The organism is Pseudomonas sp. YH-1 (genome assembly GCF_051990045.1).
GTDB lineage: Bacteria > Pseudomonadota > Gammaproteobacteria > Pseudomonadales > Pseudomonadaceae > Pseudomonas > Pseudomonas nicosulfuronedens.
Map to the genome: position 1 here is coordinate 5,054,014 of NZ_CP178184.1, position 112,740 is coordinate 5,166,753.

Here is a 112,740-nt window from a genome sequence, read left to right on the forward strand (position 1 = left end):
CAGACGTTGCGGCTGCTCAGGTCGCTCCAGTCGGTCTCGTCGAACAGCCGCGTCATCTGCCCGTGGCCGGCACAGATGGCGCCGAATGCCGAAGTCAGGACCACCCGCCTGACGCCGGCATCACGCGCGGCACGCAGCACCCGCAGGTTGCCATCGACCGCCGGGCGCACCCATTCTTCCTCGCGGGTCTGCAGCCCCGTGGGCGTCGGAGATGCCCCGTGGATCACGTAGCGGCAGCCGGCGACGGCCTCGACCCAGCAGCGATCATCGCTCAGGTCGGCGACCACGAAGCTCAGGCGTTGCCCCGCGTCGACGCCACCTTCGCGCAACTGTTCGCGTACCTCGGTCTCCCGCGCCAGCGAACGTACCGTGGTGCGCACCGGATAGCCCTCGCGCAGCAGGGCGAGGATGCAATGCTGGGCAATGAAACCGGTCCCGCCGGTCACCAACACCAATTCGTCTTTCATGGATTCCCTCGGGCAAGGCTGTAGTCGGATGGCGGGCAAGCTACGCCCGGGCCGGCGAACCGTGAATGCGCTGGAGTGCGCTTTACTTGCGCGAAAGTTCGAATCTGCCGGTAACGCGGTTGGCCGTTGCCCCGGAGAAAGTCCGGTGCGATTCTGGGCCACATTCGCTTCCGACACGCCAGCCCCCAACGACATGACCCAGTCCTCGGCTCCCCGCTCCGACCCGTTGTCCGACTTCCTGCGCGTCGCCGATGCCCAGCTGACGGTGGCCGGCGGTTTCAGCGCCGGCGGCGACTGGAGCCTGCGCTTCCCGCCACCGCAGCACCTGAAGTTCTTCGCGCTGATCAAAGGCAGTTGCTGGCTGCAGATCGAGGGGGATGCGGAGCCGGTGTGGATCAAGGAGGGTGACGTGTTCATCCTCTGCTCGCGCCGGGCCTTTGTCCTCGCCAGCGACCTGGCGCTGAAGCCGCTGGAAGCCATGGAGGTGTTCAGCGGCGAGACCAACGAGCGCACCGCCACCCTGGGCAGCGGCGAGGACTGCATTCAGCTGGGCGGCCACGTGCGACTGGACCCGACCAGCGAGGAACTGGCCTTCCGTCTGTTGCCGCCGGTGATGCAGGTGCACGCTGGCACGCGGCAGGCCGAGCGGTTGAAATGGCTGCTCGACCAGATTGTCGAGGAGCGCATCCAGTGGCGGCCGGGGGTCAGCGCGGTGTCCGCACAGCTCACGCAGCTGCTGTTCGTGCAGACCGTGCGTGCCTATCTGGAGGCAGCCGATTCAGTCCCCTGTGGTTGGCTCCGCGCGGCCGGGGACAAGCGTCTGGCACCGGTGCTGGGCCTGATGCACAGCGATCCGGGCCGCGCCTGGCAACTGGGTGAACTGGCCAGGGCGGCGGGCATGTCGCGTACCAGCTTCGCCGTGCACTTCAAGAACATCACCGGTATCCCGGCGCTGACCTACCTGGGCGAGTGGCGCATGTTGCTGGCCCAACAGGCGCTGCGCGGCAGCGACGTGACCCTGGCGGAGTTGGCCAGCGAGCTGGGCTACAGCTCCGAAAGCGCCTTCAGCAATGCCTTCAAGCGCATCACCGGCACCGCGCCGCGGCACTACCGCAACCAGTGGCGCCACGAGTGACGGAGCGAGCGTTCAGTTGCCGCTGGCGACGGCACGTTCGCCAAAGCCAACCCTGGGCACGGCCCGACCGTATCGGAGGAAGAAGTCCTCGGCCCGCGCGGCTATCTCCCCGTGCCGCCCTTCCAGGGCCAGGCGCATCAGCTCGATCTGCAGGTCTTCCTGCTCCACCATGTAGTCCAGGAACGTGGACGCTCTAGTTGGTCCGACCTTCCGCAGATCGCGCAGCCAGCCGGCGTAGGCGATGGTTTCCCGGTGGACGTAAGCCACCAGCGACCGCATGAGGAAGCGCGGTACGGAGGACACCAGCCGGGCCTTGAGCCGGGTGGCGATCCCCGGTGCAGGGTCCAGCCCCCAGATCAGGGCCGCCGCCTCATAGCGCCGGGCGTTGAGGACCTCCAGGTCCCAGTAGGTTTTCCAGAAGGCGAACCACGCATCCCCCTCCAGGCGCCCGGCCATCCGCCGGACCGTGATGAGGGCGAAGGATCGGTTGGCCAGCTCGTGCCTGAACCCCTTGAGAAACGCTTTGCTCGGCATGGTGCATCTCCAGTATCGACGGTGAAGGGTCAGGGCAGGCACTCGGGGGATTCGCTGGCGCCGCGCGCGCCGTCGCTCCGCGGGCGAAGAGCCGTGTCGAAATCATCTAGCGAGGGGAACACCAGCGGCTCGCGTGCATCCAAGGTCAGCAGGTGCTCGCCATAGGAGGTGAGGTAGTCCCAGCGCTCCGTCTCGCTGATGTAGGGGACGTGATAGGCGATGAAGGGCGGCAGCACTTCGAGGCCGACGTAGGCCAGCATGCCCTGCTGGATCGGCCTCAGCAGGGTTTCGATCTCGCCATGCACGCAGCCCTTGCCGAACATGTGGCTCTGGCCGCCGAGGGTGAAGGCCAGCATCGCGCGCTTGCCTTTCAGGCCGCCGCGGTCATAGATGCGCCGCCCGCCGTAGCAGAGGCCGGAGACAAACACCCGATCGATCCAGCCCTTGAGAATGGCCGGCATGCCGAACCAGTAGATCGGGAAGCTGAAGATGACCAGGTCGGCCCATTGCAGCTTCTCCAGCTCTGCCTGGATGTCCTCGGCCAGCGTGGCCTTCTGCAGGTTGTGGCGCTGTTCGAGGGCGTACACCAGGTACTCCTGGTTGGCTCGGCTGCCGAAATCCGCGGCGCTGGCGACGGGGTTGAAGCGCTGGGCGTAGAGGTCGGACACCCGTACCTCGTGCCCCTCCTCGCTCAGCACGACGACCGCCAGGTTCTTCATCGCGGCAGTGAATGAGCCGGGCTCGTTATGGGCATGCACAATCAGGACGTTCATGGTGGCTTCCAGACTTTCGACGTTGGATCAGGAGGGTGGAAACCGGCCCCGAGGCCGGCGGATTCATTGGGCAATGACCCCGGCGGGGCCGAACAGCAGCAGGTGTCCGTCCGTGCGCGGCGCCAGGGCCGAGAGGTTCAGGCGGTCTTCGCGCTGGACGGCGCTGAAGCGCTCCAGGCGGCTGTCGGAAAGCGCCAGCAGGCCACCGTTGCCAACCAGCGCGACACGCCCGTCGGCCAGCTGGGCGACGGCGGTGATCGCCTCGTGGCTGCCGCTGTCCAGGCTCTGCCAGCGTTCTCCCTGGCGATCACCGAGCAGCACCCGGCCACTCATGCCGGCCATCAGCAAGCGCCCGTCGCGCAACGCGACGCCACTCCACAGTGACCCGCTCGCCCCGGTGTCCAGCGCCTGCCAGCTCTCGCCGTGATCGAGGGAGCGGTACGCATGGCCTGCCTCCCCCGCGATGAAGAGGCCGCCACTGCGCCCGGCAAAGATATGGTTGAGGTGGAAGTCATCGCCTTCGGCGCTGACCACCAGCGGCTGCCAGGTTCTGCCGCCATCACGGGTTTGCGCAGCGTAGCCGTAGGCGCCCACGGCAATGCCATGCTGCGCGTTCTCGAACAGCACCGAGAGCAGCACCGGTCGGCTTTCCAGCCGTGCCAGCACGGACCAGCTCTTGCCGCCATCCTCGGTATGCAGCACCACGCCGCCATGGCCCACCGCCCAGCCCTGGCGCTCGTCGACGAAGCTCAGCGCTGTCAGCAGACTATCGACCGGAACGCTGCGGGCCTGGCGCCAGTGCTCGCCATCCTCCGACAGCACGACCACGCCCTGGTCACCGGCCGCCACCAACCGTTGCCCGGCTCGGGCGACCGCCACCAGGGGCGCGTGCTCGGCGCTGGCCAATGCGATGGCGGGCATCTCGTCCTCGGCCGCGCTGAGGCCGCAGGAAACCGTCACGGCCAGGGAGGCCAGGAACAGGCGGGGGAATCGAATTCGGGTCATCGGCTGCCCTCCTCTCTCAGTGCGCGATCAGGGGCGCACGGACTGGCCCCCGACGCGGAATCAGGATTTCCAGGACTACCGCCAGGGCTGGCAGCAGGGTGATGGCCATGAGCATGTTGGCCATGAACATGAAGGTCAGCAGCAGCCCCATGTCGGCCTGGAATTTCAACGCGGAGAAGGACCAGGTGGCGACGCCGACCGAGAGCGTCAGTGCAGTGAACACCGTGGCCACGCCCACTTCGCGCAGCGCCCGCTGGAACGCCTCGGTGATGTCGCGCCCCTGCGCCAGGTGCATCTGCAGGCGGTTGTAGATGTAGAACGCGTAGTCCACGCCGATGCCCACGGCGAGCACCATCACCGGCAGGGTCGCCACGGTCAGGCCGATGTCCAGCGCCTTCATGAACCAGTAACCGAGGAAGGTTGCCAGGGTCAGCGGTACGCAGCAGGCGACCATCGCCCGCCAGTCGCGGTAGACGAGGAACACCAGCAGGACGATGGTCAGGTAGACGTAGAGCATCATTGGCAGCTCGGAGGATTCCACCACCTCGTTGGTGGCCGCCTGCACACCGGCATTGCCGCTGGCCAGGCGCACGTTCACAGCGTTCATCGCGTGGCCTGCACGGTACTGTTCGACAGCCAGAACCACCCGTTTGAGGGTGCTCGCCTTGTGGTCGGTCAGGTACAGGTTGACCGGCAGCAAGGTGCAGTCGGCGTTGTACAGCCGCAGGGCTTCGGGTACCTGGCGCACGGCTTCGCCGAGAGACAGTTCGTCCTGCGGCAGCGCCGCCCACTTCGGGTTGCCCTCGTTCACCCCGGAGGCCGACAGCTTGGTCAGCGCCGGCAGCGACTGCGCCGACAGCACGCCCGGCACGTTGCCCAGGTACCAGGTCAAGCGGTCCACATAGGTCATCACGTCATGCCGGTAGCAGCCGCCGGACGGGGTCTCCACGGCCACGGTGAACAGGTCCAGGCCGAGCGCGAAATGGCTGACCACGCTCTGCACGTCCTGGTTGTAGCGCGAGTCCGCATGCAGCTCCGGCGCGCCCGGCAGCACGTGGCCGACGTGACGGCCCTGGCTCTGCCAGACCGCCAGCACCATCAGCCCCAGGCACAGCAGCGCGCCAAGGGTGGCATTGCGCGGCTCGGCGATGCGCCCGAGGCGGACCATCAGACCGTCGCGCCCGGCCCGCAGCCGTTCGATGCGCGCCACGTACGCGGCGTCGTAGCGGAAGAAGCTGGCCAGCACCGGCAGCATGATCAGGTTGGTAACGATCTTGTACGCCACCCCCACCGAGGCGGTGACAGCCAGCTCGTGGATCATCGGGATCGGCACCAGCGCCAGGGTGGCAAAGCCGACGAAGGCGGTGATCAAGGCCAGGGTGCCGGGGATGAACAGCCCGCTGAAACTGCGCCGCGCCGCCGTCATGCCATCGGCGCCGGCGCAGACCTCCTTGGAGATGAAGTTGACCTGCTGCACACCGTGGGAAACGCCGATGGCGAAGACCAGGAAGGGCACCAGGATCGCCAGCGGATCGAGCCCGTAGCCCAGCAGCGTGATGGTGCCGAACTGCCAGACCACCGATACCAGCGAGCAGAACAGCGGCAGGAAGGTCAGCTTCCACGAGCGGGTGTACCAGAACACCGCCAGCGCGGTGAGCACGAAGGCCAGGCCGAAGAACTCCACCACGCTCTTCGCCCCGGCGCCGATGTCGCCCATCTGCTTGGCGAAACCGATGATCTGCACGTCATAGTCGGCGTCGGAATACTGGGCACGTACTTCCTTTTCCAGGCGCTGGCTGAACTCCAGGTAGTTCAGCGGCTTGCCGGTCTGCGGATCCGGGTCCGCCAGCTCGGCCACCACCATGGCGCCGGAATGGTCGTTGGCCACCAGGCTGCCGACGAAGCCACCGATCAGCGTGCGCTCGCGGATAGCGGATATCGCGCGGTCATCCAGCGTGCCTACGGTGACGTCGCCGCCGACCACGTCCTCGGCCTTCATGCCCTCTTCGGTGATCTGCACGGCGCGGGTATTGGGCGTCCACAGCGAGGTCACGCTGCGCCGGTCGACGCCGGGCATGAAGAACAGCGTCTGCGTCAGGTCGTACAGGCGGGTCATGGCCTGCCTGTTCCAGATGTCGCCGTGTTTCGCGTGCAGCACGACGATGATGCGATTGGCGCCGAACAGCACGTCGCGGTACTGGTTGAAAGTCTTGATGAACGCGTGCTGCTGCGGCAATTGCTTGTCGAAGCCGGCGGACATTTCCAGGCGCGATGCGAAGGCGCCCATGAACAGGGTGATGACGGCCAGCAGGCCGAGGGTCGCCAGCCGGTGGCGGAAGAACAGGCGCTCGAGCGCCGACACCAGAAAAGCCAACATGGAATGCCTCGATACGGCGGGTGTCGCAGGCGGCGGGTCACGCGGGAGCAACGCGGCTGACCCGCCGCCGACGAACCAGGGCTGGACTAGAACGAGTAGGAGAGATTGCCGCTGATGAAGTCACGGTCGGCCATGAGATTGGTGTCGCCGCCCCCCCAGAACTGCACCCACTGCAGGCCGCCCTTCCAGCGGTCGCGGTAGTTGAACAGCAGCGAGGTGCTCAGCGACTTGCGCCCTTCCACGAACGGCATGGCGTTGGGCGTGGTGCCGTTGACGTCGTGGCTGAAGTCGAGCTGCGGGGTGACCGTCACCCCGCTGCCGAACAGGTTGGGATAGTTGACGCCCATCTCGGTGACGTAGCCCCAGGAGGTCCTGTCCGGCAGCGAATAATCCGGCATGGCATAGGGCACCTTGCCGGAGGTATCCAGGCCGGGGTAATGGGTGACCACTGCTTCGGCCAGCAGGAAGGCATCCGAGGCCCCGAGGGCCTCGGGGATGAAGCCCAGCGGATCGTTGCCGGAGAAGGTGTAGATGGCGTTCAGGTCCGCCTGCCACTTGCGCTCGTTGACGAAGCCCCGGTTCACGCCGGTATCGAACACGCTGTATGGGTTGTAGACGCCGGTCAGGCCCTGGCCGAAGGGGACGGTCGGGTCGATGCCGACGCTGTCCTCAGGGCGGTAGGACAGCTCGCCGGCCACCGCCACCGGGCCGACCATGGTGCTCATGGACAGGCCGTAGAGATCCTTGTTCTCGCCGTAGTTGATGAAGTAGTTGTCCACCACCAGGTTGTTCGGATCGGTCAGCGCCGTGTAGCCCACGAAGGGCACCTTGTCGTGGTAGCGCTGGTAGAAGAAGCCGAACTCGGTGCCGATACTCTCGGCGCTCCAGCGCAGCGCGACGCCGTACTGGCCGCTGTTCTTCGCCTCGCGCTCGCCGGCATAGGGCACGGCGAGGCCGGCACCGACCAGATCGGCGTGGCTGACGCCGGTGTTCAGCGGGTCGCCGCAATGACCGGTCGGGGTCGCGGCGCAAGTGCCCGGCATCAGGCCCTCGACGTAGTTCGTGGGGTAGTAGATCGCCCGCCGGCCCTCGCCCACTACATCGCTGGTCGAGTAGTAGGTGCCCACCGGATCCAGGGCATAGGCGTTCCACTTGAACTGGTAGTAGGCCTCCAGGCTCACGGTGTCGGTGAGGCCGACGTTGAACGAGGCCATCGGCGCCGGAATGAACACCTCCTTCAGCTGGGTACCCGGTGTGTGGTACTTCGGCAGGCTGAGGGCGTTGATCTGGTTGATCCCGCCGGGCACGAAGATTTCCGCGCCCCAGCTGATGACCTGGTTGCCTACCTTCACCTTGGCCGGCATCTCGCCCAGGTCGAAGCTTTTCGCCACCCAGAGATCGAGCAGGTCGAAGCGTTCGGTGGCGTCGCGTTCGGCCTCATCGTCCAGGTCGGTGCGCCGGGTGTTGTCCATCCTGAAGTCCTTGGCCCAGGCAACGCGGCCGAGGGCGCTCCAGCCATCGCCGAACTTCAGGCTCAGCTCGTGGGTGCCCTTGATGACGCTGGAGAACACGTCGTGCTTGGCGTAGTTCAGGTCGCCGTCATCGGAGTTGCTGTAGTTGATGTCCGCGTTGGCGTAGCCATTACCGCGCGCCGGGTTGTAGTAGCGCCCGAGTTCGGTATGGGAACCGGTGTTGCAGCCGCCATTGTCGCTGCCCAGCAGGTGGCAGTCGGGTGACTGCAAGCGCGAGGCGAAGCCATAGGACAGCGTGGAGTCGAAGCTGCCGGAAATGCCGTCGGCGCTGCCGAACAGGACGGCGAAGCTCGGTGGCGCCCAGGTCAGGCCGGAGGCGATGGCGACGGCCAGCGCCAGGGTCTTGCGCGGGCACGGGGCCGCCTGCAGCGCCGGGGCGCCGCACGGTTTGTCGATCTGCATGTGCTGTTCTCCGGGCCTGATCAACGCTCGCCGCGACGGCGCAGCTCGTTGGAGTTGAACATCTTGTCGTTGACCCGTCCCTGCAGGCCGGCGGTGTCATCGAGGATCTGCCCTTCCTGGGTGAAGCCGTCGGCGATGTAGCGGCGGGCGATCAGGTCGTAGCTGACGTACTCGGAGCTGGAGCAGGCCTGGATGTTCGGGTCGGCCCACAGGCTGCCTTCCTGCACGCGCCACAGGTTGCCCTTGGCGTCATACATGTCGACGTGCAGCAGGTTCCAGCTGTCCTCGTCGAAGTAGAAGGTGCGCCGGGCGAAGGAATGGCGCTTGTCGGCCTTCACCGTGGCGTCGACCACCCACACACGGTGCTTTTCGTAGCGCTGCACGTCGCGGTTGAGGTAGTCGTTGCCGATCAGCTGCTCGTACTTGTTGGACTTGTCGACCAGGCGGAAGGAGTTGTACGGCACCAGCATTTCCTTCTTGCCCACCAACTTGAAGTCATAGCGATCCAGCGCACCGGTGAACATGTTGATCTGGTCGACGAAGTACAGGTTGTCGGAGCCGGCGATGGGGTTGTCGTAGGCGAACGAAGGCGCGAGACGCACACGGCGCTGGCCGGGGAAGTAGATCCAGGAGCTCTGCACCTTGCCCAGGAACGAATGCACCAGGTACATCTCGCCGGCACGCGACGACGGCGACAGCACCTCGTACAGCTGCTTGGCCTCGAAGCCCTCCACGTCGTTGGGGTCACGCACCGCCGCGTCGTTGTACGGATACCACTCGTACGCCCACTGCCTGACCTCGCTCAGCGCACCGCCCTTCTCTCTCAACAGGAAGGAAATCTGCGCCCGACGCCCCTTGGCCATGTAGCGCAGCTTGTAGTTCCACATCACCTCCACGCCGCTTTTCGGCACGGGGAAGGGAACCGTCGCGCCGGCAGCCTGTTCCAGGCTCCAGCCATCGCTGCCGATGCGCGCCTGCCCGGCGAAGGACTTGCTGCGCTCGGCCACTTCCGCCGGGATCGCGCAGCTGCGGTGGGTCGGGTACACATCCAGGCGGTAGCCCGGATAGGTCTTGATCAGCGCTGCCTGCCCTGCCGGCAGCAGCGCCTGGTACCGGGCCAGGTTGCCGGCATCGACGCTGTACAGCGGCTTGTCGCCGGCGAAGGGGTCGCCATGGCCCGGCGACCAGCCAGCCGGCGCCTGGATCAGGCCGCCACTCCAGGCGGGGATGCTGCCATCGGCGTTGCCCGCCCTCTCGGCGCCCACCGCGGTCAATGTGTTGCCCAGGTCCGCCGCGGAGGCGGCCTGCGCGGGGCCGGTAGCAAGGAGCGCAAACAGCGCACCACCCAACAGCGAAAGCGGGAGGTATCTCATGAACTTCTCCTGGAGGAGCTTTTTGTGGTTATCGGGAAGCAGTTCGAGGTGTCTCTGGTGGAGCCGCCCGCTCAAGGGACCGGGCCAGCTCCGTCTCTTCATCGAGTTCTTCTGTTCGTGCAGGCGACCGCCCCGGAGCCGGTGGAAAGCCGGCTCCAACCCTTCGGCCCGCCTGCAGGCAAAGCTATCGAATGCGCCGTGAGCGGAATTGCCAGCAGATGCCAGGGGCTTTGCCATCTGGTGCCAATCGCCCCGGCAACTGCCGCTCAATGCCCGACCTGTTGCGCGGCGGGCGTAGCGGGAGTGGAAAGACCGGCGAGGTAGTCGACGATGGCGCGGCGGTCCTCTGCGCTGCGGATCTGCAGGGCGATGCCGCGCATCCAGATACCCAGTTCGTCTGCGTGCTCCTCGCCGCCGCGCAACCCCCGCGTGTAATGCGTGAGCTGGCGTTCGATGTAACGGGCATCGAGGATGCGCAGGCTGGGCGTCTTCAGGTGGGCGAAGCCTTGCGCCTGCGGCCCGTGGCAGGCCGCGCAGCTGCCCTGGTAGAGGGCCTCGCCCTGGGCGCTGCCGGCGCCTGGGGTGGCGCTGGAAACAGGTGCGGGCTGCTGCGCGTAATGTCGTGCCAGCGGTTCGAGATCGGTCTCCACCAGCCCGGTCGCCACGGCGCGCATCTGCGCACCCTGGCTGTCCTGCGGGTCGTAGCCGCGCTGGCCAGCCTTGAAGGCCTGCAGCTGGCGGAGCAGGTAGTCCGCCTGCTGGCCGGCCAGGCGTGGCGCCCCAAGGGCGGCGTTGCCCTGCCCCTGGTCGCCGTGGCAGGCCGCGCAGGTTTCGGTCAGGTTTTCCGCACGCAGGTGGAAAGTGGCGGCCAGCAGGAGCAGGCCGACTGATAGGCATGGCTTCATGGTCAGTATCCTTCGCGTGTCTGTTGCGCTGGCTGGACGATGCGTTCGATCAGGTCGCGGCGGACCTGGGCGACATCGGCCGGGACATGCTGCCGCCATTGGTGCAGCTCAGCCCCGCTGTAGGGTTTGAAGTCGGCGGGCAACTGCTCTGGGTCGAAGCGCTCGAGCATCCAGTTGAGGACACCGGCCAGCGCTTCGTCGGAGAGCCCCGAGAGCGCCGCGCCGGGTACCTGCACCAGGTACTCGCGCCCGCCCGGCACGCTGAGGAACCTGCCGAGCTGGCCGGGAAACGCCGGCACCTGGCGTTGCTGGTTGCCGCTGCCGTCGGGCAGGTGGCAGCCCTGGCAGTTGAGCATGTAGTCCAGCTGCCGCTGCTCGGTCGCCGAGACGCCCTGTGCGCCCAGCAGCAGCGCGACGGGGCCGGCCAGCAGGGAGGCACGAACGGCCATGGCTACTCCTTCACCCCGATCACCACCGACAGCGAGCAGTGGTACGGCATATCGGCCTGGCTGCCGGAGCACCAGTTGAGGTCGTTGGAGCTCTGCGGGCGGTAGAGCGGGCGGTCACCTTCGTCACGCTGGCAAACGCAGCGTCCGCAGTTGCTCTTGCCGCAGCAGTCGTTGTACGAGATCACGTAGTCCTTGCCGTCTGATGGATTGCGGCAAGTGCCGATCCAGGTGATGTCCGAACGCACCGTGCCCGGCGGGCAGCTGTTCACCGTGCCGCCGCAGCAACTGCAGAGAAAGCCGTCGATGGCGCAGTAGCGCCAGTAGTCGCAACTGCTCGGATCGCCGTTCTCCACCAGTGCGGATGAGCCTGGTTGCGCAAAAGCGCTGCTGCGCAACACCGGCAGCAGCGTGGCGGCGCCGGCGCCCGCCAGCAGCGTACCCAGCCCGCCGAGGAAGCCCCGTCGCGAAGTGCCACGGGCGACCTTGCGGGTCAGGAGTTCGGCAGCTTCATCGAACCATCGGATGGCCATGCTCAGTGCACCTGCTTGTGGAGGGGTTGCTCGGTTGCGCGCTGTACGGCCTCGAAGTCCTGGATCGTGGCGAAACCCAGGTCGCGGGCCTCGAACAGGCTCTCCAGGTGCTCGCGGGTATTGATCAGGCCATGGGTGACCACGCTGCCGCTTGCGTCGATCAGCACGCCGTAGGGCAGCTTGCTGATCTGGTAAGCCAGGCCCACCTCCCGCGACAGCAGGTAGGGGAACTCCTGCAGTCGCTGCGCCTGGATGAACTCCTGGTGCGCCGCCGGTTCGCCATCACTGGCCAGCACCACCCGCAGGCGCGAGCGTTCCTGCTGACGGATGGCCTTGAGCACCGGCAGCAGGGTCTTGCAGACCGGACAGGTCTCGGAGAGGAAGAAGAGCAGGGTCGACTGGCCCTGGGCATTGCCACCGCCGAGACTGACCGAGCCGCCGGTAAGGCTTGGCAGGGTGAATGCAGGCGCCACCTCGCCGGCCTTGATGGCCTTGCCGAGGGACAGTGCGCCCACCGGGCGGATGCGCTCGTGCAGCAACCCGACCTGCCGCGCCAGGGCGAAGACGGCGAGAATCAGGGCAAGGTTCAGCAGCCAGGAGAAGCCGCTGGAGACGATCAGTGCGTAAGTCATGTCCATCACAGCTCCCTCAGGGATACTCGGTTGGAAATCAGCAGGTGGGCCAGCCGGTAAAGCACCCAGCTGCCCGCCAGAACGAAGGCCAGGGTGATGGCGTCGAACCACACCAGCGCACGGTCGCCCATCGGCACCAGCAGGGTCAGCGCCGGCAGCAGCAACAACAGGTTGCGCAGTACCAGCGCGCTGCCCGGCGGCTGCGGGCGGCCGCCGAAGTGGCAACCGCAGTCGGCGATGGGCGTGCCGCGCCACGCCACGATGGCCAGCACCAGCGCGTAGAGCGCCAGCAGGGCCACGGCAGGCAGCGCTGCGAAGGGTTGCCAGGGGCTGGCCAACACGGCGGCGGCGGCCAGCAGTTCCATTCCCGGCAGCAGGCTGGCGAGCCGGACCGGCAGCAGGTAGCCCAGGGCCGCGCGGTAGTCGGCGAAGATCAGGGCGAAACCCTGTGGATCACGCCGCTTGTGCAGACCGGCACTGCCCAGCAGCAGGCCGAGCGCGGCCGCGCTGGCCAGGTGCAGCAGAGGTTCGTCGATCACCATGGCGCCACCGCATTGAGGAAGCCCAGGGGAATGTCGCCGATGCTGCGCAGGTGCTTGCCGCTGTCCGCTTCATAGAGATTGATGCCCTGGCGCAACAGCGGTGTGAGGCCCTTCTCCCCTTCGGTCAGGTAGATCCAGGCGGTGAACAGGCCGGGCATCGGCACCATCCAGTCGAGGCTGTAGAGACGCGGCTGCTCACCCTGGCTGACGCCGATGGCGGTGCTCTGCTCGTTCAGCTCGATGCGGGCGAGGCGTTTCTGGCTGCGGGTATCGAACACCCAGACTTCGGTACCGGGCTTCTGATAGTTCTCCGGCTTGTCCTGGTGCATCAGCACGAACAGCCGGCCGCTGCGCTCATGCAACGCCGTGCCGTGGTTGCCGGCCACGCCCCAGCCGTCAGCGCGCTCGGAGTCGCTGAGCAGCGACCAGTGCTGTTTCGCTTCGACGCCGTCGGCAGTCATGCGCAAGCCATAGGCTTCGTTGTGCTGGGAAACGAAATACCAGGTGTCGCCCTGCCTCGAAGCGGTGGTCAGCAGCGCGTCCCTGAGCGGATCGAAGGCCGGCGCGGTGCGCTCCTGCAGGGCCACCTGGCCGCTGTCGTCCAGGCGCAGGTGGAAGAATCCGCCGTTGCCGCAGATCGAGTAGAAGTCCCTTGGACCGGCCGGGTAGAGGGACGCGCAGCCGGGGACGGCGACCTCGCCGACAAAGCGATCGTGCTCCAGATCGACCACCGAAATGGACTGCGCCGGGGTGAAGTTGAGCACCAGCAGGAAGCGCTCATCGTCCGAGAGCACGCTCAGGCCCGTGGAGATCAGCGCGGTCATGCGCTTGGGCGGGATGGCGATTTCGCGCTTCGGGCTCAGGGTGCGGGCGTCATAGACAGTCACCACGTCCGAACGGGTGCCGCGCACGCCACGGCTGAAGTAGATCTCGCTGGCGTAGAACTCGTCGCGCTTGTGCGACAGCACCAGGCCGTTGGACCACATGCCGGTGCTTACCTGGCCAAGGTTGCGGCCGTCGTCAGCGAACAGGTAGGCGCGGCCGTCGACCATGTTCGGGGCGTTGCTGCCCCAGATCCAGAACCAGTTCCGCCCCCGGTGGTCGCCCAGGGTTTCGACCCTGGCCTGCTCGGGAACGAACTCCGCGAGCGCCGGCAGCGCCAGCGCGGCCAGCAACAGACCGCCGATCAGGCGATGGGCGCCAGGGAATGATGGAAGCAATGGGCGTGACTCGGGCTTGCCCCGCCACGGCAGGCTGATTGGCATCTGTTGTTGTTCTCCTGGGATGCGGAATCGCTCGTTTCGGCGACCAGGAGAATCCGCCAGGGCGATGGTCCGCGGCTTGCCAGCAGGTGACAGAGTCCTTGGCATCTCACGCCAGCCGATGCGACGACGGGCAGCTTCTTCGCCCAGGGCGGGGTTACCAGCCAGTGCCCGAAGCGATTATCGTAAACAGGGCGTGGAAGCCCCGGCCGACTCGTTCGGCTGCGGGAGTTTGGGAACGGACAGAAGAACGACAAGAAAGATAAGGCTGTGGCACATATGAGATCGGCACGTACGGTGTTGTCCGAGAATTTCTTCCGTCGATTCAGGAGTTGCTTCGAGCCCTACCTCGGGCCGCTGGGCATCGATCCGCAGGTGCTGGAGCGGGCCGATGTGGAAATCCCCGGCGAGCAGTACGTCGCGCTCTGGGAGGCGGCAGCGCAATCCAGCCCCAGTGTCGGGATCGAACTCGGCATCCAGACCGAGGCCGACGACTTCGGCGCCCTCGGCCATGCTCTGTACTGCGCACCCAGTGTGGAGAAGGCGCTGAAGACCCTGCAGCAGTTCATCGTGGTCTTCGCCCAGGAATCGATGTTCGACTATGAACTCGACGGGCGTGAGCTGATCGTCGAATACCAGGTCACCATTCCCACCGTCGTGCAGCGCCGGCAGGACGCGGAATTCGCCATCACCTCGGTGCTGCGCATGCTGAACCTGATCACCAGCAGCAACCTGCGGCCGACCCGCATGGATTTCGAGCACGAGCGCCCTGCCGACACCTCGGTACACAAGCAGGTCTTCCAGTGCCCGCTGTACTTCAACCAGCCGAGCAACCGCATCCACTTCCCGCTGGAAACCCTGCAGCTGCCGGTGGTGCGCGGCAACGAGCGGCTATACCGTGCGCTGGAGCCCTACCTCGAGCGGGAGCGCCAGCAACGCGCTGTCTCGGACGAGCTGCTGTCCCAGGTCACCCGCATGATCGCCGCCGAGATGAGCAGCGGCGCGCCCTCGCTCGACGAAATCAGCGAGCAGCTGAATCTCAGCCGGCGCACGCTGCAGCGGCGCCTCAAGGAGCACGGCATCGAGTATTCGTCGCTGGTCGAGGATGTGCGCCGGGAGCTGGCCCTGGCCTACATCAAGGACTCGGACTACTCGATGACGGAGATTTCCCTGCTGGTCGGCTATGCCGAGTCCGGCTCCTTCACCCGCGCCTTCCGTCGCTGGACCGGCCACTCGCCGCAGCAATACCGCTCCACCGCCCTGCCCCGCTCCTGACCCCTGCCCTGGCGCCGAAAGTTGGCGCGTGCGGCCCAAAAGGCTGGCGCGCGCTGACAATCCAGCGCCACCCCGCGACCACTACCCTTGGACCAATCCGAGGGGCCCTGCCCGGCGCCGTGCCTTGCGCCAGGTACCCCGACGACCTTGCTTTGCCAATCAGCAGACCGACAAGAAGAGATTGAAAGCATGACCAGCCACAGCACACCGCTGCCGGGGAGCAAATCCTTCTGGCAGCACGACTACGGGCACTACGTGCCCAATCCGGCCCTGACACAGAACCTCAAGGTGGACGTGGCCATCATCGGTGCCGGCTTCACCGGCCTGAACACCGCCTGGCAGTTCCTCAAGGACAACCCCAGTGCCCGCGTGGCGGTGCTCGAAGCCGATGTCGTCGGCTTCGGCGCCAGTGGCCGCAACGCCGGCTTCAGCACACGCATGTTCGGCCTGGAGCCGGAGCTGGTGCTGCTGCGCTGGGGCCGGCAGAAGCTGATCGAGGCGCACCAGTACCTGGAAAAGGCCGTCGCCCATACCCGCAGCCTGATCGAGGACAACAGTCTCGACGCTGATTACCGGCACAACGGCCTGGTCCGCATCAGCTACTCGGCGCAACAGGCCAATCGACTGAAGAAAACCTACCAGCTGTTCCAGGACCTGGGCATCGACAGCGGCATGAGTTGGCAGGAACCCGCGCGGGTGCGCCAGGACTTCCACTCCGAGCGCTTCAACAGCGCCATCTATGAGGCCGGCACCGGCTACCTCAACCCGTGCAAGCAGGTCCGCGCGCTCAAGGGCCTGGCACAGTCGGCCGGGGCGATGATCTTCGAAATGACGCCGGTGACCCACATCGAGCGGACGGCGGCCGCGCTCCTGCTCACCACCCCCGCCGGCAAGGTCAGCGCCGACAAGCTCGTGGTGGCGACCAATGCCTATTCGCGGCAAGTCCCCGATACCCGCAGGTTACAGACCCGGCAGTTCCCGCTCTGGACTTATCAGGTCGTCACCGAGCGCCTGAGCGAACCGCAGTGGGAGAGCATCGGCTGGAGAGAACGCCAGTCCTTCGGCGACAACCGCCAGATGCTGCATTACTTCCGCCCCACGGTGGACGGGCGCATCGTCATGGGCGGCGGCGATGCCATCGTCTATCGCCAAGCGCCAACGGACGAGCAACCCTCGCCGATGAGCTGGGAGCACTGTGAGGCGCACCTGAAGTGGATCTACCCACAGCTCAGGGACGTGCGCATCGACTACCGCTGGGGAGGGCCGGTTTCAGTCAACGCCGACATGGTTCCCGAGATCGGTTTCGTCGGCGACGAGCGCATCGTCTATTCCGGCGGCTGCTTCGGCCACGGCGTGGCGCTGACGCACCTCAACGGGCGGACCATCGCCGACCTGCTCAACGGCCGCAAGACCGAGCTGACCGACTTCTGGATCGTCAACCGCCAGTCCATCGGCATGACCAGCGATACCCTCTCCTACCTGGCTGGCCGGACCGCCCGCCAGGCGCTCAAGGCCTGGGACTGGTGGGAGGAGCGTCACTTGCGGGGCCGCTGACGCCCCGGCCTGCACTGGCGGTCGATGAGCGCCGCCAGCGCAGGCGCGCCAGTCCGATTTCAGCGGAGAACGCCCACGGCTGATGTACCATGCCGCGCCGAAACCTTCGGCGAACCCTTTGTCTGGCTGCCTATGTCCTCCAACGCGCTGTACACCGACCTGTCCTCCTACTACGACCTGATGTGCGCCGACATCGACTATCAGGCGCAGAGCCACTGCGTGCGCCGCCTGCACCAGTTGTTCGGCAACCAGGGGCGCCGGCACCTGGACCTCGCCTGCGGGACCGGTCCGCACGTACGCCACTTCCTCGACTTCGGCTACCGCAGCGCCGGCCTGGACATCAACCAGCCGATGCTGGACATCGCCCGGCAGCGCTGCCCCGAGGCACATTTCAGCCGGCAGGACATGGCCAGCTTCCGCATCGAAGAGCCGCTGGACCTTATTACCTGCTTCCTCTACTCGATCCACTACAACCCCGGCGTCGAGCAGTTGCAGGCGTGCCTGGCGAGCGTGCACGACGCACTCGCGGAGGGCGGGGTGTTCTGCTTCAACAGCGTGGACAAGGCGCTGATCGACAACGACTCCTTCGTCCGCCATTCGGTGGAGCATGACGGCAGCCAGTTCACCTTCGGCTCGGGCTGGTACTACAGCGGCGCGGGCGAGCGCCAGGCGTTGCGCCTGAGCATCGAGAAGACCACGGCCGGTGAGACCCAGGCCTGGCAGGACGAACACGCGATGGTCGCCATGACCTTCGCTGAGCTGCAACACCTGCTGGAGCCGCTCTTCGAGGTGCAGGTCTTCGAGCACGACTACGAGCGGATCACGCCCTGGGCCGGCAGTTCGGGCAATGCTCTGTTCGTCTGCGTGAAGCGCTGAGTTCAGCACCAAGCGCGGGAGCATCGACCCAAGGCAATGATATTCACGCAATCCGGGCTATGCTGGCGCGGAACCGGACCCGATACCCCGCCATGACATCACCTTCGCTGCACAATGCCCCGCTCGGCCCCATGCTCAGGCGCTGGCGCCTGCTGCATCGCGTCAAGCAGAGCCACGCGGCCGGAATGTTCGGCGTCAGCCAGTCCACCATCTCGCGCTGGGAAGCCGGCATGCAGGAAGCCGAGCCGGAACAACGCGCGCAGATCGAAGCGCTGCTCCGGGCGCGCCTGGACAGCGCAGCGGACCACGCCCTGGCCCGCCTGGTCGCCAGCAATTCGCAACCCGTCCACCTGGTCTGCGACCTGACCCACCGCCTGCTTGCCTGCTCCGCCGCGCGAGCAGCGGAGTTCAGCGTTCCGCACACCGAACTGCTGGGTCGCTCGCTCTGGCCGTTCGTGACCGAGGCCATCGCCACCCAGGAAGCGAAGCTGGATGGGCTCGGCTGGCGCGAAGGCATCGCCGCGCCAGCGCTGGAGTTCGCCACCGGCACCAATGATTCGTTGCTGGTGCCCATTCGCCAGAGCCAGTGCCGCTGGACGCGCCTCACGCTGTCCGATGGCTCCACCGCACGCCTGGTCGAAACGCTCCGGGCAGATCGCTTCGCGCATATTTGATGCGTGGACAGCCGGCGGCCCCGGCGACAGGATGATTGCCCAGACGACTCACAAGGGGCCATCACCGATGAGCGAGCAGAACATCCAGGGCAAACTCGCCTTCCTCCGCGAAGCCGAACGACTCAAGAGCGTGCTGCGCAGCGCCCACACCTCCAGTGGTCGCCGCGAAAGCACCGCCGAGCACAGCTGGCGCCTGGCCCTGCTGGCGATGGTGTTCGCCGAGGACCTGGGCGAGATCGACCTCGGCAAGGTGCTGCAGTTGTGCATCATCCACGACCTGGGCGAAGCACTGGGCGGCGACGTGCCCGCAGTCGACGTGCTGGCCCACGGCAGCAAGGGCGACAGCGAACGGCAGGACCTGCTGCACATGACCTCCACGCTGGCGCCGCCGCTGCGTGCGCAGCTCATGGCCCTGTACGACGAGTACGATGCCGCTGCGACCGCCGAAGCTCAGGCAGTCAAGGCACTCGACAAGCTGGAAACCATCCTGCAACACACCCAGGGGCTGAACCCGCCGGACTTCGACTACGCCTTCAATCTCGGCTACGGCCGCCGCTATACCGACGCCACGCCCTTCCTCGCCTCACTGCGCGAAGTGCTCGACGAAGAAACACGCAAGCGCGCCGCCCGCTAGCGATTCGATTACCGGATCTTGCCCACCGGGGTGAAATTGCCGGTGAGATTGCCTCCCACCGTGTTCTTCGGCTTGTACTGGGGATCGTGCTTGAGGCGCTCCTCCACGCTGGGGTCGATGGCTTCCTGGCCGAAAGCGGTGTTGCCGATATCCCGGTAATACGGCGGGGTGAGCTGGCTGTAGGCGCCCCCCAGGAACTCCTTGTAGGAATTGGTGATGGAAGGGGTCGTGGTGGGAAGGCTCGGGGTCTTGCCGGTATCCACCGCCAGGCCGCACTCGCTCGCCTTGTTGATCATCCACACCAGCGCGATGTCCGACAGACTGTTGTTCGCGTAGCCACCACCAACGTTGGCGTGCGCACCGGAAAACCAGACCTGCTCCACGCGCTGGTTGGGCTTGCTTTTCGGGTCCCAGAGGGTGCACTGGTAGTTCTTGCGCCACTCGTCGATGGCCACGGCGTGGAAGGCGTTGTGGACAATCGAGCTGAGTTCGGTGTCGTGGAATTCGTAGTAGGACTTGTTGAACCAGTCGAACGACTCCAGCGGCACGCCCAGGGCACCCACGGTGTCCCAGATACCCAGCATGTGGATGGTGATCTCCCGCGAGAAACTGTCGCGAAAGAGCTTGGCGCTATCGGAATCGGCGCCCTCGTCGCGGGTGCGATAGAGGCCATACGCTTCGTTCGTCAGGTCGATGTGCTCGGGTTTGAGCAGCCCGGCGTTGCGGATCAGCCCGACCAGGCTGCGAGCCGTGTACGCCCCACGGCTGAATCCGAAGAGGTAGATCTGGTCACCGACCTCGTAGGTGCTGACCAGCTGCCGATAGCCATCGAGGATCTTCTCCGAGAGCCCCACGCCGAAGGCACCGCCGGCCAGGCGGTCGTACCACGCCGTGCCGACGCCCTGGTCGTACCACTTGTCCTGCTTCGTACCGTTCTTGTCGGCAGGGAGAATGGCAGCATGCAGCTTCCAGACATTGGTGCTTTTGCTGCCTTTGATCTCGGACTTCGCGTCCGGCGTATTCCAGGTCCCGTCAAAGGAAATGATGATTTTCTTGGGCATGTCCTGTCTCCAACGTCAGTGGCTCTGACTGCTCGAAACGTCCCGGTCCCTGACCCCGCCCCCGGTATCGTCCTCGACAGTGAACTGTAGCCCCAGGCCTGGGCTGCCGACAGAATCGGGAGAACCCTCCAGGAGCACGACCTGCTGGCAGATTGCCTTCCCGCAGCACATATGGTTAGGTGCTGTGGCCCTGAACGACTCCGCCGAGTACGCCAGGTGCGGCCCTGAGCGCCAGGTCCGCGCACCCGCCCCGGCCTCCCTTGCTACGCCTTCACTGACGCGAACCCATGGTCACCACTGTCATCCTCAGCATGCTTTGCGTGCACCTGCTCTGTTTCAGCGTGATGTTCCTGCTGATCAGCACACGGCTGAACGGCAAGAAAATGGGCATGGAAGTCTTCGCCCTGGGCAATCTCCTGCTGGGGCTCGCCTATATCCTGCAGTTGCTCGGCGGCCCGGCGAACTGGGGGATGACGAGCATCGTCAACCACACGATGACCCTCTGCGCCCCCGTCGCCTACGTCCTTGGTGCGCTGCGCTTCTTTGACCGCCCGACCGCCGTGTGGCGGCCATTGCTCACACTGGCTGTCCTCTACACGGCGTTGCAGGTTACGGTGCAATCCACACTCGGAAGTGAAGCGCGCCATGCATTGCTGGCAGCCTCGTGCGCGCTGCTGTTCCTGGGCATGACCGTGGGAGTGCTCTACGCCCGACAGAACGTCGCCAGGGACCTGCGCGTCGAAATGGTCGTATTCGCCGTCCTGATTGGCGGCATCTGCGCGCTGAACGCCGTGAAGTTCGTGATGATCCTCCAGGGTGGGCTGGCGGCGCTCGACATGAGCAGCGGCTTCCAGAAAGTCTTCTACCTCTACATGTCATTCCTGGGCACCGTGCTGCCCCCCTGTGCCGTCTGGCTGGTACTGCGCCGCCTGACGGATGAACTGCGCACCATGGCCGCCCATGACCCACTCACGCAACTGCTGAACCGCCGCGGACTGGTCGAGGGGCTGGAGGCGCACTTCCGCTCCCGCAGCGCAGGGCCGGCCTACCTGTTGATCGTGGACATCGACCATTTCAAGCACATCAACGACAGCCATGGCCACAAGGTGGGCGATCTGGTGCTGTGCCACGTCGCCCAGATTCTCAAGACCACCGCTCGCAAAGGTGATCTGACATGCCGGCTGGGCGGGGAGGAATTCGTGCTCGTCGGCCTCAACACGGACAGGACAGGCGCCCTGCAACTGGCAGAGCGCGCCCGCGCGGCGATCGAACAGAGTGAAGTGCCGGGCACGACGCCCAATCAACCGATCCGTTGCACGGCCACCATCGGTGTCTCGGAAGCCTTCACCAGCGCGCAGGCGCTCGATGAATACATGCAGCAGGCTGATAGCGCGCTGTACCGCGGCAAGACTTCCGGGCGCAATCGCGTCGAGAGTGCACTGGCGTAGCAGTCCCGAAATCAGACGTGCCCAGCCAAGCCGAACACCATGGAACTCCAGGCTGGGACGATCCGGATGACATCAGCGGCCCTGTAGAGACGGTCAGAAACGCTCGTCGCCCATAGCCGGCAAGGTCAGCTCGCGCACGAACGAGGAAGCGGACAAGCGCAGCAGCGCATCGACCAGGGTGACCACATCGTGCACGGGTATCAGCTGCCCTTCCCCGCGCGTGGCAGCCTCGGTCAGCGGCGTGGCGAGCGGATCGTCGGTATTCAGGTTGCCCAGTTGCAGCACGGTCACTGCCAGGCGCTGGTCGCGGAAGCTCTCGCGCAGTGCATCGGCCATGCCGTTGAGGGCGAACTTGGTGGCGCCGAACGCCACTTCCGGGCGGCCGCTCTGGCGCAGCGCGGAAGTCGAGCCGGTGAGGATCAGTTGCGGCCGGGCGGAACCGAGCAACCGCGGCACCAGGCGTTTGAGCAACAGCAAGGTGGCGGTGATGTTCACGTCGACCAGCGTGCCGATGGAGGCGTCGCTGTCGCCGAGGAACGAGTACTGCTCGCTGAAGGCGTGCTCCTCCCAGATGCCGACATTGCAGATCAGCACGTCGAGTTCGGCCGGCGTCTGCGCCTCGATCTGCGCGACCGCTTCCGCCGGCATGGCGAGGTCCGCTTCGATCCACTGCAGGTCGATGCCCGGCGCCATCGCCAGGGCATCCGGCCGCCGGCGCGACACGCCGATCAGCGAATCCCCCGGCTGAGCAATCCCTTCGAGCAAGGCGCGCCCCAGCCCCCTGCCCGCTCCCACGATCAGTATGTTCATCGGCATTCTCCCTGTACCCATGGCGCGTCAACTCCAGCGAAGGTTGAGGACGAGGAAGTTCAGCAGCACCCAGACGACCAGCACCAGGTGCGTCAGTTGCAGAGCCTCCTGGCGAATCCAGTAGCCGAACCACAGCCCGCCCAGCAGCATGGCGAAGAGGAAGGCCAGTGCCGCGCTCAGGGCAAGGTTCAGCCAGGGCCTGGCGGCTTCGAGTTCACCGCCCAGCAACCAGTGGTAGCAGCCCGTCCAGGCCGCAAGCACCGCCAGGGTCTGCAGCAGGACGACGACGATCATGGCCAGCCGATGCAGCGCCGGTGACGTCAGTGCACGCCGTAGCAGGGGAAAGTCAATCGCGGGTGGCTGGTGCAGCGGCGCCATCGCCATGGTCGCGCCGACCGCCGCGACCGAGCTGGAAAAGGCGTGCAGGTTGTTGATCAGCGCGATGCTCAGCCAGAGGCTGAAACCCAGGAAGCAGGTAGCCTGGAAAATCATCAGTGAAGCGTGGGTGTCCATACCGGGTCCTTGTGCGGTCATGTTCCGAAGGTGCCGGCCCACCGCTGGCGAACAGCGGCAGGCAGGCCCGGACGGACTCTAGGACCTCAACCTAGGTTGAGGTCAACACACATCAGGAGCGAAACCTGGCATCGGCACGTGCTCGCGTCAGAACGAACCCTGCAGGGTGACCATGAAGTTGCGCGGCTCACCGTAGAAGTTGCCCCAGGAAACGGCACCGACGCTCTGGTAGTACTTCTTGTCGAACAGGTTGTTGCCGTTGAGCGCGACGCTCCAGTGATCGTCGAGGCGGTAGCCCAGGCGGCCGCTGTAGATGGCGTAGTCGGACTGCACCGACTTCACGTTGCCGCTGCGTACGGAGGTGTCGCTCTGCGCCGTCACGCCCGCCCCCAGGCTCCAGCGGTCCAGTTCGCCGGCCAGCTGGTAGTCGGCCCAGGCACGGAACAGGTGGCGCGGGAAATAGCGGGTGGTGAAGGTCGGTTCCTGCGGGTTCTCTTCCGCGCTGTTGAGGTACTTGGTCTGGGTGTAGGTGTAGCCGGCCAGCAGTTGCAGGCGGTCGATGACCTCGCCGCTGACTTCCGCCTCGAAGCCCTGGGCGCGGACCTTGCCCACGTCGGTGTAGCAGTAGCCATCGGAAGAGCCGAGGCAAGTGGTGTCGTAGTTGGCTTCGGCGCGGTGTTCCTCGATGGTGCGGAAGAGGTTGAAGGCGGTGTTGACGCGGCCTTCCAGCAGCTCGCCCTTGATGCCCAGCTCGTAGCTGGCGCCGGTCTTGGGTTGCAGCGGGCTGCCGGATTCGTCGGTGTAGGTGCTCTGCGGCTGGAAGATGTCCGCGTAGCTGGTGTAGACGGACCACTCATCGTTGAGGTCGTAGATCAGCGCCGCGAACGGCGTGACCTGGCCGTTCTCCTGGCTGCGGTCGTGCTGCCAGTAATCCCAGGCCTGGGTGTAGGAGTCGCGGCTGTTGCGGTACCAGCTGACGCGCGACCCCAGCACCGCGGTCAAAGGCTCGGCCAGCTTCAGGCGAAGGGTGGCATAGGTGCCGAATTGGCGGGTATCCGACTCGGTGGGTTGCGGCCCGCCCCGGTAGGAGTTGGGCGCATAGAAATCATCCGCCGGCTCGGGAATGTGCGAGTTGGGATGGAACGGGTCCTGCGAGGTACCCAGCAGGCTGGTCATGTTGATCAGCGCGTAGTGATCGTGGGTCTTGGCTCGGCTGGCGTTGGCGCCGACGGTCAGCTCGTGCTGCAGGCCGAAGGCTTCGAATTTGCCGTCCAGGTAGGCATCGAAGCCGTAGTCGGTCTGGTCGTAGTCGAACAGCCCGGAGTACACCGAGGAAGGCGCCGAGGTCGCCCCCGGCGTGACGCCGCCGGGGGTCTCGGACAGGGCGTACTTGATGTCCTGGTCGTTGTGGGTCCAGACGCCGGCGAACTTGAAGGCCCAGTCCTCGTTCAACTGGTGGGACAGGTCGGCGAACAGCGTGGTGCGCTCGCTTTCCCAGCTGTTCCAGGAAGCGCCCAGGCAGGTCGAGCGGCTGAGTTTCAGGTCCTTGCCGTTGCTGTAGCGCGGCAGGCCGTGCCAGCAGGGCGTCGCATCCAGCTTCTCGTAGGCGACGCCCAGGCCCACGGTGGTATCCGGGGTCACGTCGTAGTCCAGCGCGCCGTAGAGAATCTGGTCATTGCGCTTGCCGACATCGTAGAAATACTGGCGATCCTGCAGCGCCACCACCGTGCGGCCACGCAGGGTGCCGGACTCGTTGAGCGGGCCACCGGTGTCCACCTGGCCGCGGTAGTTGTCCCAGGAGCCCGCGGAGAGCGACAGCTTGGTCTCCGGCACGCTCTGGCCGCGCTTGCGGACGAAGTTCACCCCGCCGGTGGAGCTGCCCGAGCCCTTGAGCATGCCCGCTGCGCCCTTGAGCACCTCGACCCGGTCGTAGAAGGCCATGTCGCCGGAAAAGCTGTTGGCCTGCACATACTCGCCGCCCACATCCAGCGGCACGCCGTCGTACTGGTACTGGCCCTGCATCATGAAGCCACGGGAGTAGAAGTACTTGCCGCCCATGGGCGACTCGTAGACGGCGATGCCCGGTGTCTTCTCCATCGCCTGCTCGATGGTGTTGATGTTCTGGTCGTCCATATAGCGACGGGTCAGCACCGTCACCGATTGGGGTGTCTCACGCAGGCTGTGCGCGCCCTTGCCGATGGTGACCGCACGGGTGCTGTAGGCGTTGGTGCCTTCGGTAGTCGGGTCCAGCCGCTGGCTGGAAACGGTGGTGGAATCCATTTCCAGCACCGCATCCGAAGGTGTCGGCACCAGGCCGTAGCCGCCGTTTTCCAGGCGGCGCACCGTGAGGCGGGTGCCCGAAAGAATACGAGCGAAGCCGTCCTCGATACCGTACTCACCGTTCAGCCCGCCACTGCGTTTGCCTTCGGTCAGCCCCGCATTGACCGAGATCGGGATGCCGGCGCGCCGGCCGAATTCGCCGAGCACCTGGTCCAGGGGGCCGGCAGGGATAGCGTACCGCTGGGTGCGGGTGGCCGCAGTTTCTGCCTGCACCGGCATGGCGGGGAGCACGGTGAGCGCGGAACAGGACAGCAGGGCGAGGCCGAGCGACTGGCGCAGGGCGCGGGTGATGGGGTGAAGCGTCATGGGCAGAGGGTCCGTTTCTCGTTGTTGGCCCGCAGTAGCGAGCAGGGATTTATCCCTAGGCCAAGCGAGAAACGAAAACCTGCCGACTTTTCGAGAATTATTTTCATTGGTGTTTTTTTGCAGCGCCCAGCGGCCTGTTTCAGCGCGATCAGCAACCTTTCTTCTGCTGTCCTCGCCTGCCTATTTCCGCGGCGCTCGGCTCCTTAGCGCGGCCCCACTGTTACCCAATAACGGGTGCGCCGCTGGACCGTCACCGGCAGGCTGTCCTGCAGCATGGCCAGCACCCGATCGGTATCGGCCAGCGGATAGGAGCCGCTCAGGCGGATGCCTGCAACGGCGGAATCGCAGCGCAGCAGGCCGGGACGATAGCGGTCCAGCTCGGCGAGGAAATCGCCCAGGCGCATGCGCTCGGCCACCAGGTAGCCATCGACCCAGGCGCCGCCATTCGCTTCCAGCGCCTGCGGAGCGCTGACGCCAGCCATGCTGATGCGAGCCTGGGAACCCGCCTCGATCACCCTGGCCTCGCCGCCGGCCAGCGAGCTGGCAGCAACACGCCCCTGAGTGACGGCCAGCAGAGTGCTGCGTCCGTCTTCGTCGCGGCGGACGCGGAAGCGCGTGCCCAACGGTTGCAGCACCGCATCGCCGCTGACAACCTGGAACGGCCGCCCGGCGCCCTCATGAGCGGTGAGAATCTCGATTTCGCCGTAACGCAGGCGCAGTTCGCGTACCCGGTCGGTGTAATGCAGGTCGACCGCAGTCGCGGTGTTGAGCCACAAGCGCGTGCCATCGGGCAGCGTGCGCTGCGTTCGCTCACCGGTGCCGGTGCGATAGTCCGCCATGGCACCCTGAACCCACTGCGTGTCGCGCCCCTGCCAGGCAAGCCCGCCGAGCAGACCGAAACCGACCAGCACCTTGAGCGCCTTGCGCCGGTCCATCTCGTTGTAATGACGGCGGCCGGCCAGCTGCCGCGCCATCGGGTCGGCCAGTGCGCCGGCATGACGCTGCAGGCCGAACGGGATGCTGCTCAGGCGCTGCCAGGCGCGCTCATGCTCGCTGCTCGCCTCGCGCCAGACCAGCAACTGGTGCTGCTCGACCTCGCTCATGCAGCCCGACTGGGCCAGGGTGAACCAGGCAATCGCCTGGTCGCGGATGACAGCGGAGATGGGCCGGGAATCGTTGTCGCGGGACATGGTGGTCACTCGAACCGGCTCGCGTAGCACGCCGCAAACGCCTTGTTCATCGCCTTCTGCACCTGGTTGACGCTCAGCTCCAGACGCAGCGCGATCTGCGGGTAGGTCAGGCCGTTGAGCTGGGACAGCAGGAAGATTTCCCGTACCCGTGGCACGAGGCCTTGCAGGAGTTCGTCGATCTCCACCAGCGCTTCGATCAGCAGCAGGCGCTCTTCCTCGGAGGGTGCGAAGGCTTCGGGCCGCGCCGCCAGGGCTTCCAGGTAGGCACGCTCGACCGCCTGACGGCGCCAGCGGTTGATCAACAGGCTGTTGGCGATGGTGGCCAGGTAGGCCAGTGGCTGGCGCAGATCAGCGATGGCGCTGCGCGAGCGCATCACCCGCACGAAGGTATCCTGCGCCAGGTCCTCGGCATCGGCGTACTCGCCCAGGCGGCGGCGCAGCCAGCCCTTCAGCCAGCCGTGGTGGGCAATGTAGAGCCGCTCAACATCCCGTTCGAATGCCCGCTCGCTGTCCATGAACGTCCAGTTTTGTTAAACATGATAATCGTTCTCAACAATACTGGATTTGCCCTGCCCCGTGCAATCGAGCTGAACGCTGTTGGGTTTGACCGCCTGCCGGAGGCGGCCATTCCCCTCCCCACGTCAGGGTTTGATGGCGATCTTCAGCACACCGTCGCGCTGATGGGCGAACAGGTCGTAGGCGTTGACGATGTCGTCGAGCGCATAGTGGTGCGTGACCAGCGAGCCGAAGTCGGCACGGTTCGACTCGATGATGCTCATCAGCCGGCGCATGCGCTCCTTGCCGCCGGGGCACAGGGCAGTGTTGATCCGGTGGTCGCCCAGGCCGGCGGCAAAGGCCGAGAGCGGGATGTGCACGTCGCTGGAGTAAACCCCCAGGCTCGACAGCGTGCCGCCCGGCTTGAGCACTTTCATCGCCTGCTCGAACGTGCTCGGCAGCCCCAGGCATTCGATCGACGAATCGGCACCGCGCCCACCGGTGAGCTTCATTACCTCTTCCACCACGTCGCACTTCGTGAAGTCCAGGGTGACGTCGGCACCCATGCTGCGGGAGATGTCCAATCGGTGCTGGTTGCCATCCACCGCGATGATGGTCGAGGCGCCCAGCAGGCGCGCGCCGGCGGTAGCGCACAGGCCGATCGGCCCCTGGGCGAAGACGACCACGGTGTCGCCGATGCGGATATTGGCGTTTTCTGCACCCTTGAAGCCGGTCGACATGATGTCGGGGCACATCAGCACCTGCTCGTCGGTGAGGCTGTCCGGAATCGGCGCGAGGTTGCCTTCGGCGTCCGGCACGAGGACGTACTCGGCCTGGGTGCCATCGATCAGGTTGCCGAAGCGCCAGCCGGCGGTGGCCTTGTAGCCATGGCAGGCGCAACGGCCACTCTCGACCAGGTAGCTGCCGTCCTGCGAGGGCACGCCGTCCTGCGCGGCATAGGAGTTGAAGTTCGGGCAGATCGCGCCGGCAATCACGCGCTGGCCCTCGCGGTAGCCCTTGACGGCGCTGCCGAGTTTCTCGATGACCCCGACCGGTTCGTGGCCGACGGTCAGGCCCCTGGCCACCGGGTATTCACCCTTGAGGATGTGAACGTCGGTGCCACAGATGGTGGTCGTGGTGATGCGGATCAGTGCGTCGTTGGGGCCGACCTCGGGGATGGGCTTGTCCGCCAGTTCGATTCGCCCAGGTTCCACGAAGATCGCCGCTTTCATCATTGCCATCGTTGTTTCTCCTCGCTTGGAATGCGCCATGGATGCACAGGGCCGGGGATCGCGCAGAGCGCTCCGAGGCCGAACGGACCCAGTGTGCTTGGCCGGAATGAAGTCCCGTTGACGCATATCAAGTACGGGGAAAGCTCACTCATCGGCCTGCCTGCCGGGAACGCTGGCGGGCTGATAGAGCATTGATTGGAATCGCCAGAAAACAAGGCATGGACCGATCAGGTGCCTATTCGCACTCCAGGCTGTAGCCCACCCCGTAGACCGAGCGGATCGGGTCGACCTGCGGGGTGATGGCGGTCAACTTGCGCCGCAGGTTCTTCACGTGGCTGTCCACGGTGCGGTCGGCGACCACCCGGTGGTCCTGGTAGATGTGGTTCATCAACTGATCGCGCGAGAGTACCTGCCCCGGCCTCGCCGCCAGCGCGGCGAGCATGCGGAACTCTACCGGCGTGAGGTCCAGCGCGATGCCCTGGTAGCGCGCATGGAAGGTGCTGGCGTCCAGCTCCAGCCCGAAGCTCGACGCCTGGGTACCGGTGCGCCGCAGCACGGCCTTCACCCGCGCCACCAGCTCGCGCGGCGAGAAGGGTTTGCAGATGTAGTCGTCGGCGCCCAGCTCCAGGCCAAGCAGGCGGTCGATCTCGTCGACACGGGCGGTCATCATGATGATCGGCAGGCGGCTGAAACCACGCAGCTCGCGGCAGATATCCAGGCCATCGCGGCCGGGCAGCATGAGGTCCAGCAGCATGAGGTCGTAGTGCTTCTGGCGGGCCGCCGGGACCACTGCCAGGCCATCGGCGAGGTGCTCCACCGCGAAACCGGCAGCACGCAGGTAATCCCCCACCAGTGCGGCCAGCTTGGGTTCGTCTTCCACCAGCAGAATCTGTCCCTGGCTCACGCTTCACCTCCAGCAACCGGCAGTTCCAGGGTCAGCAACAGGCCGCCCAGTGACGAGGCCTTCGCACTCAGTTTGCCGCCGTGTACCTCGGCGATGCCCCGACAGATCGCCAGGCCCAGGCCGGTGCCGCCGCTGGCACGGTTGCGCGAGCGCTCGGCGCGGTAGAAACGCTCGAACAGGCGCTCCAGCGAGGCCGCGTCCACGCCCGGCGCGCTGTCCTCGCATTGCACCAGCACGCGCTCCCCTTCGCGCAGGGCGCGCAACACGGTGCGACCGCCGCGATCAGTGTAGCGCCGGCTGTTCTCCAGTAGATTGTGCAGCAACTGGCCCAGGCGCGACTCGTCGCCCAGCACCCACAGGGGCTCCTCGGGCAATTCCACACTCAGTGCCAGCCCACGCTCGGCGAAGCTCGCACCGAAGGCCTCGGCCACTACTGGCAGCAAGACCCGCAGGTCGATGCGTTCGCGGCGATAGGTCGGCCCGCCGACTTCGGCCAGGGACAGGTCGAACAGGTCATCCACCAGCTTGGCCAATGAGCCGACTTCCGCCTGCAGCGAGCGGATCGCGGCACCGTCCAACGGGCGGATGCCATCTTCCAGCGCTTCGAGCTCGGCGCGCATCACCGCCAGCGGAGTGCGCAGTTCATGAGAGATATCGGCCATGAAATCACGGCGCATGCGTTCGTTGCTGGCAAGGGTGGAAGCCATGCGGTTGAAGTCCCCGGCCAACTGCCCGGCCTCATCGTCGGAGCGCACCGGTACCTGGATTTCATAGTCGCCGGCAGCCAGCCGATGGGTGCCGCGCGCCACCTCGCGGATCGGTCGCAGCAGCGCGCGGCTCAGCCACCAGGCGATCACCGCCGTGCCCAGCAGGCAGGCCAGGCCGACCAGCAAACTGGAACGCAGCTGGTTGAGCTGGAAGCGCCGGTCACCGACGCTGGTGACCGACTGCAGCGGCGCCAGGGCCATCCAGCCGACCGTGCGCCCCTGGAAGCGAATGGGCCGCAGCAGCATGTCCTCGGGCGCCGCCTGGTAGCCGATGATCGGGCGGCGCTGCTCGTCCAGCAGCGCGAAACGGACGAACGCACCGGTGAGGTCCGACACCGTCAGCAGGCTGGCGTCGAAGGCCTTGTCCGGCGTGATGTCGTCCGGGCGCAGCAGTTCGAACCACTGCTCCCTGTCCTGGCGGATGAAATCCCAGCTGCGGTGCTGGGCGTAGGCCCGTTCGATGCGCGGCACCACCAGGTCCATGCGCTCCTCGCCCTGCTGGTTGAGGTAGCCGAGGAAGCCGTACTTCAGGCTCAGGTACGCGGCGAAGACCATGCCGAGCACGGCGAAGGCGCAGACCGTGAGCATGGCCAGGAAGAACTTGCTGGAGAGGCTGATTTTCATGGCACCGCCGGGCAATCGAAACTGCCGACATTGAAGCGCGCCGCCCCGCGCGCAGCAAGGCGGGGCAGGCAATCTCCGCGGTTTCTCCCAGATGACTGCACATTCCCTGCACATTTCCCGAGCAGCCTGAAAGCCTGAAATTCATTAGGTCCGGAGCCCCACGGATGTCTTCCTTCGCGCTTAACCTCTCCCCACTCTCTCCATTGGCCCGCGCCCTGCTGCTGGGCGCCGGCCTGCTCGCCATGGCCGGCTGCCGCGACTCAGGCCCCGCCCAACCGCCTGCCCTGGTCCAGCAGGTCGGCGTGTATCACGTCACCAGTGGCCCACAAGCCTTGAGCATGACCCTGCCCGGCCGCGCCAGCGCGCATCTGGTCGCGGAAATCCGCCCGCAGGTGGGTGGCATCCTGCTCAAGCGCCTGTTCGAGGAAGGCGCCACGGTGAAGGCCGGCCAGCCGCTGTACCAGATCGACCCGCAACCCTACGAAGCCGCGCTGGCCCAGGCCGAGGCGACGGTCACCTCTTCCCGCGCGACGCTCAAGGCCGCCGAACTGAAGGCCAAGCGCGATGCGCAACTGGTGAAGATCGACGCCATCAGCGCCGAGGACAACGAAAGCGCCCAGGCCTCCCTGCTCGAAGCCCGCGCCAGCCTGCAGTCGGCCCAGGCTGCGCTGCGTACCGCGCGCATCAACCTCGGCTACACCAGGATCAACGCGCCTATCGACGGCCAGACATCCACCTCCTCCGTCACCCCGGGCGCCCTGGTCACCGCCGAGCAGACCACCGCACTGACCACCGTGCAGCAGCTGGACCCGATCTACGTCGACTTCACCCAGCCCAGCAGCACGCTGCTGCGCCTCAAGCGCGAGCTGGCCGAAGGCAAGCTCGCGCCCGCCGAGCAGAAGGACGCCACGCGCATCAGCCTGGAGCTGGAAGACGGCAGCACCTACGGCCATGAAGGCACCCTCACCTTCAACGGCGTAAGCGTCGACGAAAGCACCGGCAGCGTCACTCTGCGCGCCCTGGTGCCCAACCCGGACGGCCTGCTGCTGCCGGGCATGTACATCAAGGCGACGTTGCAGGAAGGCGTGCAACAGGACGCCATCCTCGTGCCGCAGCAGGGCGTGAGCCGCGATGAGCGCGGTGACGCTACCGCGCTGGTGGTGGTGGACGGCAAGGTCGAGCAGCGCGAGCTGACCCTGGCCCGTGCAGTGGGCAACCGCTGGTGGGTGAGCAAGGGCCTGAACGAGGGTGATCAACTGATCGTCCAGGGCCTGCAGAAGGTGCGCGTCGGCCAGGAAGTCCAGGCCGTCGAAGACAGCGCCGGCACCAGCCTGACCGCGCAAACCGACAGCCACGACTGAGGCAGAACCCATGGCACGCTTCTTCATCGACCGGCCGATCTTCGCCTGGGTCATCGCCATCCTGGTGATGCTCGGCGGCGGCCTGGCCATCACCCAGTTGCCGCTGGCGCAGTACCCCAACATCGCGCCGCCGCAGATCACCCTCAGCGCCACTTATACCGGCGCCTCCGCCAAGACCATGGAAGACTCGGTGACCCAGGTCATCGAGCAGCAGATGACCGGCCTCGACGGTCTGGTCTACATGTCGTCGAGCAGCAGCTCGGCGGGCAGCGCCAGCATCACGCTGACCTTCGAGGCTGGCACTGACGTCAACACCGCGCAGATGCTGGTGCAGACCAAGCTCGAACAGGCCAAGGCGCGACTGCCGCAGACTGTGCAGCAACAGGGCATCGAGATCCGCAACTCGTCCAGCGACTTCCTGATCATCCTCTCGCTGGTCTCGGACAACCCCAACGTCAGCGCCACCGACATCAGCGATTTCATCTCCAGCACGCTGTACGACCAGATCAGCCGCGTGGACGGCGTCGGCCAGGTGACCACCCTGGGCTCCAGCTACGCCATGCGCATCTGGCTCGACCCGGACAAGCTCAAGCAATACGCGCTGATGCCCTCGGACGTCACCACCGCCCTGGAAGCGCAGAACGTCGACACCTCCGCCGGCCAGCTCGGCGCCCTGCCCGCGCGCCCTGGTCAGCAGCTCAACGCCACCATCAGCGCACGCAGCAAGCTGACCACCGCCGCGCAGTTTCGCGAGCTGGTGCTCAAGCACTCCAGCAACGGCGCCGTGGTCACCCTGGCCGACGTGGCCCGCGTAGAGCTGGGCAGCGAGAGCTACGACGTGGTCGCCGAGCACAACAACCGGCCCTCCGGCGGCATGGCCGTGAGCCTGGCCACCGGCGCCAATGCGCTGGACGTGTCCCAGGGCGTACAGGACAAGATGGCCGAGCTGGAAAAATTCTTCCCCAGCAAGCTGCAACTGCGCACCGAAGTGGCCTACAACACCGCGCCCTTCGTGAAGATTTCCATCCAGGAAGTGGTCATGACGCTGTTCGAGGCCATCGCCCTGGTCGTCGCGATCATGTACCTGTTCCTGCAGAACTGGCGCGCCACGCTGATCCCCGCCGTGGCCGTACCGGTGGTACTGCTGGGCACCTTCGGCGTGCTCTCGCTGATGGGTTACTCGATCAACACGCTGACCATGTTCGGCATGGTCCTAGCCATCGGCCTGCTGGTGGACGACGCCATCGTGGTCGTGGAGAACGTCGAGCGGATCATCGTCGAGAAAGGCCTGTCGCCGCGTGAAGCCACGCGCCAATCCATGGGCGAAATCAGCGGTGCGCTGATCGGCATCGCCGTGGTGCTCTCGGCGGTATTCGTGCCGATGGCCTTCTTCGGCGGCTCCACCGGGGTGATCTACCGGCAGTTCTCGGTGACCATGGTCGCCGCCATGGCGCTCTCCGTGCTGGTGGCCATGACCCTCACCCCGGCACTGTGCGCCACCCTGCTCAAGCCGAGCCAGGGCCACGGTGAAGACCGCCGCGGCCTCTTCGGCTGGTTCAACCGCACCTTCGACCGCGGTGCCCACGACTACCAGCGCGGCGTCAGCGGGGTGCTGGCTCGGCCAGTGCGCGCCCTGGTGGTGTATGCGCTGGTGCTCGGCGGCGTGGCGATGCTGTTCCACAAACTGCCCACCTCGTTCCTCCCCGATGAGGACCAGGGCATGCTGATGATGCAGATGACCCTGCCCGTGGGCGGCACCGATGAGCGCCTGCAGGAAGTCACCCGCCAGGTGCAGGACTACATGCTGCAGCAGCCGGAAGTCGCCTCGATCATGGCCGTGCGCGGCCTGGGCAACGGCGGCAACGCGCAGAACTCCGGGCGCGCCTTCGTCAAGCTCAAGGACTGGAGCGAGCGTCAGGGTGAGGAGCACAGCGCCGCCTCGGTGGCACGCCGGGCCAACATGGCGCTGATGAAGATTCTCGACGCACAGGTGTTCGTCATGTCGCCGCCGGCCATCATGGGCCTGGGCGAAAGCTCCGGCTTCGACGTGCAGCTGCAGGACCTGGGCGGCCTCGGCCATGCCGAGCTGCTCAAGGCACGCAACCAGTTCCTCGCACTGGCGAACCAGGACCCGCGCCTGGCCTCCGTGCGCGCCCAGGGCCTGGAAGACACCCCGCAGCTCAACGTCGACATCGACGACCGCAAGGCCGGTGCCATGGGCGTCGCCTCTGGCGACATCAATGACACCCTGAGCGTTGCCCTGGGCGGCAGCTACGTGAACGACTTCCTCGATGCCGGCCGGGTGAAGAAGGTGTACCTGCAAGGCGACGTCGACAAGCGCATGCAGGCCGAGGACATCGGTGACTGGTACGTGCGCAATTCGGACAGCGCCATGGTGCCGATGTCGACCTTCATCAGCACTCGCTGGAGCACCGCCTCGCCGCTTCTGGAACGCTACAACGGCTTTGGTTCCTACGAACTGGTGGGCGAGCCGGCGGCGGGCGTCAGCTCCGGCGTGGCCATGGCCGCGGTGGAGGAAATCATGGCGCAGCTGCCCGAAGGGATCGGCTACGCCTGGACCGGGCAGTCCTACCAGGAACGCATGGCCGGCAACCAGGCGCCGCTGCTCTACGCGATCTCCATCCTCTTTGTGTTCCTGTGTCTCGCGGCGCTGTACGAGAGCTGGTCGGTGCCCTTCGCGGTGATGCTGGTGGTGCCGCTGGGTATCCTCGGCGCGCTGCTGCTGACCGGCGTGCGCGGGTTGTCCAACGATGTGTACTTCCAGGTCGGCCTGCTGACCACCGTGGGCCTGGCGGCGAAGAACGCGATCCTCATCGTCGAGTTCGCCAAGGAGAACGTCGAGCGCGGCCAGGAGCTGATCGCGGCGACGCTGGAGGCCGTACGGGTGCGCCTGCGCCCGGTGCTGATGACCTCCCTGGCGTTCATCCTCGGCGTGCTGCCGCTGGCCCTGTCCAGTGGCGCCGGCGCCGGCGGCCGCCAGGCCATCGGTACCGGCGTGCTGGGCGGCATGCTCGCCGCCACGCTGCTGGGCCTGTTCTTCATTCCCCTGTTCTATGTGCTGGTGCAACGACTGGCCGAGCGAATGGCCGCCACCAATGTTGCCCCTGACGTCACCGCTGAAGGAGAAGCCTGATGCGCCTTTCGCCTATTCCCCTGGTCCTTGCGCTGATGCTCGGTGGTTGCGTGAACCTTGCCCCCGACTACCAGCGCCCCGAGGCGCCGGTCGCCAGCCAGTGGACCACCACGACCCCGGCCGGACAGGCCAGCGCCGATATCGCCTGGCGCGAGCTGTTCGTCGATGCGCGGCTGCGAGACACCGTGGCCCGCGCCCTGGCCAACAACCGCGACCTGCGCGTCGCCGCACTGAACGTCGAGTACCAGCAGGCGCAGTACCGCATCCAGCGGGCCGCGCTGTTCCCGGCGGTCTCTTCAACCGCCGATGGCACCCGCCAGCGTGGCGTAGCCGAGGGCAGCAGCAACGCCGTCAGCAGTCAGTACAGCGTCGACCTGGGCGTGAGCAACTATGAGCTGGACCTGTTCGGCCGCCTGGGCAACCTGAAGGACGCTGCACTGGAGGACTACCTGTCGCTCGAACAGACCCGCCGCAGCACGCAGATCAGCCTGGTGGCCGAAGTCGCCAGCGCCTGGATGACCCTGGCCGCCGACCAGCAACTGCTGACCCTGGCCAAGGACACCTATGCCAGCCAGCAGAAGACCTACGACCTGGTGCAGCAGGCCCATGGCCTGGGCGGCCAGTCGGGCCTGAGCCTGGCGCAGTCGCGCAGCACCGTGGAGTCGGCCCGTGCCGACGTCGCCAACTACGCCAGCCAGGTGGAACAGGACCGCAATGCCCTGGAACTGCTGGTGGGCGAACGCCTGGACGACAGCCTGCTACCCGGCGACGCCAAGCTCGATGCCACCTTGCTGGTGAACGTGCCGGCGGGCCTGCCTTCCAGCCTGCTGCAACGCCGGCCGGACGTACTGGCCGCCGAACACACGCTCAAGGCCGCCAACGCCGATATCGGCGCGGCGCGCGCGGCCTTCTTCCCCAGCGTGACCCTGACCGCCAGCGGCGGCAGTGCCAGCAGCGAGCTGTCCGGGCTGTTCAAGTCCGGCAGCCGAGCCTGGAGCTTCGCACCCTCGATCAACCTGCCGATCTTCAACGCCGGCAGCAACCGCGCCAGCCTCGACGCCGCGAAAGTTACCCGCGACATCGACGTGGCCAAGTACGAGAAGACCCTGCAGACCGCTTTCAGTGAAGTCGCCGACGCGCTTTCCGTGCGCAGCCACATCGCCGAACAGCTCGACGCGCAGCGCAGCCTGACCCAGGCCACCGAGAAGAGCTACGACCTGTCGCTGGCGCTGTACAAGCAGGGCTCGCAGAGCTTCCTCGAGGTACTCGACGCGCAGCGTTCGCTGTACTCCGCACAGCAGTCGCTGATCAGCCTGGAGCTGTCCGAGCAGGTCAACCGGGTAACCCTGTACAAGACCCTTGGCGGCGGCTGGCAGGGTTGAGCCCCGGGATCGCGGGATGAATCGGTGGGCGCCCAGGGAGGTTACAATGGCGCCCACCCCGATTCCCCCGGATCGGCCACGCCCGGAGCCCGCTGCTGATGTTCACCCTCGTCACCCTCGACACCTCGCCCCCCGAATCCCTGAAAAGCCAGGTGCTGCAGATGGTGGTGGACTACTTCAGCGACATCAGCCCGGTGCCGCTGACGCCGAGCAACCCGCTGTTCCAGCTGTACCAGTACGTGATCGGCTTCGAGGTGCACCTGTACCTGCAGGCCATGGACGGCTCCGCGACGAGCCCCGCCCGCCTGATCCTCGCACTGGACGACGAAGACCCCTCGCAGGTGCTGGGCTTCGCCCTCTACCTGCCGAGCGCGGATGACGCCGAGGCCTGCACCCTGGCGTACCTCGCCGTCCAGGCCAGCCACCGCCGGCGCGGTATCGCCCGTGCCATGCTGCAGAAGATGCTCGAGCACCGCCCCCATGCCGAACTGGCCTGTGCGGCGAGCAAGGTGCCGGTCTTCGAGGCGATGGGCTTCAAACCGCTGGCAGCGCATGGCCCGCACGTGCTGATGAACACCCGCGACCACCGCTCCAATGGCATGGTTGCGGTGCAGGACCTGGCACCCATCTACCAGTCCAAGGAGGTGCGGCAGATCCACACCTACCTGGTCAAGCAGAACGGCAGCAAGGCCATGCGCGAGGCGGAGAAAAAGCGCGATCGCCTGCTCGACCAGATGGCCTGGCAGGCGCAGACCCTGATCAGCGAGCGCTTCCCGACGATTCACTGAGGTTCGCAGCCACGGCCGGTGGTCGAGCGCTCCCGTGGTTTGCGGGGCGGCGTGTCGGCCAACCGGGTCCGCCGCCGCTGGCGCCGCCTGCCGCGCGGGCCATACTCCCCTGTGCCCGGCCGAGTTCATCGGCGGCCCACCGAACAGGGAGAACGGTTGATGGTCGACTTTGCGCTGCATGCCTTGCGCAGCAACCCCGAGATTGCGGTCTTTCTGGCCATCGGCCTGGGCGTACTGGTCGGTCGGGTGCGGATCGGCGATTTCCACCTCGGCTCTGTGGCTGGCGCGCTGTTGATGGGGCTGCTGATCGGCCAGGTCGGCTTGCAGATTCCCCACGAGCTGAAGTCGGTGTTCTTCGCCCTGTTCATCTACGCGGTGGGTTTCAAGAGCGGCCCGGAGTTCTTCGGCAGCCTCAACCGCGGCACCCTCAAGCTGGTGCTGCTCTCGGTCGTGCTGTGCGCCACCGCGCTGGGCACCATCCTCGCCATGTACGGCCTGTTCCATTTCGACGCGGGCTTCACCGCCGGCCTCGGCGCCGGCGCGCTGACCGACACGGCGATCATGGGCACCGCCAGCAGCGCCATTGCCCAACTGGCCGTCGACGAAGCAAGCAAGTCCCAACTCAACAGCCACATGGCAGTTGCCTACGCGGTCACCTACCTGTTCGGCACCATCGGCCTGATCGTCTTCGTCGGCAGCATCGCGCCGCGGCTGCTGGGAGTGGACCTGCGCAGTTCAGCCAGGGAACTGGAGCGCGAACTGGGCATCGAGCGCGAAGAGAACGCCATCAGCATTCCCTACACCCGCATCGTGGTACGCGCCCACCGCCTGACGGCGCCGGCGGCCATCGGCAAGCGCATCGCCGATGTAGAGGCCCTGCATGCCTCGATGAGCATCGAGCGGGTGATTCGCGGCGATCGAATTCTCGAGCGCAGCCCGGAGCTGGTACTGAGGCAGGACGATATCCTGGGCGTCTACACGCTGCGCGAGGCGGTGGCGGAACTCACCCAGTGGATAGGTCCGGAGATCGACAACCCCGAGAGCCTGTCGTTCGCCACTCGCGACGCCGACATCGTGCTCACGTCCAAGCGCCTGAGCGGCCGGACCATCCACCAGATCAAGCAGCAACTGATCGGGTCCGAGCGCATGGGCTGCTTCATCCGCACCATCACGCGCCAGGGCCTGGAACTGCCTTTGCTGCCTGACACCGTCCTGCGTCGCGGCGACGTCATCACGCTGGTCGGCCGCAGCGCCAGCGTCGAGGCACTGGCCGAGCAGATCGGGCGCATCCGCGTCAGCGACTACCGCAGCGACATCGCCATCCACGCGCTGGGCATGGTGGTCGGTTCGCTGCTGGGCCTGCTCTCCACCCACATCGGCATGATTCCCGTGGAGCTGGGGGTCGGCGGCGGCATTCTCCTGGTCGGCCTGTTGATCGGCTGGTACAACTCCCGGCACCCGGAGCTGGGTGCGCTGCCGCGCGCGGCGCAGTGGGCCTTCTCCGAGTTCGGCCTGACCGCCTTCGGCGCCGTGGTCGGCCTGCTCGCCGGGCCGGCGGCGCTCTCCGCCATCCAGGAACAGGGCGCGGCCCTGTTGCTGTCGGGTGCGCTGGTCACGCTGCTGCCGCCCCTGGTGACGCTGTACTTCGGCCGCTATGTGCTGGGACTGCACCCGATGATCCTGTTCGGCGCCCTGGCCGGTGCGCAGACCGAGGCGGCCTCGATGAACAAGATCATCGAGCAGTCCGGCAGCAACACGCCGGTGATCGGCTTCACCGTCTGCTATGCGATCTCCAACGTACTGCTGGCCGTCTGCGGGCCGATCATCGTCGCGGTGACGGCCGCCTGAAGGCACTTCCCTCAGCGCACCACATGCAGGTAGTGCAGGTGGCGCTCGTACTGGTCGAGGATATCGGCAATCACATCGTCCCGGCTCCAGCCCATGATGTCGTAGTCCTGGCCACCTTCGCGCAGATGAACCTCCGCCCGGAAGTACTTGCGCGCTTCGGCGCCGTCATCCTCTTCGAGCAGGACGAAGCTGGGACTGGTGAAGGCGCGCGGGCGGACTTCATAAAGGAAGTGGCCCTCCCCCGGCTGTGCCAGTTCCAGCACCACGCGCCCATCCTCGCGCTCCAGGACCTGCACGTCATGCCCCTGCTTGCGCAGCTCCGCCGCCACCTCCTCGCAGGCCGGCCGCACGACTTCGGCAATGAAGCGGGTGACGTGGGCACGGCGCGGCTTCATGGCGATGCTGCGCAAGCGCCGTTGCCAGCCCCCTTCATGGTGGGGTGCATGCCGTGGAGTCGGCATGGACTGGTTACGCAGACCGCGGCGTGTCGCGTCCAGGTGCAGGGCACGGAACAGGCCCCAGATCGAAGCCAGCAGGATTACCGAGAACGGCAGCGCACTGGCGATAGTCGCCGTCTGCAACGCCTTGAGGCCGTTGGCCAGGAGCAGGGCTATCGCTACCACACCGATGCTCACCGACCAGAAGATGCGCTGCCAGAGCGGCGAATGCGCGTGTCCGGAGGAAGCCAGCATGTCGACCACCAGAGCGCCGGAGTCGGCGGACGTCACGAAGAACACCACCACCATCAGCACCGCGACCATCGACACCACGCTCGACAGCGGGAAGTGTTCGAGGAAGGCGAACAGGGCCAGGGAACTGTCCTGGTCGACCACGGCAGCCAGGTCACGCACGCCCTCGTTGAGGATCATGTGGATCGCCGAATCGCCGAACACCGTCATCCACAGCAGGGTGAAACCGGCCGGCACGAAGAGCACGCCACAGACGAATTCGCGGATCGTCCTACCGCGCGAGATACGTGCGATGAACAGCCCCACAAAGGGCGACCAGGACAGCCACCAGCCCCAGTAGAGCAGCGTCCAGCCGCCGATCCAGTCGGTCGGCTGGTAGGCGTAGAGGTTGAAGGTCTTGTTGACGATGTCCGAGAGGTAGGAGCCGGTGTTCTGCACATAGGTCTGCAGCAGGAACACGGTCGGCCCGAGCAGCAGGACGAAGAGCATGAGGATCACGGCCAGCGCCAGGTTCAGCTCCGAGAGAATGCGAATGCCCTTGTCCAGGCCGCTGGCCACCGACAGGGTCGCCAGGGCGCAGGTGACGGTGATGAGGACGATCTGCACGGTGGCGTTCACCGGCAGCCCGAACAGGTGATGGAAACCGCTGTTGATCTGCAGCACGCCGTAGCCCAGCGAAGTGGCGACGCCGAACACCGTGCCAATAATCGCGAAGACATCCACCGCATGGCCGATCGGCCCGTAGATGCGCTCGCCGATCAGTGGATAGAGCGCCGAGCGCAACGTCAGCGGCAGGCCCTTGCGGAAACTGAAGTAGGCCAGGATCAGCCCGACGATGGCGTAGATCGCCCAGGCGTGCAGCCCCCAATGGAAGAAGGTGATCTTCATCGCCTCGCGGGCGGCGGCCACGGTGCCGGCCTCGCCCACTGGCGGGCTGGTGAAGTGCATGACCGGCTCGGCGACGCCAAAGAACATCAGGCCGATGCCCATGCCGGCGGAGAACAGCATGGCGAACCAACTGCTGCTGCGGTATTCCGGCTCGCTATGGTCGGGGCCGAGCTTGATGTCGCCATAGCGGCTGATGGCGAGGAACACCACGCTGATCAGGATCAGCGCCACGGCCAGAATGTAGAACCAGCTGGCGTTGGCGACTATCCATTGCTGAACGCGATCGAACTGCGCCTGGGCCTGGGCCTGGAATACCACGGCGTAGAGTACGAGGAGGAAGATCAGCAAGGCGCTGGTATAGAAGACGGGTGGGTTGAGTGTGCTGCGGGGGCGGGAGGAAGTCTCCATCAGATGTTATCTCCTGTAACGCATCGACCTGCACCCTTCACGGGTGCAGGCGACGCCAAGGGTAACCGGAATTCGCCTCGAACAGGTTCGCCGGGCCGTGCGCCCCGGCGGTCACTCAGGGGCCGCCCAGGAACCACCGGTAATAGGGATTGTCGCCATCTTCCAGGGCCACCTGTCGGGCATCGCGAGCCCAGGCCTGGCGGTCGCCGCGGTAGGCGTGCAGGCTGAGGTCGTAGAAGCGGCGCAGCCTCAGCCAGCCGTCGTTGACCGATGCCTGCACCGAAGGCAAGGCGTTTTCCAGCGGCGGCGCCGTGCGCAGGGCCAGCAGGGTTGGCAGCACGCGGGCGATTTCCTTCGGGCGGACCCAGGGCGCGTACTCGATGCGTGGGTGATCGTCAGTCACCGGCAGCGCATCGCCGGCATAACGCTCCAGCCCTGCCCGGTCGGTGACCCAGGTGGCCAGCAGGGCCTCGACCGAGTCGATCCCGACCTCCCCCAGCGCGGAGGCGACTTCCGGCTGTTCGAAGCGCTGGCGAATGGTCGTCACGTCCAGGCGCAGCGGCTGCAGCGAGCCCACCAGCAGCATCTCGTGGAACTCCGTGGTCCACAGCGTGGCGTAGGGGAAGACGTCGATGAAGCTGCGCACCAGCGAGCGGCTTTCCTCGTCGTTCTGCGTCGGCAGAGGCAGCCACTGGGCAACCACGCCGCCCTCCTCCAGGCGCGAGGCGGCGAGCTGGTAGAAATCACGGGAGTACAGGTTGACCACCCCCGCGGCCGAAGGCGGCGGCGGTTCCAGGGTGATCATGTCGTAGCGCTCTGCGCTGCGCAGCAGCTCGCGCCGGCCGTCGCGCAGGCGGATATCCAGACGAGGATCGTGAATCGCGTCGAAATTGCCCTTGAAGTTCGGCGCAGCGGCCAGCACCTCCGGCAGCAACTCTGCCACCACCGGGTGTTGCAGGTCGCGGTAGCGCAGCATGGCGCCGGCCGTGATACCGGTGCCGAAGCCAATCACCAGCGCCGAGCGTGGCTCGCCGTTATGGATCAGCAGTGGCAGCAGGGCTTGCAGGCGCATGTAGCGCAACGACGGCATGGCATCGCCGGTGTTCGAGACGCCCTGGATGTAAAGGCGGCTGAAGCGGTTGTCCCCCCGGCCCTGCTCGATAACCGCTACGGTGCCGCCACGGCCTTCGGCATAGAAGCTGATCTGTCCATTGCGTGCGCCGGGCATCAGCTCGGCCAGGTGTTGCGACGGCGTCAGGGCACCAATAGCCACGGCAAGCACCGCCACGGCGACGACGCTGATGCGCAGCTTCCTGCTCACGCCTTCACCGCGCCAGACGGCCAGCAGGCCAATGACGGCGGCCAGCCCCCCCAGCACGGCCAGCGTGCGCACCAGGCCCAGGCCGGGGACAAGAACGAAGCCAGTCAGCATGACGCCAACGATGCCGCCCAGGGTGTTGAGCGCTACCACCACGCCAACATCGCGGCCAACGTGGTGGCGATCCACCGACAGCCGCAAGGCGATGGGGAAAGCCGCACCCAGCAGGGTCGTCGGCAGGAACACCACGCACAGCGCCGCCACCGCGAAACGCGCACACATGCCCGCCAGCTCGCTGCCTCCGGCTTGCAGCACCAGCCATTCGACACGGGTCTGCAGGCCGATCAGCCAGGTGCCAAGACCGGCAATCTGCGCAATGGCCAGCAGCCCCGCGGCGGCGATGAGCAGGCCGAACAGGCCCCAGGGATCGCGGATGCGGTCCGCGCGCCGGGCATACAGGGCGCTGCCCAGCACCAGGCCGCAGAGGTAGGTGGCCAGGACCACGGCGAAGGCAAAGGTGCGGGTGCTCATGAACTGGACGATGGATTGCGTCCAGACCACCTCGTAGCCCAGCGCGACACCACCAGCCACGCAGTACAGGGCGATGGCCAGGCGCGCCGCCTTGCTTCGCGAGGTGGTCACCGATGCAGTCGCGGTCGGCTTCCGGATCGCCTCCCGGCGAAGCAGCAAGGCTCCCGCCGCGGCGATCAGGTTGAAGACAGCCGCCGCGCAGGCACTGCCCAGCACACCGAACAAAGGCAGGAACACGAAGGCCGCCACCAGCGTGCCGGCGATGGCGCCGGCGGTGTTGGCGGCATACAGGCCTCCCCCCGCTCGCCCCATCTGCCCGTCAGCGGGTTCCACGGCACGCACCAGCACCGGCAGCGTGCCGCCCATGAAGAATGCCGGTACACCCACCAGCACGAAAGGCAGCGTCCAGGCCAGAACACCGAGCCCTTCCTCCAGGAAGGCGAAGATGCCGGCGGCATTGGCCAGGGCGACGGTGGCAGCGACCGCCAGCAACGCCACCAGCAGCTCCAGCCCGGCATACAGCCGCAGCGGCCGTTCCAGGCGGTCCGCCAGGCGGCCGAAGGCCAGCCCGCCCAGGGCCAGGCCAGCGAAGAAGGCGCTGATTGCCGTGGTGACGGCATAGACCTCCACACCCACCACCAACGACAGCTGCTTGACCCACAACACCTGGAACACCAGCGCCGCGCCGCCCGAGGCGAACAACAGCAGCGCAGGCACCCACAGGGCAAGCCGGCGTTGCGCGTCGGCGGCGGTCTGTCGGCTGGGGCGCGCGCTCATGGTCGAGGAACTGGCAGTCGAGGGCATCGGAACAACCTTGTCGAACAGAAGAATCCCCGCGACGGCTCGGCCATCGCGGGGATTGAGGTGGACACTGCGAAAGCAGTGCCCGTTGCGTACATCACTGCTTGCCGCTCTGCTTCATCTTCGCTTCGATCTTCGCGTCCACATCCTTGCGGATCTGGTCGATGCTGAAGCTCGCCGGGCGCTGGCTCGGCGGATAGTCGACGAAGGTCTGCAGGAACTTCGCTGCTTTCTGCGTTCCCTGGAAGAGCAGGTAGTCGTTCTTGGTCAGCCAGTCGTAGTACTGGTCGGAGACCACGTCCGCCCGCTCGTAGGGGTCCATGCGCAGGTTGAACAGCTTGGGTACGCGCAGACAGGTGAACGGCTCGCTCCAGACCTTCAGGCCACCCGGTGCGCGCTGTTCGCACCAGACGATCTTCCAGTCGCCGAAGCGCATGCCCACCAGTTCGGCGTCATCGTTGAAGTAGTAGAACTCGTTACGGGCACCCTTGTCGGTCTTGCCAGTCAGGTAGTCCAGCTGGTTGTAGCCATCCAGGTGTACCTTGAAGTTCTTGCCGCCGATGTCCGCCCCCTTGAGCAGGCGATCCTTGATGTCGGTATCGCCGATGGCGGCCAGCAAGGTCGGGAACCAGTCCAGCCCGGAGAACATCTGGGTGGAGACGCTGCCCGGCTTGATGTGGTTCGGCCAGCGGACCATCGCTGGCACGCGGTAGGCACCCTCCCAGTTGGAGTTCTTCTCGTTGCGGAACGGCGTGGTCGCCGCGTCCGGCCAGGACCACTGGTTCGGCCCGTTGTCGGTGGTGTAGACGACGATGGTGTTGTCGGCGATCTTCAGGTCGTCCACCGCCTTGAGCAGTTTGCCGACATCACCGTCATGCTCGATCATGCCGTCGGCATAGTCGTTGCCCGCCATGCCGCTCTGGCCCTTCATCGAATCGCGGATGTGGGTGAAGGCATGCATGCGCGTGGTGTTCATCCAGACGAAGAACGGTTTGTCGGCCTTGACCTGCTTGTCCATGAAGTTGATCGCGGCCTGGGTGGTGTCATCGTCGATGGTTTCCATGCGCTTGCTGTTCAGCGCGCCGGTGTCCTCGATCTTGCCGTCGGCAGTGGCCTTGAGCACGCCACGAGGCGTCGCGGCCTTGGTGAAGGCTTCGTCATCCTTGGGCCAGTACGGGCGCTCGGGTTCTTCCTCGGCATTGAGGTGGTAAAGGTTGCCGAAGAATTCGTCGAAGCCGTGCTTGGTGGGCAGGTACTCGTCGCGGTCGCCCAGGTGGTTCTTGCCGAACTGGCCGGTGGCGTAGCCATGCGCCTTGAGCGCCTGGGCGATGGTGACATCGCGGTCCTGCAGGCCGACTGGTACGCCCGGCATGCCCACCTTGGATAACCCGGTACGCAGGATCGCCTGTCCGGTGATAAAGGTGGACCGTCCAGCGGTGCAGCTGTTCTCCGCATAGTAGTCGGTGAACATCATGCCTTCCTTGGCGATGCGATCGATGTTCGGCGTCTGGTAGCCGACTACGCCGAACGCGTAGGCACTGATATTGGTCTGGCCGATATCGTCGCCGAAGATCACCAGGATGTTCGGCTTGTCCGCCGCACTGGCGACCGAGCACCCCATTATCGCCGTCGCCGCGAGGGCGAACCGCGATATCCATCTTCCCGTGCGCTTCATTGCTGTCTCTCCATTCCAGTTACTGGTCGTGTGCCACGACTGCGTTCACTGGAGATGCCGACTGCCTGGCTGGAAATCCCCGTGCCCCTGCGGTTTTGCTTGTTGGTATCACTGATCGAACGGATAGATCCGCTTCCACTCCCTTGCCATGTCCACTACTACCCAATCCTTGCTTTTCGCCATGTCGAGCGCCTTGTCCAGGCGCCCGACCTTGCTCTGGCGGTCATAGGCCCACTCGCGCTTGCCATCGGTGTGGTGCACCAGCCCGGCAAAGTGAGGGCCTTTACCCGCAGCGGTCCACTGCAGCATCTGCAGGTCACCGTCGGAGTTGCCGAAGGCCAGGATCGGCCGGCGGCCGATGATGCTGTCGATGCTCTCCGGCTTGCCGGGGCCATCGTCGTTGTGCACCAGCTTGGGCAGGCGCAGGATCGACAGCTGGCCATTGCGGTCCTCGAAGCGGCTGCCCAGTGTCGTACCGATCACCTGCTCGGGCGGGATACCGTAGACCTCCTCGGCGAACGCGCGCATGAAGGCCACCTCACCGCCAGAGACGATGTAGGTCTTGAAGCCGTTGGCGCGCAGATAGCCCAGCAGTTCCAGCATCGGTTGGAACACCATCTCGGTGTAGGGCTTGTGGCTGCGCGGATGCCGGGCGCTGGCCAGCCAGCGGCGCGCATTGGCGATGAACTCGTCGGTGCTCACGCCGGAATGGGTGGCGGCGACGATCGCCAGGATGCCTTGCATGCCGCTGTCGGCCAGGGCCTTGTGGTCGCCCTCGAGCACCGCCTTGAACGGCTGTTTCTCCTTCCATGCCGGATGCTGCGGCGCCTGCCGCTTCACTTCGTCCAGGGCGAAAAGCACCTGGAAGTACATCGGCTGCTCACTCCACAGCGTGCCGTCGTTGTCGAACACGGCAATACGCTCGGCTGGCGGCACGAAGTCCTTGCCGCCCTCCTGGGTCACTGCCTCCACGAAAGCAACAATGGCTTGCCGGGAGGGCCCGTCGTTCCAGGACGGCAGTTCGTCTGCTGCACGGGCCACGAACGACACCCCCAGGAGCAGCAGGAGCATCCAGCGGGCTATCGGTTGAGCGGGTTTCGACGGCATGTCACATCCCAGGATCACGGATTCAAAGGTTTGAGGGCATGGGCCGGCAAGCTCGTCGGCTTGCCCTGGCCCAGCTCCCGCTGGATAGCCGGCAAGGCCTGGATCAGCGGCCCCGGCCCTGTGCCGGGCTGCGCGCCCGCGCGCCCGTAGCGGGCCTTGAGAAACGCTAGCAAAGGATTGACAGCTTTGACGGCGTGTTCAGGAATTGCCGCACTCATTTCACGACAACCGTTCGTCCGACGGAGCCAGAGATACAGCGCCCCCACCTGTGGCGGTTCGCCCTTGAGCTGCTGGCGCACCTGTCGCCAGGCGAAAGCCGGCGAATCCCGCCAGGCCTGGCGGCGGCGTTCGAAAGCCGCCCTGGCTGCAGCGCGCAACGGGCCGCCCCAGGCATAGACGGCGTAGGCAAGGGCCGCCAGCAGCACCAGCGTGGCGGCCAGCGCCAGCCAGTGACCGGCGATGCGCACCTGTGTCCGGCGGCCCAGTTCGCGCAGGTCGTCACTGATCGAGAACGGCGCCTGGTAGCTGGCATTGCCACTGGCACTGACCTTCAGCAGTGGAACAGCGGACGCCTGTTGGGCGCCGCTGCCGGCCTGCCACCATTGCAGCTCGATGGCGGGCAGCACGAACTCGCCCTCGCGTGCGACCACATAAGTCACCGCGTCCTCGCGCATTCCGCCGGTTACGCCGCCGCGCCCGTCACTCAGCGGCTTCACCGTGGGCGACTGCACGTAGCGCTTGAGCCCCGGCACCTCGGCGAACAGCGGCGGCGGGATGAGCATGGCCTGAGCGCCCTCGGCCTCGACGCGAAGGTGCCGAGTGACGCTGTCGCCCACTCGCAGCGGATCGTGGGAAGCCTGCAAGGTCTGGGTGAAGGTCACCGCCGTTGCCACCAGTCGCTGGTCATCTCCCGCACTGCCACCAGCCGGCGGCCGAGCGGAAAAATGCTGGACGGGGGTTTGCACCGTTACCGGCGCGCTGGCCTGGCCCGGCTGCAAGCCGATGTTCAGCGCCGGCACCACGAACTCCTGTGCCTTCTGCGGGGTGATCTGGTAGTTGAAGCGCAGGCCGAAGAACGCCTTGCCTTCGATCTGCTCGTTGAGGTGGGTCGCCTCGCCGTTGGCCTCGGAGACCACGGCTCCGTCCAGGGTCAGCTTCGGCAGTTCCGGCGGCTGGCTGAACCAGGTATCCACCAGCAGGTCGACCTGCAAGGTCAGGGTGCCGCCCACCAGCACGGAGTCGGCCGGCAAAAGGCGGGTGCGCACCTTGACCTCGGGTTCGGCTGCCCGAGCCGGCAATGGCAGGAACAGCGGCAGCAGCAATAGAAGTAAAACCAGTCGTCTCATGGCGCCTTCTCCGCAGCGGCGTCCTGCAACAGGAACTTGCGCTTGAGGAACTGCGCCGGCGAGGTACTCAGGTTCTCCAGCCATTGCTCGTCGGAGCTGACCTTGCCAGCGGCCAGCTTGACCGCCTTGCCCTTGTCGGCAGTGTTGTCGAACACCTCCTGGTCCGGCTTCTCGCCTGGCGGCCCCGCTTCCTGCTGGGCCTCGCGGTCCTTCTGCAGTGCCTGGGCCAAGGCCAGGTTGGCCTGCGCCTCGGGAAACGCCGGCTGGCGTTTCAGGGCCTGCTGGTAGGCGCCGATGGCCTGGTCGAACTTGCTCAGCTTCACGTAGGTATTGCCCAGGTAGAAGTAGGCCGGGGCGCTGTCCAGGCGCGCGAAGCTGGCCAGTGCAACGTCGTACTGCGCTGCCTGGTAGGCGGCCAGGCCCTTCCAGAAGGGATCGTGGAAATGCTCGGCGGCCTGGGGAAAGCGCCCGTGCTCGAAGGCCCAGCGACCTTGCTGGTCGGGGGTGAGGAATGCATCGGCCAGCATGCCGGCGCGGGCCGGCTCACCCGGCCAGGCGATCCCGGCGGCCACCAACCAGACGCTGAGCCAGTGCACCTTCCAGCCCTTGCGGATGCTCAGCACCACCAGGGCCAGCAGCGGCCAGCACAGCCAGTAGCCGGCATCCTTCCAGTTCAGCTGCTGGTCATCGCCGCGCGCCGCCTGGAAGTGCTGCTGCGAGTGCAGTTCGATCCAGTCGAGGTCGTCGTCATTCAGGGTCAGGCTGCCCAACGGCGCATCCGCAGCGTCGGCCAGGCCCTTCAGGCCGGCGGCGTCGAAGGTCGCCAGCAACGGACGACCTTCGCTGTCCTGCTGCCCGCCCTTTAGCAGGCCACCATCCTGGCTGCCCACGGCCAGCACCAGCACTTGCAGATCACTGCCGGACAGAGCCTTGCCGATGGCATCGAACTGGGTGGCATCAGCGCCATCGCTCAGCAGCACCAGGGTGCCGGGGGACTGCTCGGCGGCGAGCAGGTGCTTGGCGATGTCGATGGCACCCAGCGCGTCCTTGCCCTCGCGCTGGATCAGCCCCGGCGACAGTGCCTGCAGGAAGCTGTCCAGCAGGCCCGGATCTTCGGTAGCCGGCAACACCAGGTGCGCGCTGCCCGCGTAGGCGACCAGCGCCACCGGGCTGCCGGCGCGGCGCTGGATCAGGTCATGCAGCTTGTGCTTGGCCGCCTCCAGGCGCGTGGGCGGTACGTCGTCGGCGGCCATGGAAGGCGACAGGTCGAGGGCGAGGATCAGTGGCGCGCGGTTCTCCAGGAAATCCGGGCGGTCCTGCTGCCAGGTCGGTCCGGCGGCCGCGACGCCGCCCAGCACCAGCAACCCACCGAGCAGATGGACGGGGCGCAAGCGCTGGCCATCGCGCGGAGTGATCACCAGGTGCTCCAGCAGGTGCGGGGCGATGATGCCGTCCAGCCGCCGCGCCAGGTCATGCCGCCGTGCCCAGAGCCAGGGCAGCAGCGCACCGGGCAACACCAGCAACAGCCAGAGCGGGCGCAGGAAGTGGAAGGCCGCCAGGTCGATCTCCATCACGGCTGCGCCTCCCCGCTCTCGCCGCGCGTGGCCGGCACAGCGAAGCGCCCGGCAAGGGCCGCCACACCATGGGCCAGTAGCAGTGCGAGCAGCGCGGCGCCCAGCGGAAGCCAGAACAGGTCCTTCTTGGGCTGGTGGCTGAGGGTCTTGACCTTGTGCGGGGTAATCCGGTCCAGGGTCGCGTAGACCTGCTGCAAAGCGCCGCTGTCGCCGGCGGTGAAGAATCGCCCCCCGGTGGTCCGGGCGATGTTGCGCAAGGTATCCAGGTCGACCTTGGCCTCGCCGCTGGCCTGCGGGTCGCCGATGCCGATGGTGTGCACCACGATGCCGCGATCATGGGCCATGGCGGCGGCATGATCCGGGGTGATGGCGCTGCCGGTGTCGTTGCCGTCAGTGAGCAGGATCAGCACCTTCTCCTGCTCGGGGGTGTCCTTGAGCAGTTTGATGGTCAGGCCGATGGCATCGCCCAGGGCGGTGTTCGGCCCGGCCATGCCGATGCCGACCTCGTCGAGCAGGGTCAGCAAGCTGGCGTGATCGCGGGTCGGCGGCGACTGGGCAAAAGCCCCGGTGCCGAAGACGATAAGGCCGATGCGGTCGTCCTTGCGCTGGGCGATGAAATCACGCACCACATTCTTCACCACGCTCAGGCGATCCACCCGGCTGCCATCCGGCGCCTTGTAGTCATTGGTTTCCATGGACTGGGAGATGTCGATGGCGAGCATCAGGTCGCGGATCGGCTGTTCGCGCTCGATGGGCTTTTCCACCAGCACCGGCCGCGCGCAGGCCAACAGCACCAGCAGCCAGACCACCAGGTTCAGCGGCAGCTGCCAGCGCCCGCCCACCGCCCCGCCCTTGCCTGGCGACTGGCCGGCAGCTCGGCTCATGGCGGCGAAGAACGGCACGCGCAAGGCGCTGCGCGATTCGCGGTAGGCCGGCAGATAGCGCCAGGCCAGCCAGGGCAAGGGCAGCAGAAGCAGCACCCAGGGGTAATCAAGCTGCCACATGGTGCACCTCGACCCACTGTCGGCAGGCGACCAGCAACGCGCGCGCCTCGCCCTCCTCCAAAGCCGTCACGCGCGCGTCCGGCGCGTAGGCCAGCAAGGCCAGCTGTTGATCGAGGTTCGCCGGCAAGGCCACGTTGCTACGCCGCTGCAGATAGGCCAACCAGGCTTCGCCGCCCAGGGGAGCGGCCCCCTCTTTCGCGGGCATCGACAGGGCCACGCGCTTGATCAGTTGCGGCAGCTGGCGCAAAGCGTGCAAGCGCTGCTGTGGGTCGGCCAGCGCATGGTCCAGGTCATCCAGCAGAGCCAGGGCTTCGCGCCGGTAAGCGTCGCGACGCCAGCGACGGTGGCGCCAGTAGGCCCAGGCGCCACCGGCGGCCAGCAACACCAGGGCCAGCACCAGCCAGCCCCAGGTCTGCGGCCAGTAGCTCACCAGCGGCGGTGGGGGTGGTAGCTCCTTGAGCTGGTCGATGCTCGGCACACTCATCGCGGCGCCACCGCCAGCCGGCCTAGTTCCGCGCGCAACTGCTCCAGGCTGTCGCGCCCGCTGCTGAACATCATCAGCGGCACCTGGCTGCGACGCAGTAGCGTCGCAACATCCTTGAGCCGACCGGAAAGAAACTCTCCTAGCGGCCGGTGGACCTGCCGCCGCCCCACCTCCAACTCCACCTGCAACTCGCCCTGGGTGACCGTCACCCGGCCCTTGTCGGGCAGTTTCAGGGCGATGGGGTCGAAGACCAGCAAGGCCAGCACATCGTTGTGCGCGTTCAGTTGGCGGAGCAGTTGCAACGTCTGCTCGGTGACGCCGGCAAAGTCGCTGATGATCACGATCAGGCTGTCGTGCCCGGCCACTGCCAGGCATTCGCGCAGCGCACGGTCCAGCTGTCCCGGCGAGTCCTCATCGGTAGCGGTCGCATGCAGCGCATGGTTGTGCCGGACTATTGCCGCGCACAGCCCCTCCACCCTCGCCCGGCTGCGCAGGGGGCGGATGTACTCGGTATTGCGGTCGCCGAACACCAGGCCGCCGACCCGGTCGCCGGCCTGCAGCGCCATCCAGGCGCCCAGTGCGGCCAGCTCGGCGGCGAGCACCGACTTGAAGCTGCGCTGGGAACCGAAGTACATGCTCATGCGCTGGTCCACCAGCAGCAGGGTCGGCCGGTCGCGCTCTTCGGTGTAGCTGCGCACGAAGGGCTTGCCGTAGCGCAGCGAGGCACGCCAGTCCAGATGACGCAAGTCGTCGCCGGGGTTGTACTGGCGCAGCTCGTCGAAGCTCAGCCCACGCCCGCGCAGGCGCGCCGCATGGCTGCCGGACAGCACGCTGGACAACGGTTGCCGCGAGAGAAAGCTCAGGCCACGCACACGGTGCTCGAGCAGCATCAGCTGCTGCAGCGCCGCGTAGACATGACCATCGGCAACCGGCTGCGATTCGGCCATGGATGCCCTCCTCAGGCCGGGATCGCCACTTTGTCCAGCAGTCGGTCGATCACCTGATCGGCTCCCACGCCATCGGCCACGGCGTCGTAAGAAAGCAGCAGGCGATGGCGCAGCACGGGATGCACGACGGCCCGCACATCGTCGGGCGTGACGTAATCGTTACCGGCCATCCAGGCGTGGGCACGCGACACCCGGTCCAGGCTGATGCCCCCCCGTGGGCTGGCGCCGACTTTCATCCAGCGAGACAGGTCGGCGTCGTAGTCGGCGGGACGGCGCGTGGCGTTGATCAGGTCGATAAGGTAGCGGTCGATCGCCTCGGAGACATGCACGTCGCCAACTTCCTTGCGGGCGGCGAACACAGCTTCCTGCGCCAGCGGCGTGATCTCCCCGGGCGCCCCTCCAGACTGCTGGCTGCGCTCTTCGGCACGTACCAGCTGCAGCACGCGGGACTCGTCCTCCACCCGCGGATAGTCGATCAGCAGCTTCATCAGGAAGCGATCCATCTGCGCTTCGGGTAGCGGATAGGTGCCTTCCTGCTCGATGGGATTCTGCGTCGCCAGCACCATGAACAGTCCCGGCATACGGTGTGTCTGCCCGGCCACGGTGATCTGGCGCTCTTCCATGGCTTCGAGCAGCGCCGCCTGGACCTTGGCCGGTGCCCGGTTGATTTCGTCGGCGAGGATGATGTTGCCGAACAACGGCCCAGGCTGGAATTTCAGCTGGTTGCCCTGTTCGGTCTGCTGGAGGATTTCTGCGCCGGTGATGTCCGAGGGCAGCAGGTCGGGGGTGAACTGCACGCGGCTCATCCGCGCATCGAGGTGTTTGGACAGGGTCTTGACGGTTCGGGTCTTGGCCAGACCCGGCAGGCTTTCCAGCAGCACATGGCCGTTAGCCAGAAGCCCCAGCAGGATGTGCCGGACAGTTTCTTCCTGGCCCAGCACCTGCGCCGATACGGCGGCTTCCAGACTTGCAATCTGTTCACGCGTGGACACGGCATGTTCCTTGTTCGGTCGATTCGGATTCCTTGCCGATGGCGTGCCGGAACTGTTCTTCCGGCACACTGCCGTGCCATCGCCTGCGAGGTAACTGTAGCAACCAGGAACCACCGCGCCAGCATGGCACTTGTCGTGAAATGAGCACGCCGGCACGACTGGGTCTGAGCCACGCTCACGCAAGCGGCGACTGCTCCTGCGTCTACGAAGGCCGTGTTACCCCGTGCGATTCACCCGAGTTCGCGCCAACGACGACGGGCATGCAGGTAGGCGCCCTGGTCGCCGTAGCCCAGGCGCATGGCAATTTCACCGGCAGCCAGTCCCTGCAACTCGAAATGCTGCTCCAGCTCGCCGCGAACCAGGTCCAGCAACTGGCGGAAGCTCAGGCCCTGCTCATCCAGGCGCCTGCGCAAGGTTCGTGCGCTCTGGTGCAAAGCGGCGGCCTGCTCCTCCAGACCTGGCACCCGCCCTTCGGCGAGGGCTCGACGCATGTTCCGCGCCAGCTTCCCGGCCCAGCCGCTGAGCTGACGCTGGCGCCCCAGGCGGCGATCCAGCTCCTGGCAGATGATCTCGAGCATGCCGGCATGGCGGTTCAGCAGCGGCCTGGCCAGATCCTCCGTGGAGAAGTGCAGGCGATTGCCGCCTGCGCCAAATTCCACCGGGCCGCCGAATGCTTCGACGTACTGCGCGTGATAGGCGGGACGCGGATGGCTGAACTGCACGCGCAATGGCGTGATCGGGCGGCCGATGGCCTCGCGAATAACGGTCAGGCTCATGACGAAATAGTGCTCGACGGTGAAGCGGGCGAGATCACCCGGCGCATCGATCATGATCTCGATGGCAGCTCCGGTTTCATCCTCGAGGCAATCGAGGGTGTCCATGTCCGAAGCCAGTCGCCCATAGCGCGCCCAGAGCCGCAAGGCCTCGCCCAGGTCGGCGCAGTAGCTGGCCGAGAGCGCCAGGATATGGCGATCCTGAATGGTGAACTGGCCGAACAGATGCAGGCCGATGGCCGGGTCATGCTGCTGGGCCTCGGCCAGCAGCTCCTCCAGGGCAACCATGCTGTAGTCGCCCTCCCGATGCCGGCGCATGCCCAGCAGGTAGCGTTCCAGCACCCGGCCCAGCGAGCCACGGTGGTAACGCTGCGGATTGGCCACTTCTCGGGAATTTCTGTCCATTTCACGCCTGACGCGGGCCTGGCCCTTGTTTTCTTATTGTTCATGTCGCGCCCCCAGGGGCAAACCAACAAGAGAGTGCCATGAACTCCGAACTGCTCGCCAATAATCCCACCCCCGTGGTGGTCGCCATCTTCATTGCCTTCATGCTGCTGGAAATGGCCTGCGCCCGTTTCCGTCAACCCGCTTCCCGGCGCCGTGACGCCATGGTCGAGATCTTCGGCTCGGGCATCCTGCTGTTGATCACCTTCCCGCTGATCCTGATCACGACCAACCAGTTGCTGGGCCACTTCGCGCCACAACTGCAGGGTCGCCTGGCAGACCTGCCGTGGTACGCCGCCCTCGGCCTGTTCCTGGTGCTCGACGACATGACCCAGTACTGGTGGCATCGCCTGACCCACCGCGTGCCTTTCCTCTACGCCCTGCACCGCGCCCACCATTCGGCGCCGTACATGAGCATCCGCATCGTCTATCGCAACAACAGTTTCTACTACCTGCTGATGCCCGGTATCTGGCTGACCAGCGCGCTGGTGTACCTGGGACTGGCCAACTTCTACTACGGCTACCTGATCGTGAAGATGCTGGTGATCTTCGGCGCACACAGCAGCGTTGCCTGGGATGACAAGCTCTACCGCATCCGCGCGCTACGCCCGCTCATGTGGCTGCTGGAGCGGACCATCTCGACGCCCTCCACCCATTCGGCGCACCACGGCCTGAACGCCGAAGACGGCGTAACGAACTACAAGGGCAACTTCGGCAACCTGTTGTTCTTCTGGGACGTGCTGTTCGGCACCGCGAAGATCACCCGCCGTCGGCCGCCGGCCTATGGCATCGAGGACATGCAACCGGTGAGCTGGCAGCAGGAGGTGTTCTGGCCGTTGGTGCGTGACCCACAACCGCAAACACAACCACAAACGCAGTCGCAGGAAGGCACGGAGATCGCCCGATGAACCTTAACGTCACCCTGATTGCCGGCTCCAGCCAGCCCTCCAGCCAGTCCGCCAAGGTGGCCCGCTATCTGGCCGAGCGCCTGCAGGCGCTGGAAATCTGCGCCACCGCCAGCGTCGTCGATCTCGGCCAGACCCCGCTGCCCCTCTGGCCAGCGCCGATCGAAGACCACGCCTGGGTGGAGCAGACCGGGCAGCTGCAGCGCGCCGACGCCCTGGTGGTGATTTCCCCCGAATGGCACGGCATGGCCTGCCCGGCGCTGAAGAACCTGTTCCTCTACGCCGGCTACGCCGAGCTGGCACACAAGCCGGCGCTGCTGGTGGGCGTATCGGCGGGCCTGGGCGGGTCCTACCCGCTTTCTGAACTGCGCGCATCCAGTTACAAGAACTCGCGCATCTGCTACCTGCCCGAACAGTTGGTCATCCGCCAGGTCGACCAGGTCCTGAACACCGCAGAACCCAGCGGGGAAGACGATCTGCGCATCCGCCGCCGGGCCGACTGGACCCTCAGGGTGCTGAGCGAATACGCCCTGAGCATGAAAGGCCTGAGGGACCGTATCCAGCTGGAACACAGCGACTTCCACAACGGGATGTAGCGGCTTTGCTACTTTGCGTCGGAAGCGGCATCGCACCTGCGGCAGCTTCCGGCCAGAAGCGGACGTCTAGGCGCACAATCATTCACCGATACACTGAGAGATCACTGGGACAATTCGGTCAGACATGCTTTTACTTCAACCACTCCCATTGAGAGAAGCATATAACCAGCTGCCGCACGTAACGGCTGCCATGACTGCTGCTCAAAGACATCTCGATCATGACAGGGAAGGTTTAGCTCGCTTACCGCGGTGCACAGCTCCCAGACTCGATCAAGTTGAATCCTGATCTCATCGGGCAAAGCAGCTCCACAGATACTGATCGCATCATGAATGGGCAACATGTGCGACGACCAGGCCTCGCATACGGGGCAATCGGGAACAATATCTCTCTGCACCGCTGCGTCTGCTGCAAGAAACTCAAGCGCACTAACGAGCCTGGAAATTGCAGCAATTTTCCCCTCCTGCTCAGCGCCATACCATTGCCATAACAGATTTGAAAATCCCTCCATTTCCTGCTCTTCCATACGCGCGAAAATGGAAATCATATCGTACGGCGTTGTGTTTAGAGGCTTGCGTTACTTGCACCGAATCGAATTGATCTGAAAAGTAGGCACTAGACGTCCGCTATAGGTCGGAAGCGGACTGTCTACTCAATCAGGCTAGCGTCTGGCTCCCTCGTGCTCCGGGTCTACTCTTCCAAGACTCTTTATGAGCTGCGAGCGGCTTAATAATGTCTACCGTACTGATTATTCATTCTCACCCGATAACCGCCCACGGGATAGAAGCGGTGCTGCAGAAGGCGGGCCATGACGTCCTTTCAATCGCGAAAAACGGTTTGGAGGGGCTGGAGCTTGCCCGGGGATCTTCTCCCGATCTATTGATCACTGAAATCGATGTGCCTCGCCTCGGCGGCCTGGATGTCATAAAACGCCTGCAAGCGAGCAAGGCTCCCTCGCGCGCGCTGGTTTTCACTTCGCTACCTTCAAGCGTCTATGAGCATCTCTGCCTTGCTGCAGGCGCCGCTGGCTTTGTCTCGGCCTCTGATTCAATTGCGACTCTGCTCGACGCTGTAACCAATGTTCTGGCCGGTCGCAGCTATTTCAGGACCAGGGTTCTTCATATCGAGACAGCGGCAGCAGTTTCTCCTCTGGATCAGCTCACCTCTCGCGAGATCATGGTGCTCCACTACCTGGCAGATGGGTATCGGGTTAAGCAGATTGCCGATGAGATGGCGCTCAGCGATCGAACGGTAAGTACCTATAAGAGTCGGCTGCTGGAGAAAATAGGTGCCAAGTCGCTGGTCGAGCTGCTTCAAGTAGCAGGCAAACGAGGGCTTATTGAACGAAAGGATGCTGACCCGACATTCGATGAGATGGCGTCGACGCTGGATCTTCAATTCAACGCACTTCTCGATGCAGTGCCTCATCCCATTTGCATGCGTGCACCGGATGGTCGGATCCAGGCGGCGAATAGTGCATTCATGGAACTGCTGGGAATCGCCAAGCACACAGCGCTCAATTCGCTACAACGTGATTTGGGCGTGATCGATACCGAGCATCTGGACTACTACCGAACCACCTTCGAGTCCGCCGTGACCAACAAGGCACCCTACATGATGGTGGTGACGATCTATGTGAATGGGCGCCGAAAGGTGCTCCGACACAGCGGATGCCCTGTCCTGGACTCCTCAGGAACTTTGATAGGCATGTTGTGTTCTTCCATCGACTTGGAAGAAGAAGACATGATCATCCAATCACTGCGAGATGAGGTTTCGTCCCTCAAAACGGTGAGAAAGCGTCGGGGCGCCTATCTGCTTGAGCAGCAAACGCTAGTCAGCAATGAGGCAGGCCTGGCGTTAAAAGTGATTAAACATGAAGGTTCTGACAGCCTCAGAGAGGTAGTCAGCCCTCTACTCCAATCCATCGTCGAGCACGTCACTCTGGTCGGCGAAATGACACGCTTTGAAGAGGATGGCGTGGTTTTGAACCCCTATCCTCAAAACCTGAATACGCTGACGATGGAGATGCTATCGAGGAATTCAGCCAGCGCAGCACTCGGCTATCAATTCCGTGCTGCACCTGGTGAGCCGATGGCCTGGGTCGATAGCGATCGCTATGCGGCTCTGCTCAAGGCGGTCCTTCTGCACCTGTTCAAAACCAATGCCACCAACGTGAAAATCACTGCGGTTTTTTTTGAACCCCACCCGGCAACATTGCAATGGCGTCTGAACTTTAGAGCCACGCTAGAGCCATCGATCAATCCCCACCCCGTCATTTACCTGACCTTAGCGACCGAGCTTTGCCTAAGATTCAATGGAACCTTCGAAGTCGAAGCTTCTGAAGCTAACGACTTCAATGCGCTTGCCTGCATGACGTTCGCATCGGTGTCTGCGCAACGCTGAAAATCAGGCTCGCACTACAAGGCAATTCAGAAACGCACGCTTATGCCCGGCGCCTCATAGGCGAATCATTTCTCCCAGAGCCTTTTTCCTGGGAGTTTTGCCATGACCACACTGCCGGTACACGGGAGTCCTCATCCGTCCCTTCGACTGAAGAGCGTCGTAATTGCCATCGCGCTTACGACGGGGAACGCTACTGCTCCATTGCTGGCTTTTGCCGATAACCTACCTCAAGGAGGCCAGGTAATAGGCGGCCAGGCGACCATCACCCAACGGGGCAACAGCATGGACGTGAACACGTCCAGCGCCCGAACTGCGATTAATTGGCAGAGCTTCAACGTCGGCCCCGACCAGCGCATCACCTTCAACCAGCCCGACGGCAAGTCCGTCACCCTCAACCGCGTCGTCGGCGCCGATCCGTCGAAGATCTACGGTGCGGTCACCTCCAATGGCCAACTGATCCTGGTCAATCCCCATGGCGTGATGATCGGTCCCAACGCGCGCATTTCATCCAGCGCGCTGGTGGCCAGCGCCGGCTTCCTCACCGAGGAGCAGGCCAAGCAATTTGCCCAGACCGGCAAGCTGGATATCCAGCTGACCGGCAACGTCACCAACCAGGGGCGGATCACCGTCCATGACAACGGCATGGTCGCCCTGCTCGGCGCCCAGGTGAACAATGCCGGTGTCATTCAGGCGAAGAAAGGCACCGTGCAATTGGCTACCGGGCCCAAGGCCACGCTGGACTTCCACGGCGATGGGCTGCTGAGCATCGGCATCCATGGCGAGCCTGGAGACGCTTCCAGCGTCAATGGCGATGTCACCGGTGGCATCACTCATAGCGGCGAGATCGACGTCGGCAATGGCGTCGTCGCCATGAGCGCCGCGCGTGCGGCCCAACACCTGGACTCGGTCATCAACGTCTCCGGCAGTGTCGCCGCCAACTCGGTGAGCAGCGACGGCGGCACCATCGTTCTGGGCAATGCGGCACAAACCAACGTCAGCGGTTCCCTCAGTGCCAGAGGGGCCAATGGCGGCACCGTGAAGGTGCTGGGCGATGAAGTGAATGTCGCCGGCACCGCGAAGATCGACGCCTCCGGTAACGATGGCGCTGGCGGCAAGGTTCTGGTCGGCGGCAGCTACCAGGGCAAGGGCAACGAACAACGCGCGCAGAACACCACCGTCGCAAAGGGAGCCCAACTGAGTGCTGACGGCCACACGGCAGGTGGCCAGGTCGTGGTCTGGAGCGACGGCAACACCCACTTCGCCGGAAACGCCAGCGCCAAAGGCCAGCGCCAAGGCGGCGTGGTGGAAACCTCAGGCAAGCAGCTGCGAGTAACCAGCGATGCCAGGGTCGATACCAGCGGCGCCAGCAAAGGCACCTGGCTGCTCGATCCGGAGACGGTGAATATCGTCAGCGACGCCCAGGCCGACTCCGGTACGGGCGTGACCAATGGTGCGGCCAGCGGTTCCAGCACCGCCGTCCTGTGGAACGTCGCCGCCAGCGCCATCGTCAACGGCCTGGCCAGCGGCAATGTCGAGGTCTCGGCGAGCCAGCGCATCAACGTCAACAGCGCCATCGTCGCCACCAACATCGGCCAGGACGGCAACGGCCAGCCCAGCACACTGGCGCTGATCGCCACCGGCAACCCGGTGCAGGGCAAATCCTACGAAGGCGCCGACCTGAGCAGCGACAGCGGCTCGGTCTACATCAATGCGCCGATCCTGCTCAAGGACGGCAACCTGTTCATCGCTGCCACCGGCGACATCCGCCTGAACAACACCGGGGCGGATTACAGCCAGCGCGCCATCATCGATGTGGGCAACGGCATCGCCTGGCTGCGCACTTCCAACGTCGCCTCGATCATCCAGCAGGAAGGCACCGCGTTGATGGGCAAACAGGTCGCCCTGGAGGGCGCCAGCGTCCGCATGGAGAGCAACCTCAACTACGCCGGCACCCTGGCGGGCAAAGCCAGCAACGGTCTGTTCCGCTTCAACCAGACCAATGCCAGCGGTACCACCACGACCGGCAGCGTCACCGCTCCCTTCTCCGGCGAAAGCCTGACCGGTGTGACGGCCCAGCAACTGGTGTACCGCGGCTACCAGGATGTCGTGGCCGATCCCTCGCAAACCTGGGGGGCCAGTACCCGCTCGGTGACGTTGAAGACCCAGGACGGCTCGTCCTTCGACTACCTGGTCTTCGAAGCCACCGGCTATGTCACGCCCGACGGCCAGGGTGGCTATCGGGAAATCGACCCGGCCGTGCTACTGAACTACCTCGACAGCTCCGACTACCTGGTCAGCGGCCTGACCTTCAAGGACCCCGCTGGTGTCACCTGGAAACTCACACCCGATGCCGCTGACGCCACGCTGACTCATGTCATCCGCATCGATACCGATGGCAGCCAGAGCACCGCCTCGCTGCCGGTCGGTTTTGCCTTCGGCGCCAATGGTGGCCTGCAGGTGGTCTCCACGCTGCACGAGCATGGCTGGGGTGTCGAATCGTACTCGGTGATCCAGGGCGCCACCGATCCGAAGGAAATCCAGCACAATACCCAGGATGGCAGGAGCCAGCAGCTGGTGGTCAACCTCGGCACCAAGGTTGACTCCCTCGATGCGCTGATCTCCAACCTGATCAACGACACACCCTGGCTGCAGAAGGCCGACGGCAACGGCCCTTCGCTCGCTCCGGGCGAACAGGCACTCGAACGCGGCCGCGTCCACTTCTACGAAACGGTCGACAAGACCGCTGAGCCAGGAGTGATCCTCAATAAAGCCGCCCAAGCCACGGTCAGCGTCACCGCCGACGACAAGTCCCGCGAGTACGGCGACGCCAATCCGGCGCTGACCCAGACCACCACACACGACAGCAACGCCCAGGCGATCATGGGCGTCGACGACTACGTGAGCCAGCAACTGGGCCGCAGCGGCATCCAGGTCAGTGATCCGACCACAACAGCCACCGCCACCAGCGACGTGACACCCGGTGGTTACGACATCATCAACAAGATCGCTGCCGATGAGCGCTCCCAGGGGCGCTACAAGATCGAAGACAACCAGGGCAAGCTGACCGTCGAGCAGGCGGAGCTCAAGGTCAAGGCTGACGAGAAGTCCAAGGTCTACGGCGACCAGGACCCTGCCTTGTCCTACCAGGTCAGCGGCCAGAAGCTCGGCGAGAACGCATCCGACCTGGTCAGCGGAAACCTGGCCCGCACCACGGGCGAGAATGTTGGCAGTTACGACATTCATCAGGGTGGCGTCAGCAGCCTGTCGGGCAACTACCGGATCAGCTACGAAGGCAATCTGCTGCACATCACCCCGGCCCAACTGGAGGTAACGGCACACGACCAGAGCAAGGTCTATGGCGATGCCGACCCAGCCCTCTCTTACTCCGTAAGTGGCCTGAAGAACGGTGATAACGCCAATGGCGTGCTCAACGGCGGTGCCCTGCTGCGCGAGTCCGGTGAGAACGTCCGTCCGCAGGGCTACGCCATCGGCCAGGGCAACCTGGCGCTGTCCAGCGGCAACTACACCCTGGTGTTCACGGACGGCAATCTGCAGATAACTCCGGCGCAGCTGGTGGTCAGTGCGGACGACAAGTCGAAGACGCAGGGGCAGGCCGATCCGCAACTGACCCATCAGATCAGCGGCCTGAAGAATGGTGACCGATCCGATATCGCAAAAGGCACTTTGAGCCGAGCCCCCGGCGAAGAGGTGGGCGGCTATGCCATTGGCCAGGGCACCGCGTTCGAGGCCGGCAGCAACTACACCGTGGTATTCCGCGACGGAACCCTGACCATCAGCGGTCCGCTGGCTCCGGTTGATCCGCCGCCGGTGCCCGATGCGGCCCCGATCGCTTTGCCGATCACCGCTCAGTCCCCCGGCAACACGCGCTGCGACGCCCTGGAATCCCCCAGTGCCGTCTCTGCCAACTACACCGTCTCGCCGGCCGTCGCCCGCACCTATTCCGTCCAGCTGATCTGCAAGCCCCGCTCCTATGGCGACAAGCAGAGCACCACGCCGGACCTGCGCGACGTCCTCACCTACGCCAACAGCCTGTTCAAGGACGGCAAGCTCATCGTTCCCGACTGGAACCGCAGTGTGATCCCGCATGACCTGCAGGCTCCCGGCAAGGGAGGTAAATGATCATGAAATCGCATCCTGCTTCCCTCAGCCGCCTGGCCATCGCAGTCGTCTCCGCCTTCCTGCTGGCCTCCCAGCTACAAGCTGCCCCCTTGGGCCAACTCAATCCCGGCCGGGTAGAAATGCCCGACAAGGCCGGCGTGCGTACCTCGCCTACCGAGATGCCTGGCACCCTTGAATTACCAGACACCGTGGTTACTCCCGAACCCGAACCGCAGGAGCTCCAAGCGTTTCCCAGTGCCCGGTTCCCAGTGAGCAAAGTGACCCTGGTTGGGGCCAGCAGCTATCCTCCCGACACCTTCGATGCGGTGCTCAAACGCCTGGAAGGTCACTCGGTCAACCTGGCCGAAGTCCATGCCGTTGCCGATACCATCACCGCCCGCTATCGCCAGGCAGGCTTCCTGCTGGCCAAGACCATCGTGCCGGCGCAACGACTGGAAGGCGGCAACCTGGTACTCCAGGTCTTCGAAGGCAAGGTCAATCAGGTCACCTTCAGCGGACCCAGCAACAAGGCGCTGGAGCGCTATGCGGACAATATTCGCCAGGAGATTCCCCCCACCAGCAAGACCATCGAGCGCAATCTGCTGCTGATGAATGATGTGTCCGGCAACGATAGCCGCGGCACCCTGCAGGCATCGCCTGTAGAAAGTGGCACCGATCTGATCGTCGAGAATGCCCTGCGCAAATACGAAGGCTTCTTCGGCTTCGACAACCGTGACAGCCGCTACTTCGGCCCGTGGCAGGTATACGGTGGCGTCGGCGTGAATGATCTCACCGGGCACGGGGACCATCTGGGCGTCCGCGCCGGCAAGTCGATCGAAGGCAACAAGATGACCTTCTTCGAAGGCCAGTACGAGCTGCCGGTCGGCAGCCGGGGCGATGTCGTCAGCTTCCTGGCCCAGCACAACGATGGCCACGCCGACACCTATTCCTTCCTCAATGCCAACAGCTCCGGCGATACCTTCGCGGTGCGCATTACCCGTCCGTGGATTCGCCAGCGCGATGAGACATTCAAGACCTCCGCGGCCTTCACCTACTACAACGGCACCTCCGAGTACCTGGACGACAAGGATCTGCCGCCCTCCAGCGAGGACCGTATCCGGGCGCTGCGGCTGGGGGCCAGCTACGACTGGTTCGATGCCTACGGCGGCAAGAACCTGGTCAAGGGCGAGATCAGCAAGGGGCTGGCGATCATGGGAGCGAGCAGCGAGAGCCGGCTCAACCCCTCGCGCGAAGATGGCCAGACCGATTTCACCAAGCTCCAGCTGGACGCCCAGCGCCTGCAGGACCTGTCGAAGGTGATGGACGGCCTGAACCTCTACGTCGCTGCCACGGCACAGACCTCCTTCGGTCAGGCGTTGCTCAGTCCCGAACAGTTCGGGGTGGGCGGCAGCGAGTTCGGGCGCGGTTATGACCCATCCGAGATCACCGGTGACAGCGGCTTCGCCGTGAAGGCCGAGCTGCAGTACAACCGCATCCATACCTTCAAGGACTACGCAGTGCCGACCCAGTACTACGCCTTCTGGGACTTCGGCAAGGTCTGGAGCGAAGACCCCAGCTGGGTGAGTACGGAAAGCCTTTCCTCCACCGGCATTGGTGCGCACCTGAACGTCTTCAAGGACACCTATGTCTCGCCGGAAATCGCCTTCCCGCTCACCCGCTCGGTCTCGGCGAAAGAGCTCGATGACGATAACGGAAAAGCCCCCAGGTTCTACATCAACTTCCTCAAGCTTTTCTGAAACCCACGCCGGGGCTTCGGCCCCGGCGACTCATCTCCTTGGAGGAAGCTCACCATGAACTTCAACTATCAGGAAATGCTGCGCATCATCCGCAGCGCCTCCTTCAATGACGAAATGGCCTCCGAACTGCTGCTGGAACTGGGGCGACACGCGCCGGCTTGCGACCTGGCCTATCGCTTTCTCGATATCGCCGGTCACATGAGCGCCGAAGCCAAGTCTCTCGCAGCTCTTTATCAGCCCATGGCCGCAGAAAAGGTTTCCTCTCCGCGAAATTAGATCGGGCTGGCGTCGACCGATTAACTCAACAGTTGAAAGCTGACCTTCACTGATTTGCGTAGGTCCAAAAAACCCGCCGAAGCGGATTAAAAGTGGAGCACCACTGGAGTGAGACGATTCGGTACCGTTAGGCCAGGATTACCGAGCACTATCGGGCATGTAGAACGCGACCAGGTCGAGACAGGCGCTGATGCCGTGCTCGATGGCCTTCATGTTCCGTCGGCGCTGCCAGTCCAGCCAGAGGCCGTCGAGCATGGCCATGATGGCGTCGGCAGCCTTTTCGATGCGCTCGGCGCCCACCTCGCGCTCTTCGGCGATCCTGCGCAGGATCTCCACCAGGCGTTCACGGTAGATGGCGTAGAGCTTGCGCTCGGTGTCGGCAATGTCTTCCTGGAACAGCGACGCGGACCACAGGTCGATACGCACCGACAGGTAGCTGCGATCCAGGAAGGTGGCGGTGAAGCCGCTGCGCAGGAACACTTCGAGCTGAACCATCGAGGTGCGAGGCTCGGCCACCAACCCCGCGCGGGTGGCCTCGTAGAGCTGATGCGAGGCGTATTTGTAGGCCTCCACGAGCAGCTCGTTCATGTCCTTGAAGTGGTAGCTGATGTGCCCCAGCGCCATCTCGGCGCGCGCCGCGACCTTGCGCGCGGAAAGCTTGGCGTAGCCCTCCTCGCTCAGGCAGAGAAAGGCCGCCTTGATGATTTCCTCGCGGCGCAGTTCAGGGTCGTAGATTTTCTTCGCTTTCTGTTGCGCCGCTTTCTCTTGCGCCATGGCGTGCCGATTCCAGATTTGGCAATTCGGGGCGGATTATTCCGCCCCGCGTCCGTGATGGTCAAAAGTTAGTTCGCTCAGAGCCTTATCCAGGTCGCCTTGAGCTCAGTGTACTTGTCGAAAGCGTGCAGCGAGCGATCTCGCCCGTTGCCTGATTGCTTGAAGCCGCCGAAAGGCGCCGTCATGTCGCCGCCGGAGTACTGGTTGACCCATACCGAGCCGGCCCGCAATGCACGAGCGACCTGATGAGCACGCGACAGGCTGGATGTCCACAGGGCCGCCGCCAGGCCATAGGGTGTGTCGTTGGCGATGGCCACCGCCTCTTCGGTATTCCCGAAGGAAATCACCGAGAGCACGGCACCGAAGATTTCCTCGCGGGCAATGCGCATGTCGTTGCGTACGCCATCGAAGACCACCGGCGCCAGGTAGCAACCCTTGCCTTCGCCAGTGCCGGCCACCAGCCGGGCACCCTCCTCCAGGCCGCTGGCGATATAGCCCTGCACTGATTCCAGATGCTGCGCATCGACCATCGCGCCATAACGGCTGGCCGGGTCCAGCGCATCGTTCGGCGCCCAGGTGGCGAGGGCCACGCGCAGGTGCTCGAGGAACTCTTCACGCACCGACTCCTGCACCAGTAACCGCGAGCCGGCGGTGCAGACCTGGCCCTGGTTGTAGGCGATGGCGGAGGCGGCGCTGGTGGCAGCGGCGCTCAGGTCGGGGGCGTCGGCGAAGACGATATTCGGGCTCTTGCCGCCGGCCTCGGTCCATACGCGCTTGAGGTTGGACTGCCCGGAGGCGACCATCAGCCGCTTGGCCACACCGGTCGAGCCGGTGAAGGCGATGGCATCCACGTCCATGTGCCGCGACAGCGCATCACCGGCCTCGGCGCCGAAGCCGGGCACCACGTTCAGCACGCCCTCGGGAATGCCAGCCTCACAGGCCAGCGCAGCGATGCGGATGGCTGTCAGCGGCGAACGCTCGGACGGCTTGAGCACTACCGAGTTGCCGCAGGCCAGCGCAGGACCGAGCTTCCAGCTAGCCATCAGCAGCGGGAAGTTCCAGGGCACAATCACCCCGACCACACCCACCGCTTCGCGGGTGACCAGCCCCAGCTGGTCCTCGGCGGTGGCGGCAACCTCGCCATAGACCTTGTCGATGGCTTCAGCGGACCAGCGGATGGCGTTGGCCGCGCCGGGCACGTCGGTGGCCAGGGCATGGGCGATTGGTTTACCCATGTCGAGGGTTTCCAGCAGGGCCAACTCCTGCGCATGGCTTTCCAGCAAATCGGCGAAGCGGATCAGGATACGTTTGCGCTGTACTGGTGCCATGCGCGACCAGTGCCCGGCGCTGAATACGCGGCGCGCGGCGGCTACCGCACGGTCAATGTCATCCGCGCTGCCACGGGCGATAGCTGCCAGCTTACGGCCGTCCAGCGGGCTGTTCTTGTCGAAGCTGCGCAGGTCCCGCGCGGCGCAGTAGCTGCCATCGATAAAGCAACGGCCCTCGATGGCGAGCGCGGCGGCGCGCTCGCTCCAGTCCTGTCGTGTTGTTGCGGTCATGGGTTTGCTCCTTGAGCGAAAATAAGTTCAGGCCACTCCCCGTTGGGACAGGCCGTCGAGCCAGTCCGGGTCCATCTGCGGCATGCTGTCGAGCAGGCGCGTGACGTAGCTGTCGCAGGGTGGTGTGAACACCCGCTGTTTTTCGCCGAAATCGACGACGCGACCGGCCTTGAGCACCAGTACGTCGTCGGCGATGGACTTCACCACCGACAGGTCGTGGGTGATGAACAGGTAGGTGACGCCCAGGCTCTGCTTGAGGTCGTCGATCAGGCGCAGGATGCCTTCGGCCACCAGCTGGTCGAGAGCACTGGTGATCTCGTCGCAGACGATCACTGCCGGGTCCGCCGCGAGGGCACGGGCGATACCGACACGCTGCTTCTGTCCGCCGGACAGTTCTCCCGGGCGCCGTGCCATGAAGCGGCCCGGCTCGAGCCCTACGGCGGAAAGCAGTTCACGGGTGCGCTCGTCGCGCCGCGCAGCGCTCAGGCCACCATAGAACTGCAGTGGCCGGCCGACGATGTCGCCGACGCGGTGCCGGGGATTGAGTGCCGTGTCGGCCATCTGGTAGATCATCTGGATCGCACGCAGTTCGTCGCGGCTGCGCTTGGCGTAGTGACCGGCAAGCGGCGCGCCGCGGAACAGGATGCTGCCCTCGCGGCTGGGCAAGGCCCCGGTGATGCAACGCCCGAGGGTCGACTTGCCCGAACCGGACTCGCCGACTATGGCCAGCGTGCGTCCAGGGAAGACTGTCAGCGATACATCGTCCAGCACCTGCTTGTTGCCATAACCGGCGCGAATGCCGCGCAGCTCCAGCAGCGGCTGCTGGTCGTCGGCCACCGGCGGGCGCGCCTCGCACGCCAGGTTGCGCACCGCCCACAGCGATCGGGTGTAGTCCGCCTGCGGCTGGGCAATCACCTGGCGCTTATCACCGCGCTCCACCATGTGGCCGTCCTTGAGCACCATTACCTCGTCGGCCATCTGAGCCACCACGGCGAGGTCGTGGGAGATGTAGATCGCAGCCACCTGGAACTCACGGACCAACTCGCGGATGGTCAGCAGCACATCGATCTGCGTGGTGACGTCCAGCGCCGTGGTCGGCTCGTCGAAGATGATCAGATCCGGTCGGCAGGACATCGCCATGGCCGTCATGATTCGCTGCAGCTGGCCACCGGAGACCTGGTGCGGGTAACGCTCGCCGATGGCCTCGGGCTCAGGCAGGGAAATCTTGCAGTACAGCTCCACCGCATCCCGACGTGCCTGCTCGCGGGCGACCAGGCCATGTTCCAGGGCGCTCTCGCAGTGCTGGTCGATCAGCCGGTGCGCCGGGTTGAAGCTCGCCGCCGCGGACTGCGCGACATAGGCGATGCGCGCGCCGAGCAGCTCGCGGTGCTGCGCCTCGGGCACCTGCCGCATATCGATGCCGTCGAAGAGGATCTCGCCGCCGCTGATGCGGCAGCCGTCACGCGTATAACCCATGGCAGCAAGGCCGATGGTCGATTTGCCAGCGCCGGACTCGCCGACCAGGCCGAGTATCTTGCCGCGCTGCAGCTGCAGGTCTATACCGTGGACGATCTCGCTCCAGCCGTCAGTGCCGCCGGCCTCAATGCGCAGGCCGGTGATCTTCAGCAAGGGTTCGCTCATGTTGCGTTTCCTCGAACAGTACGGGGCGGACGTTCATCGCCGTTGGGCGAGGAACCAGTCGGCGACGAAGTTGACGGCGATCGCCAGCACGCCGATGGCGGCGGCGGGAATCAGCGGGGTGAGGTCGCCGAAGGAGATCAGCGAGGCGTTCTCGCGCACCATGCTGCCCCAGTCGGCCAGCGGCGGTTGCAGGCCCAGGCCGAGGAAGGACAGCGAGGAAATGGTCAGGAAGACGAAGCAGAAGCGCAGGCCGAACTCCGCCACCAGTGGCGCGCGGACGTTGGGCAGGAGCTCCACCGCGACCAGCCAGAACAGCCCCTCGCCGCGCAGGCGGGCGACTTCCATGTAGTCGGTGACCACCACGTTGAGCGACACCGAGCGGGCCAGGCGAAAGATCCGCGTGGCATCGACCAGGGCGATGACGAACACCAGGTTGGCGATGCTGGTGCCGAAGATGGTCAGCAACAGCAGCGCGCAGATCAGCTGCGGCACCGCCATCAGCACATCGACCAGGCGCGACAGGGCGCTGTCGACCCAGCCGCCGAGCGCTGCGGCGACCAGCCCCAGGGTGCCGCCGATGAAGAACGCCAGGGCGGTGGAGAGCAGTGCGATGCCGATGGTGTTGCGCGCGGCGAAGATCACCCGCGAGAGCATGTCGCGGCCCAGGGCGTCAGTGCCCAGCCAGTGCTCGGCGCTCCAGGGGTCGTATTCGTTGCCGACGATCTGGGTTTCGCCGTAGGGCGCGATCAGCGGGCCGAACAGCGCGAGGAAGGTGTAGAAGAGGATGATCAGGAGCCCGATGCGGGCGGTCCAGGTCATCTGCTTGAAGGTGGTGATGCAGGCATTCATCGGCTCGCCCTCACTTGCGGTGCAGCAGGCGCGGGTTGGTGACGATGGACAGCACGTCGGCAAGCAGGTTGATGCCGATGTAGACCACCGCGAAGATGCAGCAGCAGGCCTGGACGACCATGACGTCGCGCTTGATCACCGAGTCCACCATCAACTGCCCGAGGCCGGGGTAGACGAACACCACCTCGACCACCACGACGCCGGTGATCAGGTATGCCAGGTTCACCGCGATGACATTGACGATGGGCGCCCAGGCATTGGGCAGCGCGTGGCGCAGGACGATCTTCAGCCGCGACAGGCCCTTGAGCCGGGCCATTTCGATATAGGGCAGCTGCAGCAGGTCGAGCACCGCGATACGGGTCATACGCATCATGTGCGCCGTAATCACCAGGGTCAGCGTCAGCGCCGGCAGGAAGGCCGCCTGCAGATGCTCCAGCAGGCTCGCCGAGGCCGGCACGTCCGCGATGGAAGGGAACAGCGGGTGCTTCACCGCCAGCCAGAGGATCAGGATGTAGCCGATGAAGAACTCCGGCAGCGACACCGCCGCCAGCGAGATGATGTTCACCACGCGGTCGTAGATCGAATCCTTGTAGAGCGCCGCGAACAGCCCCAACAGCAGCGCCAGAGGCACTGCGATCAGCGCCGTGTAGCCGGCCAGGAACAGGGTGTTGAGCAGGCGCTGACCGATCAGTTCGGACACGGCCCGCCCGTTGGATAGCGAGGTGCCGAAGTCGCCCTTCAGGCTACCCAGCAGCCAGTTCAGGTAGCGGGTCAGCGCCGGCTGATCGAGCCCCAGCTCGTGGCGCAGGGCGTGCAGTGCCTCGGGGGTGGCAGACTGGCCGAGCAGCTTTTGCGCCATGTCGCCGGGCAGCAGCTGGACTGCCGCGAAGATGAGTGCGGAGACGCCCAACAGGGTCAGGACTCCGAGAAGGATGCGCCGCAAGAGAATGGGATAAATCAGAGCCATGTCGTCGACCTGCTGATCGGTTGGGCATTGTTGTTTTTCTGTTTTTTGGGCAGTTGCAGGGAGGGTTGGGTCGTGCCCACCCTCCTCCGCGTACCGGCAGGCGTTACTGCGAGGCTTTCGTCAGGAAGGCTTTCAGGTGCGGAACCACCTTGTCGCTCGCTTCGATCAGGATGGCGTGCTTGAGGTCCGCCAGTACCACCAGTTCGGAGTGCGGCAGGGCGTCGGCGATCTGCTGGTTGAGCCCGGGATTGCAGCCACCATCGAACTCACCGGTGAGCACCAGGCACGGCTGCCGGACTTCATGCAGCCAGGGCGCCATCTCGGTCTCCGCATAGATGTGGAAGACGTTGAGGAACACCTTGGCCGGCGTGGCCATTACCTGCTGCTTGCGCCACTCGATCACTTCCGGATGCGCCTCGCAGAAGGCTTCGGTGAACCAGCGCTGGGTCAAGGTATCGAGCACCGGGCCGATGCCTTTCTCTTCCATGGCACGGACGACCTTGCGCACGTTCTCGCTGTCCTGCGGCGAGCGGAACGCCGCAGTGGACAGCAGCCCGATGCTCAGCACGTGCTGCGGATACCTGTGCGCATAGGCCGGCCCGATCATCCCACCAAGGGAATGACCGATGATGTGCATCTGCTCGATGCCCAGCCGTGCCCGCAGGGCTTCCAGATCCTCGACCAGCTCGTCCAGGCCGAAGTCTTCAGTGGGCAGCGGCGAGTCGCCGTGGCCGCGCAGGTCATAGCGGATGCAGGTGAAGCTGTCCTTCAACGCCTCGGTGACCTTGTCCCAACCGGTCTTGCGCGCGCCGATGCCGTGCACCATCACCAGGGCGGGCCCCTGCCCGTCCACCACATAGGCGCAATCGATTGCCTTGCTCATCGTTCGCCTCCTCAGTTCTGTGCTTTGTTTTCAGCGATGATGTCTGCGTAGCTGCGACCACCTACCGCCCAGTCAGCCGGATCCACCTCCTTGAGCAGGATGGTGACCGCCTGGGCCTTTCCGCCGCATACCTGGAGGTAGGTATCGGTCAGCGCCTGGATCAGCTCGCGTTTCTTTTCGGGGGTGCGTCCGGGGAAGAGTTCTACGGTCAGCAGTGGCATCAGCCGGTCCTCTTGGTCATGGCGGGTTGAGTGGTGCGGGAACTGAAGTGCGGAATGATCTGCTCGCCAAAGCGCCGCATCATGTCGAGGCTGTCCGCCTGGGACTGGCCGAAGTTGGCGGTCATGATCACTTCGTCGATGCCGGCCTCGGCATAGGCGGAGAGCTGGTCGATCATCTGCTCGCGGGTGCAGATCAGCAGGTTCTTGCCCAGCTCCTCGATGGACTGCTGGCGCGGTAGCGCTTCGATGCCGCCGCCATGGACGATGCCCGGCCCGGTGAACACGTTGTCGAAGCGGCGGTAGTACTCGTAGGCCAGTTGCAGCTTCTCGCGGGCGTCGGCTTCATCGCGGGCGAGATAGGTCGCACGCTGCAGCGAGAGCCGTGCGCGCCGGGCGGATCTTACTTTCGCCTCGGCATTGCCACGGCGGAAGGCGTTGACCTGGTCCAGCAGCATCTGGTGATCGCCACTCAGTGGCGTGGTCTGCACAGAGAAGCCCTCACGTGCGCAGGCCTGGATGCCGTCGGGTGCCATGCTCGCCACCACCAACGGGATTTCCCTTTCAGGACGCGGCATCACGGTCAGCGGGCCGAATTGGTAGTACTTGCCGTCCCAGCTCACTTCCTTGCGCGTCAGCAGGGCCTGCAGCACCGCCAGGGATTCGTCGAAGCGCTCGCGGGTCTCGCTCATCGGCACGCCGAGCATCTCTATCTCGTACTTGAAAGCGCCACGTCCCACGCCCAGCACCAGGCGCCCGTCGCACAGGGCATCGGCCTGCACCACTTCGCCGGCGAATACCCGCATGTCGCGAATCGGCAGCACGGCGATGGAGGTGACCAGTTCGATGTGCCGGGTAACCGCGGCGATCTTCACCGCCATCTGCAGCGGCGACGGCACCAGCAGGATATTGATCAGGTGGTGTTCGGGGATGGAGATGCCGGCGTAGCCGACCTCTTCCGCCACCACGGCCTGCTCGACCATGTGCTCGTAGAGCTGTTTGCCGGAGGCGTCCGGATCGGGCAGGTAGGAGCTGAGGAAATGGTTGAATTCCATGTTGTTGTCCACTCAGTGGTCTTAGTGTTTCCAGTCCAGCCAATGCACGGGCTTGCCCGCGATGCCGGCGATTCGTCCGCCATCGGCGGTGTCGCAATAGATGCCGAAGCTGTCGGCCTGCCGCTCGCTGAAGAAGCGGTGAAGCATGCTGATGCAGTAGTCGCCGCGGACCAGCAACCAGGGCTCGTCTTCAGCACGGAAGACACGTACGTCGCGCCCCGCGCTGACGGTCGGAGCCAGCTCGCCGCTGGCGTCCGCGCGGAAAATCAGGCGGGTAAAGTCATCTCCCGCCTCCTCGAACATCGAGTAGATGAACGACACCTCGCCCACCAGGCCGACCCGGCGGAACACTTCGTCGATCACCGCCTTCTGGCTCACTCCGGCGTGCCAGAACACCTCGGGGATGCTCCAGTGCTCCTGGCCTGGCTCGCGGATCAGCAGCACGCCGTTGTCGCGGGCGATCAGGCAACCGACCTTGAGTGCACTGCCGCGCTCGACCTGGATGGCCTTGGCGCCTTCGGCGAAGTCGATGTAGCTGCCGCGAAAGTAGCCCAGCGGGCTACCCACGCTGCTGCGGTAGCGCTGCACCTCGCCGATCAGGATCACATGGTCGCCCGCCTCCACCAGGCTGTGGCGCCGGCAACTGAGTACGCTGAGGCTGTCGGCCAGGCACGGCACATCGGCCTCGCTGGACAACAGTTCGACCCCGTCGAACTTGTCTGCAGAGCGCCCGGCGAAACGGTTGGACAGCTCGCGCTGCCAGTCGCCGAGAATGTTGATGGCGAAGCGTTCGGCCGCGCTGAACACCGCCACGCTGCCGGCGCTTTTCGCGATGCACACCAGCACCAGCGCCGGGCTCAACGACACCGAGGTGAAGGAGTTGGCGGTGAAGCCGCGCGGCGTGCCGTCGGCCTCGCGAGTGGTGACAATGGTGACGCCGGTCATGAAGGTGCCGAAGACGTTGCGCAGGCTGCGCGTGTCGTCGGCGCATACCGAGTGCCAGTCGAGGTTGCTCATCCCGTTCTCCCGCTTCACGCCAGCGACCAGCGCTCGATGGCGCGCATGCCGTCCAGCGCCATGTCGCCGGCGACGGTGGGGGAAGTGACCACGTCGTTGCCCATGCCCATGATGTGGTTCATGAACATCGGTACCACGGTGGAACCCTCATCGCGCAGCATCGCCTGCATGTCCCAGTAGATGGCCTTGCGCCGGGACTCATCGAGCTCGGAACGGGCCTGCAACATCAGCTTGTCGAAACGCTCGTTGTTCCACTGGGTGTCGCCCCAGGACGCACCGCTGGCGTAGATCTGGCTGAAGATCCAGTCCGGGGTGGCGCGACCGGTCCAGTAGCACATGCACATCGGCTTCTTCGACCAGACGTTGATCCAGTACCCGTCGTTGGATTCACGCACCACCTTGAGGTTGATGCCGGCCTTGCGCGCGCTTTCCTCGAACAGCACGCCGGCATCCACCGCCCCGGCGAAGGCCGCGTCGGCGGCGCTGATGCTGATGTCCAGGCTGTCCAGCCCCGCCTGCTTGAGGTAGAAGCGCGCCTTGTCCGGGTCGTACTGGCGCTGGGCGAGCTCGCTGTTGAAGTACTTCTGCTGGCGACCGATGGGGTGGTCGTTGCCGACACTGCCGTGGCCGCGCAGGATCGACTTCACCCACTGCTCACGGTCCACTGCGTACTTGAGCGCCAGGCGTACGTTGTTGTCCTGGAACGGGCTGATCTTGGCGATCATCGGCATGGTGGCGTGGTTGAGCCCGGTGACCTCGGCGACCTTCACCTTGTTGCTGCGCTGCAGCATCGACAGGGTCTTGATCTCCACGCGGTTGATCACGTTGACCTTGCCGGTGAGCAACGCGTTCTGCCGCGCCACGGAGTCGGCGATGGCGATCAGCTCCGCTTCCTCGACATGCGCCCGGCCGGGCTTCCAGTAGTTGGGATTGCGCACCACGTAGGCACGTACGCCGGGGTTGTACTCCTTGAGCATGTAGCCGCCGGTACCCACGCCGGAGCGCCAGTCCACCTGACCGTCGGCGCCGCGCGGCAGGATGCTCAGGTGGTAGTCGCTCATCAGCACCGGGAAGTCGGCATTGCCACCCTTGAGGCTGACGCGCACCGTCGAATCATCGACTACCTTCACTTCATCGATCTGCGAAACGATCGACTTGGAGAGCGACTTGGAGCCGTCCTTGCGGTGGTAGTCCAGCGTCGCCACCACATCGTCGGCGACGAAGGATTTGCCGTTGTGGAACTGCACGCCGCTGCGCAGCTTGAAGGTCCAGATTCTGGCGTCCGGCGAGGACTCCCAGGACTCGGCCAGCTCGGGGATGGCGTTGCCGCTGCTGTCGATCTCCACCAGGTTGCCGCGCAGCGCCTGGCTCAGCAGCATCATGAAGTCGTCTTCGGCCAGGCCCGGATCGAGGCTGTCGGTGGTCGATGCACCCGCCAGGCCGAACACCAGCCGCCCACCCTTCTTCGGCTCGGCGAAGGCCGGCAGCGGCAGGCCGCCAAGCATTACGCCCGCCCACAACAACCCCATCGTTCCCTTCACCAGGTCACGACGAGTCACGCCGGAGGATGGCTCCCCAGGTTGCTTTTCCTTCATCCCACACCTCGCAAGACACTTTATTTTTGTACGACCGTACAGGCCTGAAGCGAAGTTGCTCCTGCGGTCTTCTGTTAGTTGTTCTGACCTCAACGTGGCCGCCAAGACATTCTCCGCAGAGCGCACTTGGACAGTCGTACAAATTATTAGCAGCGAGCCACGAGGCGCGCAAGAAGTTTCTGTACAGTCGTACAAAAGACACTCGCAGATCATTCGGCTTCATGGGTAGGCAGAGAGGCAAGCACGCGGTAGCGCGAATCTTCCACGCTCACCCGACGACTCAGCGGAGCATCGGACTCTCCGCTTTCGACCAAACAGCTGGCAGGCTGACCGGCTCCATCACTGGAGGGCCAGGTCGCCGAACCAGTGGGAGGAAGTGACGTCGCCTTCCATGGGGAAATCGTTGCCGGTGATGAAGGCACCGCTCTGCCCGCTGAGCAGTGCGGCCACTGCTCCAACCTTGTCAGGCAGAGCAGGTGCGTGTCGTACTGCTGGAGCTATTGCCAGGCAACACCGCGACCATCGAAAAACCTCCGTGCGACTTGGTATGAGCAAGCGTACTCTGCGGGGGTATCCCGAGGGCGAAGGTAAGTGCTTTCGAGCCCTGGCCTATGCCGCTCGCGAAAGTCTCGCGCGCCACTATTTGTGGAAGCCGCCTTGTCGGGCGGGGGAGATAGCCCTCCTGCTCTTCGTCGAAGATCCCATTTCCTTCTACCGTGCATATCAGGAATGGACCGGGCAGACACCCGACAGCACCCGACATGCCCTGCGCCTGAGCTGAGGAACCACAAACGTGTCCATACCTGACAATCAACGCAAAGCGCTGCTGGCCGGCGCCACGGGGCTGGTGGGAGGCCAGATACTCCAGGCGCTGCTGGCGGACAGCTCTGTCTGCGAGGTGCATGCCCTGAGTCGTCGACCCTTGAGCCTCAGCCACCCCAAGCTTCAGGTTCACATCGTCGATTTCAGCCGCTTGCCAGCGCTGCCACAGACTGACGAGGTCTATCTGGCGCTCGGTACCACGATCAAGGTCGCCGGCAGCCAGGCAGCATTCCGCGCTGTCGACCTGGACGCCAATCTCGCCGTGGCCAAGGCCGCATGTGCGGCGGGCGCCCGGCGCGTGGGGCTGGTCAGCGCGGTGGGGGCCGACGGGAAGTCCTCCGTGTTCTACAACCGTATCAAGGGGGAGCTGGAGGACGCCCTCAAGACGATGGAACTGGCAGCGCTGGTGATCGCACAACCCTCGCTGTTACTGGACTACCGCGAAGGCCTGCAGCAACCGCCGCGCCTGGGTGAACAGATCGCGATCCCCATCGCGAAGCTCCTGGCGCCGCTGATGCCCGGAAAGTATCGTCCCGTTCATGCGCAGGCAGTCGCGCTGGCGCTGGTCGGGACCGTACCTGTGGCTGAAGGCGTGGTCGTGCTGGCGTCCAACGTGCTCGCCAGGCTGGGCGACAAACCCTGAGCGAGACTCGGGCCATGCAGACCATGGCGCGCCGGCACTCGCATTGGCGGTCCCCGGGCTGAGTCCATGGGCGCACGGTCCGCTTGGGACCTGAAGCAACCCTTCGCATCAGGCCGCTGTCAGGCAGAAAAGGACGATCGCCAACCCGCAGTTTTCAAGCAATCCCACATCCCGTATATTTGATAACGATTGTCGTTTGCAAATTGTTCTTAGGGGATTGCAATGCAGGGGGATTCGTCGCTGCAGGCGGTAGGGATGCTTTACCGCGACCATCATGGCTGGTTGCGCGGCTGGCTGCGCAAGCGCCTCAACGATTCCGCCGATGCGGCCGACCTGGCGCAGGACACCTTCGTGCGTGTACTGATGGCCAGAAGCGCCGAGGCGATTCGCGAGCCCAGGCACTACCTGCAGACCATCGCCCGGGGCCTGGTCATCGACCTGTATCGCCGCCGCTCGCTGGAGCGCGCCTATCTGGAGGCGCTGGCGCTGCTTCCCGAAGCCGTCCAGCCGTCCCTCGAGGAACAGGCCCTGCTGCTCGAAGCGCTGCTGGAAATCGACCGGATGCTCGATGGACTGGGACAGAAGGTCCGGCAGGCCTTCATCCTTTCCCAGCTCGAAGGGCTGACCTACCAGCAGATCGCCGAGCGACTGGGAATCTCACTACGCACAGTGAACAAGTACATGGCCAAGGCCATGGAGCACTGCTGCCTGGTCATGGCGGGCGTCCTGTGAGCGACACCCTGCAACCCAATGAACGAGAAGCCATCAGCGAAGCGGCCCGCTGGTATGCACGCCTGGCCAATGCGGCGCCGGGCGACGGTGATCAGCGAGCCTGGCAGCGCTGGTTGGCGGCCGACCCGATCAACCAGCTCGCCTGGCAGCGCATCGAATTGGTAAACCTGCAGATGGCCCGTGTGCCAGGTCGCCTGGCGGCGGCCACTCTGGCCTCGGCCGGGCAGTCACGGCGCCAGGTGCTGCGCAGCTTCGTCGTACTCGCCTCGCTGGGCGGCCTGGCCACCCTGGGATGGCACAGTGACGCACGCCAGCGCTACACCGCCGGCTACAAGACGGCCGTTGGCGAGCGCCGCCACTTCACCCTGGCAGACGGCAGCCAGATGCAACTGGGCACCGACAGTGCGGTGGATGTGCTCTTCGATGCCAACCAGCGACTGATTCTCCTGCGTGCCGGCGAAGTACTGGTGAGCACCGCGAGCGATGGGCTCGGCAGACCCTTCCGCGTGCGCAGCGCCGACGCCACCGTGCAGGCGCTGGGCACGCGCTTCAGCGTGAGCAGCTGGGGCAACGGAACCGAGGTGGCGGTGCTGGAAAAGGCGGTCGAGATATCGGTACCGGGGCAGGCTGCCCCCTTGCGCCTGGAGGCCGGCCAGCACACCCGTATTTCATCCGGGAATATCGCCCCCGTGCAGGCCAACAGCGCTGCGGTGGGGGCCTGGGCACAAGGCAGCCTGATTGCCATCGACCGCCCACTGGGTGAGCTACTGGAAGAGCTGGGGCGCTACCGCCACGGCTGGCTGAGGTGCGACCCGCGCATCAGTGGCCTGCGCATTTCCGGCGCCTTCCCGTTGGACGACACCGACCTCGCGCTCAGGGCCCTGGAACGCAGCTTCCCTGTCGCAGTGGTGTATCGCACGGGGTATTGGGTGACCGTGGTTCCGCGCGGCTGAAGCCTGCGTGGGGGTGGGAAAAGATTTTTCCAATCAACGTGCACTTTCTTCGTCCCTGGTTCGGCTACTCCGGCATCAGTGACCCACTGGGTCACCACCACCGGGGAGAGACCATGCTGTATCCATTCGTTCGCCATCGGCTTGCCATTCACGTGCAGGCTGCCCTCTTCAGTGTCGCCGTCGTGGGCGTTCCCGTCGCTGAGAGTGCAGAACTCATGGCACCCGGCGCGGTACAGAGCATTCGGCAGTACGACATCGCCGCAGGTTCGCTGACCGAAGTGCTCAGCCGCTTTGCCAGCGAAGCGGGCGTCGCGCTCTCCTTCGATGCCAGCAAGACCGCCCATCTCCAGTCGGCCGGCCTGCACGGCAGCTATTCGCCAGAGGCAGGCTTTGCCGCCCTGCTCTCTGGCACCGGGCTGCGAGCGATGGACCAGGGCGGCAGCTATGTCCTGGAGGAAGTTCCGGCAGCCCTGGCGATGAGCGACACGGTCATCACCGGACAGGGCCTGGGGCCGACGACCGAAGACTCCGGCTCCTACACCTCCAGCGAAGCCACCATCGGCAAATCCACCCAGCGCCTCAGGGACATCCCGCAGTCGGTCACCGTCATCACGCGCAAGGCGATGGACGACCAGCGCCTCGACACCCTGGACCAGGCGCTGGAAAACACCACCGGCATCACCACCTACCAGAGCCCATCCGGCGGCAAGTACATCTACTCGCGCGGCTTCGAGGTGGAGACCATCCAGTACGACGGCGTCCCCCTCGATCGCCGCTACTACGCCATCGGCAGCAGCTTCACCTCCGACACGCTGCTCTACGACCGCGTGGAGGTGCTGCGCGGCGCCAACGGGCTGCTGCAGGGCAGCGGCAACCCCGGTGCGGCCATCAACCTCGTGCGCAAACGGCCGAAGGCCGAACCGTCGCTCTCGCTCACCGCCAGCGCCGGCTCCTGGGACACCTACCGGCAGACCCTTGATGGCAGCGCTCCGCTCACCGAAGACGGCAGGCTGCGCGGCCGGGTAGTGGCCGCCCACGAGGACCGGGACTATTTCTACGACACCGCGGAAAGCCGCAAGAACGTGCTCTACGGCATTCTCGAATACGACCTGACCGATGATACGCGGGTTGCCGCCGGCGCGAGCGTTGAAGACCTGCATTCGACACCGTCCTTCGGCGGCCTGCCGCGCAACAAGGACGGCAGCGCGGTCAATGCGGGGCGCTCCACCTTCACCGGCGCGGACTGGAACAAGTGGAACAACAAGCAGACCACCTACTTCGCCGACGTCACCCACGACTTCAACGCTGACTGGCGCCTGAACGCCTCGGGCAGCTACATGCGCGAGACCAACGACATCCTCTACAGCTTCGGCCGGGGCGCGGTCGACCCGGCCAGCGGTGACGGCATGCAGTCGCGCGCCTATCTCTACGACTTCGAGAACATCAACCAGGGCGCCGACATCAACCTCGCCGGCAAGTGGCGGGCCTTAGACCTGGAGCACCAGGTGGTGGTCGGCGCCAACGCCAGCGACCTGAAGACTGATGATGTGCAGGGAGGTCTGCTCAACCTCGGGCCGATCAATATCTACGATCCGGTTTCTCCGCGAAAACCGAGCGAAGAAGAGATGCTGAGCACCACCTACGCCGGAGCCTCTAAGGGCCATATCCGCCAGAACGGCCTCTACGGCGTGGTGCGCTACAAGCTGACCGAGCCACTGACCCTGGTCCTGGGCGGACGCACCAGCAACTACCAGTACGACTACGAGCTCAACCGCTTCACCACCTCCTCGCCCGCCCCTGCGCATTCGAAGGAAACCGGTGAGTTCACCCCCTACGGCGGCCTCATCTACGAGCTGAACAACCAGTGGTCGGCCTACGTCAGCTACACGGACATCTTCAAGCCGCAGACCGAACTGACCCAGGACAGCACCGCGCTCAAGCCCATCGAAGGTTCGAACTACGAGGTCGGCCTGAAGGGCGAGCTGATGGATGGCCGGGTGAACACCAGCTTCGCGATCTTCCGCGTGGACCAGGAGAACCGTGCGCAGTACGACTACGCCTCGGAGTGCGGGCAGAACGGCGAAGACAACTGCTACGTAGCCGGCGGCAAGGTTCGCGCCGAAGGTTTCGACGCGGAGATCAGCGGCGAAGTGCTCAGGGGCCTGCAGCTGTTCGCCGGCTACACCTACACCTCGACCAAGTTCCTCAACGATCCGGGCGACGGCACCTCGTCATCCGGCTCCACCTTCAACAGCTACACGCCGCGCCATCTGCTGCGCTTCTGGGGTGACTACAACCTGCCGGGCGAGCTGAACCAGTGGAGCGCCGGCGCGGGCGCCAGCATCCAGAGTGAAAACTACAACACCAACTTCGGCGGCACCGGCGGCGTCGGCGATATCAAGCAATCCGGCTACGCCATCTGGAACGCGCGCCTGGGCTACCAGATCAACAAGAACTTCAGCGTCGCCCTGAACGGCAACAACCTGTTCGACAAGAAGTACTACTCCTCCATCGGCTGGCTGAACGCGAGCAACCAGTATGGCGCCCCACGCAACTACACCGTTACCCTGAAGGCCGACTTCTGAGGTGAGGTCGGAGCGGCAGTCCCGCTGACGGTGCGCGTCAGGGGATTGCCCGTGCCGTCACGCCGCTCCTGGCCGGATCACCGGTCTTCGCGATTCATCGCGAAGAACAACCCCTGCCAGGCCGGCGACCCAGATGACGGAAACGGCGTAGTTGAGTCGCTGAAACAACCCGAACCCGTGCCCATCGACGAAGGCCCTCGCCATCATCACCACGGTCACGACAGCCAGCATCACGCAGAGCAGCGAGAACCAGCCGAAAGCCGTCGTGGACAGCAACCTGCTGCCCAGCAGCGTCCAAAGTGCGCTGGCCAGTGTCAGTGAGAGAAACATTACCAGTCCCGCCAGGTTATGGATCTGCTGGGACGCCGAAGGCTGTAGCGGTGCGCAACCCTGATCGCAGGAGAAGTAGCCGGTCGCGAAACTCGCCACGCCGTGCAGCGCTATCAAGGCGGCGCTGCACAGGGCCAGGCGGGAACCCGCGAAACGTCGCGCCACCCCCACGGCGAAAAGCACGAACAACAGCCCCAGCGGGAAGTTGTTCACCCAGGCGGAATAGCCTTGCGTGGGTGCGCCTGCCGCCCCCAGCTGACTCAGCGCCTGGTCGAGGTGGCTGTAGCCGGGATAGCCCAGCGAGGTCAGCGTCACCCCCGCGAAAAGCCAGAGCGGGATCAACAGGCCCAGGCGCAACAGGTTCCGGTCAGTCGTTGTCACGGTTTGGCACTCCTCTGCCCTGCTGACGATCGATTGTGTCCTTGAGGAGGCGGCTCCCTGCCGGAGCCGCATCCCGTGTTCATTCACGCCAGCTGCCTTCAACCTGGTCGGGGCCGTCATCGGCCAGCGCGGCGCGCAGGCCAACGCTATCCAGGCGTCTGCAATAAGCCGGGCGCGCACGCTCGAATCGCCGTCCCTCGGCCAGGGCGCCGGCATCGACCACGTCGTAGCCCAGGCGCTCATGCAGATCGCTGACCGCCTGCTTGGCCTGCGAGTCGTCGCCCGCAATGGGTAATGCACGGCGGTCGATGGCGCCGGCCGGACGAGCATCGCCAAGCAGATCCCGCTCGAGGATGGCATTGAACGCCTTGACCACCCTGGCACCGACGAGGTGTTGCGCCAGCAGCTCGCTGGTGGTGGTTTGCCGACTGTCCAGCGCGGCGAAGTGGCCGTCGCGCTGCGGGTAGTAATTGCCGGCATCCAGCACGACCTTGCCGGCGAATGCTGCCACCGGTAATTCCGGGTAACGACCGAAGGGAATGGCCAGCAGCACCAGGTCACCGAAGCTCGCCGCCTGCTCCACGGTGCCGACCCGGCAGCCCAGGGAAGCTGCGCTGCTGGCCAGCGTGAGGGGCCCGCGAGAGTTGCTGAGCATGACCTCGCAACCGTTCCTCCCAGCGAGAGCCGCCATGGCGCGGCCAATGAACCCCGCCCCGATGATTCCGATACGCATCGCCTGACTCCTTTGCTTCCAGTGCAGTGGGAACCGGCCCGCGCTTGCCAGCCAGACCGGAAGCCAGGATGCTATTTGAAATCAGATGACTGAAATATCGGCCTTCATTTGGAAGTGTCGAAATCACAGGTAGCGAATCATGGATCGACTGCAAAGCATGGCGGTGTTCGTCAGGGCTGCCGACAGCGGCTCCTTCTCGGCTGCCGGGGCGGCGCTGGGCATGTCCTCGCAGATGGCCGGCAAGCATGTCAGCGCACTGGAGGAGCGCCTGGGCGTCAAGCTGCTCAACCGCACCACTCGCCGGCAGAGCCTGACCGAGATCGGCCAGCACTACTATGAAAGCTGCAAGCGCGTGCTGGCCGAAGCAGAAGCTGCGGATGCCCTGGCCCTGGATCATCTCGCGGTACCTCGCGGACGGTTGCGGATCAGCGCCCCGGTGACCTACGGAACCTACTGCCTGATGCCACTGCTGGGCCGCTACCTGCGCCAGCATCCGGACGTGAAGATCGAGTTGTCGCTCAATGATCGTCTGGTGGACCTGATCGACGAGAACTTCGAAGCGGTGATCCGCATCGGCCCCCTGGACGACTCCAGCCTGGTCGCCCGACCCTTGACGGCCTATCGACTGATCGCCTGCGCAGCACCTGCCTACCTGGCCGAGCACGGCACTCCGCAGACGCCCGATGATCTGCAAGGGCACCATTGTCTGGGGCTTACCGCCTGGCCCCCGTCAGTCTCCGGGGGATGGCAGATGCTGGGGGGTGAAAGCCTGCAATTGCTTGCCCAGAGCAGCCGGCTTCAGGTCAACGACGCCCGTGCACAGCGTGCCGCCGCGTGCGATGGCCTGGGCATCATTCTGGGCGCCGAGATGATGCTTACCGAAGACCTTCGCCAGGGTCGCCTGGTGCAGCTGTTTCCCGATCTTCAGGCGCCGGCGCGGCAGGTCCATCTGCTCTATGCCAGCGACCGCCGCATGCCACCGAAGCTGCGCCGTTTCGTCGATCAGGTGGTTACCGAACTGGGAGCCAGGCCGACCTGAACTGGCATCCGGCCGCCGGGTGTCAGCCCCCCAGCGCGATGATGGCGAACAGCAGCGCAGTACCCACCACCGCCAACGCCATTCCGCCCGCCCAGGGTGAGCCACCGGAGTAGCGTGCGAGCATCCAGCCGGAGAGGAACAGCATCACCAGGGCCACTGCGTTTGAGGCTCGAATAGCCGGGCCGGTCTGCTGGATCAGCAGGAAGGGAATGACCAGCGGAAAGGTCGCCAGCACCACCAGCAGGAAGGTCGCCAGCGCCCCCTTGATGTCTTCCCAGCCGATCCGCGCCAGAGGCGGAGTTCCAACGGTTTCTCGCAGCAAGTGCAGGCGCAGCATTTCCAACCCGTCCGTGCTGACTGCCGTGGCTATGCGGGGTGGCAGTTCGGCGGCGACCAGCGCCTGCCCCTGGCGTGGGTCGGCGCTGCGCTGCAATTGGTGCAGCAGGGTCCGGCTGCGGGTGCGCTCGGTCCAGGTGCGCATCAGGAAGATCACGGCGTCGGCCAGCCCCCACGCGAGGTTGCAGCCCAGGGCGGCGATCAGCATCGTGCGGACCTCCTCCCGCCCCGAGGTCGCCACGCTCAGCGAGCCGATGAAGGTCATGGCCATCAGCAGGCCGAAAATCACTTCGGTGATGCGGTCGATCGGCTCCAGCACCCGCTGCCAGGTGCCCTTCTCGGCTTTGTCCATCGCACCCCTCCCGATCGGCGAGCGTGGCTCGTCGTCCCTCGTGTATGCCATTGAGTGAGCGCTTGCAGGTGGTGATCGAGGCAACACCTCACGCCGGGCCTAGCCCAGCCGGACGATATCGACCGAAATCTCCACGGCGGTGACGCTGCCGCGGTTCTCCAGCCAGTGTGTGGTGGTGTGGTCCTCGGGCCAGCCGACGCCCGGCCCATAGTCGGTAGCGATTCCGTTGCGATGGTCGGTGATGGTGCCCTGCAGGATGAACACCGTGCCAGGGCGATCCACGTGGTCATGCACCGGCCCGAAGACGCCGCCTGGCTGGAGGGTCACCCGTCGCATGCGCAGCTGGCGGCCCGCCATGCCGTCGATCTCCGGGCCGAGGTCGACCGAGGACAGCAGCTCCACCGTTACACCCCGGGTCTCGGGGGCCACCTCTACGCTGTTCATCAAGCAGGCCTCGCTGAACGACAGGTTCTCTGTGCCAGTAAAGACGCTGGCGGGCGCCGCTCGACGCGAGGCGACAAAGGGTCGCTCAGCCCACGGCTGGCAGGCGCTGCGAACTGCACGGCAGCGCACAAACCAAGGGACAGGCGTGAAGCGCTCAGGGCCGCTGCGACAGCGCCGGCTTCGTTGCCCGGCCTCCTATTTCCAGTCCAGCAGGTGGTGGGTGAAGCCGTAGCTCGCCGACTGGTAGTAGCTGATCGCCCGGTCCACCAGCGGGTCGTCGGACTTTGCCGTCACCTCCGTGCTCGCACCCAGCGCCTGGTTATGCCGGCGCAGTTCGCCACGCGGGCTGAGAATCGCCAGGTCCTGGCCGTCGAACAGGCCCAGGTGCTGGTAGTTGCCGATCACCACGCGCGGAGGCAGCGCGTTCGGCACCATCAGGTTGCGCCCATAGAAGGTCGAGGTGTAGTTCAGGTTGAGGATCGACAGCAGGCTCGGGGCCAGATCCAGCTGGCTCGCCAGCTCGCCGCGCTCACCGGCCGGCAGCAGCTTGGGCGCATAGATGAACAGCGGAATCTGGTAGTTCGCCACCGGCAGGTCTTCCTTGCCGGCGCTGCCTGCCGTGTGGTCGGCGACGAACACGAACAGGGTGTTGTCGAACCAGGGCTTGCCCTTCGCCGCCTTGAGGAACTGACCGATGGCGTAGTCGGTGTACTTCACCGCGCCATCGCGCCCCTCGCCGGAGGGAATGTCGATGCGGCCGTCCGGGTAGGTGTACGGGCGGTGGTTCGAAGTCGTCATCAGCTGCAACAGGAACGGCTGCTGGCGTGCATGGTCTTCGTCCGCCAGCTTGATGGCCTGGGCGTAGAGGTCTTCGTCGCTCATGCCCCAGGCGTTCTTGAAGTGGATATCCGACTCCTGGACGCTGGACTGGTCGACGATGCGGTAGCCGTTGCCGCCGAAGAAGGCATTCATGTTGTCGAAGTAGCCACGTCCGCCGTACAGGAACACGGCATCGTAGCCGACGTTCTTCAGTTGCTGGCCGAGGCTGGCGAAACCGCTCTCGCGGCCAACGCGCTTGACGATGGAGCGGCCCGGCGTCGGCGGGATCGACAGGGTGATGGCTTCCAGGCCGCGGTCGGTACGGGTACCGGTGGCGTAGAAGTTGTTGAAGTAGAGGCTGTTGCGGCGCAGCTCGTCGAGGTTGGGGGTGAGGTTGCGGCCATCGCCGTTGCTGCCCAGGTACTTGGCGCTCAGGCTCTCGATGGTCACCAGGACGATGTTGTAGCGCTTGGGCGTCCCTTCGCTGGCGATGCTGCGGCGAATGTCCATCGGATCATCACTGGTGAAGCGGGCGCCGGGTTCGGCCAGTTCGGCACGAATCTGCCGAGTCACCTGTTGCGCCGGCAGGGTGGCGTAGAACTGCGGGTAGTCCAGCTCGTTGTTTCGGAAGGCTGCGAAGAACTGGTAGGGCCCATTGCTTGCCAGCTCGCGGGCATAGGTGTTGCCGTCCTGGCCGCGCGGGGAGTCCTGATCCACCAGCAACCCGGCCAGCAGTGCCAGCGCCAGCAGACCCACGCAGCCCAGCAGACGGCGAGGCAGGGGCGCCACCTCGGCTTCGCGCAGGCGGCCAACAACCTTGGACAGTGCCAGGGTCACGACCAGCGAAATGGCCGCCAGGCTGCTCAGCAGCAAGCCGATCGGGTAAGACTCGAGGATGTTGTTCAGCACCTCGTCCGAGTAGACCAGGTAGTCGACCGCGATGAAGTTGAAGCGCACGCCGAACTCGTCCCAGAACAGCCATTCGGCCACCGCGGTGAAGAGCATCACGTAGACGCTGACGAACAGCGTTACCGCCAGCAACCAGCGCCAGGTCGCACTGCGCCAGACCCGCGCCGGCATCAGCAACAGGACCACGCCCATCGGCAGCAGGGCATAGACCAGGAAGCTCAGGTCATACAACAGGCCGATGGCAAAGACGCCCACGTGGCCCGCGCCCACCTCGGGCAGGTGGCTCACCAGAAGGACCAGGCGGGTCAGGAAGAAGACGATCAGCCAGAGCAAGGCGACCAGCGCCAGGAAGCGCGTTGGAGCCGAGCGGAAAAATTGCATGGGGTGTCCCTTGTAGAAGTCCTTCCTGCGCGGCACGGTGCAGCGCAGCTCAATGCCGTTGCCGGCGGCAGGGATGGGAAACTACAAGGTGAAAGGAAAAGAAATCGTCAAATAAAACTGCCGGTTTCGTGAATTGCCGGCGACCCGGAGTCGACCCGTCCCAGTACACGGAACTGGCACACGCTGGCGCGGCTCCACGTCTTTTTCACATGTCCTTGACGAGACCTTGATCGCGAGACTCGACAATGGCGGTAACTGACGAGTCCGCGCCCATGAACGACCCCCAACGACTGTTCGCCTCCGCCGCCCACCACGACCGCGCCGCCCACCCTGGCCGCTCGCTCGGCGCGGGTCTTTGCCAGCGGCTTCGGCAGTGGCGGCAGAAGCGTCTGCTGCGCCTGGCCCTGCGCATGGCCGAAGAGCCGATCCTGATGCTGGAGGTTTCGCAGTCTCCCGGTGACGCCTGGCCGGTCCTGCTGGAACACAGCAACCGCATCATCGTAGCGACCTGCCCATCCGCCGACTCGCTGGCCGAAGCCCATCGCAAGCTGCCCGAAGCGATGCAGCGACGGATCAGGGACCTTCCCGCACCTCAGGAGCACGCAGAGTTGCGCAAAGGTGCGGTCGATTGCCTGCTACTACCGGAAATCCCGCGCACTGCCTGCAACCGGAAGAACATCAACCTGCTGAACCAATGGATTCCGGTGACCCGCGACAGTGTGATTCTCTTCACCCGCGTGGACCATTCGAGCTCCGCGCCTGAAGCCCCCGTCCCCTGCCCTTGCGGCTCCGATCCCCATCCCAGCGGCCCGGGCTTCGGCAGCACCCAGGCCCTGGAGCGTGAGTTCCGGCGCCTGGGCTTTTCGCAGATTCGCCATTACAACGTGATCCCCGGCGTGGACGGGGTGCGGGTCTACATCCTGCGTAAATGATCGTTTTCACCGCCCGTCGCCGAGCCAGCGAACGGCCGGGTGGTCACTATACTGCTACTTTGCCACCACCGAAGTTTCTCAAAGGGGCCACCCCAATGCAGAACAGTACGGTCTTGCGCTATTTCCCCTGGATCGCCATGGCGCTGCTCGTGGGCAGTCTCGCCGGCTGGCAGATCGGCAATGCAATCGGGCTGAACGGCAACCGATGGTTTGCCGAACCTGAACTCACCTTCGAGATTCTGGTGGCACTCAGCGGCGCGCTCTGCGGCGCCCTGCTGTCCTATACCAGTGAGCGAGGGCCGGCGTGGCGAGCGCTCGGGGTACTGGCTGGCACCTGCTTCATCGTGGCCGTCCTGGGCTATTGCCGGCACAGCCTCGGCATCCCGTCGCCCGACATGGAGCTGCTGCCGTACGCCCGGCAATTCGTTCTGCAGACCTTCGGTATCTGGATTTCGCCGGTGTTCGGCGCGGCGCTGGTTTCGCTCTTGCGGGTGATTCTGCGCTGAAGCCTGTGACATGATCGAGGCTCCGCATCTATCTCCGGAGCTCCCATGCCGCTGTCCCTGCTGCTGCGCTGCCACGACCTCGACCTCACCCGCGAGCACTACCGCGACACGCTGGGTTTTGCCGTGACCGATTCCGCCGAGGGAACGCTCACCGTGCAACTGGAGGACTGCCGCCTGCTGTTCACGGCCCAGGACCTGTGGGGCCGCGAGGTGGGTTGCTCGGGCACGGTCTACCTGCAGCTCGCCGACGTCGCGCGCTACTTCGCCGCCGTAAAGGACCGGGCGCAGATCGCCTGGCCCCTGCAGGACATGCCCTATGGCTCGCGGGAGTTCGGCGTGCGCGATTGCAACGGCTACCACCTGGCCTTCGCTCAGCACACCAGGACCTGAGCAGGTCATTCGGATTGCTGCACGGCGTGCAGCCATGTCCTGCACCAGCCCTGTCTGGTGCATTAGCGTCACATCCCTAGACTGGCGAGCACCATCACCAGTCAGGGGAAGAACATGCTCACCCGCGCAGTACTGCAAGCCTTCGGAGGCCCGGAAGTCCTCCGTCTCGTACAAACCCAGGCACAACAACCCGGCCCCGGAGAAGTGTGGCTGGAACAGGCCGCCATCGGCGTCAACCCGCTGGACCTGAGCCAGCGCTCCGGTGCGGTGAAGGTATCGCTGCCCTCCTCGCTCGGCCTGGAGGGCGCGGGCACCGTGGCCGTCATCGGCGAAGGCGTGAGCAGCGTTCAGGTTGGCGACCGTGTCGCCTACGCCACCGGGCCGCTCGGCGCTTACGCCAGCGGCCGCCTGTACCCGGCAGAGCGCCTGGTGAAGCTGCCGGACTCCGTCAGCTTTGAAGATGCTGCCGCTGTACTGTTCAAGGGCATCACCGCGCACTACCTGCTCAAGTCCACCTGGCCGGTCGGTCCCGGCTCGCGCGTGCTGATCTATGGCGCCGCCGGCGCGCTGGGGCAACTGATGGTGCCCTGGGCCAGGCACCTGGGCGCCTTCGTCATCGGCGTGGTGTCGAAGCCACAGAGCGTCGAACGCGCCCGCGCCGCCGGCTGTAACGAAGTGCTGGTATTCGATGCTGAGACGCTGGCCGATCAGGTCCGCGAGCTCACCAACGGGCACAAGGCCGATGTGGTCTACGACCCCATCGGTCGCGCCACCTTCGAAGCCTCGCTGGACTGCCTGCGCCCGCGCGGCCTGCTGGTGAGCTTCGGCATGGCCTCCGGCGCACCACTAGCGGTGGAGGTCGCCACGCTGAACGCCAAGGGCTCGCTGTTCCTAACCCGGCCCTCGCTCGCCGCGCACACCGCCACGGCCGAGGAATACCAGCTGCGCGCGAAGGACGTCCTGCAGGCCGTCACGGACGGTATCATCCTGCCGCGGGTATGGCGTCGCTATCCCCTGGCGGAAGTTGCCCAAGCCCACGCCGACCTGCAGGAAGGCCGCTCTGAAGGGGCCATCATCCTCACACCATGAACCACCGCCGGGCGAGTGGATTCGCCGAATTGGGAGCCTTATGGATCTGCTCGATAGTCGCCAGGCCGACGAGCTCGCCACCCTCCTGGCGCTGGCCGAGCACGGCTCCTTCGCCGCCGCCGGCCGCGCCCTGCAACGCCACCCATCGGTGCTGTCGAAGCGCCTCGGCGCGCTGGAGCAGCGCCTGGGCGTGCGGCTGGTGGAGCGCACCACCCGGCAACTGCGCTTCACCGACGAAGGCCTGCGCCTGGTGGAGCGCCTGCGCCAGGCCGCCAGCCTGATCGCCGAGGCCCAGGACCAGGCCAGTCGCAGCGCGGCCCGGGTCCAGGGCCGCCTGAAGATCGCCGTGCCTGCCGCCATGGGCCGGCTGTGGCTGAGCCCGATTCTCTCGCGCTTCGTCCTCGATCACCCGCAGGTGACACTGGAAGTGGAGTACTCGGAACGCTTCGTCGACATCGTCGCCGAAGGCTTCGACGCCGCCATCCGCATCGGCGAGCTGGCCGACAGCCGCTTGCTGGCCCGCCGGCTCTGCGACCTGCGGCGCATCCTCTGCGCGGCACCCGACTATCTGGAGAGCCACGGCACGCCACGAGCCCCGGCGGAGCTGGCCAGCCACAACTGCCTGGGCTTCACCGGCCTGCACTCCTGGCCGGACTGGAAGCTGGCCAACGGCAACCGCCAGCAGACCGTCCGCGTCAGCGGCAACCTGCACAGCAACGACAATGAGGCCCTGCTTTCGGCGGCACGCCTGGGCGTGGGCATCCTCGCGGGCGGCGAATGGCTGATGAAGCACGACCTCGACGCCGGCCGCCTGGTGCAGGTGCTGCCGGGTTGGCAACTGGACGCTTCCGCCGGCATCTACTTCGTGCGCCCTTCGGCGCGCTACAGCTCGGCCACCAGCGAAGTGTTCAAGACCTGGATCGAGGAGCAGTTCGCCGGCGGCGCGCCTTGGGAGCGGCCACCAATCTGAACGGCCGGACGCAAGAACGGGCGCACGGCAGCGAAATACCGGGCGCCCGTTGTCTTGGTCTCAGACCGTGACGACTATCTTGCCGACCTGCTGGTTGGCTTCAAGGAAACGGTGCGCGTCCTGGATCTGCTCCAGCGGGAAGGTCCGCGCGATGACCGGGCTCAGCGCGCCGGACTCCAGCCCCTTGACGATGAACGCCTTGGCGCGCTCCAGCGCCGCCGGGTCGGCGACGATCTCGGCGTAGAGATACCCCTTCAGCGTCAGGCTCTTGCCCAGCACGGTGAACAGCGGGAAAGGCGTCGGCTCAGGGCTCAGCGCACCGTACTCCAGCAGGATGCCGCCCCGCGCCATGGCCTGTGTCAGCACCTCGAATCCTGGGCCACCGATGGGATCGAACACCACGCGGGCGCCCTGCCCACCGGTCAGCGCCATCACCTTCTCGACGATGTCCTCATCGTCGCTGACGATCACGTGATCGGCACCGGCGTCCAGCAACGCCTGTTTCTTCGCCTGGGTGCGGGTAACGGCGATGGACGTGGCGCCGACCATCCGGGCGATCTGGAAGGCCGCGAGCCCCACGCTGCTGGAAGCCGCCGTGACCAGTACGAATTCGCCCTTCGACAGCTTCGCCTGTTCCACCAGCGCGCCCCAGGCGGTGACGTACTGCATCCAGGACGCGGCGGCCTGCTCGAAGCTGAGGTTCCGCGGGTGCTTCACCACCAGGTGCGCCGGCACGTTGGCCACTTCGCCATAGGTGCCCCAGCGGGCGATATCCAGCGGTGGGATCAGGCTCACCGCATCGCCCACCGCGACGTCCTTCACCGTACTGCCCACCGCGCTCACCACGCCGGCAGCCTCGTAGCCCAGGCGGCTGGGGAACTCGGCTTCCTGCAGGTAAGCGTGGTTGCGGAACATCACTTCGGCGCGATTCAGGCCGATGGCCTTGACGGCGATCTGCACCTCCTCCGCCGCCGGGGCGGGTACGTCCACCGCCTCCAGCTTCAGGACGCTGGCGTCACCGTATTGGTGGATTCTGACAATGCGAGCCATGGCAAACCTCTTCTCGATCGGGGGCCGGGACGAAAGCGCCGGCCGGAATGGGAGTGTAGAAAGTCCCCGCGACGGTGCTCGACCGTCCGCGACATGGGGAGAATCTAGGCGTTGGCCGGGGCCGGATAAAGGCCTAGGATGGCCACACACTTGAAACACAGGGTTTGCAATGGACCGCCTCGAACAGATGACCTGCTTCGTCAGGGCCGTGGAGCTGGGCTCCTTCAGCGCGGCGGCGGAAGACCTGCAGCTGTCCTCCCAGTTGCTGGGCAAGCAGGTAAAACTGCTGGAGCAGCACCTGGGCCTGTCGCTGCTCAACCGCACCACACGGCGGCAGAGCCTCACCGACTTCGGCCAGGCGTTCTACCAACGCGCCAAGCTGATCCTCGCGGACATGGAGGCGGCGGAAAACCTGGCTGCCGTCACCCGCGGCACACCCAGCGGCCGGCTACGGGTCAATGCGCCGGTAACCTTCGGCATACGCACCCTGTCGCCGCGCCTGCTGGAGTACATGGTGCGCTACCCGCAGGTGTCGGTGGACCTGACGCTGTCCAACGAACTGGTGGACCTGGTCCACGACGGTTACGACGTGGTGTTCCGCATCGGCGAGCTGGCCGACAGCGGTCTGAAGGCCGTGCCGCTGACGCCCTACCGACTCGTTCTGTGCGCCGCGCCCGCCTACCTCGCGCGACGTCCGGCGATCCGCGCACCCGAGGACCTGCGCCAGCACGAATGCCTGGGCTTCGCCTTTTCCGATGGCCGCTCCCGCTGGACCTTCGATGGCCCGGACGGACGTATCGAGGTGCCGATTACAAGTCGTTTGACGATCAATCAGGGCGACCCGCTGCTGGCGGCGGCAGTGGCCGGGCTGGGCGTTGTGCTGCAGCCGCAGGAGCTGGTTGGCGATGCGTTGCGTAACGGCACCCTGGTGCAACTGCTGCCGCAATACCAGGTGCCGACCTCGCCCATGCACATGCTCTACGCCCCGGACCGACGCCTCACGCCCAAGCTGCGCAGCTTTCTCGACTTCGCCATCGCCGCCTTCGGTCGCCCAGCCTGAGATCGGGTGATGAGTGCAGGTCAGCCTTGCGCAAAGCTGGCCAGCGGCCGCCGGGAGACGGCAGACTGTCGCGCAAGATTCAAGAGCCGCCATGGATAGCCAAAGCCCACCCACCCTGCGCACCGAACGCCTGCTGCTCACGCCGGTGCAACTGACCGACGCACCGACCATCCAGCGCCTGTTCCCACACTGGGAAGTGGTGCGCTATCTGGACCGCCGCGTGCCCTGGCCCTACCCGGCCGACGGCGCACTGGTCTATGTGCGCGACGTGGTACTGCCGGCCATGGCCCGTGGCGAGGAATGGCACTGGATGATCCGCCTCGCCCCCCAGCCGGACGACGCCATCGGCAACATCTCGCTGTTCGACCAACCAGGCAATCACCGCGGTTTCTGGCTGGCTCCCGCCTGGCAGGGCCAGGGCTACATGAGCGAGGCCTGCGAAGCTGTCAGCCGCTTCTGGTTCCAGACGCTGGGCCGACCGCTGATGCAGGTGCCCAAGGCCATCTCCAATGAAGGTTCGCGGCGCATCTCCGAACGCGAGGGCATGCGCCTGGTGGGCCGCGACGAGGGCCATTTCGTCAGTGGCGTGCTGCCACGGGAAACCTGGGAGCTGACGCGGGAAGAGTGGCTGGCGCGCCATGCAGACGACTGAACGGGCCTGGCAGGGCGAGCTCTGGCTTGGCTCGGACTTCTGCCTCGTCGCCGGCACCACCGGCCATGCGCGCGCCCATGCCCACTACGCGCACCAGTTGCTGATGGCCAGCGAGGGCGAGGTGAGCGCGCTGATCGACGAGCAGCCACAGCAGGCCGGGCTGCTGGTCATCGCCTCCAACCAGCGTCACGCGATCCTCGACAGCAATCAGCGTGCCGTCACCCTGTTCGCCGAGCCGCTGGCCTTCGAACTGGCCGATCTTGAGTACCTCTGCCGGCAGGTCGGGCCAGACCTGCGAGAGCTCGCATCAGGCCTGCGCGAACTGCCGCGCCGACAGCTCGACCCGCGCCTGGAGAAAGCCCTGCAACGCATCCGCGCGCTGGACGACAACGCCCTGCCCGCCCAGGCTCTGGCCGAGGAAGCGTCGCTGTCGCTGAGCCAGCTGGAACGCCTGTTCAGCGGCACGCTGGGCCTCTCGGTGCGCCGTCTGGTGCTCTGGCAACGGCTGCGCCGGGCGCTGCGATTGGCCATGGCGGGCGACAACCTGACCACCGCGGCCATCGCCGCAGGATTCGCCGATTCCGCGCATTTCTCCCGCAGCGTGCGCAGCCAGTTCGGCATCCGTGCCGACCTGACACTGCGCCAGCTGAAGCTGCACCTACTCGACTAGCAGGCGGCGCAGCTCCATGGGCAACGGTGCCGGCGGATGCGCTGAATCGATGTGGCGGAACGGCTCGGCCAGCTGATCCAGGTACGCCACCGGGTAGTCGGGGCGGTCGCCAATACCCAGGTCATCCTCCGCCAACGCATAGTCCGGCAAGTACAGCGCCGTGCCCAGCAGGCGGTCCCAGAAGCTGAAGAACAGCGCGAAATTCACGTCCCCCGCCGTGCCGTATTTCAGGTGGTGCAGACGATGCAGCGGCGCCCAGGCGAAGACATGGCGCAGCGCACCGATGCGCATGTCCACGTTGCTGTGCTGCAGCAGCAACTGGACGGCAATGGCGAACGCCAGCAGCGCCGCGACCTCCACGGGAATCCCCAGTAACAGCAACGGCAGCGTGCCGCCGAGGGCTTCGAGCATCTGGTGCAACGGGTGCTTCATCAGCCCGTTGAAACCGTACAGCCGCGCAACGCTGTGGTGCACCGCATGCAGGCGCCACAGCAGCGGCGAACGGTGGCTGGCGTAGTGCACCAGGGTGATGCCCAGGTCGGCGATCAGCAGCGCTGCCAGCAGCTGCAGCGCCAGCGGCCAGTGCACAGGCCAGAGCTCGAAATGTGGCAGCCAGGCCACCAGCACCGGGATGGCGGCAATGGCCAGGGCATTGAGCGTTTCGTTGACCAGCGCGTGGGCAAGGTCACGCGGGCCGTCGTCATGGCTTCCGTTCCAACCCGCTCGATAGGGCCAGAGCCGTTCGGCGAGGAAGGCCAGCAGGATCGCCAGCGGCAGCAATGCCGGCAGGCAGAGCAGCGACACGCCTTCATCCACCAGGTAGAGGGCCAGGCCGATGAAGCCGAAGAAGAACGCAGGGGCGTAGAGGTGTCGCATGGGGCAGCTCCAGTGCAGTGAGAGCCGTCAGTGTTCCCGCCACCCCTTCCGGTGCGCTTGAACAATCCGCGCATTCAACGTCGATGCACCCCAGGACTTCTATGCCCAACGCCAAGGTCGGAATCATCGACTCCTGGAAATCACCTCCTTCATGTACTGGTTCAGATCACGCAGATCATCGATGCTCCAGGCGTGGGGCGGAATCTTCACACCGTTCTCGCGCAGCGTCCTGGGGATCAGGTTTCCATTGGGCCGAAGCACCACCGAAGACACGATGACGCCCGGATAGTCATTCAGGCGCTTCTTGAAAGCGGGTGTCGTGAGATCGGGCGTGGGCGGATTGCTCTTGTGGGCCAGTGGCCCGGTCGCCTTGATGTCCGCGCCATGGCAAACGGCGCATCGCTGCGAATAGAGTTTCTTTCCGTTGAGGTTATCCGCAAAGGATGTCGTCACCTGGGTCAGCGCCAGAATCCCTGAAAAACCGATGAGCAGTAGTCTCACATCCATGCGTCCTTGCCTTATCCATACACCTGCACCCAGAGCACTTGAGCTCAACGCCGCCAGGCACACCCGAGCGCGCTGAGCGCCAGTATCAGCGCCGCGCCCCCATAGGCCCAGATCGCCGGCACCTGCGGCAGCAACACGCCGGCCAGAATGGGCCCGAGCCCTGCTCCGATATCGCGCCACACGGCATTGCCGGCCAGCGCCTGGATGCGCGCCTGCGGATTGCGCTGCGCCACCAGCGTCACCACCAGCGGTAGCTGCAACGCGCGCAACACCAGCACGAAGAAGGCACCGACGAACAGCCAGTAGCTACCGAACATCAGCAGCGCCAGCGAGGTGGCCAGCGACAGCACGACCAACATGCGCAGCGCGCCGAAGCGATCCGCCAGACGCCCGCCGAACGGGCTGAAGAGCATCTCGCTGAGATAACGCACCGCCATCAGGATGCCTGCTACCAGCACGCCGGTAGCGCCCAGATGGGTCTGCGCGTAGAGCGACAGGCCGAAGACGAACAGCCCGTCGAGGGTCACGCCCTCGATGAAGGACCAGGTAGCAATGCTGTCCGGCAGGCGCAGGCGGCGGCCGCTGCTGAGCGGAATATCATGGCCCGCTGCCGGTAATGCGCGGGCGCGCCACAGGCCGCAAAGGGCCGCCACACAGAGCACGAAGAACACACTGCGCGGCCCGAACGCCTGCGCCATCACTGCCCCCAGCGGCAGCGCCAGCATCGGCCCGATGGACAGGGTCGCCCGCGAGCGTCCGGCGCGGCGCGCGGCGCCTTGCGCCTCGGCGGTAGCGAGGGTCTGGGTACTGAGGTTGAACGTGGCGAAGCACAGGCCCCAGACCAGCCGGAACACCAGCAGTACGGCAAATCCGGAGAGCGTCGCCGAGGCCAGCGCGCAAGCTGCAGTCGCCAGCGCGGCGAGGCTGCAGGCAGCTCGATCGCCATGGCGGGCGTAGAAACGAACCACCCAGCCGTAACCCAAGATGCGCACCAGACGATTAGCCGCCAGCAGGATGCCCGCTTCCACCAGGGTCACGCCAAAGTCCGCCGCGTACATCGGCAGCAGCAGGTACAGCAGCACGTCGGCGGGCAGGCACAAACCGAGCACCTGGGCGGAGTTGCGCGAATCTCGGTCGGCTCGCTGCAGGGCAGGCGTGTAAGCGGACGACATGACAGCCTCGTGACAACGACGGGGCAGCAGGATAACCCGCGCCCCGCCCCGCAGGACAAGCCTTACGCCGACGCCGCGAGCTGTGCTATTGCGCGAGCGAGCGCAGGAAGGAAGCGATCACCTGGCTGCTGCGGCGCTCGGCGAGGTAGTACAGGTAGGTCTCGGTGCACACCGGGTCGCCGCTGATGCGGATGGCCTTCAGGCGCGGGTCGGCGATGTACTCTGCCTCGGACACCACACCGATGCCGATGCCGCGAATCGCCGCCTCGCGCAGGGCCTCGCGGCTGCCGATCTCCATGGCGATGCGCGGAGTGACGTCGGCCTTGTCCAGCTCGCGCTCCAGCGCCACGCGGGTAGTCGAACCCTGCTCGCGGCGCAGCAGCGGCTGGCCTTGCAGGGTTTGCAGGCGGACTTCGTCGTGGCGCGCGAACGGGTGGTCGACATGAGCGAAGAGGATCACCGGGTGCCGTGCATACAGCTGCGCAACGAAGGCCGGGTCGTCATGCAGCCCGGCCAGCACGCCGACGTCGGTGACGTAGTTCTCCAGGTCGGCGAGCACCGAGGCGGAGTTGCCGATGCGGATCGACACGTCGATCTGTGGGTAGTCACGGCGGTACAGGTCGACCATCTCGATCACATGGAATGGCCCCACCGCGCCGACTTTCAACTGCCCCCGGTTGAGCTGGCCGGAATCGCGCAGCAGGTTGGTCGCCTCGGATTCGAGCATCGACATCTGCTGGGCGATAGGCAACAACGCGCGGCCCACGGCGGTCAGCTCGATGCGCCGGCCACGACGATGGAACAGTTCGACGTTGAATTCGCGCTCCAGGCCCTGCACCTGCGTGGTCGCCGTCGGTTGGCTGAGCCCAATGGCCCGTGCCCCGGCACTGAAGCTGGCGTGGCGGGCCACAGCGAGGAAGGTACGCAGGCGGGCGGTGGACATCCATAGCTCCTATCAATGGTTTTTCCGGAAAACCCATATTGATTTGATGGCGTGACTGTCACATGACAGCCCTAGCTTTGGCGCTACCGAACACAACCTCCGGGTAACGCCATGACTTCGCTGACCAGACTGTTCCGCTGCGCCGTGCTGCCGCTCGCCTTCGCCTCTGCCCTGCTGCCGAGCGCCCAGGCGCAGGACGCCCTCACTGTCGGCCTGATCCCTTCCGAGGACTCCCAGGCCATGATCAAGAGCAGCCAGCTGGTGCTCGACCAGTTGCAGGAGCGCCTGGGCATGCCGGTGAAGCCTTTCGTGGCCACCGACTACAACGGCGTGATCGAAGCGCTGCGCGCCGGCAAGCTGGACGTCGCCTACCTCGGTCCATTCTCCTACGTACTGGCGAACCAGGTCGCCGGCGCCGACGCCTTCGCCGTGGCGATGACCAAGAAGACCGGCACCAGCGCCTACCACAGCCTGATCATCGCCCGTAAGGACAGCGGCATCCGCAGCCTGGACGATCTCAAGGGCCATACCTTTGCCTTCGTCGATCCCAGCTCCGCCTCCGGCCACCTGTTCCCCAAGGCCGGCCTGGAACAATCCGGCCATGACCCGAAGGCACTGTTCTCGCGGGTGATCTTCTCCGGCTCCCACGACGCCAGCATCCTCGCCGTGGAGAACCGCAAGGTGGATGCCGCCGCCGTGGCCGACCGCATCCTCGCCGGCGCTATCAGTGCCGGACAGGTGCAGCAGGACGACTTCCAGGTTGTCTGGAAATCCGACGACATCCCCGAGTCGCCCATGGTCTGGCGCAAGAACCTCGACCCGGAACTGCAGCAGAAGCTGGTCGCCGCGTTTGCCTCGATCAAGGACGTACCGTGGGGCGACCAGGGCATGCTCAATGGCTTCCAGCCCACCAACGATGCTGCCTACAACGTCGTGCGCGACACCGCCAAAGTGCTCGACCTCGACCTGCGGAGCCTGAAATGATCCGCGTCGCCCGGCTGACCAAGGGCTACGGCGACAACCCGGTGCTGCGCGGGATCGACCTGCGCATCGAGGCCGGCGAGTTCGTGGTGATCCTCGGTCAGTCCGGCGCTGGCAAGTCCACCCTGCTGCGCTGCATGAACCGCCTGGCCCAGGCCGACGGCGGCGAATTGCAGGTGGCCGGCGTCGACGCCATGCAGGCGCGCGATACTCGCGACCTGCGCCGGCGGGTGGCGATGATCTTCCAGCACCACAACGTGGTGCCGCGCCTGTCGGTGCTCAAGAACGTGCTCACCGGGCGACTGGGGAGCGTCAGCACCCTCGCCTCGGTGCTGCAGCTGTTCAGCCGTGAAGACGTCGCCCTGGCCCGCGAATGCCTGCGTCGCGTCGAGCTGGAGCACAAGGCCGAAGCCCGCACCGACTCACTGTCCGGCGGGCAGATGCAGCGCGTGGGCATCGCCCGCGCGCTGGCCCAGCGACCGCAGGTGATCCTCGCCGACGAGCCGGTAGCGAGCCTCGACCCGAAGACCGCGCAGCTGGTCATGCACTACCTGCGCGAAGCCACCCGCACCCTGGGCATCACCGTGGTGTGCAACCTGCACCAGGTGGACCTGGCGCGCGAATTCGGCGACCGCATCGTCGGCCTCGCCAACGGTCGCCTGGTGTTCGACGGCACCCGCGAGCAACTGGATGACTCGGCCCTGCGACGCATCTACCAGCAACGCCCGAGCAGCGAGGCAACCGCCTACCAGACGGCCGCCCGCGCGGTCTACGCCAGCGAAACAGGAGCCGGAGCATGAACCTGCGCAGCCACCACTGGATGGTCGAAACGCCGCAAACCAAACGCGGCTGGCTGACCACCGGCGCTGCCGTGCTGGCGGTGCTCTACCTGCTGCACTGGAGCGCCGAGGGCGCGCAGCTGAGCTGGAGCGAACTGGCCAGCGGCCTGCCGCAGATCGGCGACTTTCTAAGCCGCTCGCTGCCGCCGGACCTGAGCATCCTGCCGAGCCTCTGGGGGCCAGCACTGGAGACCTTGCAGATCGCCCTCTGGGGCACTCTGCTGGGCATTGTCCTGGCCGTGCCGCTGGGCTTCCTCGCCGCGCGCAACCTGCATGGCAACCGCTGGCTCTATCTGGCTACGCGACAACTGCTCAACGTTATCCGTAGCATCAACGAGCTGATCCTCGCCCTGGTGTTCGTCTCGGCGGTCGGTCTCTGCCCCTTCCCCGGCGTGCTGGCCCTGGCGCTGCACGGCGTGGGCATGCTCGGCAAGTTCTTCGCCGAGAGCATCGAGGAGATCGACCAGGGCCCCATCGAGGCACTGCAGGCCACCGGTGCACGTCCCTTGCAAGTGATCGTCTTCGGCGTGTTGCCACAGGTGATCACCGCCTGGATCGCCGTAGTGCTCTACCGCTTCGAGGTCAACCTGCGCTCGGCCACCGTGCTCGGGATGGTCGGTGCCGGCGGCCTGGGCTTCGAGCTGGTCAGCAGCCTGAAGCTGTTCAAGTACCAGGAGACCGCTACCTGCATCGTCGTCATCACCATCATGGTGGTGCTCGCCGACCTGCTCTCCAACCGCCTGCGCCACGCCATCCAGGGTAACGGCCGGCACTGACCGTATCCGCCCGCCGAGTCGGATCGGCCTTTCCCCCTTCCGCCACAACCTCCTGCCGCGTGCGCCTCCCGGGCGCGCGCCGGGCAGGCTCACGCCCGGAGTTTGCACAAGATGCCCGCACCCGCCGTTATCGGTCTGGCCGATGCCCACCTGCGATCAATCGATTGGAACGAAACCGACGAGGCCCCGAGCATGGCCCCACGTTCAAACAACAACAAGGAACTGCCCATGCCTGCCCGATTCCACAATCCGGTCGCCACCGTTTTCGGTGGCGGCAGCCTGGAGCGCATCGCCGACCTGTGCGAAGGCAAGGTCGCCCTGGTGACCTTCCCCGAAGCCGCGCAACTGGGGCTGATCGACCGTGTTCGCGACCTGCTCGGCGACCGCCTCGCCTACGTCATCGACGACGTGCAACCCAATCCCGACGTGGCCTGGCTGCGCGATGTGCACGAGCGTTTCTGGCGTGAAGCAGCCGATTGCAGCACCGTGTTCGCCCTCGGCGGCGGCAGCGCCATCGACACCGCCAAGGCGCTGATCGTCAGCACCGCTTCCGGCCGCTTCGACGAACTGCTGGACCTGCTGGCCGCCGGCAAGCCCTTCGTCCCGGCACGGCACAAGACACTGATCGCCGCGCCGACCACCGCCGGCACCGGCAGCGAAGTGACGCCCTGGGCGACCCTCTGGGATGCGCAGCAACAGAAGAAATACTCCCTGCACCTGGACTGCACCTGGCCGCAGGTGGCGCTGATCGACCCGGACCTGATGCTCAGCGTGCCTGCCGGGGTGACCGTGTCCACCGGGCTGGACGCGCTGTCCCACGCGCTGGAATCGATCTGGAACCACAACGCCAACCCGATCTCCGACACCTTCGCCATCTCCGCCATCGAAGACATCCTCGACTGCCTGCCGCGCCTGCAACAGGACCTCGGCAACCGCGAACTACGCTCGCGCATGGCGCTGGCCGCGCTGAAAGCCGGCATGGCCTTCTCCAACACCAAGACCGCACTGGCCCACTCTATCTCCTACGAGATGACCCTGCGCCACGGCCTGTCCCACGGCATCGCCTGCTCCTTCACCCTGCCGCTGGTGCTGGGGCTGGCCTGGGGCCGCGACGCCGACCGCGACCGCGTGTTGCAACGCGTCTTCGGCAGCGACCTGAAGGGCGCACAGCAGCGCCTGCGCGAATTCCTCCATCGCCTCGGGGTCAAGACCGAGTTCGGCGATTACGGCGTGACGTCCGCCGAAGCCGAAGCGATGATCGACTTCGCCATGCAGGGTGCCCGCGGACGCAACTTCATCGGTTCGCAGGCCGCCTGACGCCGTCCTTCACCGGGCGGCCCTGGCTGCCGCCTTTTCCTGTTGCTCCGAAGACCTATCGCACCGAACAAGAGTGCCGACACGCCGAGCTTTCAGCCGGCGCGAGCGAACAAAAAGGAAAACCGCCATGAACCGTGCACAAACCCTGTCTGGGCCCGTCTCAGCTGTCACCCCGTTTCGTCTTGCCCAGTGGCGCATGCTGCTGGCCGCCATGTTCTGCTACCTGTTCTTCTACACCGGCCGCCAGACCTTCGGCTTCGCCATCCCCGGCATCCAGGCCGAGTTCGGCCTGAGCAAGGAAACCCTCGGCTGGGCCTCCAGTGCCATGCTCTGGATGTACGCCATCGGCCAGGCCATCAACGGCAACCTCGCCGACAAATTCGGCGGCCGGCGCATCATGAGCCTGGGCGCGGTGCTGTCCTGCGGGGCCAACTGGGTCACCAGTTTCGCCGGTGGCTTCGGCAGCCTGATCCTGCCGTGGGGCATCAACGGCTACTTCCAGGCCCTGGGCTGGGCGCCGGGCAGCCGCCTGCTGTCGAACTGGTGGAGCGCCGCCGAGCGCGGCAAGGTCTACGGCTTCTATGTGTTCGCCGCCGGTTGCGCCTCGGTGCTGTCCTACGTCACCTCGGTGGTCGTGATCGACGTGCTGCACCTGGAATGGCGCTGGATCTTCCGCCTGCCGGTCCTGCTGATGCTCGCCGGTGGCATCGTGTTCTACCTGGTGGCGCGGGAGCGTCCGCAGGACCTGGGCTTCGATCCGCTGGCCGACACCGGCGTGGCGAATGCCGAGGACCGCTCCAGCGAGGCAGCCCACGGTGAAGAGGAAACCTCGACGCAGCGCTACCTGGCTGTACTGAAGAACCCGCGCCTGCTGGTTGCCGCGCTGTCGCTGGGCTTCCAGAACGCCGCGCGCTACGGGCTGATCGTCTGGGTTCCGGTGCACTTCCTCGGCGCCGACTGGCAGAAGGGCCAGAGCTTCATCGACCCGAAGTGGATCACCATTGCCCTGCCCGTCGGCATGGCCGTGGGCGCGCTGAGCAACGGCTGGGTGTCCGACCGCCTGTTCGGCAGCAAGCGCTACCGCGCGATCATGCTCTACATGGTGCTCGGTGCCGTCACCAGCCTGTGGATGTGGAGCCTGCCGGCACACAGTGGCATCGGCCTGCTCGCGCTGTTCCTCTGCGGTTTCTTCGTCTACGGCCCGGCATCGAGTTTCTGGGCGCTCTGCCCGGACCTGGTCGGCGCACGCCGCGCCGGTACCGCCACCGGGATCATGAACTTCTCCTCCTACCTCTTTGCGGGTCTGGCCGAACCCCTGATCGGTCGCATGCTGGACACGACGGGCAATACTTCACTGATCTTCATCGTGGTCACCACGGCCTGCGTGTGCAGCGCGGTGGTCGCCCTGTTCGTCCGGCGCTGAGGGCACGGCCATGTGGCATGCCCTTGTCATAGAGAGACCTCATGTACCAGTACCACAAATGGTTGCGTTCCTTTCACGCCGTGGCCCGCACCGGCAGCTTCACCCAGGCGGCGGCGCTGCTGAGCGTTGGCCAGCCGACCATCAGCGAGCAAGTCAGCGGCCTGGAGAAGCGCTTCTCGGTGGAGCTGTTCCACCGGCGCGGGCGCTTCATCGAGCTGAGCCCGGCCGGGCAACAGCTCTACGCGATCACCCAGGGCCTGTTCGGCCAGGAGGACGAAGCCTTGCAACTGCTGCAGAGCTTCCAGCAGCGCAAGCAGGGCATGTTGCGCCTCGGTGCGGTGTCGCCGCCGATCGCCATGAGCCTGACCTACTCGCTGATGCAGCGTTACCCGCACATCGAACTGGAGACCTCCTTCACCAGCGAGGCCGGCACCCTGGAGCGGCTGTACAACTTCGACATCGATGTGGCGATCCTCGCCCTCTCGGAGTTCGACCAGCGCCTGAGCACGCAGCTGTATCGCACCTGCCCGATCCTCGCAGTGGTGCGCGACGATCACCCCTGGGCGCAGCAGGAATCGGTCAGCGTGCAGGAGATCGCCAGGGAGCGCGTGGTCCTGCGCGAACCGGCCTCGCGCACCCGCCAGCTGGTGGAAGAAGGCTGCCGCCGGCATGGCGTGGAACTGGACTGCGCCATGCAGCTGAACAGCCGCGAGGCCATCGTCCATGCGGTGGTGCATGGCATCGGCGTGGGCTTCGTCTCGGCGGTGGAATACGCCGATCGGCCCGGCACGCGCTCCATCGCCTTCGCCGAGGACCCGTTCCACATCAGCTACTACCTGTGCTGCCTGGGCATCCGCCGCAAGCGGCCGATCATCGCCGAACTGTTCGACTCCACGGCCTGACCCTCACCCCGAACACCGCGTGAAACCGCAAGCCTGCCAAGACGCCGGGCGGGCCGCGTTCACCCCTGCTTTTCACAAAGAATCCCCCTCACAGGAGCACCACCATGCATTACCAGCAACCCCAGCAACTGCAAGCGGCCATCCTCGACTGGGCCGGCACCGTGGTCGACTTCGGCTCCTTCGCGCCGACCCAGATCTTCGTCGAGGCCTTCGCCGAGTTCGGCGTGCAGGTCAGCCTCGAAGAAGCCCGCGGCCCGATGGGCATGGGCAAGTGGGACCACATCCGCACCCTGTGCGATATCCCGGCCATCGCCGAGCGCTACAAGGCCAAGTTCGGCCGTGTGCCGAGCGACGACGACGTCACTGCCATCTACGAGCGTTTCATGCCGCTGCAGATCGAGAAGATCGCCGAGCACTCGGCGCTTATTCCTGGCGCACTGGACGCCATTGCTGCCGTACGCAAAGGCGGGCTGAAGGTCGGTTCCTGCTCTGGTTACCCGGCGGTGGTGATGGAGAAGGTCGTTGCCCTGGCCAAGGCCAACGGCTACGTCGCCGACCACGTGGTCGCCACCGATGAAGTGCCCAACGGCCGGCCGCATCCGGCGCAGGCACTGGCCAACGTGATCGCCCTGGGCATCAACGACGTGGCAGCGTGCGTGAAGGTCGACGACACCTGGCCGGGCATCCTCGAAGGCCGCAGCGCCGGCATGTGGACCGTGGCGCTGACCTGCTCGGGCAACGCCCTGGGCCTGACTTACGAGCAGTACAAGGCGCTGCCGGCAGAGAAGCTGGACCAGGAGCGCCGCCGCATCGGGCAGATGTTCGAGGGCTCGCGGCCGCACTACCTGATCGACACCATCGCCGAGCTGCCGGCAGTGATCGTCGATATCAATGCTCGGTTGGCCAGGGGGGATATGCCGCAGGCCTGCTGAGCTCCCACCGGCTGAACCCATCCTGTAAATGGTGCCCCGAACACCGGGCCGCTGATCATTCGCCAGCTGAACTGGGCGTAGGATGGCGTGGAGCGCAGCGATACCCATCGCCACCTCGCACCATCAGCAGGGGTATCGCTGCGCTCCACCCATCCTACAAACAGCTCGCCGGACACATCGAATCGAGAGGTTGTACGGCGCTCTTCAGTGCCCCGAATACGGCGGATACTTGTCCCCCGGCACTCGCCGCTGACGCTGCGGGTCAGGGCCGTCATGGGGAACGCGAGGCGGATGCGGTGGGTCGATCTGCGGATCGGCAAGGTCCGGCGAATCCGGGTCAAAACCCAGCTCCGGATCGATATGCCGCGAACCGCCAAGGGGCACCTGACGCTGCGGGTAACCAGGCAACCCATGCTTGTCGCCGGGGCCGGACCTATCCGGCCAGCGTTCAGGGGCAACGCCCGGGCGCTCTCTGATTTCACCATGGCCTTTCATGCTCACCTCCAGCGGTTCGGGTAATGGCATGACGGTGGACGCGGGGCTGGCCCGAAGGTTTCAGCCGATTGTCCGACGGTACCGCCAGCACATTCACCCAAGCGGAAACCCGCGATCTAGACCATGGTCGCAAAGACCCCGCCGCACATCTGTGACACCTTCGCGCGCTTTTTTAGTGCCCCCGGAGTCACCGCATGCCCTCGCCCCTCTCCTCCAGCCCGCTCACTCGCCTGGGCGCCCTCGCCTTGCTCGGTGGCATCGCCGCCCCGGCCAGCGCCGACTTCCTGGAGGACAGCAGCGCGCGCCTGGAATCGCGCACCTTCTACTTCAACCGCGACTTCCGCGACGGCAGCTCGTCCAACCCGCAGGGTGCATCCAAGCGTGAGGAAACCGCCCAGGGCTTCATCCTCAATCTGCAGTCGGGCTACACCGAAGGCACCGTCGGCTTCGGCGTCGACGCCCTGGCCATGCTCGGCGTAAAGCTCGACTCCAGCCCCGCCGACAGCAATAGCGGGCTGCTGCCCTCCAGCGGTCACGACCCGCGCCACTCCGAAGACCAGTACGCCAAGGCCGGCGTCACCGGCAAGCTGCGCGTCTCCCATACCCAGTTCAAGTACGGCGCGATGCTGCCGGACATGCCGCTGCTCAAGTACAACGACGGCCGCCTGCTGCCCAACATGTTCCACGGCGCGCAGCTGACCAGCGAGGAAATCGCCCACCTCAAGCTCACCGCCACGCGCCTGGAGCGCTACACCGCCCGCGACTCCACCGACGCCCAGGACGTGCGCCTGAACTGCAAGAACAAACGCTACGCCTGCGACACCACTGGCAACCGCTTCGACTCCTACCAGGCCGACTACCAGGTCAATGATCAGCTCCTGCTGCAATACGCCCAGGGCGGACTGGAGAATGTCTACCGGCAGCGCTACGTCGGCATTGTCGGCAAGCAGGCGGTCGGCGCCGGCAAGGTCACTGCCGACCTGCGCTGGTTCGACAGCGACGACGCCGGTTCGGCCCGTGCCGGCGAGATCGACAACCGCGCCTTGAGCCTGTTGTTGTCCTACGCCCAGGGTGGCCACGTGTTCAGCGCCGGCTGGCAGCGCATGAATGGCGACACCTCCATGCCCTACCTCGACGGCAGCAATCCCTACCTCGCCAACTACGTGCAGGTGAACGACTTCGCCAACGCCCAGGAGCGCTCCTGGCAACTGCGCTACGACTTCGACCTGCGCAGCGTCGGCGTGCCCGGCCTCAGCTTCATGACCCGCTACGTCAACGGCGACCACATCGCCCTGGCCAACGGCGACGAAGGCAAGGAATGGGAACGCGACGTGGAGTTCAAGTACGTGATCCAGGCCGGCACCTTCAAGGACCTGAGCCTGCGCCTGCGCAATGCCACCTACCGCACCAACTACGAACAGTCGGCGCGTGACGTGGATGAGGTGCGATTGATCGCGAGCTACAACTTCGCGATTCTCTGAAGTGCCTGAGCGGGCTCTGCGCGATCCGCTGACTGTACCGGCGTCTGTTCGGCGCCGGTGTTGGTCTGTTGCTTCCGCTTAGGTGTTTCTGCGCCGCTCAGGCGTGCGCGGATGTTTCGCTGGAAGACTCACAAAAAACCAAAGCGCGAACCGGAACCGGCAACTTTGCAGGAGCGAGCTTGCTCGCGAACCGAACTTTTCCGCCGCCCGGCAATGACTCTTGTACGGTGGCTCGGCGGCGTTCCGTGAGCTTGCGATGCCCATGCTGTCGGCGCTTGGGCATTGATGGGTATCGCTGCGCTCCACGCCATCCTACGTTCTTGTCACGCCGTGATTTCGAGGTGGATGGAAGCTCCGGGCACAGGCGAAAGCCGATAGCAACCGCACAGCTCCGGTTCTGGCTCTGACTTGACAAGTTTTCCAGAGAAACACCCGCGCACTCCGGAGTGCCCCGTTCAGGAGGCCTCGTTGAATTGGAGTTTCAGGGGTTGAGCGACATGGATGTCGCGAGAGCGGCGATGGGCCAGGGACGGCCCTTCGCCGCGGGCCCCTGAAACTTCAATTCAACGAGGGAATTTTTCGCCTAAGCGAAAAACCGGATGTCCGGGGCAAGCCTTCTTGGTTACTTCTTTGGCGCTTGAAAGAAGTGACTCGCCCGAGGGGGCGAAACAGAATCTTGCAGCACACGCCGAAGCGACGCAGGAACGCCCAAGCACGAACAAGAGCATCGCGGAGAAGCTCCGCTCCTACTGGGACGCCGTCCTACATATTGGGGCAATGGATGAGACCCGTTTCATTCTGTCGGCAATGTCCTGCCTCGGGATCGTCGTCACCAACCGAAAAGTCCCACGTGCCATTAGCCTTGCGGGCCTACGAGCGCCATCTCTAGCCTCTGGTTCGCCGCAGCGTCATCGCGGTCGGGTGTAGGAACCCGGTAAGGAGTCAGAAAAACGGTAGCTCTGTAGCCACGATTCGCGGAAGTTGTCTTGTGACTCGTGCCTCTATGGCGGCCGTGTGAGGAGGCTTCGGCCTGCCCGTTTTGGCTCTAGATGGGTTTCCTACCCTTACACGGTCCGCCTCTCTCCCCGTAGGAAGGTCGATTGGCGGCTACTTGGTCCTTGGAACAATAGAGCCGATATGAACTATCCCCCTTTCTCCCCCGTGCACCGCCCCTCATCACGCCAGGATTCAACCCTCCACCCGGAGGTGCCCCATGCGTGAATTTCTCCCCATCGCCTTGACCGGCCAGTTCGGCGAGGAAGTCCTCTTCATCAACGCCCTCGCCCCGGTCGAACACCTGCGCGAAGCCGCCCTGCGCCGCATCACGGCGGTCGAAAACCTGCTGCAGTTGATGGAAGACGACAGCGACTGTGGCCTCATCCGCGCCACCGCGCGCTTCGCCTCCGCCTTGGCTCCGCTGGTCAGCGAAGCCCGCCAGCTCTACGAACTGGCCCTGGAACGCCCCAGCTACAAGGCAGGACCAACCGAGCGATGAACACCCACACCCCCTCTGCCATCGATCACTACACCTCCGCCATGCAGGCCATCGGCTCGCTTCGCGACCTCCTGCACAGCCGCGAGCCCGCGCTTCTGCCCCTGCTCGCCCGTGCCCAGGAACATCTCGAGAACGGCTTCTGGCTGACCCACCTGAAGGTACTGAGCAATGTCCGGGAAGTCTCCGCCACGCCCTACTGCCGGCGTATTCCTCTCACGCCAGTGCAGTCCCACCATCTCGACCTGCTGCGTGCCGGCATGCTCGAAGCACAGGACAGCCTGGCGCCGGACCACCTGGCCACTCCGTGGACTTCCCTGTTCAACGCGCGGCAGCATTTCGCGGTCGGAAAGAAGCGCACCTGCTTCGAGACGGGTTACCTGATCCGCTTCTTCCAGCTGCTGCAGGAGGCACGGCACGGCGTGCCACAGTGGGTGCTGCGCACGCACAGCATCACACCGGGCAACCGTACCTACCGTTATCGACCCTGAATCGCCAGACCGGCCCCCGTGGCGCCGGCCCGGCGAGCACCCACTTACTTCTTGGAAGTCAGCGTGCTGTAGGCAGTGATCAGGTTGCGGTAATCAGGGATGTGGTTGGAGAACAGCGCGGCGAGGCCTTCGATATCGTTGCGCCAGTCGCGGTGCAGCTCACAGGCCACGCCGAACCAGGTCATCATCTGCGCGCCGGCGGCTTCCATGCGGCGCCAGGCGGCGTCACGGGTGACTTCGTTGAAGGTGCCGGAGGCGTCGGCGACGACGAAGACGTCGAAGCCTTCCTCCAGCGCCGACAACGCCGGGAAGGCCACGCAGACCTCGGTCACAACGCCGGCGATGATCAGCTGCTTCTTGCCGGTGGCCTTCACCGCCTTGACGAAGTCCTCGTTGTCCCAGGCGTTGATGTTGCCGGGGCGGGCGATGTAGGGCGCGTCAGGGAACAGGTCCTTCAGCTCGGGCACCAGCGGGCCGTTGGGTCCACTCTCGAAGCTGGTGGTGAGGATGGTCGGCAGCTTGAAGTACTTGGCCAGGTCGGCCAGGGCGAGGACGTTGTTCTTGAACTTGTCCGGTTCGATGTCTCGCACCAGCGAAAGCAGACCGGCCTGGTGATCGACCAGCAATACGGCGGCCTGGGTCTTGTCGAGACGGACGTAGGGCTTGCTCATGGCGTTTCCTCTTTGCGGTGGATACCCGGTCGGAGCCGGGCAAGGGTTGAATCAGCGCTGGGAGTCCAGCACTTCGTGTTCGGTCACGACCTGCTGGGCCTTGGTGTAGCTTTCGATCAGCAGGCGGTAATGCGGGAAGATCAGGCTGTAGGCCTCGGCCCACTGCGCGGCATCCGGGCGGTTCCAGGTACGCTGGATTTCCGAGGCCACCGCGGCGGTGTCCATGGGCACCACGCCAGCCTGGACGACACGGGCCAGGGTGATTTCCTGCGCCGCCTTGGAATAGGTGCCGGAGGCATCGATCACGGCAAATACCTTGTAGCCGGCGTTGACGGCGGCGATTGCCGGGAAGGCCATGCAAACGCTGGTGATGGTGCCGGCAATGACCAGGGTCTTCCTGCCGGTGGCCGCCACCGCGGCGACGAACTCGGGGTTGTCCCAGGCGTTGATCTCGCCCTTGCGTGCCAAGTACTGCGCATGGGGCGCGGCTTCATGGATCTCGGGGATCAGCGGGCCGTTGGGGCCCTGCGGCACCGAGGCGGTGGTGATCACCGGAATCTTCGCCAGCGTCGCGATGCGGGCCAGGGTGATGGCGTTGTTGCGCAGCTCGGTCATGGGCATGTCCTTGACCGTCTGGAACAGGCCGCTCTGGTGATCGATGAGCAGCATGGCGGTGTCGTCGGGGTCGATCACCGGGCGCTTGCCATTGAAGTTGGCAATCTGGTTGAAGTGGCTCATTTAGGGGTCTCCACAAAGGGCATCCGGCCCATAAAGCCCGCGCATCCTGCGCGGGCGCTCATCCAGACTAGGCGACGCCTGAGTCCGGGGTATGACATCAGCGGGTCATCTGTCCGAAACGCCCGCTCTGGACATCGGCAATAGCCTGCTGAATCTCGCTTTCGCTGTTCATCACGAAGGGGCCGTAGCCGACGATGGGCTCGTTCAGCGGCTCGCCGCTGAGCAGCAGGACCAGGGCATCGCTCTCGGCCTCCAGTTGCAGGTACTCACCGCGCCGGTCAAGCAGCGCCAACTGGCCTTCGTGCAGCGCTTCGCCGCCGCCCAAGCGGACGCTGCCGCGCAACACCACCACGGCCGTGTTGCGCCCGGCCTTGACGGCCAGTTCCAGCGGGCGGCCGGGCTGCAGACGCAGGTCCCAGACATCCAGCGGGCTGAAGGTGTGGGCCGGGCCCGCGTGGCCGGCGTAGTCGCCCGCGATCACCCGCAGGCTGCCGGCGCCATCGGCCAGGTCGATGCGCGGGATGTCGCTGGCCAGCAGGGTCTGGTAGGCCGGGGGAGTGCGCTTGTGGCGGGCCGGCAAATTCACCCAGAGCTGGACCATGTGCAGGTTGCCGCCGCTGCGGGTGAAGTCCGGCGAGTGATATTCCTCGTGGAGGATGCCGTCGCCGGCCGTCATCCACTGCACGTCGCCGGGGCCGATGCGGCCGCCACCACCGCTGGAGTCGCGGTGCTCCAGTTCGCCTTCGTAGACCAGGGTCACCGTCTCGAACCCCCGATGCGGGTGCTGACCGACGCCACGGCGCACCGTGCTGGGGCCGAACGCGTGAGGGCCGGCATGGTCGAGCAGCAGGAAGGGGCTGAGGTGCTCGCCGAGGCTGTCGTAGGAAAACAGCGTGCGAACCGGGAAGCCGTCGCCGACCCAGTGCGGCCGGGGGGCGCTGTAGATGCCAAGAATCTGTTTCATGGGGTGCCTCCTGTCGTGCATGGAGGCCACGATACGGACAGGACAATTGCCCCAGTAGGCGGCAAAAACTACTATCAGTGTTCCATAATAGGAACACTGAAATGGACGATCTCAACGACCTCTACTACTTCGCCCAGGTGGTGGAGCACGGCGGTTTCACCCCGGCCGGCCGCGCCCTGGACGAGCCCAAGTCGAAGCTGAGCCGGCGTATCGCCGCGCTGGAGGAACGCCTGGGCGTGCGGCTGATCCAGCGTTCGACGCGGCATTTCTCGGTGACCGAGATTGGCCAGGTGTTCTACCGACATTGCCTGGCGATGCTGGTGGAAGCGGCGGCTGCCACCGAGGCCGTCGAACAGCACCGTTCCGAACCGCGCGGGGTGGTGAACCTGAGCTGTCCTACGGCGCTGCTGAACTTCTGGGTCGGCCCGATGCTGGCGCGCTTCATGGTGCAGTACCCACTGGTGGAGCTGCATGTACAGAGCACCAACCGGCAGGTGGACCTGATCCAGGAAGGCATCGACATTGCCTTGCGGGTGCGCTTCCCGCCGCTGGAAAGCAGTGACCTGGTGATGAAGGTGCTGGGCGAAAGCCGCCAGCGGGTGGTGGGCGCCCCGGCACTGCGCGAGCGCCTACCGGCCAGGCCGACGCCCGCCGACGTGGCTGCCCTGCCGACGCTGCACTGGGGCGCGGTACAGCGAGAGTACCAGTGGCAACTGGACGGCCCCGAAGGGGCCAGCGCGCAGGTGCGCTACCGACCGCGAATGGTCACCGACGACCTGGTTGCGCTGCGCCAGGCCGCGCTGGCGGGCGCCGGTGCCGTGCACATGCCGGCCGTGGTGGTGTGCGAGGACCTGAACGAAGGCCGATTGGTGAACCTTCTGCCGGACTGGGCGCCGCGTACCGGCGTGGTCCACGCGGTGTTCCCTTCGCGGCGCGGGCTGTTGCCGTCGGTACGCACCTTGCTTGATTTCCTCGGTGAGGAATTTGAGAAGAGCGATATGTCCTGAGTAAGCGTCCTGCAAGCCCGAGAGAAAGTCCGCACTTCAATCCCGGACGCCGGTCCACCCTGAAGGAAATACTGCTCGGGAATATGGCGAGCTTTTCTTCAGAAAGCTCTGACATACCTTTCCAGCGACCATTCCTTACCATTTGTCGACAAAAACGCCGTAACCAGTTCATCTGGTTGGGAATCTTTGATTAATGTCTACGCTGAACACTGTTGGAAGAATGTCGAGGAGCAGCCGGTATGGCTAAGAACCTGAAAGAGCGTGCAACGGTCATCTGCCGCCTCGACGACAAGATTCTCTTCGTGCGCAAATCCAAGTCGAAGTGGAACCTCCCCGGCGGCCGCATCGAGGCCGACGAACGCCCCGGCCAGGCGGCCACCCGCGAGCTGATCGAGGAAACCGGGCTGGCCATCGAGCAGATGAATTACGTGGCGCCGCTGGAGCTATACCAGACGCTGCACTACGTGTTCGAGACGCCGATCGACCCGACGCAACAGCCCACCCCGCTGAACGAGATCGCCGACTGCCGCTGGTTCGCTCCCGAAGAGCTGGAGCGCCGCCGGGTCAACAAGTCGGCTCGCCGCTTGCTGCGCACCTGCCTGAAGGCTGGTTGATGGGCTGACGGACGGCGCGTATCAAGGTATCTTCAGCGCCTTCCTACAACACCCTTCCAGGATTCGTTCCCCCATGCTTCGCGCTGCCCTGCTCTGCACCACCGCGCTGTTCACCACGGCAATGAGTTCCGGCCTGGCCCTTGCCCAGGTCGAGGTGAAGCCTGTGCAGCACTCCAAGGTCGGCGAAGTGCTGGCGGTGCGGATCAGCGAGGAGATCGCTCCGGGCGACTACGAGCGCCTGTTCAAGGGGCTGCTGGCCAACCCGGGCAAGTTCGCCCGCAAGGTGGCCTTGCTGGACAGCATCGGCGGTAGCGCCGCCGAATCGATCAAGATGGGTCGTCTGCTGCGCGAGTCCGGCTTCGAGACGCTGGTGCCGACCAACAGCGTCTGCCAGGGTTCCTGCGTCTATCTGCTGGCTGCCGGCAAGCACCGTACGGTGCGTGGCTACGTGGGCCTGCATCGCCCCTACTACCCCGCCGGCGATTCGTCCCAGGCGGCGGGCAGCTACAACGCCCGCACCTATTTCCGCGACATGGACATTCCGCTGGAACTGGCCGACACCATGCAGAGCATCGACCCGCAGCGCATGCGTGT

At 65.4% G+C, this 112,740-nt stretch carries 102 protein-coding genes (2 of these 102 cut by a window edge); 44 read left to right on the forward strand and 58 right to left on the reverse strand.

Annotation, left to right across the window (positions count from 1 at the left end; translation table 11 throughout):
• On the reverse strand, positions 1 to 467 hold the 5' end (the start) of the coding sequence (locus tag ACKI1H_RS22985; RefSeq protein WP_440466465.1) for an SDR family oxidoreductase. 565 nt of this gene lie to the left of the window's left edge; only the first 467 of its 1,032 coding nucleotides appear in the window; it begins with the start codon at positions 465 to 467; its stop codon lies beyond the left edge, outside the window.
• Positions 468 to 612: 145 nt separating this feature from the next.
• Between ACKI1H_RS22985 and ACKI1H_RS22990 the strand changes: the two genes are divergently transcribed.
• The gene (locus ACKI1H_RS22990; protein ID WP_440466466.1) at positions 613 to 1,602 is read left to right on the forward strand and encodes an AraC family transcriptional regulator; all 990 of its coding nucleotides are present in this window, start codon (positions 613 to 615) and stop codon (positions 1,600 to 1,602) included.
• Between the two features lie 12 nt (positions 1,603 to 1,614).
• On the opposite strand, the gene ACKI1H_RS22995 is transcribed toward ACKI1H_RS22990, so the two are convergent.
• The 12 genes from ACKI1H_RS22995 to ACKI1H_RS23050 form a co-directional block, all read right to left on the reverse strand.
• A complete protein-coding gene (locus ACKI1H_RS22995) occupies positions 1,615 to 2,136 on the reverse strand; it encodes a hypothetical protein (RefSeq protein ID WP_440466467.1) in 522 nt (173 codons plus the stop codon).
• 29 nt (positions 2,137 to 2,165) lie between these two features.
• The gene (locus ACKI1H_RS23000; protein ID WP_440466468.1) at positions 2,166 to 2,909 is read right to left on the reverse strand and encodes an NAD(P)H-dependent oxidoreductase; all 744 of its coding nucleotides are present in this window, start codon (positions 2,907 to 2,909) and stop codon (positions 2,166 to 2,168) included.
• A 63-nt stretch (positions 2,910 to 2,972) separates the two neighbouring features.
• On the reverse strand, positions 2,973 to 3,914 hold the full coding sequence (locus ACKI1H_RS23005) for a WD40/YVTN/BNR-like repeat-containing protein (RefSeq protein WP_440466469.1): 942 nt from the start codon (positions 3,912 to 3,914) through the stop codon (positions 2,973 to 2,975).
• 16 nt (positions 3,915 to 3,930) lie between these two features.
• Positions 3,931 to 6,291 (reverse strand): efflux RND transporter permease subunit, encoded by a 2,361-nt coding sequence (locus ACKI1H_RS23010; protein ID WP_138525282.1) that lies wholly within the window; start codon positions 6,289 to 6,291, stop codon positions 3,931 to 3,933.
• Positions 6,292 to 6,377: 86 nt separating this feature from the next.
• Positions 6,378 to 8,225 (reverse strand): DUF1302 domain-containing protein, encoded by a 1,848-nt coding sequence (locus tag ACKI1H_RS23015; protein ID WP_440466470.1) that lies wholly within the window; start codon positions 8,223 to 8,225, stop codon positions 6,378 to 6,380.
• 20 nt (positions 8,226 to 8,245) lie between these two features.
• The gene (locus ACKI1H_RS23020; protein WP_440466471.1) at positions 8,246 to 9,598 is read right to left on the reverse strand and encodes a DUF1329 domain-containing protein; all 1,353 of its coding nucleotides are present in this window, start codon (positions 9,596 to 9,598) and stop codon (positions 8,246 to 8,248) included.
• A gap of 266 nt (positions 9,599 to 9,864) precedes the next feature.
• Positions 9,865 to 10,503 (reverse strand): c-type cytochrome, encoded by a 639-nt coding sequence (locus ACKI1H_RS23025; RefSeq protein ID WP_440466472.1) that lies wholly within the window; start codon positions 10,501 to 10,503, stop codon positions 9,865 to 9,867.
• 2 nt (positions 10,504 to 10,505) lie between these two features.
• Positions 10,506 to 10,952 carry a c-type cytochrome gene (locus ACKI1H_RS23030; protein WP_440466473.1) on the reverse strand — a complete coding sequence of 149 codons (447 nt, stop codon included), beginning with the start codon at positions 10,950 to 10,952 and terminating at the stop codon, positions 10,506 to 10,508.
• A gap of 2 nt (positions 10,953 to 10,954) precedes the next feature.
• Positions 10,955 to 11,476: a methylamine dehydrogenase light chain gene (locus ACKI1H_RS23035; protein ID WP_425049014.1), complete on the reverse strand. Its 522-nt coding sequence runs from the start codon at positions 11,474 to 11,476 to the stop codon at positions 10,955 to 10,957.
• Between the two features lie 8 nt (positions 11,477 to 11,484).
• Complete coding sequence (gene mauD, locus ACKI1H_RS23040; protein WP_440466474.1) at positions 11,485 to 12,120, reverse strand: methylamine dehydrogenase accessory protein MauD; 636 nt, start codon at positions 12,118 to 12,120, stop codon at positions 11,485 to 11,487.
• A complete protein-coding gene (locus ACKI1H_RS23045) occupies positions 12,120 to 12,656 on the reverse strand; it encodes a MauE/DoxX family redox-associated membrane protein (protein ID WP_440466475.1) in 537 nt (178 codons plus the stop codon). The genes mauD and ACKI1H_RS23045 overlap by 1 nt, the downstream gene beginning before the upstream one ends.
• A complete protein-coding gene (locus ACKI1H_RS23050; RefSeq protein WP_138525289.1) occupies positions 12,650 to 13,921 on the reverse strand; it encodes an amine dehydrogenase large subunit in 1,272 nt (423 codons plus the stop codon). The genes ACKI1H_RS23045 and ACKI1H_RS23050 overlap by 7 nt, the downstream gene beginning before the upstream one ends.
• 276 nt (positions 13,922 to 14,197) lie before the next feature.
• Between ACKI1H_RS23050 and qhpR the strand changes: the two genes are divergently transcribed.
• From qhpR to ACKI1H_RS23075, 5 genes are all read left to right on the forward strand, one after another.
• On the forward strand, positions 14,198 to 15,193 hold the full coding sequence (gene qhpR, locus ACKI1H_RS23055; RefSeq protein WP_440466476.1) for an AraC-like transcriptional regulator QhpR: 996 nt from the start codon (positions 14,198 to 14,200) through the stop codon (positions 15,191 to 15,193).
• A gap of 189 nt (positions 15,194 to 15,382) precedes the next feature.
• Positions 15,383 to 16,747, forward strand: coding sequence for an NAD(P)/FAD-dependent oxidoreductase (locus tag ACKI1H_RS23060; protein ID WP_440466477.1), 1,365 nt, complete (start codon positions 15,383 to 15,385; stop codon positions 16,745 to 16,747).
• Between the two features lie 132 nt (positions 16,748 to 16,879).
• The gene (locus ACKI1H_RS23065) at positions 16,880 to 17,623 is read left to right on the forward strand and encodes a class I SAM-dependent DNA methyltransferase (protein ID WP_440466478.1); all 744 of its coding nucleotides are present in this window, start codon (positions 16,880 to 16,882) and stop codon (positions 17,621 to 17,623) included.
• 92 nt (positions 17,624 to 17,715) lie between these two features.
• Positions 17,716 to 18,297 (forward strand): helix-turn-helix domain-containing protein, encoded by a 582-nt coding sequence (locus ACKI1H_RS23070; protein ID WP_440466479.1) that lies wholly within the window; start codon positions 17,716 to 17,718, stop codon positions 18,295 to 18,297.
• Positions 18,298 to 18,364: 67 nt separating this feature from the next.
• Positions 18,365 to 18,931: an HD domain-containing protein gene (locus ACKI1H_RS23075; RefSeq protein ID WP_138525294.1), complete on the forward strand. Its 567-nt coding sequence runs from the start codon at positions 18,365 to 18,367 to the stop codon at positions 18,929 to 18,931.
• 8 nt (positions 18,932 to 18,939) lie between these two features.
• On the opposite strand, the gene ACKI1H_RS23080 is transcribed toward ACKI1H_RS23075, so the two are convergent.
• Positions 18,940 to 19,992 (reverse strand): DUF2235 domain-containing protein, encoded by a 1,053-nt coding sequence (locus tag ACKI1H_RS23080; RefSeq protein WP_440466480.1) that lies wholly within the window; start codon positions 19,990 to 19,992, stop codon positions 18,940 to 18,942.
• A 287-nt stretch (positions 19,993 to 20,279) separates the two neighbouring features.
• On the opposite strand from ACKI1H_RS23080, the gene ACKI1H_RS23085 reads away from it, so the two are divergent.
• Entirely contained in the window at positions 20,280 to 21,440 is a 1,161-nt protein-coding gene (locus ACKI1H_RS23085; protein ID WP_440466481.1) for a GGDEF domain-containing protein, read from the forward strand.
• Positions 21,441 to 21,533: 93 nt separating this feature from the next.
• Here the strand turns inward: ACKI1H_RS23085 and ACKI1H_RS23090 are convergent, their stop codons facing one another.
• From ACKI1H_RS23090 to ACKI1H_RS23125, 8 genes are all read right to left on the reverse strand, one after another.
• Positions 21,534 to 22,250 (reverse strand): SDR family NAD(P)-dependent oxidoreductase, encoded by a 717-nt coding sequence (locus tag ACKI1H_RS23090; protein WP_440466482.1) that lies wholly within the window; start codon positions 22,248 to 22,250, stop codon positions 21,534 to 21,536.
• Between the two features lie 27 nt (positions 22,251 to 22,277).
• A complete protein-coding gene (locus ACKI1H_RS23095; protein ID WP_138525297.1) occupies positions 22,278 to 22,763 on the reverse strand; it encodes a DUF2165 family protein in 486 nt (161 codons plus the stop codon).
• Positions 22,764 to 22,910: 147 nt separating this feature from the next.
• On the reverse strand, positions 22,911 to 25,409 hold the full coding sequence (locus ACKI1H_RS23100) for a TonB-dependent siderophore receptor (RefSeq protein WP_440466483.1): 2,499 nt from the start codon (positions 25,407 to 25,409) through the stop codon (positions 22,911 to 22,913).
• Positions 25,410 to 25,612: 203 nt separating this feature from the next.
• Entirely contained in the window at positions 25,613 to 26,599 is a 987-nt protein-coding gene (locus ACKI1H_RS23105; protein ID WP_440466484.1) for a FecR domain-containing protein, read from the reverse strand.
• A gap of 5 nt (positions 26,600 to 26,604) precedes the next feature.
• The gene (locus tag ACKI1H_RS23110) at positions 26,605 to 27,114 is read right to left on the reverse strand and encodes a sigma-70 family RNA polymerase sigma factor (RefSeq protein ID WP_440466485.1); all 510 of its coding nucleotides are present in this window, start codon (positions 27,112 to 27,114) and stop codon (positions 26,605 to 26,607) included.
• A gap of 126 nt (positions 27,115 to 27,240) precedes the next feature.
• Entirely contained in the window at positions 27,241 to 28,335 is a 1,095-nt protein-coding gene (locus ACKI1H_RS23115) for an NAD(P)-dependent alcohol dehydrogenase (protein WP_440466486.1), read from the reverse strand.
• A 226-nt stretch (positions 28,336 to 28,561) separates the two neighbouring features.
• On the reverse strand, positions 28,562 to 29,230 hold the full coding sequence (locus ACKI1H_RS23120; protein WP_440466487.1) for a response regulator: 669 nt from the start codon (positions 29,228 to 29,230) through the stop codon (positions 28,562 to 28,564).
• The gene (locus ACKI1H_RS23125; RefSeq protein WP_138525303.1) at positions 29,227 to 30,621 is read right to left on the reverse strand and encodes an ATP-binding protein; all 1,395 of its coding nucleotides are present in this window, start codon (positions 30,619 to 30,621) and stop codon (positions 29,227 to 29,229) included. The genes ACKI1H_RS23120 and ACKI1H_RS23125 overlap by 4 nt, the downstream gene beginning before the upstream one ends.
• Positions 30,622 to 30,863: 242 nt before the next feature.
• Between ACKI1H_RS23125 and ACKI1H_RS23130 the strand changes: the two genes are divergently transcribed.
• The 5 genes from ACKI1H_RS23130 to aspT all read left to right on the forward strand — a co-directional run bounded on the left by ACKI1H_RS23130 (position 30,864) and on the right by aspT (position 39,154).
• On the forward strand, positions 30,864 to 31,982 hold the full coding sequence (locus ACKI1H_RS23130) for an efflux RND transporter periplasmic adaptor subunit (protein WP_138525322.1): 1,119 nt from the start codon (positions 30,864 to 30,866) through the stop codon (positions 31,980 to 31,982).
• A gap of 10 nt (positions 31,983 to 31,992) precedes the next feature.
• A complete protein-coding gene (locus ACKI1H_RS23135; protein WP_440466488.1) occupies positions 31,993 to 35,136 on the forward strand; it encodes an efflux RND transporter permease subunit in 3,144 nt (1,047 codons plus the stop codon).
• Positions 35,136 to 36,518 carry an efflux transporter outer membrane subunit gene (locus ACKI1H_RS23140; protein ID WP_440466489.1) on the forward strand — a complete coding sequence of 461 codons (1,383 nt, stop codon included), beginning with the start codon at positions 35,136 to 35,138 and terminating at the stop codon, positions 36,516 to 36,518. Before ACKI1H_RS23135 ends, ACKI1H_RS23140 begins: the two co-directional genes overlap by 1 nt.
• A 98-nt stretch (positions 36,519 to 36,616) precedes the next feature.
• Positions 36,617 to 37,306 carry a GNAT family N-acetyltransferase gene (locus tag ACKI1H_RS23145; protein ID WP_440466490.1) on the forward strand — a complete coding sequence of 230 codons (690 nt, stop codon included), beginning with the start codon at positions 36,617 to 36,619 and terminating at the stop codon, positions 37,304 to 37,306.
• 159 nt (positions 37,307 to 37,465) lie between these two features.
• A complete protein-coding gene (gene aspT, locus ACKI1H_RS23150; protein ID WP_440466491.1) occupies positions 37,466 to 39,154 on the forward strand; it encodes an aspartate-alanine antiporter in 1,689 nt (562 codons plus the stop codon).
• An 11-nt stretch (positions 39,155 to 39,165) separates the two neighbouring features.
• Here aspT and ACKI1H_RS23155 read toward each other — a convergent pair whose 3' ends face one another.
• The 11 genes from ACKI1H_RS23155 to ACKI1H_RS23205 all read right to left on the reverse strand — a co-directional run bounded on the left by ACKI1H_RS23155 (position 39,166) and on the right by ACKI1H_RS23205 (position 54,096).
• Positions 39,166 to 41,139, reverse strand: coding sequence for a BCCT family transporter (locus ACKI1H_RS23155; protein ID WP_138525308.1), 1,974 nt, complete (start codon positions 41,137 to 41,139; stop codon positions 39,166 to 39,168).
• Between the two features lie 115 nt (positions 41,140 to 41,254).
• Positions 41,255 to 43,765 (reverse strand): fused MFS/spermidine synthase, encoded by a 2,511-nt coding sequence (locus tag ACKI1H_RS23160; RefSeq protein WP_440468902.1) that lies wholly within the window; start codon positions 43,763 to 43,765, stop codon positions 41,255 to 41,257.
• Between the two features lie 121 nt (positions 43,766 to 43,886).
• Positions 43,887 to 45,464, reverse strand: coding sequence for an arylsulfatase (locus ACKI1H_RS23165; protein WP_138525310.1), 1,578 nt, complete (start codon positions 45,462 to 45,464; stop codon positions 43,887 to 43,889).
• Between the two features lie 108 nt (positions 45,465 to 45,572).
• Positions 45,573 to 46,571, reverse strand: a complete 999-nt coding sequence (locus ACKI1H_RS23170; RefSeq protein ID WP_440466492.1) for an HAD family hydrolase — start codon at positions 46,569 to 46,571, stop codon at positions 45,573 to 45,575.
• A 14-nt stretch (positions 46,572 to 46,585) separates the two neighbouring features.
• Positions 46,586 to 47,917 carry a hypothetical protein gene (locus ACKI1H_RS23175; RefSeq protein WP_440466493.1) on the reverse strand — a complete coding sequence of 444 codons (1,332 nt, stop codon included), beginning with the start codon at positions 47,915 to 47,917 and terminating at the stop codon, positions 46,586 to 46,588.
• Entirely contained in the window at positions 47,914 to 49,488 is a 1,575-nt protein-coding gene (locus tag ACKI1H_RS23180; RefSeq protein ID WP_440468903.1) for a VWA domain-containing protein, read from the reverse strand. The genes ACKI1H_RS23175 and ACKI1H_RS23180 overlap by 4 nt, the downstream gene beginning before the upstream one ends.
• Positions 49,488 to 50,495 (reverse strand): VWA domain-containing protein, encoded by a 1,008-nt coding sequence (locus tag ACKI1H_RS23185; protein WP_440466494.1) that lies wholly within the window; start codon positions 50,493 to 50,495, stop codon positions 49,488 to 49,490. Before ACKI1H_RS23185 ends, ACKI1H_RS23180 begins: the two co-directional genes overlap by 1 nt.
• On the reverse strand, positions 50,482 to 50,979 hold the full coding sequence (locus tag ACKI1H_RS23190; RefSeq protein WP_138525314.1) for a DUF4381 domain-containing protein: 498 nt from the start codon (positions 50,977 to 50,979) through the stop codon (positions 50,482 to 50,484). The genes ACKI1H_RS23185 and ACKI1H_RS23190 overlap by 14 nt, the downstream gene beginning before the upstream one ends.
• Entirely contained in the window at positions 50,976 to 51,926 is a 951-nt protein-coding gene (locus ACKI1H_RS23195; protein WP_440466495.1) for a DUF58 domain-containing protein, read from the reverse strand. The genes ACKI1H_RS23190 and ACKI1H_RS23195 overlap by 4 nt, the downstream gene beginning before the upstream one ends.
• Positions 51,927 to 51,937: 11 nt before the next feature.
• Complete coding sequence (locus tag ACKI1H_RS23200) at positions 51,938 to 52,918, reverse strand: AAA family ATPase (protein ID WP_440466496.1); 981 nt, start codon at positions 52,916 to 52,918, stop codon at positions 51,938 to 51,940.
• Between the two features lie 230 nt (positions 52,919 to 53,148).
• Positions 53,149 to 54,096 carry an AraC family transcriptional regulator ligand-binding domain-containing protein gene (locus ACKI1H_RS23205; protein WP_440466497.1) on the reverse strand — a complete coding sequence of 316 codons (948 nt, stop codon included), beginning with the start codon at positions 54,094 to 54,096 and terminating at the stop codon, positions 53,149 to 53,151.
• An 80-nt stretch (positions 54,097 to 54,176) separates the two neighbouring features.
• On the opposite strand from ACKI1H_RS23205, the gene ACKI1H_RS23210 reads away from it, so the two are divergent.
• Positions 54,177 to 55,043 carry a sterol desaturase family protein gene (locus tag ACKI1H_RS23210; RefSeq protein ID WP_138525318.1) on the forward strand — a complete coding sequence of 289 codons (867 nt, stop codon included), beginning with the start codon at positions 54,177 to 54,179 and terminating at the stop codon, positions 55,041 to 55,043.
• Positions 55,040 to 55,636: an NADPH-dependent FMN reductase gene (locus ACKI1H_RS23215; RefSeq protein ID WP_138525319.1), complete on the forward strand. Its 597-nt coding sequence runs from the start codon at positions 55,040 to 55,042 to the stop codon at positions 55,634 to 55,636. The genes ACKI1H_RS23210 and ACKI1H_RS23215 overlap by 4 nt, the downstream gene beginning before the upstream one ends.
• 101 nt (positions 55,637 to 55,737) lie before the next feature.
• Here ACKI1H_RS23215 and ACKI1H_RS23220 read toward each other — a convergent pair whose 3' ends face one another.
• Entirely contained in the window at positions 55,738 to 56,181 is a 444-nt protein-coding gene (locus ACKI1H_RS23220; RefSeq protein WP_280055718.1) for a hypothetical protein, read from the reverse strand.
• Positions 56,182 to 56,366: 185 nt separating this feature from the next.
• Here ACKI1H_RS23220 and ACKI1H_RS23225 point away from each other — a divergent pair, with 185 nt between their 5' ends.
• The 4 genes from ACKI1H_RS23225 to ACKI1H_RS23240 all read left to right on the forward strand — a co-directional run bounded on the left by ACKI1H_RS23225 (position 56,367) and on the right by ACKI1H_RS23240 (position 64,189).
• Positions 56,367 to 58,037 (forward strand): LuxR C-terminal-related transcriptional regulator, encoded by a 1,671-nt coding sequence (locus tag ACKI1H_RS23225; protein WP_440466498.1) that lies wholly within the window; start codon positions 56,367 to 56,369, stop codon positions 58,035 to 58,037.
• A 102-nt stretch (positions 58,038 to 58,139) separates the two neighbouring features.
• Complete coding sequence (locus tag ACKI1H_RS23230; protein WP_440466499.1) at positions 58,140 to 62,177, forward strand: MBG domain-containing protein; 4,038 nt, start codon at positions 58,140 to 58,142, stop codon at positions 62,175 to 62,177.
• Between the two features lie 2 nt (positions 62,178 to 62,179).
• A complete protein-coding gene (locus ACKI1H_RS23235; RefSeq protein ID WP_440466500.1) occupies positions 62,180 to 63,913 on the forward strand; it encodes a ShlB/FhaC/HecB family hemolysin secretion/activation protein in 1,734 nt (577 codons plus the stop codon).
• A gap of 54 nt (positions 63,914 to 63,967) precedes the next feature.
• Positions 63,968 to 64,189, forward strand: coding sequence for a hypothetical protein (locus ACKI1H_RS23240; protein WP_138521540.1), 222 nt, complete (start codon positions 63,968 to 63,970; stop codon positions 64,187 to 64,189).
• Between the two features lie 138 nt (positions 64,190 to 64,327).
• On the opposite strand, the gene ACKI1H_RS23245 is transcribed toward ACKI1H_RS23240, so the two are convergent.
• The 10 genes from ACKI1H_RS23245 to ACKI1H_RS23290 form a co-directional block, all read right to left on the reverse strand.
• The gene (locus ACKI1H_RS23245) at positions 64,328 to 64,963 is read right to left on the reverse strand and encodes a TetR/AcrR family transcriptional regulator (RefSeq protein WP_138521542.1); all 636 of its coding nucleotides are present in this window, start codon (positions 64,961 to 64,963) and stop codon (positions 64,328 to 64,330) included.
• Between the two features lie 77 nt (positions 64,964 to 65,040).
• Positions 65,041 to 66,522 (reverse strand): aldehyde dehydrogenase, encoded by a 1,482-nt coding sequence (locus tag ACKI1H_RS23250; RefSeq protein ID WP_138521544.1) that lies wholly within the window; start codon positions 66,520 to 66,522, stop codon positions 65,041 to 65,043.
• A gap of 27 nt (positions 66,523 to 66,549) precedes the next feature.
• Positions 66,550 to 68,163: an ABC transporter ATP-binding protein gene (locus tag ACKI1H_RS23255; RefSeq protein ID WP_440466501.1), complete on the reverse strand. Its 1,614-nt coding sequence runs from the start codon at positions 68,161 to 68,163 to the stop codon at positions 66,550 to 66,552.
• Positions 68,164 to 68,196: 33 nt separating this feature from the next.
• Complete coding sequence (locus tag ACKI1H_RS23260) at positions 68,197 to 69,012, reverse strand: ABC transporter permease (protein WP_440466502.1); 816 nt, start codon at positions 69,010 to 69,012, stop codon at positions 68,197 to 68,199.
• 10 nt (positions 69,013 to 69,022) lie between these two features.
• A complete protein-coding gene (locus ACKI1H_RS23265) occupies positions 69,023 to 69,979 on the reverse strand; it encodes an ABC transporter permease (protein ID WP_138521550.1) in 957 nt (318 codons plus the stop codon).
• Positions 69,980 to 70,082: 103 nt separating this feature from the next.
• Positions 70,083 to 70,862, reverse strand: a complete 780-nt coding sequence (locus ACKI1H_RS23270) for an alpha/beta fold hydrolase (protein ID WP_440466503.1) — start codon at positions 70,860 to 70,862, stop codon at positions 70,083 to 70,085.
• 11 nt (positions 70,863 to 70,873) lie between these two features.
• Positions 70,874 to 71,083, reverse strand: a complete 210-nt coding sequence (locus tag ACKI1H_RS23275; RefSeq protein ID WP_440466504.1) for a tautomerase family protein — start codon at positions 71,081 to 71,083, stop codon at positions 70,874 to 70,876.
• Positions 71,083 to 72,135, reverse strand: coding sequence for an LLM class flavin-dependent oxidoreductase (locus ACKI1H_RS23280; protein WP_138521556.1), 1,053 nt, complete (start codon positions 72,133 to 72,135; stop codon positions 71,083 to 71,085). Before ACKI1H_RS23280 ends, ACKI1H_RS23275 begins: the two co-directional genes overlap by 1 nt.
• Positions 72,136 to 72,156: 21 nt before the next feature.
• Positions 72,157 to 73,152, reverse strand: a complete 996-nt coding sequence (locus ACKI1H_RS23285) for a flavin reductase (protein WP_440466505.1) — start codon at positions 73,150 to 73,152, stop codon at positions 72,157 to 72,159.
• 14 nt (positions 73,153 to 73,166) lie between these two features.
• A complete protein-coding gene (locus ACKI1H_RS23290) occupies positions 73,167 to 74,711 on the reverse strand; it encodes an ABC transporter substrate-binding protein (RefSeq protein ID WP_440466506.1) in 1,545 nt (514 codons plus the stop codon).
• A gap of 835 nt (positions 74,712 to 75,546) precedes the next feature.
• Here ACKI1H_RS23290 and ACKI1H_RS23295 point away from each other — a divergent pair.
• The 4 genes from ACKI1H_RS23295 to ACKI1H_RS23310 all read left to right on the forward strand — a co-directional run bounded on the left by ACKI1H_RS23295 (position 75,547) and on the right by ACKI1H_RS23310 (position 80,482).
• Entirely contained in the window at positions 75,547 to 76,212 is a 666-nt protein-coding gene (locus tag ACKI1H_RS23295; RefSeq protein ID WP_218939109.1) for an NAD(P)H-binding protein, read from the forward strand.
• 222 nt (positions 76,213 to 76,434) lie between these two features.
• Positions 76,435 to 76,944, forward strand: coding sequence for a sigma-70 family RNA polymerase sigma factor (locus ACKI1H_RS23300; RefSeq protein ID WP_440466507.1), 510 nt, complete (start codon positions 76,435 to 76,437; stop codon positions 76,942 to 76,944).
• On the forward strand, positions 76,941 to 77,897 hold the full coding sequence (locus ACKI1H_RS23305; protein ID WP_440466508.1) for a FecR domain-containing protein: 957 nt from the start codon (positions 76,941 to 76,943) through the stop codon (positions 77,895 to 77,897). The genes ACKI1H_RS23300 and ACKI1H_RS23305 overlap by 4 nt, the downstream gene beginning before the upstream one ends.
• Before the next feature lie 113 nt (positions 77,898 to 78,010).
• Positions 78,011 to 80,482, forward strand: coding sequence for a TonB-dependent siderophore receptor (locus tag ACKI1H_RS23310; protein ID WP_440466509.1), 2,472 nt, complete (start codon positions 78,011 to 78,013; stop codon positions 80,480 to 80,482).
• Positions 80,483 to 80,539: 57 nt separating this feature from the next.
• Here ACKI1H_RS23310 and ACKI1H_RS23315 read toward each other — a convergent pair whose 3' ends face one another.
• Together ACKI1H_RS23315 and ACKI1H_RS23320 are read right to left on the reverse strand one after the other, a co-directional pair.
• On the reverse strand, positions 80,540 to 81,193 hold the full coding sequence (locus ACKI1H_RS23315; RefSeq protein WP_440466510.1) for a DUF998 domain-containing protein: 654 nt from the start codon (positions 81,191 to 81,193) through the stop codon (positions 80,540 to 80,542).
• A gap of 79 nt (positions 81,194 to 81,272) precedes the next feature.
• Entirely contained in the window at positions 81,273 to 81,926 is a 654-nt protein-coding gene (locus ACKI1H_RS23320; RefSeq protein ID WP_440466511.1) for an NADPH-dependent F420 reductase, read from the reverse strand.
• Between the two features lie 139 nt (positions 81,927 to 82,065).
• Between ACKI1H_RS23320 and ACKI1H_RS23325 the strand changes: the two genes are divergently transcribed.
• Positions 82,066 to 82,965, forward strand: a complete 900-nt coding sequence (locus ACKI1H_RS23325) for a LysR family transcriptional regulator (RefSeq protein WP_440466512.1) — start codon at positions 82,066 to 82,068, stop codon at positions 82,963 to 82,965.
• Between the two features lie 22 nt (positions 82,966 to 82,987).
• Here ACKI1H_RS23325 and ACKI1H_RS23330 read toward each other — a convergent pair whose 3' ends face one another.
• The 3 genes from ACKI1H_RS23330 to ACKI1H_RS23340 form a co-directional block, all read right to left on the reverse strand.
• Positions 82,988 to 83,653 (reverse strand): VIT1/CCC1 transporter family protein, encoded by a 666-nt coding sequence (locus ACKI1H_RS23330; protein ID WP_440466513.1) that lies wholly within the window; start codon positions 83,651 to 83,653, stop codon positions 82,988 to 82,990.
• A gap of 99 nt (positions 83,654 to 83,752) precedes the next feature.
• Entirely contained in the window at positions 83,753 to 84,097 is a 345-nt protein-coding gene (locus ACKI1H_RS23335; RefSeq protein WP_138521575.1) for a cupin, read from the reverse strand.
• Positions 84,098 to 84,292: 195 nt separating this feature from the next.
• On the reverse strand, positions 84,293 to 86,206 hold the full coding sequence (locus tag ACKI1H_RS23340) for an LTA synthase family protein (RefSeq protein WP_440466514.1): 1,914 nt from the start codon (positions 86,204 to 86,206) through the stop codon (positions 84,293 to 84,295).
• A 272-nt stretch (positions 86,207 to 86,478) separates the two neighbouring features.
• Here ACKI1H_RS23340 and ACKI1H_RS23345 point away from each other — a divergent pair, with 272 nt between their 5' ends.
• The 5 genes from ACKI1H_RS23345 to ACKI1H_RS23365 all read left to right on the forward strand — a co-directional run bounded on the left by ACKI1H_RS23345 (position 86,479) and on the right by ACKI1H_RS23365 (position 90,093).
• Positions 86,479 to 87,138, forward strand: a complete 660-nt coding sequence (locus ACKI1H_RS23345; protein ID WP_440466515.1) for a hypothetical protein — start codon at positions 86,479 to 86,481, stop codon at positions 87,136 to 87,138.
• Between the two features lie 95 nt (positions 87,139 to 87,233).
• Entirely contained in the window at positions 87,234 to 87,644 is a 411-nt protein-coding gene (locus ACKI1H_RS23350; RefSeq protein WP_440466516.1) for a hypothetical protein, read from the forward strand.
• 45 nt (positions 87,645 to 87,689) lie between these two features.
• Complete coding sequence (locus ACKI1H_RS23355; RefSeq protein WP_440466517.1) at positions 87,690 to 88,034, forward strand: VOC family protein; 345 nt, start codon at positions 87,690 to 87,692, stop codon at positions 88,032 to 88,034.
• A gap of 114 nt (positions 88,035 to 88,148) precedes the next feature.
• Positions 88,149 to 89,123 (forward strand): quinone oxidoreductase family protein, encoded by a 975-nt coding sequence (locus ACKI1H_RS23360; protein WP_440466518.1) that lies wholly within the window; start codon positions 88,149 to 88,151, stop codon positions 89,121 to 89,123.
• A 40-nt stretch (positions 89,124 to 89,163) separates the two neighbouring features.
• The gene (locus tag ACKI1H_RS23365; protein WP_440466519.1) at positions 89,164 to 90,093 is read left to right on the forward strand and encodes a LysR family transcriptional regulator; all 930 of its coding nucleotides are present in this window, start codon (positions 89,164 to 89,166) and stop codon (positions 90,091 to 90,093) included.
• Positions 90,094 to 90,153: 60 nt separating this feature from the next.
• Here ACKI1H_RS23365 and ACKI1H_RS23370 read toward each other — a convergent pair whose 3' ends face one another.
• Positions 90,154 to 91,143, reverse strand: coding sequence for a zinc-dependent alcohol dehydrogenase family protein (locus ACKI1H_RS23370; protein ID WP_440466520.1), 990 nt, complete (start codon positions 91,141 to 91,143; stop codon positions 90,154 to 90,156).
• Between the two features lie 169 nt (positions 91,144 to 91,312).
• Here ACKI1H_RS23370 and ACKI1H_RS23375 point away from each other — a divergent pair, with 169 nt between their 5' ends.
• The 3 genes from ACKI1H_RS23375 (at position 91,313) to ACKI1H_RS23385 (ending at position 93,525) form a co-directional block, all read left to right on the forward strand.
• Complete coding sequence (locus ACKI1H_RS23375; RefSeq protein WP_440466521.1) at positions 91,313 to 92,203, forward strand: LysR family transcriptional regulator; 891 nt, start codon at positions 91,313 to 91,315, stop codon at positions 92,201 to 92,203.
• 91 nt (positions 92,204 to 92,294) lie between these two features.
• Positions 92,295 to 92,855 carry a GNAT family N-acetyltransferase gene (locus tag ACKI1H_RS23380; protein WP_440466522.1) on the forward strand — a complete coding sequence of 187 codons (561 nt, stop codon included), beginning with the start codon at positions 92,295 to 92,297 and terminating at the stop codon, positions 92,853 to 92,855.
• Positions 92,842 to 93,525, forward strand: coding sequence for a helix-turn-helix domain-containing protein (locus tag ACKI1H_RS23385; protein WP_440466523.1), 684 nt, complete (start codon positions 92,842 to 92,844; stop codon positions 93,523 to 93,525). Before ACKI1H_RS23380 ends, ACKI1H_RS23385 begins: the two co-directional genes overlap by 14 nt.
• On the opposite strand, the gene ACKI1H_RS23390 is transcribed toward ACKI1H_RS23385, so the two are convergent.
• The 4 genes from ACKI1H_RS23390 to ACKI1H_RS23405 all read right to left on the reverse strand — a co-directional run bounded on the left by ACKI1H_RS23390 (position 93,514) and on the right by ACKI1H_RS23405 (position 97,023).
• The gene (locus ACKI1H_RS23390; RefSeq protein ID WP_440466524.1) at positions 93,514 to 94,401 is read right to left on the reverse strand and encodes a sterol desaturase family protein; all 888 of its coding nucleotides are present in this window, start codon (positions 94,399 to 94,401) and stop codon (positions 93,514 to 93,516) included. The two genes, ACKI1H_RS23385 and ACKI1H_RS23390, sit on opposite strands and share 12 nt — an antisense overlap.
• A gap of 123 nt (positions 94,402 to 94,524) precedes the next feature.
• Positions 94,525 to 94,908 (reverse strand): c-type cytochrome, encoded by a 384-nt coding sequence (locus tag ACKI1H_RS23395; RefSeq protein ID WP_440466525.1) that lies wholly within the window; start codon positions 94,906 to 94,908, stop codon positions 94,525 to 94,527.
• Between the two features lie 44 nt (positions 94,909 to 94,952).
• Positions 94,953 to 96,080, reverse strand: a complete 1,128-nt coding sequence (locus ACKI1H_RS23400; RefSeq protein WP_440466526.1) for an MFS transporter — start codon at positions 96,078 to 96,080, stop codon at positions 94,953 to 94,955.
• An 85-nt stretch (positions 96,081 to 96,165) separates the two neighbouring features.
• On the reverse strand, positions 96,166 to 97,023 hold the full coding sequence (locus tag ACKI1H_RS23405; RefSeq protein WP_440466527.1) for a LysR substrate-binding domain-containing protein: 858 nt from the start codon (positions 97,021 to 97,023) through the stop codon (positions 96,166 to 96,168).
• Positions 97,024 to 97,134: 111 nt separating this feature from the next.
• On the opposite strand from ACKI1H_RS23405, the gene phnD reads away from it, so the two are divergent.
• The 7 genes from phnD to phnX all read left to right on the forward strand — a co-directional run bounded on the left by phnD (position 97,135) and on the right by phnX (position 104,193).
• Complete coding sequence (gene phnD, locus ACKI1H_RS23410; RefSeq protein WP_440466528.1) at positions 97,135 to 98,007, forward strand: phosphonate ABC transporter substrate-binding protein; 873 nt, start codon at positions 97,135 to 97,137, stop codon at positions 98,005 to 98,007.
• On the forward strand, positions 98,004 to 98,804 hold the full coding sequence (gene phnC / locus ACKI1H_RS23415) for a phosphonate ABC transporter ATP-binding protein (protein ID WP_440466529.1): 801 nt from the start codon (positions 98,004 to 98,006) through the stop codon (positions 98,802 to 98,804). The genes phnD and phnC overlap by 4 nt, the downstream gene beginning before the upstream one ends.
• Positions 98,801 to 99,619: a phosphonate ABC transporter, permease protein PhnE gene (gene phnE / locus ACKI1H_RS23420; RefSeq protein WP_440466530.1), complete on the forward strand. Its 819-nt coding sequence runs from the start codon at positions 98,801 to 98,803 to the stop codon at positions 99,617 to 99,619. The genes phnC and phnE overlap by 4 nt, the downstream gene beginning before the upstream one ends.
• A 228-nt stretch (positions 99,620 to 99,847) precedes the next feature.
• Complete coding sequence (gene psrA, locus ACKI1H_RS23425; RefSeq protein WP_440466531.1) at positions 99,848 to 100,936, forward strand: iron-containing alcohol dehydrogenase PsrA; 1,089 nt, start codon at positions 99,848 to 99,850, stop codon at positions 100,934 to 100,936.
• A 127-nt stretch (positions 100,937 to 101,063) separates the two neighbouring features.
• Complete coding sequence (locus tag ACKI1H_RS23430; RefSeq protein ID WP_440466532.1) at positions 101,064 to 102,359, forward strand: MFS transporter; 1,296 nt, start codon at positions 101,064 to 101,066, stop codon at positions 102,357 to 102,359.
• 41 nt (positions 102,360 to 102,400) lie between these two features.
• Positions 102,401 to 103,261 carry a LysR substrate-binding domain-containing protein gene (locus ACKI1H_RS23435; RefSeq protein ID WP_440466533.1) on the forward strand — a complete coding sequence of 287 codons (861 nt, stop codon included), beginning with the start codon at positions 102,401 to 102,403 and terminating at the stop codon, positions 103,259 to 103,261.
• Between the two features lie 104 nt (positions 103,262 to 103,365).
• The gene (gene phnX, locus ACKI1H_RS23440; RefSeq protein ID WP_440466534.1) at positions 103,366 to 104,193 is read left to right on the forward strand and encodes a phosphonoacetaldehyde hydrolase; all 828 of its coding nucleotides are present in this window, start codon (positions 103,366 to 103,368) and stop codon (positions 104,191 to 104,193) included.
• Between the two features lie 204 nt (positions 104,194 to 104,397).
• Here the strand turns inward: phnX and ACKI1H_RS23445 are convergent, their stop codons facing one another.
• The gene (locus tag ACKI1H_RS23445) at positions 104,398 to 104,688 is read right to left on the reverse strand and encodes a DUF6021 family protein (RefSeq protein ID WP_440466535.1); all 291 of its coding nucleotides are present in this window, start codon (positions 104,686 to 104,688) and stop codon (positions 104,398 to 104,400) included.
• A gap of 194 nt (positions 104,689 to 104,882) precedes the next feature.
• Here ACKI1H_RS23445 and ACKI1H_RS23450 point away from each other — a divergent pair, with 194 nt between their 5' ends.
• From ACKI1H_RS23450 to ACKI1H_RS23460, 3 genes are all read left to right on the forward strand, one after another.
• On the forward strand, positions 104,883 to 106,169 hold the full coding sequence (locus ACKI1H_RS23450) for an OprD family porin (RefSeq protein WP_440466536.1): 1,287 nt from the start codon (positions 104,883 to 104,885) through the stop codon (positions 106,167 to 106,169).
• Positions 106,170 to 107,382: 1,213 nt separating this feature from the next.
• Positions 107,383 to 107,664, forward strand: a complete 282-nt coding sequence (locus tag ACKI1H_RS23455) for a hypothetical protein (RefSeq protein ID WP_440466537.1) — start codon at positions 107,383 to 107,385, stop codon at positions 107,662 to 107,664.
• A complete protein-coding gene (locus ACKI1H_RS23460; RefSeq protein WP_440466538.1) occupies positions 107,661 to 108,152 on the forward strand; it encodes a hypothetical protein in 492 nt (163 codons plus the stop codon). Before ACKI1H_RS23455 ends, ACKI1H_RS23460 begins: the two co-directional genes overlap by 4 nt.
• Before the next feature lie 44 nt (positions 108,153 to 108,196).
• Here the strand turns inward: ACKI1H_RS23460 and ycaC are convergent, their stop codons facing one another.
• The 3 genes from ycaC to ACKI1H_RS23475 form a co-directional block, all read right to left on the reverse strand.
• The gene (gene ycaC / locus ACKI1H_RS23465) at positions 108,197 to 108,823 is read right to left on the reverse strand and encodes an isochorismate family cysteine hydrolase YcaC (protein ID WP_138521611.1); all 627 of its coding nucleotides are present in this window, start codon (positions 108,821 to 108,823) and stop codon (positions 108,197 to 108,199) included.
• A gap of 51 nt (positions 108,824 to 108,874) precedes the next feature.
• Complete coding sequence (locus ACKI1H_RS23470; protein ID WP_440466539.1) at positions 108,875 to 109,561, reverse strand: hydrolase; 687 nt, start codon at positions 109,559 to 109,561, stop codon at positions 108,875 to 108,877.
• Positions 109,562 to 109,658: 97 nt separating this feature from the next.
• Positions 109,659 to 110,525: a pirin family protein gene (locus ACKI1H_RS23475; protein ID WP_440466540.1), complete on the reverse strand. Its 867-nt coding sequence runs from the start codon at positions 110,523 to 110,525 to the stop codon at positions 109,659 to 109,661.
• Between the two features lie 101 nt (positions 110,526 to 110,626).
• Between ACKI1H_RS23475 and ACKI1H_RS23480 the strand changes: the two genes are divergently transcribed.
• The 3 genes from ACKI1H_RS23480 to ACKI1H_RS23490 all read left to right on the forward strand — a co-directional run.
• Positions 110,627 to 111,532, forward strand: a complete 906-nt coding sequence (locus ACKI1H_RS23480) for a LysR family transcriptional regulator (protein WP_440466541.1) — start codon at positions 110,627 to 110,629, stop codon at positions 111,530 to 111,532.
• Between the two features lie 239 nt (positions 111,533 to 111,771).
• Complete coding sequence (locus tag ACKI1H_RS23485; protein ID WP_138521619.1) at positions 111,772 to 112,146, forward strand: NUDIX hydrolase; 375 nt, start codon at positions 111,772 to 111,774, stop codon at positions 112,144 to 112,146.
• A 73-nt stretch (positions 112,147 to 112,219) separates the two neighbouring features.
• Positions 112,220 to 112,740 carry the 5' portion of a hypothetical protein gene (locus tag ACKI1H_RS23490; protein ID WP_138521621.1) on the forward strand. The gene runs 67 nt beyond the window's last position, so 521 of the gene's 588 nt are visible here — the first part of the coding sequence; it begins with the start codon at positions 112,220 to 112,222; its stop codon lies off the right edge, out of view.

Excerpts from the sequence above, each read along its gene's own strand:
- ACKI1H_RS23225 (WP_440466498.1), top strand. The coding sequence starts at position 56,367 with ATGTCTACCGTACTGATTATTCATTCTCACCCGATAACCGCCCACGGG.
- qhpR (WP_440466476.1), top strand. The coding sequence starts at position 14,198 with ATGAGATCGGCACGTACGGTGTTGTCCGAGAATTTCTTCCGTCGATTC.
- ACKI1H_RS23180 (WP_440468903.1), bottom strand. The coding sequence starts at position 49,488 with ATGGAGATCGACCTGGCGGCCTTCCACTTCCTGCGCCCGCTCTGGCTG.
- ACKI1H_RS23375 (WP_440466521.1), top strand. The coding sequence starts at position 91,313 with ATGGACCGCCTCGAACAGATGACCTGCTTCGTCAGGGCCGTGGAGCTG.
- phnX (WP_440466534.1), top strand. The coding sequence starts at position 103,366 with ATGCATTACCAGCAACCCCAGCAACTGCAAGCGGCCATCCTCGACTGG.
- ACKI1H_RS23485 (WP_138521619.1), top strand. The coding sequence starts at position 111,772 with ATGGCTAAGAACCTGAAAGAGCGTGCAACGGTCATCTGCCGCCTCGAC.
- phnC (WP_440466529.1), top strand. The coding sequence starts at position 98,004 with ATGATCCGCGTCGCCCGGCTGACCAAGGGCTACGGCGACAACCCGGTG.
- ACKI1H_RS23335 (WP_138521575.1), bottom strand. The coding sequence starts at position 84,097 with ATGAACAGCGTAGAGGTGGCCCCCGAGACCCGGGGTGTAACGGTGGAG.
- ACKI1H_RS23115 (WP_440466486.1), bottom strand. The coding sequence starts at position 28,335 with ATGGCAATGATGAAAGCGGCGATCTTCGTGGAACCTGGGCGAATCGAA.
- ACKI1H_RS23480 (WP_440466541.1), top strand. The coding sequence starts at position 110,627 with ATGGACGATCTCAACGACCTCTACTACTTCGCCCAGGTGGTGGAGCAC.
- ACKI1H_RS23330 (WP_440466513.1), bottom strand. The coding sequence starts at position 83,653 with ATGGACAAAGCCGAGAAGGGCACCTGGCAGCGGGTGCTGGAGCCGATC.
- ACKI1H_RS23060 (WP_440466477.1), top strand. The coding sequence starts at position 15,383 with ATGACCAGCCACAGCACACCGCTGCCGGGGAGCAAATCCTTCTGGCAG.
- ACKI1H_RS23025 (WP_440466472.1), bottom strand. The coding sequence starts at position 10,503 with ATGAAGCCATGCCTATCAGTCGGCCTGCTCCTGCTGGCCGCCACTTTC.
- ACKI1H_RS23250 (WP_138521544.1), bottom strand. The coding sequence starts at position 66,522 with ATGACCGCAACAACACGACAGGACTGGAGCGAGCGCGCCGCCGCGCTC.
- ACKI1H_RS23455 (WP_440466537.1), top strand. The coding sequence starts at position 107,383 with ATGCGTGAATTTCTCCCCATCGCCTTGACCGGCCAGTTCGGCGAGGAA.
- ACKI1H_RS23430 (WP_440466532.1), top strand. The coding sequence starts at position 101,064 with ATGAACCGTGCACAAACCCTGTCTGGGCCCGTCTCAGCTGTCACCCCG.
- ACKI1H_RS23360 (WP_440466518.1), top strand. The coding sequence starts at position 88,149 with ATGCTCACCCGCGCAGTACTGCAAGCCTTCGGAGGCCCGGAAGTCCTC.
- ACKI1H_RS23355 (WP_440466517.1), top strand. The coding sequence starts at position 87,690 with ATGCCGCTGTCCCTGCTGCTGCGCTGCCACGACCTCGACCTCACCCGC.
- ACKI1H_RS23015 (WP_440466470.1), bottom strand. The coding sequence starts at position 8,225 with ATGCAGATCGACAAACCGTGCGGCGCCCCGGCGCTGCAGGCGGCCCCG.
- ACKI1H_RS23210 (WP_138525318.1), top strand. The coding sequence starts at position 54,177 with ATGAACTCCGAACTGCTCGCCAATAATCCCACCCCCGTGGTGGTCGCC.
- ACKI1H_RS23090 (WP_440466482.1), bottom strand. The coding sequence starts at position 22,250 with ATGAACATACTGATCGTGGGAGCGGGCAGGGGGCTGGGGCGCGCCTTG.
- psrA (WP_440466531.1), top strand. The coding sequence starts at position 99,848 with ATGCCTGCCCGATTCCACAATCCGGTCGCCACCGTTTTCGGTGGCGGC.
- ACKI1H_RS23320 (WP_440466511.1), bottom strand. The coding sequence starts at position 81,926 with ATGCGTATCGGAATCATCGGGGCGGGGTTCATTGGCCGCGCCATGGCG.
- phnD (WP_440466528.1), top strand. The coding sequence starts at position 97,135 with ATGACTTCGCTGACCAGACTGTTCCGCTGCGCCGTGCTGCCGCTCGCC.
- ACKI1H_RS23470 (WP_440466539.1), bottom strand. The coding sequence starts at position 109,561 with ATGAGCCACTTCAACCAGATTGCCAACTTCAATGGCAAGCGCCCGGTG.
- ACKI1H_RS22995 (WP_440466467.1), bottom strand. The coding sequence starts at position 2,136 with ATGCCGAGCAAAGCGTTTCTCAAGGGGTTCAGGCACGAGCTGGCCAAC.
- ACKI1H_RS23085 (WP_440466481.1), top strand. The coding sequence starts at position 20,280 with ATGGTCACCACTGTCATCCTCAGCATGCTTTGCGTGCACCTGCTCTGT.
- ACKI1H_RS23235 (WP_440466500.1), top strand. The coding sequence starts at position 62,180 with ATGAAATCGCATCCTGCTTCCCTCAGCCGCCTGGCCATCGCAGTCGTC.
- ACKI1H_RS23215 (WP_138525319.1), top strand. The coding sequence starts at position 55,040 with ATGAACCTTAACGTCACCCTGATTGCCGGCTCCAGCCAGCCCTCCAGC.
- ACKI1H_RS23275 (WP_440466504.1), bottom strand. The coding sequence starts at position 71,083 with ATGCCACTGCTGACCGTAGAACTCTTCCCCGGACGCACCCCCGAAAAG.
- ACKI1H_RS23395 (WP_440466525.1), bottom strand. The coding sequence starts at position 94,908 with ATGGATGTGAGACTACTGCTCATCGGTTTTTCAGGGATTCTGGCGCTG.
- ACKI1H_RS23230 (WP_440466499.1), top strand. The coding sequence starts at position 58,140 with ATGACCACACTGCCGGTACACGGGAGTCCTCATCCGTCCCTTCGACTG.
- ACKI1H_RS23160 (WP_440468902.1), bottom strand. The coding sequence starts at position 43,765 with ATGAGCGCGCGCCCCAGCCGACAGACCGCCGCCGACGCGCAACGCCGG.
- ACKI1H_RS23165 (WP_138525310.1), bottom strand. The coding sequence starts at position 45,464 with ATGAAGCGCACGGGAAGATGGATATCGCGGTTCGCCCTCGCGGCGACG.
- ACKI1H_RS23050 (WP_138525289.1), bottom strand. The coding sequence starts at position 13,921 with ATGCCAATCAGCCTGCCGTGGCGGGGCAAGCCCGAGTCACGCCCATTG.
- ACKI1H_RS23020 (WP_440466471.1), bottom strand. The coding sequence starts at position 9,598 with ATGAGATACCTCCCGCTTTCGCTGTTGGGTGGTGCGCTGTTTGCGCTC.
- ACKI1H_RS23390 (WP_440466524.1), bottom strand. The coding sequence starts at position 94,401 with ATGCGACACCTCTACGCCCCTGCGTTCTTCTTCGGCTTCATCGGCCTG.
- ACKI1H_RS23030 (WP_440466473.1), bottom strand. The coding sequence starts at position 10,952 with ATGGCCGTTCGTGCCTCCCTGCTGGCCGGCCCCGTCGCGCTGCTGCTG.
- ACKI1H_RS23075 (WP_138525294.1), top strand. The coding sequence starts at position 18,365 with ATGAGCGAGCAGAACATCCAGGGCAAACTCGCCTTCCTCCGCGAAGCC.
- ACKI1H_RS23205 (WP_440466497.1), bottom strand. The coding sequence starts at position 54,096 with ATGGACAGAAATTCCCGAGAAGTGGCCAATCCGCAGCGTTACCACCGT.
- ACKI1H_RS23105 (WP_440466484.1), bottom strand. The coding sequence starts at position 26,599 with ATGTCCCGCGACAACGATTCCCGGCCCATCTCCGCTGTCATCCGCGAC.
- mauD (WP_440466474.1), bottom strand. The coding sequence starts at position 12,120 with ATGGACATGACTTACGCACTGATCGTCTCCAGCGGCTTCTCCTGGCTG.
- ACKI1H_RS23175 (WP_440466493.1), bottom strand. The coding sequence starts at position 47,917 with ATGAGACGACTGGTTTTACTTCTATTGCTGCTGCCGCTGTTCCTGCCA.
- ACKI1H_RS23345 (WP_440466515.1), top strand. The coding sequence starts at position 86,479 with ATGAACGACCCCCAACGACTGTTCGCCTCCGCCGCCCACCACGACCGC.
- ACKI1H_RS23405 (WP_440466527.1), bottom strand. The coding sequence starts at position 97,023 with ATGTCCACCGCCCGCCTGCGTACCTTCCTCGCTGTGGCCCGCCACGCC.
- ACKI1H_RS23445 (WP_440466535.1), bottom strand. The coding sequence starts at position 104,688 with ATGAAAGGCCATGGTGAAATCAGAGAGCGCCCGGGCGTTGCCCCTGAA.
- ACKI1H_RS23145 (WP_440466490.1), top strand. The coding sequence starts at position 36,617 with ATGTTCACCCTCGTCACCCTCGACACCTCGCCCCCCGAATCCCTGAAA.
- ACKI1H_RS23000 (WP_440466468.1), bottom strand. The coding sequence starts at position 2,909 with ATGAACGTCCTGATTGTGCATGCCCATAACGAGCCCGGCTCATTCACT.
- ACKI1H_RS23095 (WP_138525297.1), bottom strand. The coding sequence starts at position 22,763 with ATGGACACCCACGCTTCACTGATGATTTTCCAGGCTACCTGCTTCCTG.
- ACKI1H_RS23070 (WP_440466479.1), top strand. The coding sequence starts at position 17,716 with ATGACATCACCTTCGCTGCACAATGCCCCGCTCGGCCCCATGCTCAGG.
- ACKI1H_RS23340 (WP_440466514.1), bottom strand. The coding sequence starts at position 86,206 with ATGCAATTTTTCCGCTCGGCTCCAACGCGCTTCCTGGCGCTGGTCGCC.
- ACKI1H_RS23310 (WP_440466509.1), top strand. The coding sequence starts at position 78,011 with ATGCTGTATCCATTCGTTCGCCATCGGCTTGCCATTCACGTGCAGGCT.
- ACKI1H_RS23220 (WP_280055718.1), bottom strand. The coding sequence starts at position 56,181 with ATGATTTCCATTTTCGCGCGTATGGAAGAGCAGGAAATGGAGGGATTT.
- ACKI1H_RS23100 (WP_440466483.1), bottom strand. The coding sequence starts at position 25,409 with ATGACGCTTCACCCCATCACCCGCGCCCTGCGCCAGTCGCTCGGCCTC.
- ACKI1H_RS23435 (WP_440466533.1), top strand. The coding sequence starts at position 102,401 with ATGTACCAGTACCACAAATGGTTGCGTTCCTTTCACGCCGTGGCCCGC.
- ycaC (WP_138521611.1), bottom strand. The coding sequence starts at position 108,823 with ATGAGCAAGCCCTACGTCCGTCTCGACAAGACCCAGGCCGCCGTATTG.
- ACKI1H_RS23350 (WP_440466516.1), top strand. The coding sequence starts at position 87,234 with ATGCAGAACAGTACGGTCTTGCGCTATTTCCCCTGGATCGCCATGGCG.
- ACKI1H_RS23365 (WP_440466519.1), top strand. The coding sequence starts at position 89,164 with ATGGATCTGCTCGATAGTCGCCAGGCCGACGAGCTCGCCACCCTCCTG.
- ACKI1H_RS23125 (WP_138525303.1), bottom strand. The coding sequence starts at position 30,621 with ATGAAAATCAGCCTCTCCAGCAAGTTCTTCCTGGCCATGCTCACGGTC.
- ACKI1H_RS23475 (WP_440466540.1), bottom strand. The coding sequence starts at position 110,525 with ATGAAACAGATTCTTGGCATCTACAGCGCCCCCCGGCCGCACTGGGTC.
- ACKI1H_RS23170 (WP_440466492.1), bottom strand. The coding sequence starts at position 46,571 with ATGCCGTCGAAACCCGCTCAACCGATAGCCCGCTGGATGCTCCTGCTG.
- ACKI1H_RS23280 (WP_138521556.1), bottom strand. The coding sequence starts at position 72,135 with ATGGAATTCAACCATTTCCTCAGCTCCTACCTGCCCGATCCGGACGCC.
- ACKI1H_RS23195 (WP_440466495.1), bottom strand. The coding sequence starts at position 51,926 with ATGGCCGAATCGCAGCCGGTTGCCGATGGTCATGTCTACGCGGCGCTG.
- ACKI1H_RS23065 (WP_440466478.1), top strand. The coding sequence starts at position 16,880 with ATGTCCTCCAACGCGCTGTACACCGACCTGTCCTCCTACTACGACCTG.
- aspT (WP_440466491.1), top strand. The coding sequence starts at position 37,466 with ATGGTCGACTTTGCGCTGCATGCCTTGCGCAGCAACCCCGAGATTGCG.
- ACKI1H_RS23400 (WP_440466526.1), bottom strand. The coding sequence starts at position 96,080 with ATGTCGTCCGCTTACACGCCTGCCCTGCAGCGAGCCGACCGAGATTCG.
- ACKI1H_RS23325 (WP_440466512.1), top strand. The coding sequence starts at position 82,066 with ATGGATCGACTGCAAAGCATGGCGGTGTTCGTCAGGGCTGCCGACAGC.
- ACKI1H_RS23245 (WP_138521542.1), bottom strand. The coding sequence starts at position 64,963 with ATGGCGCAAGAGAAAGCGGCGCAACAGAAAGCGAAGAAAATCTACGAC.
- ACKI1H_RS23190 (WP_138525314.1), bottom strand. The coding sequence starts at position 50,979 with ATGAGTGTGCCGAGCATCGACCAGCTCAAGGAGCTACCACCCCCACCG.
- ACKI1H_RS23260 (WP_440466502.1), bottom strand. The coding sequence starts at position 69,012 with ATGAATGCCTGCATCACCACCTTCAAGCAGATGACCTGGACCGCCCGC.
- ACKI1H_RS23080 (WP_440466480.1), bottom strand. The coding sequence starts at position 19,992 with ATGCCCAAGAAAATCATCATTTCCTTTGACGGGACCTGGAATACGCCG.
- ACKI1H_RS23370 (WP_440466520.1), bottom strand. The coding sequence starts at position 91,143 with ATGGCTCGCATTGTCAGAATCCACCAATACGGTGACGCCAGCGTCCTG.
- ACKI1H_RS23005 (WP_440466469.1), bottom strand. The coding sequence starts at position 3,914 with ATGACCCGAATTCGATTCCCCCGCCTGTTCCTGGCCTCCCTGGCCGTG.
- phnE (WP_440466530.1), top strand. The coding sequence starts at position 98,801 with ATGAACCTGCGCAGCCACCACTGGATGGTCGAAACGCCGCAAACCAAA.
- ACKI1H_RS23285 (WP_440466505.1), bottom strand. The coding sequence starts at position 73,152 with ATGAGCAACCTCGACTGGCACTCGGTATGCGCCGACGACACGCGCAGC.
- ACKI1H_RS23185 (WP_440466494.1), bottom strand. The coding sequence starts at position 50,495 with ATGTGGCAGCTTGATTACCCCTGGGTGCTGCTTCTGCTGCCCTTGCCC.
- ACKI1H_RS23270 (WP_440466503.1), bottom strand. The coding sequence starts at position 70,862 with ATGAGCAAGGCAATCGATTGCGCCTATGTGGTGGACGGGCAGGGGCCC.
- ACKI1H_RS23460 (WP_440466538.1), top strand. The coding sequence starts at position 107,661 with ATGAACACCCACACCCCCTCTGCCATCGATCACTACACCTCCGCCATG.
- ACKI1H_RS23155 (WP_138525308.1), bottom strand. The coding sequence starts at position 41,139 with ATGGAGACTTCCTCCCGCCCCCGCAGCACACTCAACCCACCCGTCTTC.
- ACKI1H_RS23135 (WP_440466488.1), top strand. The coding sequence starts at position 31,993 with ATGGCACGCTTCTTCATCGACCGGCCGATCTTCGCCTGGGTCATCGCC.
- ACKI1H_RS23045 (WP_440466475.1), bottom strand. The coding sequence starts at position 12,656 with ATGGTGATCGACGAACCTCTGCTGCACCTGGCCAGCGCGGCCGCGCTC.
- ACKI1H_RS23010 (WP_138525282.1), bottom strand. The coding sequence starts at position 6,291 with ATGTTGGCTTTTCTGGTGTCGGCGCTCGAGCGCCTGTTCTTCCGCCAC.
- ACKI1H_RS23450 (WP_440466536.1), top strand. The coding sequence starts at position 104,883 with ATGCCCTCGCCCCTCTCCTCCAGCCCGCTCACTCGCCTGGGCGCCCTC.
- ACKI1H_RS23110 (WP_440466485.1), bottom strand. The coding sequence starts at position 27,114 with ATGGACAGCGAGCGGGCATTCGAACGGGATGTTGAGCGGCTCTACATT.
- ACKI1H_RS23300 (WP_440466507.1), top strand. The coding sequence starts at position 76,435 with ATGCAGGGGGATTCGTCGCTGCAGGCGGTAGGGATGCTTTACCGCGAC.
- ACKI1H_RS23380 (WP_440466522.1), top strand. The coding sequence starts at position 92,295 with ATGGATAGCCAAAGCCCACCCACCCTGCGCACCGAACGCCTGCTGCTC.
- ACKI1H_RS23130 (WP_138525322.1), top strand. The coding sequence starts at position 30,864 with ATGGCCGGCTGCCGCGACTCAGGCCCCGCCCAACCGCCTGCCCTGGTC.
- ACKI1H_RS23140 (WP_440466489.1), top strand. The coding sequence starts at position 35,136 with ATGCGCCTTTCGCCTATTCCCCTGGTCCTTGCGCTGATGCTCGGTGGT.
- ACKI1H_RS23265 (WP_138521550.1), bottom strand. The coding sequence starts at position 69,979 with ATGGCTCTGATTTATCCCATTCTCTTGCGGCGCATCCTTCTCGGAGTC.
- ACKI1H_RS23240 (WP_138521540.1), top strand. The coding sequence starts at position 63,968 with ATGAACTTCAACTATCAGGAAATGCTGCGCATCATCCGCAGCGCCTCC.
- ACKI1H_RS23255 (WP_440466501.1), bottom strand. The coding sequence starts at position 68,163 with ATGAGCGAACCCTTGCTGAAGATCACCGGCCTGCGCATTGAGGCCGGC.
- ACKI1H_RS23385 (WP_440466523.1), top strand. The coding sequence starts at position 92,842 with ATGCAGACGACTGAACGGGCCTGGCAGGGCGAGCTCTGGCTTGGCTCG.